The sequence below is a fragment of the Streptomyces sp. NPDC048277 genome, assembly GCF_040652235.1.
Taxonomy (GTDB): domain Bacteria; phylum Actinomycetota; class Actinomycetes; order Streptomycetales; family Streptomycetaceae; genus Streptomyces.
Genome location: NZ_JBEZLQ010000005.1, coordinates 230,687 through 342,402 on the forward strand (window position 1 = coordinate 230,687; position 111,716 = coordinate 342,402).

Below are 111,716 nucleotides of genomic sequence, written 5' to 3' on the forward strand. Positions count from 1 at the left end.
CCAGGATGGGCGCCAAGACGCCGGACCTCGCCCAGCTGCTGCCGTTCATCCTGCGCACCTGGATGTACATGTCCGGCGTGATGTTCTCGATCTCCAAGATGATGGAGGGCCGGCCGGAGTGGGCCCGTCTGCTCCTCCAGATGAACCCGGCCACGGTCTACATGGACCTGATGCGCTTCGCCCTCATCGACGGCTACGGCGCCTCGAACCTCCCGCCGCACGTCTGGGCCGTCGCCCTGTCCTGGGCCGTGGTCGTGTTCGCCGGCGGTTTCGTGTACTTCTGGAAGGCTGAGGAGCGGTACGGCCGTGGCTGAGCAGACCATGCAGACCATGGGGGAGCGGATCCCCACCGTCATCGCGGAGGACGTGCACATCGTCTACCGCGTCCACGGCGCCAAGGGCGGCAAGGGCAGCGCGACGTCCGCCCTCAGCCGTATCGTCAGGCGCGGCGACGAGCGGGGTGTGCGCAAGGTGCACGCGGTCCGCGGGGTCTCCTTCGTCGCCTACCGCGGCGAGGCCGTCGGCCTGATCGGCTCCAACGGCTCCGGCAAGTCCACCCTGCTGCGCGCCATCGCCGGCCTGCTGCCCGCCGAGAAGGGCCGGGTCTTCACCAACGGCCAGCCCTCGCTGCTCGGTGTCAACGCGGCCCTGATGAACGACCTCACGGGCGAGCGGAACGTCATCCTGGGCGGCCTCGCCATGGGAATGACCCGTGAGGAGATCAAGGACCGCTACCACGAGATCGTCGACTTCTCGGGGATCAACGACAAGGGCGACTTCATCACCCTCCCCATGCGCACCTACTCCTCCGGTATGGCCGCCCGGCTCCGCTTCTCCATCGCGGCCGCCAAGGACCACGACGTCCTCATGATCGACGAGGCGCTGGCCACCGGTGACGCGGCCTTCCGCAAGCGCTCCGAGGACCGGATCCGCGCACTGCGCGAGCACGCGGGCACCGTCTTCCTGGTCAGCCACAACAACAAGTCGATCCGCGACACCTGCGACCGCGTCCTGTGGCTGGAGCGCGGCGAGCTGCGCATGGACGGCCCGACCGAAGAGGTGCTCAAGGAGTACGAGAAGTTCACGGGCAAGTAGCCGTTTCCAGCCGGGCCCCGCCGGAACCTTTTCGGTGGGGCCCCGCGTCTGCAAAGGAAACGTCAACTCCGGCTCGCCTTAGGAATCTTGACGCCAATCGGTGTGTTGTTGTGATCTGCGGGACACCCCGACGAACCTCGATGCGTTGTACAACGTAAGCTGTACCGGTCCCGGAAAGCGGCAAGTGGGGCGATACTGCGCGACACCCTCCGCCGGGCCGCCCGTGGATTGCTGGGCGGCGTGTCCGAAATAGTGTGTATTGGGTCGGCAGTGTAGAACGGGAGATGTGACGGCAATGGCTACGGAAACTCCCCAGCTCAACGCAGGCCGCGCCGTCCCCGCCCCGGGCAGCGAACGGTGACGGCGACCACCTCGGCGCGCACCGGAGACCCGGAGCGAGGCACCCTGGACAAGGCCGCGGACGAGAACTTCCCCGTGGCCCCCTTCTTCCTGCCGAAGGCCTGGCGCGACGACCTGATGGCCGTGTACGGCTTCGCCCGCCTCGTCGACGACATCGGCGACGGCGACCTGGCCCCCGGCGGCGCCGACGCCCGGCTGCTCGGGGTGTCCGACGCGGAGGCCGAGGACCGCCTGGTCCTCCTCGACGCGTTCGAGGACGACCTGCGCCGCGTCTTCGACGCCACCCCGCACCACCCCCTGCTGCGCCGCCTGCAGCCCACGGTCCGCCGCCGGGCGCTGACCCCCGAACCCTTCCTCGGCCTGATCGCCGCCAACCGCCAGGACCAGCTCGTCAAGCGCTACGAGACCTACGACGACCTCCTCGCCTACTGCGAGCTGTCCGCCAACCCCGTCGGCCGCCTGGTCCTCGCCGTCACCGGCACCTCGACCCCCGAGCGGATCCGTCTCTCCGACGCGATCTGCACGGCGCTCCAGATCGTCGAACACCTCCAGGACGTGACCGAGGACCTCGGCCGCGACCGGATCTATCTGCCCGCCGAGGACATGAAGCGCTTTCACGTCCAGGAGGCGGATCTCGCCGGGAAAACCGCGGGCGCTTCGGTGCGTGCACTGGTTGCATATGAAGCACAACGAGCACGGGATCTCCTGAATGAAGGCGCCCCCCTGGTGGGTAGCGTCCACGGCAGGTTGAAGCTGCTGCTCGCGGGGTTCGTGGCGGGGGGAAGGGCGGCGATCGCTGCGATCGCCGCCGCCGAATACGACGTACTTCCAGGCCCGCCCAAGCCCGGCAAGGGCCGGTTGCTGCGTGAGGTGGGCGTGACTCTGCGAGGAGAGGGGTGATCCGGACCGTGGACTCTCCCACACACGTGTCCGCACCGGTACTCGCCGCCTACAGCTACTGCGAGACCGTCACCGGACAGCAGGCACGGAACTTCGCCTACGGCATCAGGCTGCTGCCGGCGTCCAAGCGGCGCGCCATGTCGGCGCTCTACGCCTTCTCCCGGCGCGTCGACGACATCGGCGACGGCGTGCTGGCCGACGAGGTGAAGGTGGCCCGCCTGGAGGACACCCGGGCACTGCTCGCCCGGGTCCAGGAGGGCGCGGTCGCCGAGGACGACACCGACCCGGTCGCCGTCGCCCTCGCGCACGCCGCCCAGGCCTTCCCGATCCCGCTGGGCGGCCTGGACGAGCTGATCGACGGCGTGCTGATGGACGTACGCGGCGAGACCTACGAGACCTGGGACGACCTCAAGCTCTACTGCCGCTGTGTGGCCGGCGCCATCGGTCGGCTCTCGCTCGGCGTGTTCGGCACGGAACCGGGGGCGCGCGGCGCCGAGCGCGCGCCGGAGTATGCCGACACGCTCGGGCTCGCACTCCAGCTCACCAACATCCTCAGGGACGTCCGCGAGGACGCCGGGAACGGCCGCACCTATCTCCCCGCCGACGACCTCGCCAAGTTCGGCTGCTCGGCCGGGTTCCACGGGCCGACCCCGCCGGAGGGCTCCGACTTCGCGGGCCTGGTGCACTTCGAAGTACGGCGCGCCCGTGCCCTTTTCGCCGAGGGCTACCGGCTGCTGCCCATGCTCGACCGGCGCAGCGGTGCCTGTGTCGCCGCGATGGCCGGCATCTACCGCCGGCTGCTCGACCGCATCGAGCGCGAACCGGAGGCGGTGCTGCGCGGCCGGGTCTCGCTGCCCGGACGCGAGAAGGCGTACGTCGCCGTGCGCGGCCTGTCCGGGATCGACACCCGGCGGCACACCACCCGGCTGACCGTCAGGAGGCGCGCCTGATGGACAAAGTGGGCCAAGGTGACTCCACCGGAGAAAAACGGCAGGCAACCCTCCGGTGCGACGCGGCGTCCCTGACTGCGACAGCCCACCGTGCCCCGTCCGACCGGCACCGCGGGCAGGCAGGGGAGGGCGCACGATGACCGACGGCACGCGATCCGGGCAGGCCCAGGACGACATCCCGTCCAAGGGCACCGCCGTCGTGATCGGCGGCGGACTCGCCGGTATCACGGCCGCGCTCGCGCTCGCCGACGCGGGCGTCCGTGTCACCCTTCTCGAAGGCAGGCCGAGGCTCGGCGGGCTCGCCTTCTCCTTCCAGCGCGGCGAACTGACCGTCGACAACGGCCAGCACGTGTACCTGCGTTGCTGCACCGCCTACCGCTGGTTCCTCGACCGCATCGAGGGCACGGCGCTGGCACCGCTGCAGGACCGCCTCGACGTGCCCGTGCTCGACCTCGACAAGCCCGAGGGGCGGCGCCTGGGCAGGCTCCGGCGCGACCCGCTGCCCGTGCCCCTGCATCTGGGGCGCAGCCTGGCCGCCTATCCGCACCTCTCGCTCGCCGAGCGGGCCAAGGTGGGGCGTGCCGCGCTCGCGCTCAAGGGGCTCGACCTCGCCGATCCGAGCCTGGACGCACAGGACTTCGGCAGCTGGCTGGCCGCCCACGGCCAGTCGGCGCGTGCCGTCGAGGCCCTGTGGGACCTGGTCGGGGTCGCCACCCTCAACGCGCTCGCGGGCGACGCCTCGCTGGGGCTCGCCGCGATGGTGTTCAAGACCGGTCTGCTGTCCGACCCGGGCGCGGCCGACATCGGCTGGGCCCATGTGCCGCTGGGCGAACTGCACGACCGGCTCGCCCGCAAGGCACTCGACTCCGCGGGCGTGCGTACCGAGGTCCGTACACGCGTCACCTCCGTCTCCACTAACGAGAACGGGGGCTGGAGCGTTCAGGTTCCCGGCGAGACGCTCACCGCGGACGCGGTCGTGCTCGCCGTCGCCCAGCGCGAGGCCTACGACCTGCTGCCCGCCGGTGCCCTCGACGCCCCGGAGAACCTGCTGGAGATCGGCACCGCGCCGATCCTCAACGTCCATGTGGTCTACGACCGTACGGTGCTCACCAAGCCGTTCTTCGCGGCCCTGGGCACCCCGGTCCAGTGGGTGTTCGACCGCACCCACGCCTCGGGACTGCGCGAGGGCCAGTACCTCGCGCTGTCCCAGTCGGCGGCCCAGGACGAGATCGACACCCCCGTGGCCGAGCTGCGCGAGCGGTATCTGCCCGAGCTGGATCGACTGCTGCCCGGCGCGCGCGGCGCCGGGGTGAAGGACTTCTTCGTGACCCGGGAGCGCACCGCGACGTTCGCCCCCACCCCCGGCGTCGGGCGGCTGCGGCCCGGCGCCCGCACCAAGTCACCCGGCCTCTACCTGGCCGGAGCGTGGACCGCCACAGGGTGGCCCGCGACCATGGAGAGTGCGGTCCGCAGCGGTGTCTGTGCGGCCGATGCCGCGTTGAGCACTCTGGGCCGGCCCCGCCCCCGCCACCTCTTCGAGTTCGAGGAGGCGGCGTGACGCTCGATCAGCAGGCGGCAGGCCTTCGCACCCCCGGCACCGCAACAAGAGGAGAAACTGTGCCCACTGTGCCCCCGGCCGAGTCGGCCGCTCGAGAGAACGCAGTGGACGTGACCGCGCTCCTGGAGCGCGGCCGGACCCTTGCCACACCGGTACTGCGGGCGGCCGTCGACCGTCTGGTGCCCCCCATGGACACCGTGGCCGCCTACCACTTCGGCTGGATCGACGCCGAGGGCAACCCCGCCGACGGCGACGGCGGCAAGGCCGTACGCCCCGCGCTCGCGGTCCTGTCGGCCGAGGTCACCGGCGCCGCACCCGAGGTCGGCATCCCCGGCGCCGTCGCCGTCGAACTCGTGCACAACTTCTCCCTGCTGCACGACGACCTGATGGACGGCGACGAGCAGCGCCGCCACCGTGACACGGTCTGGAAGGTACACGGCCCCGCCCAGGCCATCCTGGTCGGTGACGCCCTGTTCGCCCTCGCCAACGAGATCCTCCTTGAACTCGGCACCGTCGAGGCCGGGCGGGCCACCCGGCGGCTCACCACCGCCAGCCGCGCCCTGATCGACGGCCAGGCCCAGGACATCTCCTACGAGCACCGCGACCGCGTCAGCGTCGAGGAGTGCCTGGAGATGGAGGGCAACAAGACCGGCGCCCTGCTCGCCGCCTCCAGCTCCATCGGCGCGGTGCTCGGCGGCGCCGACGACCGCACCGCCGACACCCTGGAGAAGTACGGCTACCACCTCGGCCTCGCCTTCCAGGCCGTCGACGACCTCCTCGGCATCTGGGGCGACCCGGACGCCACCGGCAAGCAGACCTGGAGCGACCTGCGCCAGCGCAAGAAGTCCCTGCCGGTCGTCGCCGCGCTCGCGGCGGGCGGGTCCGCCTCCGAGCGGCTCGGCGAGATCCTCGCCGCCGACGCCAAGAGCAGCGACTTCGAGAACTTCTCCGAGGAGGAGTTCGCCGCCCGCGCCGCCCTCATCGAGGAGGCCGGCGGCCGCGAGTGGACCGCCGAGGAGGCGCGCCGTCAGCACACCATCGCCATCGAGGCCCTGCACGCCGTCGACATGCCCGACCGGGTAAGGGCGCAGTTCACGGCGCTCGCGGACTTCGTCGTCGTACGAAAGAGATGATCACTATCGGTCGAATAGCCCTCGCGTAGTCGCCGGCCGGTGCGAGCGCGCAGCCAGCACCGGCCGACGGCGGACCCACAGCAGAACGACTACGTACGACTGCACGAAGGGGAAGCCATGACAGCGACGACCGACGGAAGCACCGGGGCCACCGTTCCGCCCCGGGCCGACTCGGCCACAACCGACCTCACCACCCCCGTGGCGGCCGGGGTACCGGAAGCCGCCGAACGCGCCGTACGGCGCGCCACCGACCATCTGCTCGCGCAGCAGGACGCGCAGGGCTGGTGGAAGGGCGACCTGGAGACCAACGTCACCATGGACGCCGAAGACCTGCTGCTCCGTCAGTTCCTGGGAACCCTCGACGAGTCGACGACGACCGCCGCCGCCCTCTTCATCCGCGGCGAGCAGCGCGAGGACGGCACCTGGGCCACGTTCTACGGCGGGCCGGGCGAACTCTCCACCACCATCGAGGCCTACGTCGCCCTGCGGCTGGCCGGGGACGCGCCGGACGCTCCCCACATGGCGAAGGCGTCGGCCTGGATCCGTGAGCGGGGCGGGATCGCCGCCTCCCGGGTGTTCACCCGGATCTGGCTGGCCATGTTCGGCTGGTGGAAGTGGGAGGACCTGCCCGAACTCCCGCCGGAACTCCTGTACTTCCCCAAGTGGTTCCCGCTCAGCATCTACAACTTCGGCCAGTGGGCCCGGCAGACGATCGTGCCGCTCACCGTCGTCTCGGCCAAGCGCCCGGTGCGCCCCGCGCCCTTCCCGCTCGACGAACTCCACACCGACCCGGCCAACCCCAACCCCCCGCAGCCCCTTGCCCCGGTGGCCAGTTGGGAGGGCCTCTTCCAGCGGCTCGACAAGGTCGTCCGCGGCTACCGCAAGGTCGCGCTGCGCAGGCTGCGTGGCTCCGCCCTGAACTCCGCCGCCCGCTGGATCGTCGAGCGCCAGGAGAACGACGGCGCCTGGGGCGGTATCCAGCCCCCCGCCGTGTACTCGGTGATCGCCCTGTACCTGCTCGGCTACGACCTCGAACACCCCGTGATGCGCGCCGGGTTGGAGTCGCTGGATCGTTACGCCGTATGGCGCGAGGACGGCGCCCGGATGATCGAGGCCTGCCAGTCGCCCGTCTGGGACACCTGCCTCGCGACCATCGCGCTCGCCGACGCCGGCCTGCCCGCCGACCACCCGCAACTCGTCAGGGCCGCCGACTGGATGCTCGGCGAACAGATCGTCCGGCGCGGCGACTGGGCCGTGAAGCGCCCCCAGCTCCCGCCGGGCGGCTGGGCGTTCGAGTTCCACAACGACAACTACCCCGACATCGACGACACCGCCGAGGTCGTCCTCGCGCTGCGCCGGGTCAGGCACCACGACCCCGAGCGCATGGAGAAGGCCATCGGACGCGGGGTGCGCTGGAACCTCGGCATGCAGTCGAAGAACGGCGCGTGGGGCGCCTTCGACGTCGACAACACCAGCCCGTTCCCCAACCGGCTGCCGTTCTGCGACTTCGGCGAGGTCATCGACCCGCCCTCGGCCGACGTCACCGCGCACGTCGTGGAGATGCTCGCCTTCGAGGGCATGTCCCACGACCCGCGCACCCGGCGCGGCATCGAGTGGCTGCTCGCCGAACAGGAGCCCGACGGCTCGTGGTTCGGCCGCTGGGGCGTCAACTACGTCTACGGCACCGGCTCCGTGGTACCCGCACTGACCGCGGCCGGCCTGCCCGCCTCGCATCCGGCGATCCGGCGCGCGGTGACCTGGCTGGGGAACGTCCAGAACGACGACGGCGGCTGGGGCGAGGACCTGCGCTCCTACAAGCACGTCGGCGAATGGAGCGGGCGGGGCGCCTCCACCGCCTCCCAGACGGCCTGGGCGCTGATGGCGCTGCTCGCGGCGGGGGAGAAGGACTCCAAGGCCGTCGAGCGGGGCGTGCAGTGGCTCGCCGAGACGCAGGCCGAGGACGGCTCCTGGGACGAGCCGTACTTCACCGGCACCGGCTTCCCCTGGGACTTCTCCATCAACTACCACCTCTACCGGCAGGTCTTCCCGCTCACCGCGCTCGGCCGCTACGTCCACGGCGAGCCGTCCCCCCAGGCCGAGAGGAGCTGAATTGAGCACCACGCCCGCTCCGGCCCCGCTGCTGATCGCCTGCGCGCTCGGCATCGAGCACCTCGCCCTGCGCGCCGGCGAGAAGGGCGGCTCGGGCGGGCCGGTCACCGTGCTGCGCACCGGCATGGGGCCCAGGGCGGCGGAACGGTCCGTCACCCGGGTCCTGGACGACCCGGCGTTCGCCGGTGCCGCCGTGCTGGCCACCGGCTTCTGCGCGGGACTCGCCCCCGGGATGCACCCCGGCGACCTGGTCGTCGCCGAGGAGACCCGGGATCCGCGCGGCAGTGTCCCGTGCGTCGGCACCGAACTCCTCGTCAAGGAACTCGTGCGGACCGTGCCCGGCCGCACCGTCCACACCGGCCCCCTCACCGGCTCCGACCACGTCGTCCGCGGTCACGAACGGTCCGATCTGCTCGCGACCGGCGCGATCGCGGTCGACATGGAGTCGGCGGCCACGCTCCTGAGCGCCGTCCGTGCGGGCGAGCGCCCGGTTGCGGCCGTCAGGGTGGTCGTGGACGCTCCTGAACATGAACTCGTCCGGATCGGCACGGTGCGCGGTGGAATATCGGCTTTCCGCGTTCTTCGATCCGTTCTTCCAGCTTTCTTCGAATGGCACCGTTCTTTGCTGCTCCCCCGGAGGTGAGCCCAGATGGCCATGCCGCTGCGCCAGTCGATCAAGGTCGCTACCTACCTGGCTGAACAGAAGCTCCGCAAGCGGGACAAGTTCCCGCTGATCGTGGAGCTGGAACCCCTCTTCGCATGCAACCTGAAATGCGAGGGCTGCGGCAAGATCCAGCACCCCGCCGGCGTGTTGAAGCAGCGCATGCCCGTCGCGCAGGCCGTCGGGGCGGTGCTGGAGTCCGGTGCGCCGATGGTGTCCATCGCCGGCGGCGAACCCCTGATGCACCCTCAGATCGACGAGATCGTGCGGCAGTTGGTGGCGAAGCGCAAGTACGTCTTCCTGTGCACCAACGCGATGCTGCTGCGCAAGAAGATGGACAAGTTCACGCCCTCGCCCTACTTCGCCTTCGCGGTGCACATCGACGGGCTGCGCGAGCGGCACGACGAGTCCGTGGCGAAGGAGGGTGTGTTCGACGAGGCGGTGGCGGCCATCAAGGAGGCCAAGCGACGCGGCTTCCGGGTCACCACCAACTCCACCTTCTTCAACACCGACACCCCGCAGACCATCGTCGAGGTGCTCAACTTCCTCAACGACGACCTCAAGGTCGACGAGATGATGATCTCGCCCGCCTACGCCTACGAGAAGGCCCCCGACCAGGAGCACTTCCTGGGCGTGGAGCAGACCCGTGAGCTGTTCAAGAAGGCCTTCGCGGGCGGCAACCGCAAGAAGTGGCGGCTCAACCACTCCCCGCTCTTCCTGGACTTCCTGGAGGGCAAGGTCGACTTCCCGTGCACCGCGTGGGCGATCCCGAACTACTCGCTCTTCGGCTGGCAGCGCCCCTGCTACCTGATGAGCGACGGGTACGTGCCGACGTACCGCGAACTCATCGAGGAGACCGACTGGGACAAGTACGGCCGCGGCAAGGACCCGCGCTGCGCCAACTGCATGGCGCACTGCGGCTACGAGCCCACCGCCGTCCTCGCCACCATGGGATCCCTCAAGGAGTCGCTGCGCGCCATGCGCGAGACGGTCTCCGGGAACCGGGAGTGACGGCATGACCGCCATCTCCCTTGGCCTCCCCGGGGTCCCGCCCCGGCCGGTCGCCGAGCGGCGCCCGTCCCGGCAGATCCAGGTCGGGCCGGTGGCGGTCGGCGGCGGCGCCCCGGTGTCGGTGCAGTCCATGACCACCACCCGCACCTCCGACATCGGTGCCACCCTCCAGCAGATCGCCGAACTCACCGCGTCCGGCTGCCAGATCGTCCGCGTCGCCTGCCCCACGCAGGACGACGCGGACGCCCTGGCGACCATCGCGAGGAAGTCCCAGATCCCGGTGATCGCGGACATCCACTTCCAGCCGAAGTACGTGTTCGCGGCGATCGAGGCCGGGTGCGCGGCGGTGCGCGTGAACCCCGGCAACATCAAGAAGTTCGACGACCAGGTGCGGGAGATCGCGCGGGCCGCCAAGGACCACGGGACGCCGATCCGGATCGGGGTCAACGCCGGCTCCCTCGACCGGCGGCTGCTGGAGAAGTACGGCAGGGCGACCCCGGAGGCGCTCGTCGAGAGCGCTCTCTGGGAGGCCTCGCTCTTCGAGGAGCACGGCTTCCGCGACATCAAGATCTCGGTCAAGCACAACGACCCGGTCGTGATGATCGAGGCGTACCGCCAGCTGGCCGCCCGGTGCGACTACCCGCTGCACCTCGGCGTGACGGAGGCGGGCCCGGCGTTCCAGGGCACCGTCAAGTCGGCGGTGGCCTTCGGGGCGCTGCTGTCCCAGGGCATCGGCGACACGATCCGGGTGTCCCTGTCGGCCCCGCCCGCCGAGGAGGTCAAGGTCGGCATCCAGATCCTGGAGTCCCTGGGGCTCCGGCAGCGCCGCCTGGAGATCGTCTCCTGCCCGTCCTGCGGGCGCGCCCAGGTCGACGTCTACAAGCTGGCGGACGAGGTGACGGCAGGCCTGGAGGGCATGGAGGTGCCGCTCCGCGTCGCCGTCATGGGGTGTGTGGTCAACGGTCCCGGCGAGGCGCGGGAGGCCGACCTGGGGGTCGCCTCCGGCAACGGCAAGGGCCAGATCTTCGTCAAGGGCGAGGTCGTCAAGACGGTCCCCGAGTCGAAGATCGTGGAGACCCTGATCGAGGAAGCGATGAAGATCGCCGAACAGATGGAGAAGGACGGCGCCGGGTCCGGAGCACCCGCCGTCACCGTGAGCTGATCAGCACGGACCGAGAGGGGGCCGAGCGTGACGATTCTGGAGAGCATCCGGGGACCACGCGACCTGAAGGCGCTGTCCGAGGCGGAACTCGGTGAACTGTCCGAAGAAATACGCGAGTTCCTGGTGCACGCGGTCGCCAGGACCGGCGGCCACCTCGGGCCCAACCTGGGCGTGGTCGAGCTGACCGTCGCACTGCACCGGGTCTTCGAGTCCCCGGCCGACCGCATCCTCTGGGACACCGGCCACCAGAGCTACGTCCACAAGCTGCTGACCGGCCGTCAGGACTTCTCCAAGCTGCGCGGCAAGGGCGGCCTGTCCGGCTACCCCTCGCGCGAGGAGTCCGAGCACGACGTCATCGAGAACAGCCACGCCTCCACCGCGCTCGGCTGGGCCGACGGCCTCGCCAAGGCCCGCCAGGTGCAGGGGGAGAAGGGCCATGTCGTCGCGGTGATCGGCGACGGGGCGCTGACCGGCGGGATGGCCTGGGAGGCGCTCAACAACATCGCGGCCGCCAAGGACCGGCCGCTGATCATCGTCGTCAACGACAACGAGCGGTCGTACGCGCCCACCATCGGCGGCCTCGCCAACCACCTGGCGACCCTGCGCACGACCGACGGCTACGAGAAGGTGCTGGCCTGGGGCAAGGACGTACTCCTGCGCACCCCGATCGTCGGCAACACCATCTACGAGTCCCTGCACGGCGCCAAGAAGGGCTTCAAGGACGCCTTCGCCCCGCAGGGCATGTTCGAGGACCTGGGCCTCAAGTACGTCGGCCCGATCGACGGCCACGACATCAAGGCCGTCGAGTCGGCGCTGCGGCGTGCGAAACGCTTCCACGGGCCGGTGCTGGTGCACTGCCTCACCGAGAAGGGGCGCGGTTACGAACCCGCGCTCGCCCATGAGGAGGACCACTTCCACACCGTCGGCGTGATGGACCCGCTCACCTGCGAGCCGCTCGCGCCCTCCAACGGCCCTTCCTGGACCTCGGTGTTCGGCGACGAGATCGTCCGGATCGGCGAGGAACGGGACGACGTCGTGGCGATCACCGCGGCCATGCTGCACCCGGTCGGCCTCGGCAGGTTCGCCGAACGCTTCCCGGACCGGGTCTGGGACGTCGGCATCGCCGAGCAGCACGCGGCGGTGTCCGCGGCGGGGCTGGCGACCGGGGGACTGCACCCCGTCGTCGCCGTCTACGCCACGTTCCTCAACCGCGCCTTCGACCAGCTGCTGATGGACGTGGCGCTGCACCGTTGCGGGGTGACGTTCGTCCTGGACCGGGCGGGGGTGACCGGAGTCGACGGCGCGTCGCACAACGGCATGTGGGACATGTCGATCCTCCAGGTCGTGCCCGGTCTCAGGATCGCCGCCCCGCGCGACGCCGAACAGCTGCGCCTCCAGCTGCGGGAGGCGGTCGCCGTCGACGACGCGCCGACGCTGGTCCGCTTCCCGAAGGAGTCGGTGGGTCCGGAGATCCCGGCGGTCGACCGCGTCGGCGGGGTGGACGTGCTCCATCGCGGTGAGTGGCCGCAGGTGCTGCTGGTCGCGGTCGGAGTGATGGCGCCGGTGTGCCTGCAGGCGGCGGAACTGCTGGAGGCTCGGGGGATCGACTGCACGGTCGTGGATCCCCGTTGGGTGAAGCCCGTGGATCCCGCGCTGCCGGTGCTGGCGGCCGACCACGAGCTCGTGGCGGTCGTCGAGGACAACAGCAGGGCGGCCGGCGTCGGTGCGGCGGTCTCGCTGGCGCTCGGCGACGCCGATGTGGACGTGCCGGTACGGCGGTTCGGGATTCCCGAGCAGTTCCTGGCGCATGCGAAGCGGGGGGAGGTGCTGGCCGACATCGGGCTGACGCCGGTGGAGATCGCGGGGCGGATCGGGTCCAGTCTCGCGGGACGGGGGGAGGACGCCAAGGGGGGTGCCGCGGGGGGTCGTGTGGCGGGTGCGGCGCCGTCCGGGCTGGTCGCGCAGTTCCCCGCGCCCCTACGGGGCGCCTCAGCCGAGGGCGCTGTCATGGATGGCGCTCACAAGGAGAAAGAATGAGTACGGAGTTCGACCTCGGGGCGCTGCTCGCCGAGCGTGGCGGTGAGCGGTACGAGCTGCACGGCAGGTACCTGAACCACCAGCTGCCGCGCATGCTGCACACCATCGGCTTCGACAAGGTCTACGAGCGGGCCGAGGGCGCCCATTTCTGGGACGCGGACGGGAACGACTACCTGGACATGCTCGCGGGGTTCGGGGTGATGGGCCTGGGGCGCCACCACCCCGTCGTCCGCAAGGCCCTGCACGACGTCCTGGACGCCCAGCTCGCCGACCTCACCCGCTTCGACTGCCAGCCGCTGCCCGGGCTGCTCGCCGAGAAGCTCCTCGCGCACAGCCCGCACCTGGACCGGGTGTTCTTCGGCAACAGCGGCACGGAGTCGGTGGAAACGGCCCTGAAGTTCGCCCGGTTCGCCACCGGCAGACCACGCGTCCTCTACTGCGACCACGCCTTCCACGGCCTGACCACCGGCTCCCTGTCGGTCAACGGCGAGAACGGCTTCCGGGACGGCTTCGCCCCGCTGCTGCCCGACACGGCCGTGCCCCTGGGCGACCTGGACGCCCTCGCCAGGGAGCTGAAGAAGGGCGATGTCGCCGCCCTGATCGTCGAGCCGATCCAGGGCAAGGGCGTGCACGAGGCCCCGCCCGGCTATCTGCGCGCCGCCCAGGAGCTGCTGCACCGGCACAAGGCGCTGCTGATCGCCGACGAGGTGCAGACCGGCCTCGGCCGCACCGGCGACTTCTACGCCCACCAGCACGAGGAGGGCGTGGAGCCGGACCTGGTGTGCGTGGCGAAGTCCCTGTCCGGCGGCTACGTCCCGGTCGGCGCCACCCTCGGCAAGGACTGGATCTTCAAGAAGGTCTACTCGTCCATGGACCGCGTCCTGGTCCACTCGGCGAGCTTCGGCGCCAACGCCCAGGCCATGGCGGCCGGCCTCGCCGTCCTCTCGGTCATGGAGAACGACTCGGTCGTCGCCCATGCCCGGACCGTGGGGGAGCAGCTCAAGTCCCGGCTCGGCGCGCTGACGGACAAGTACGAACTGCTCGCCGACGTGCGCGGCCGGGGCCTGATGATCGGCATCGAGTTCGGCAGGCCCGCCTCGCTGAAGCTGCGCAGCCGCTGGACCATGCTGCAGGCCGCCCGCAAGGGCCTGTTCGCCCAGATGGTCGTCGTACCGCTGCTGCAACGGCACCGGATCCTCACCCAGGTCTCCGGCGACCACCTGGAGGTGATCAAGCTCATCCCGCCGCTGATCGTCGACGAGACGGACGTGGACCGCTTCGTGGACGCCTTCACGGACGTGATGGACGACGCCCACAGCGGCGGCGGCCTGATGTGGGACTTCAGCAAGACCCTCATCAAGCAGGCGGTGGCCAACCGCTAGCTTTTTGTCTCTGAGGCAAGAAAATTGCCTCGGAGACAAAGCTGCGGCTGAATGGAGGCATGAAGTCCTCCGAGAACGAGCGGGCGGGCGGGCCTGCCGACGAGCTGCCCGCCGTCGCCCCGCAGCTGCGCTCCCTGCGCCGCCGCGCCGGCCTCACCCTGGAGGCCGCCGCCCGCGACGCCGGGCTGTCGCCCGCGCACCTGTCCCGGCTGGAGACCGGTCAGCGGCAGCCCTCGTTGCCGATGCTGCTCGCGCTCGCGCGTGTCTACAGTACGACGGTATCGGATCTGCTGGGGGAGACCGTCGCCGACGGGGACGCGATCGTGCGGGCCGGCGACATGGAACCGACCCGCGCGGGCGGCTGGACGTACTGGCAGTCCGGCGCGCCCGGCCGGGGGATGCAGGCGCTGCGCGTCCGGGTGCCCTACGGCTCGCAGGGCGACATCGTGCGGGTGCATCCCGGCGAGGAGTGGCTGTACGTCCTGCACGGGCGGCTGCGGCTGCGCCTCGGTGACACCACACACGTGCTCGCGCCCGGCGACAGCGCGCACTTCGACTCGCTGACCCCGCACCGGCTCGCCGCCGAGGACCACGACGGGGTCGAGCTCCTGTTCGTCCACACCCTGCTGCAGAGTCCCACGGCCGCGCTGTGCCTGGGACCGATCACTGGAGAGCTGCCATGAGCGACATCGAGGAGAAGTTCCCCCGGGCCCTGTGGGTCCGGCTCATCATCTACATCGCCGTCGGGCACGTCTTCGCCGGGTTCCTCTATCTGCTGTTCGAGGTGGGCGCCAAGTGACGGGCGCGCTCAGTCGAGCAGCCGCTCCCGCAGCCGGTCCCGGGTCCCCGGAGTGACCTTCAGGCCCTGCTCCAGGTAGGTGTCGACGTCACCCCACGTCTCCTCGATGCTCTCGAAGGCCGCCGTCAGATACTCCGCGCGGGCGTCGAAGAGCGGGCTGAGCAGCTCCATCACCTCGGGGCTGTACACGCTCTCCCCGCTGCCGCTGCGCCGCACCTTGTAGCGACGGTGCTTGGCGTTGGACTCCAGGTAGTCGGCGAGGATCGCGTCCCGCTCCACGCCCACCGCGAGCAGCGTCACGGCTATGGAGACACCGGCCCGGTCCTTGCCGGCCGCGCAGTGCATCAGCGCCGGGACGCTGTCCTCGGCGATCGAGTGCAGCACGCGCGAGTGCTCGTCGGTGCGCTCCCTGACGATCGTGCGGTACGAGCTGACCATCCGGCCCGCGGCCTTGCCGTCGCCCAGGAGCCCGCGCAGCTGCTCGATGTCACCCTCGCGGACCATCTTCCAGAACTCGGCGCCGTGCGCCGGGTCGGTCAGCGGCAGGTTCACGTTCCGCACGCCGGGGAGCTCGACGTCCGGGCCCTCCAGCTTCTGGTCGGCCGCGTTGCGGAAGTCGAAGATCGTGTGCAGGCCGAGCGAGGTGAGGAACTCCGCGTCCTGCTCCGTCGCGTGCGCGAGATGCCCGCTGCGGAACAGCACGCCCGGCCGCACCCGCCGCCCGTCCGCCGTCGGCAGGCCGCCCACATCACGGAAGTTGCGCACACCGGCCAGCTCGGGCTCGGTCGACGGGACCTGCTGCGTCACGGGGGGCTCCTCCCGGCCGGTCCCGCCGGCGCTGCTCGCCGACGGGCACTGGCTCGACCATACGACATCGGTTTCCACGGGCAATGAGTTGTCCACAGGCGTTGCCTCGGGGGCCCGTGGCCCTTGATGATGTTCGTGCTTGAGCGGATCTGTTGGCACTTGTGTGAGGTTTCTCGATGGTGGACATCGCCGAAAACGGTCGTACCTGGCTTCTGTCTGGCCCCGGCAGCAGCTACGCGCTGCACCTCACGGAGGCCGACGAACTGCTTCACCTGCACTGGGGCCCCAGGATCCAGCTCGCCGACGCGGAGGCCCTCAGCGTCCATGCGCTGCCCGGCTACTGGCCCTTCGAGTCCCCGCTGGACGGCCGCGAGGAGTACCCGGTCGAGGGCGGTGCCCGCTTCGTCCGCCCGGCGCTGTCCGTGCGCACCGAGGAGCGCCGCGGCACCGAGTGGACCTTCGAGTCGTACGAGACCGAGGGCGACGCCGGTGACGAGGAGCTGCGGCTGCGCTTCCGGGACGACGGGATCGTCATCACCCTGCACTACCGGATGCGCGGCGATGTCGTCGAGCGCTGGGTGACCGTCGGCAACCAGGGACACGCGCGCGTGGAGCTGCTGCGCGCCGACGCGGCCACCTGGACGCTGCCCGACCGTGAGGGCTGGCGGCTCTCCCAGCTGCACGGCCGCTGGGCCGCCGAGTCCCGCCTCACCAGCGCCCCGCTCACCTACGGCGACAGGGTCATCGGCAGCCGCCGCGGCCACACCGGCCACCAGCACCTGCCCTGGGTCGCCCTCGACACGGACGCCACCGAGGAGCGCGGCGAGGTCTGGGGCTGCGCCCTCGGCTGGTCCGGCTCCTGGCGGATCGCCGTCGCCCAACTGCCGGACGCGCGCGTGCAGATCACCGGCGGCGCGGGCTACGACGACTCGGGCCTGCTGATGCTGGCGGAGGGCGAGTCGTACACCAGCCCGGTCTTCGCGGGCCTGTGGAGCGACGGCGGCTTCGGTGGGGCGAGCCGTGCCTGGCACGCCTACCAGCGGGCGCACATCATCCCGGACGCCGACCGCGACCGGCCGGTGCTGTTCAACTCCTGGGAGGCCACCACCTTCGACATCTCCGAGGAGCAGCAGGCCACCCTCGCCCGGCGGGCCGCCGCGATCGGCGTCGAGCTGTTCGTGGTCGACGACGGCTGGTTCGGCGCCCGCACCAGCGACCGCGCGGGCCTCGGCGACTGGACGCCCAACCCGGACCGCTTCCCGAACGGACTCAAGCCCCTCGCCGACTACGTGCACGCCCTGGGTATGCAGTTCGGCATCTGGGTCGAGCCCGAGATGGTCAATCCGGACAGCGAGCTGTACCGCGCGCACCCCGACTGGGTGCAGTACCAGGAGGGGCGAAAGCGGACGGAACTGCGTAATCAGCTCGTCCTCAACCTCGCCCGCGAGGACGTCCAGGAGTACCTCTGGGAGCAGCTCGACGCCCTCCTCTCCAGTGCCCCCATCGACTACGTCAAGTGGGACTTCAACCGCTGCTTCACCGACGCGGGCTGGCCCGGGGAGCCGTACCCGCAGCGGCTGTGGGTCGACCACGTGCGCGGGTTGTACGCGCTCCTCGACCGGCTCCGCGCCGCCCACCCGGACGTGGCCATCGAGTCCTGCTCGGGCGGTGGCGGCCGGATCGACCTCGGCATCATGACCCGTACCGACGAGGTGTGGACCTCCGACAACACCGACCCGCTGGACCGGCTCGCCATCCAGCACGGCTTCAGTCAGATCCACCCCGCCCGGGTGATGTCCGCCTGGGTCACCGACAGCCCGAACCACCAGCTCAACGGCCGCGTCAGCAGCCTGCGTTTCCGTTTCGTCAGCTCCATGGCCGGTGCGCTCGGGGTCGGCGGCGACCTCTCGCAGTGGACCGAGGAGGAGCTCGCCGAGGCCGGCCGCTGGGTGGAGCTCTACAAGCAGATCCGGCCCCTGGTGCAGCGCGGCGACCAGTTCCGGCTGCGGCCGCCGGCCGGCGGGCTCAGCGCGGTCCAGTACACGCTCGGCGACGAGACCGTCGTCCTCGCCTGGCTCCAGGCGCAGAGTTACGGCGAGCCGGTGCCGGCGCTGCGGTTGCAGGGGCTCGACCCGGCAGCGTCGTACGAATGCCGTGAAACGGGCGAAGTGCACCGAGGTGCCGTCCTGTTGCATCACGGGTTGCGCGCCGGACTGAAGGGTGACCTGGATGCGACGGTCATCCGGCTCCGTCGCATCTGATGCTTCTGCCTGAATTGGCACCTTCATTGCAACTCGCTCCGGAATAAGGGGACGTGGCGTGACGTGCGTGAGGAGCGTCATATTCGTGACCGTCCGTCGCGCGTCATGTCCACGTAATTCCGGTGCTTTACCTCCGCTCGAAGGGCCTCGCCGTCGGCTGACCCGACGCCTCTCCTCGGCCCGACGCGCACTCCGAGGGCCGGGCCCCCGATCCCCGGGCCCGGCCCTCGGCGCGTTGCTTTCTCGTGGCGGGTGCGTCCGGGGCATCGACAGCGACGGCATGGCGGCGGCACAGTGATCCCCGTCAGGTGCAAGCGCTTTCTGCCGCTCCCCGTCCTGCCGGAAGGAACCTGCCGTATGACGACCACCCGCCGAGCCTTCGGAACCCTGGCCGCCGGAGCCGCCCTCGGGGTCCTCGCCCCCGCCGCGCGCGCGACCGCCGCCTCCCCGCACCCCCGCCCGATCGCCGCCGACGACTTCCGCCGCGGCCTCGGCCAGTGGTTCGTGGAGCTGGAGCAGGGCGGCACGGTCACCGCGTCGCGCGGGATCCTGGAGGTCGACGTGCCCGCCGGCGCCACCGTCTGGTTCCGGCGCCGGCTCGAAGGGCCGTACATCCTGGAATACACCGCCACACCGGTGTCGGCGGGCGGCGTCAACGACCGCGTCTCCGACCTCAACAACTTCTGGAACGCCACCGACGTCCGCTCCCCGGACGACCTGTTCGCCACCCCGCGCAGCGGCGCGCTCGCCGACTACGACTACCTCACGACGTACTACGCGGGCTACGGCGCCAACTACGACACCACCACCCGGCTGCGCCGCTACGTCGGCGAGCCCGGCGTCCGGCCGCTGATCTACGACTACACCGAGCCGCTGCTCGTCGCGAACGAACCCAATCACGTCCGGATCGTCTCCGACGGGCAGACCGTACGGTGGTGGAACAACGGCCGGCTGGTGTTCGACTACCGCGACCCGGAGCCTTATACGAGCGGGCACTTCGCGTTTCGGACCACCTGGAGCCACTTCCGGATCAGCGGCTTCCGCGTCTGGCGATCGACGCGTTAACAGAGCATCAACGTCGCTGATCAGAGCCTTATTCCAGGCTTGGTAAAGTATTTAAAAGTGTCTTATCTCACCGATCGTCAACCCCTTATTACGGTCGCGTAGGTCACAGTCGGAGGTGAATCATGGTCCGATGTGGCAGACGATTCGAAGAGTGACAATGCATCAGTGATCGGGTCGTACGTGGCGGTGGGGGACAGCTTCACCGAGGGCGTCGGCGACCCCGGCCCCGACGGGGCGTTCGTCGGCTGGGCCGACCGGTTCGCGGTACTGCTGTCGGACCGGCAGCCCGAAGGCGACTTCGACTACACCAACCTCGCCGTGCGCGGCAAACTGCTCGACCAGATCGTGGCGGACCAGGTGCCGCAGGCCCTGGAACTCGCCCCGGACCTGGTCTCCTTCTGTGCGGGCGGCAATGACATCATCCGTCCCGGCACCGATCCCGACGAGGTGGCCGAGCGGTTCGAGCGGGCCGTGGCCCAACTGACCGAGGCCGTCGGCACGGTGCTGGTGACCACCGGATTCGACACCCGGGGCGTGCCCGTCCTCAAGCATCTGCGCGGCAAGATCGCCACCTACAACGGGCATGTCCGGGCCGTCGCCGACCGGTACGGCTGCCCGGTCCTGGACCTCTGGTCCCTCAAGACCGTGCAGGACCGGCGGGCCTGGGACGGCGACCGGCTCCACCTCTCTCCCGAGGGGCACACGCGCGTGGCGCTGCGCGCCGGTCAGGTGCTCGGCGTCGAGGTACCGGCCGACCCCGACCAGCCGTGGCCGGCACTCCCGCCCCGCGGCACCCTGGAGGTCCGCCGCGACGACGTGCACTGGGCCCGCGAGTACCTGGTCCCGTGGATCGGGCGGCGGCTGCGCGGCGAGTCCTCGGGCGACCATGTGACGGCCAAGGGGGCGCTCTCCCCGGACGACATCAAGATGCGGATCGCCTCCGTGGCCTGAGACGGGTCACGGGGTGAGTAAGGGGCGGCCTCCTGGCGGGTCGCCCCTTACCGCTCCTCGGGCAGGCCCAGTTCGCGCGCCAGCGCCTCGTCCACCCACTCCTGTGCCCGCGAACGCGGTACGGAGCCCGGGTACGACGTGAGCTGGACGGCCAGCCCGTCGAGCAGCGCGGTCAGCCGCAGGGCCGCGGCCGTCGGGTCGGGGCACCGGAACTCGCCGGCGGCCACCCCTTCGGCGATGACCTCGGCGATCGCCGCCTTCCACCGCTGGTCCAGGTCCCGGGTGACGTCCCGCAGCGCGGGCTCGCGCAGCGCCACCGCCCAGCCCTCGATCCACAGCCGCCAGCCCTTGGCCTGCCCGGTCGGCGCGTACCAGCGCACCGCCGACCGCAGCCGGCGCGCCGCCGACGTGCGCCGGCCCAGCAGCTTGCCCAGATGTGCCAGGTCGTCCTCGGCGGCACGCGCGAAGGCGGCGGCGACCAGCTTCTCCTTCGTCGAGAAGTGGTACAGCACCAGTGCGTTGCTCACGCCGAGGGCCGACGCGACATCGGCGATCCGTACCGCCGCCACGCCCCGCGCCTCGATCTGCTCGATGGCGGCCCGCAGCAGTTCCTCTCGCCGCTCGGCCACACTCAACCGCACTCTCGCCACGCGGTCACCATAATCGGTCGCCACGCCGCCCGCGTCGGCGTCTCACACCAGCGGCAGCCTCATGATCGTCAGGTCCAGCCAACGGCCGAACTTGGTGCCCACCTCGCGCACCGTGCCGACATGTTCGAAGCCGAACCGCTCGTGCAGCCGGACCGACGCGGTGTTCCCGGCCTCGATGTCGGCGATCACCACATGGTGCCCGGCCTCGCGTGCCGAAGCGATGAGGGCGTCGAGGAGCGCGGAGCCGATGCCGAGCCCGTGCCGGCCCTCGCGGACGTAGAGCGAGTCCTCCACCGTGTGCCGGTAGCCGTCCAGCTCCCGCCACGGGCCGTAGACCGCGAACCCGGCCACCTCGCCCGGAGCGTCGGCCACTTCGGCCACGAACGCCGAGCCGCGCTCCAGGTGGGCGGTGAACCAGGCCGCGCCCTCGGCGGGGGACTGCGGGGTCTCGGTCCACAGGGCCGTGGAGTGCTCGATCGCGTGGTTGCGGATCGCGCGGACCGCCTCCGCGTCACCAGGGCGGGCCGGGCGGACCGTCACCACTCTATTTCTCTCGTATATTGGATTCATGTCCAACATAGTAGATCCTCCGGTGGACCCGCTGGTGGCGCGGATCGCGGCCCGTGTCCGCACCGAGCGGGAGCGCCGTCGCTGGACCCTGGCCCAGCTCGCGGACCACTCGGGTGTCTCCCCGGCGATGATCAGCCGGATCGAGCGCGGCGAGAGCAGCCCGACCGCCGTCGTCCTCGGCAAGCTGTCCGCCGCCTTCCAGCTCAGCGTCGCCTCGCTGCTCGCCCTGGCCGAAGGCGCGCCGGAGGAACCGGAGGCGCCAGGTGGAGTGCGGCGCGGCGCCGACGCGGCCGAGTGGCGCGACCCCGGCACCGGCTACCGGCGCCGCCAGATCACCGGCCCGCGCTTCCCGGCGGAGATCGCCGAGATCCGGCTGCCCGCCGGAGCCCGGGTGCCGTACCCGGCCGCCGCCTTCGCCTTCGTACGACAGCTCGTCTGGGTCCTCGACGGCCGCCTCACCTTCCACGACGGCGACACCGTCCACGAACTCGACGCCGGCGACACCATCGAACTGGGCGCGCCCGCCGAGCGCGTCTTCGTCAACACCTCCGACGCCGAGTGCCGTTACGCCGTCGTCCTCACCCGCGACGCCCAGCCATGAGCCGGCCGCTGCCCCGGGGCGGCACGTTCCTGCTGGCCGTCATCGCCGGGACGGCGATAGCCAACAACTACGCCGTCCAGCCCGCGCTCACCGCGGTCGCCGCCGACCTGGACGTACCGCTCTCCGTGATCGGTCTGGTGCCGACCGCCGCGCTCGCCGGCTGCATGACCGGCTTCGCCCTGCTGCTGCCGCTCACCGACCACCTCGCCCCCAACCGCCTGGTCACCGCACAGCTGACCGCCCTGGCCACCGCCCTCGCGCTCGCCGCCGCCGCGCAGGGCCCCGTGCTCCTCCTGGCCGCCTACCTGCTGATAGGCGCCGCGGCCAGTGTCGCGGCCCAGGCCGGCAACATCGCCGGCCGGCACGCCCCGCCCGGCCGCGGCGGAACCGGCGTCGCCGTCGTCGCCGCCGGCATGTCGGCCGGCATCCTGCTCAGCCGACTGGTCGGGGGCGTCCTCACCGAGGCTCTCGGCTGGCGCCGGATGCTCCTGGTCTTCGCGGCCCTCGCCCTGCTCGGCGCGCTCGCCGCCGCCACCCTCCTGCCCCGGCAGCGGCCGCACGCCCACAGCGGCTACCGCGCCACCCTCAGGGCACTTCCGCCGTTGCTCCTGCACCAGCCGCGGCTGCGCCGCGCGGTGGCCACCGGCGGGTTCTGGTACTTCGCCTTCAACCTCGTCTGGATCGCCCTCACCCTGGCCCTGGCCCAGCCGCCGCACTCCCTCGGCCCGACCGCCATCGGCCTCTACAGCCTGGCCGGACTCCTCGGCTTCGCCGCGCTGCCGTTCACCGGGCGCCTCACCGACCGGTACGGCCCGCACACCGTGATCACCGCCGCCATGCTGGCCGCCGCGGCCGGCACGGCCCTGCTCGCCACCGGCCTGAACACCCCGCCCGTCACGGCCCTGGGGCTGGCCCTCTTCGACGCCGGCTGCTTCGCCGCCCAGGCCGCCAACCAGAGCCGCGTCATCGCCCTCGACCCCGCACGCTCCGGCAGCCTCAGCAGCGTCTACCTGGTGGTGTACTTCACCGTCGGCGCCCTCGGCACGGCCGTCACCGCACCCCTGCTCGACGCCCTCGGCTGGCAGGGCACCGCCCTCACGGCCCTGGGCGCGCTGCTTGTCGCGGCCGCCCTTGGACGCCGCTGACCGGTCACCGGTACCAGCCGAACCGCTCCGCGATCACCGGCAGCCGGTCGGTCACCAGCGCGTGGGCGGCCGCACGGGGGGTCGTGCCGTCCGCCGCCGCGCGGTCCAGCATCAGTTCCACCAGGGCCCGCATCGAACGGCGGATGTGGGCGAACGCCTCGTCGGCGGCCGGACCGATGTCGCCGAAGAGCGTCCACCACCACCAGGCGTTGGTTCCCGAGTTGACCACCACGTCCGGCAGCACGGTCACCCCGCGCGCGGTGAGCCGTTCCTCCGCCTCGGGCAGCACGGGCATGTTGGCGGCCTCCACGATCCAGCGGGCGGTGACCCGGTGCTCGTCGGCCGCGTCGATCGCGTACGACACCGCCGCCGGCACCAGCACCTCCGCGTCGGCGGACAGCCAGGCGTCGCCCGGCAGTTCGAGATCGCCGGGGCGCAGCGCTGTGCGGTCGACGGTGCCGTAGGTGTCCCGCGCGCGCAGCAGCGCCTCGACGTCCAGGCCCGCCGGATTGGCGATCGTGCCCTTGACGTCGGCGACGGCCACCACCGTGAGCCCCGCGCGGGCGAGGAAACGTGCCGTGGCCCCGCCCATCGTGCCCAGCCCCTGCACGGCGACCCGCGTCCCCGCGTACGGCACCCCGGCCCGGTCCAGGGCCGTCAGCGCCGACTCGGCGACCCCGCAGCCGCCGGCCAGCTCGTCGAGACCGATCCCGTCCACCTCGACCGCGAAGGCGTCCGCCAGCCGCCGCCGGGCGGCCGTCTCGTCGTCCAGCAGCGGATACACGGCCTGGACGGACGAGACCAGTCCCGCCTCGGCGGCCGCCCGGTCCACCAGGTCCTGGGTGAGCCCGAGGTCCTCGCCGGTGGTCCAGAAGCTCTCGATGTACGGCCGCATCGCGCGCAGGTAGCGGACGAGCAGCGGGTACGCCCCCGGGTCCTGCGGATCGCAGTCGATGCCTCCCTTGGCGCCGCCGAGGGGGACGTAGCGGCCCGCCGGGTTGTAGTGCAGGGCCTCCTTCATCGTCATCCCGCGCGCGAGCCCGGTGACCTCCTCCAGGGTGCAGCCCGGCCGCATCCGCAGACCGCCGCTGGCCACGCCCCGCACCAGCCGGTCGACGACCAGGTAGCCCCGGCGGCCGGTGACGTGGTCGGTCCAGACGAGGGACATCAGGGGAGCGGCCATGGTGGCTCCTGGGAGGGTGCGAAAAGAGGTGCTACTGAACAGTGGGTCAGTATCGGGAGGCGGAGGGTCCGGTGTCAACGCCGATTGTCGGAGGGGCCGACCATAATGGAGGACCTCGGCGACACCACTGGAGGTACCGTGACCGGTTCGAGTTCCCTGAGCTCCGGGCTCCGCGCGCTGCGGCCCGTCGCCTTCGGCGCGGACCCCGGCGGCGAGCGCCTGGCCCGCATCCAGGGCTCACCGCACTTCAAGGACGGTGTCTTCCAGAACCCCGGCGGTGCCACCCGCATGCGGCCCTCGGGCTCGATGCTGGAATTCGCCAAGACCTACTTCGAGAAGGAGCAGCGCGCCCGCCGCGCGCCCCGGGGCACCATCCCGGTGCACGCGACCACCGTCGCCGACCTCGCCCGGCCCGCCGCGAGCGGGCTGCGGGTGACATGGACGGGGCACTCCAGCGTGCTCGCCGAGATCGACGGGCACCGCGTCCTGTTCGACCCCGTCTGGGGCGAGCGCTGCTCCCCGTTCCCGTTCGCCGGGCCCAAGCGGCTGCACCCGGTGCCGCTGCCGCTGGCCGCGCTCGGCCCGGTCGACGTGGTCGTCATCTCGCACGACCACTACGACCACCTCGACCTGCCCAGCATCAAGGCACTGGCCGGCACGGACACCCTGTTCGCCGTGCCGCTCGGGGTCGGCGCCCATCTCGAGCGCTGGGGCGTCTCCGCCGACCGGCTGCGCGAGCTGGACTGGCACGAGGAGACCAAGGTCGGCGGGCTGACCCTGACGGCCACCCCCGCCCGCCACTTCTGCGGCCGTGGGCTGCGCAACACCCAGCACACCCTGTGGGCGTCCTGGGTCGTCGCGGGCGAGCGGCACCGGATCTACCACAGCGGTGACACCGGCTACTTCGAGGGCTTCAAGGACATCGGCGCCGACCACGGTCCGTTCGACGTGACGATGATCCAGATCGGCGCGTACAGCGAGTTCTGGCCGGACATACACATGACGCCCGAGGAGGGCCTGCGCGCCCACCTCGACCTCCAGGGCGGACAGCCGCACGGCGTGCTGCTGCCGATCCACTGGGGCACCTTCAACCTCGCTCCGCACGCCTGGGCCGAGCCGGGGGAGTGGACCAAGGACGCCGGCGACGACACGGCGCAGGCGGTGGCCCTGCCGCGTCCGGGTGAGCCCTTCGAACCGTCCGGGAAGCTGCCCGCCGACCGGTGGTGGCGTGAGGTGTCGGCGCCGCTCGCCCGGCCCTGGCGCCGTGCCGTCCAGCCGCTCGGCGAGGCCCGGGAGGGAGACCTCGACCTGGTCGGCGAAGCGGTGGTGCCGGACGCGGACGATCTTGTGAAGTAACGGCGCCACCGCTGTGGCGGGGACGTGAAAGTGGCGTGCATGCCCCTGCACAACCTGGGCAGGGGCATGGGCATGAGCCCCGCACATATGCCAATCCCTGCCTTTTTACCTGGACTTGAGCTGTCCCGGCGCTTCTACACCGAGGCCGTACGCTCGCTGCTGGAGGAGGCCGCCCCCGGAATACCCCACACGGCGGCCCGTATCGGCCCCGGCTCCGAAGTCCTCGGCTACGACACCGAACGCTCCGCCGACCATGAATGGGGCCCGCGCCTCCAGCTCTTCCTCCACCCCCATGATGTGCCGCGCCATGCCGCCCGCATCAGACATGTGCTCGCCCAACATCTCCCCAAGACCTTCCACGGCTGGCCCACCCACTTCGCCGCCACGGGCGACCGGGACGTCCGGGTCATGCAGATCACCGACGGTCCCGTGCACCACCGCGTCGAGGTGACCAGCGTCGCCTCCTGGTTCCGCGCCACCCTCGGCTTCGACCCGGCCTCCGGCGTGTCCCCGGCGCAGTGGCTCGCCACCCCCACCCAGCTCCTCGCCGAAGTCACCGCCGGCGCGGTGTTCCACGACGGCCTCCACACCCTCTCCCCGGCCCGGGCCGCCCTGCGCTGGTACCCCCATGACCTCTGGCTCCATGTCCTCGCCTGCCAGTGGCAGCGCATCGCCCAGGAGGAGGCCTTCGTCGGCCGCTGCGGCGAGGTCGGCGACGAACTGGGCTCCGCCGTCGAGGCCGGCCGCCTGGTCCGCGACCTCATGCGGCTCTGCCTGCTGATGGACCGGCGCTACCCGCCGTACGGTAAATGGCTCGGCAGCGCCTTCGTCCGCACCCCCGCGGCTCCCCGGCTCACCTCGGTGCTCACCGCCGTTCTCGCCGCCACGGACTGGCACGCCCGCGAGCGGCACCTGGTCCACGCGTACGAGATCGTCGCCCATCTGCACAACGAACTGGAACTCACCGACCGCGTCGACCCCGCCACGCGCTCCCACCACTCCAGACCCTTCCAGGTGCTGCGCGCCGACCGCTTCACACGGGCGCTCACGGCCCGCATCAAGGACCCGGACGTGCGCGACCTGCCGACGGTCGGCGCGGTGGACCAGTTCATCGACAGCGCGGACGTCCTGGGCCGCCCGGACCTGACCCGGGCCGCGACCGCCGTGGTGACGGGCGCCGACGCTCGCGACGGCGTCTCCCGCGCCACGGCGAACGCCGGCCGAGGCCAACGCGATCACTGTGGGTGACGCTCTGGGGGGTACTGGAGGGGCGTGGGGATGATGAGGGAGTCCCGCCGGGGGTGGCCGGGGGCGCATGGAAGGGGGTTGGCGCGCGGGCGCGGAGCGCCGAGCGCCCCGATCCTCACCTTCCGTCTGTGACCGTTTTTGAGCAGGTCGGATCGGTCGATGGCTGTTCGAGGGTGAGATGCCGAGAGGGTTATCGGTCTTTCGTGCGACGGCTCATACCAGAGCGGGACCATCGCCGCGGGACTTTGTCAACTGCCCACCGCACATGATGCGTCGGCGACTACTGTGAGTGTCCGTCGGGCGACGCGGGGCCGAATTCTTTTGCGGTCCCCTCGGCCGGCACCGCGATGGCGCATGCCCACCTCGCGCCGCACGCGCGAGAAATTTCAGGCCCGACGGACCAGTACGAGGACGCAGATGTCTCACCTCCGTGCACCGGCCGCCCGCGCCGACCGCCGTGAGGGCGGCCGGCACGGACGACCGGTCGCCCGACCCGTTCCCGCGCTGCCCGAGACCCACATACGGCCTCAGCTGATGCGCCTCGCCGTGCTGCCGCCGGTCGCGGTGGCGCTCAGCGGCTGCGCGGCCGTGCTGTTCACGGTCCGCTCCACCGGGGCGCGGCCCAGCCTCACCCTGCTGGCCGTGCTCGCCGCAGCGGTCTCGGTGACGGCCGCGGGCATCGTGATCGCCGCCGTGGCCGCGGGCCGGGCCGCCCGTTCGGTCAGCGACCGCGTCGGCACCCTGCGCCGCAACGCCGCCCGCGGCGAGGCCGATCTGCTCGCCCTCGTCGACGCGCTGCGCCGCGGCGAGACCCCGCCCCAGCGCAAACCGCGCGGCGGCCCGCCCGAGAACGCCGACGACTTCGAACTGCTCGCCGCCGACCTGTCCCGCGCCCACGACGGCGCCGTCACCGCCGTCGTGCAGGCGGCCCAGCTCTCCAGCCAGGCCGGCAGCGAACAGAAGCTGGAGGTCTTCGTCAACCTGGCGCGTCGGCTTCAGTCCCTCGTGCACCGGGAGATCTCGATCCTCGACGAGCTGGAGAACGAGATCGAGGACCCGGACCTCCTCAAGGGCCTCTTCCACGTCGACCACCTGGCCACCCGCATCCGACGCCACGCCGAGAACCTCGCCGTGCTCGGCGGCGCCGTCTCCCGGCGCCAGTGGAGCAACCCCGTCTCCATGACCGAGGTGCTGCGCTCCGCCATCGCCGAGGTCGAGCAGTACTCCCGGGTCAAACTCGTCCCGCCGATCGACGGCGAACTCCGCGGGCACGCCGTCGCCGACGTCATCCACCTCCTCGCCGAACTCGTCGAGAACGCCACCGTGTTCTCCGCCCCGCACACCCAGGTGCTGCTCCGCGCCAACCTCGTCACCTCCGGCCTCGCGGTCGAGGTCGAGGACCGCGGGCTCGGCATGCCGGTCGGCGAGCAGTCCAACATGAACGCCCTGCTCGCCGACCCCGACCAGGTCAACGTCGCGAGCCTGCTGGCCGACGGCCGCATCGGCCTCTTCGTCGTCTCCCAGCTCGCCCGCCGCCACGGCATCGACGTCCGCCTCCAGAGCAACATCTACGGCGGAGTCCAGGCCGTCCTCGTCGTCCCGCAGGGCCTGCTGGGTACGGCACCGGGCACACCCGGGGCCGTACCGCAGCCGCGTGACGCCGGGGCCGGGACCGGAGGCAGCGTGCCAGGGGCGCTCCTCGGTGGGGCCGCCGGGGTCACCGGGGGCGCCGGGGCGGCGGAGGGCATCCGGGGCGCTGCCGCCGGTCCGGACGCGAGTGCCGGGGGACAGGGAACCGCTCCGGCCGGCCCGCGCCCCGTCCAGCAGACGGGCGGTCCGACCACGACCGCCGTCGGCGGGCGGCACCGGCAGACCCAGCACGGGGGCACCCGGCACGGGGGCCCGCCCGCGCCGCTGCCGGTGCGCGGCGCCCAGCAGAGCCGGGCCAACCCGGCCGAGGCACTGCCCGGCATCCGGCCCGAGGACCGGCCCGTGGTCGCCGAGCACGCGGGTACAGCGCCCGTCCCCCGCGTCGGCGCCGTACGCGGCACCATGGGCAAACCCCAACTGCCGCGCCGTCGCGCCCAGGAGCACATCGTCCCCCAGCTCCGCGGCGGCCCCGCACCCCGCCAGGACAACGAGGCCCCCGCCGGACACGACCCCGGTCTGATGGCCGCCTTCCAACGCGGCATCGGCCTCGCCGAGGCACAGCAGCACCTGGAGGCCACCCAGCCGGAGCCACCGGCCGGCCCGGGTGCCGACGGAGCGACCAGCACATCCCATGCCACACACGCGGACGCAACGTATATGGAGACCGCACATATGAGTGCGGCTCCCCATAGGGATACGGCACGCATGGATGCCGGGCACATGGCCCCGGACCACACAGCCCCGGAGCGGTCAGCCTTGGACCAGCCCACCCTGCGCCGGTCGGCCATGGGGCAGTCGGCCCTGGACTCCATCGCACCGGAGCACAGAGGCCCGGACCATCCGACCACGGATCACCTGACCACGGATCACCTGACCACGGACCACTTGGCCACGGGCCACCTGGGCTCCGACCACATGGGTTCCGCACACATGGGCCAGGCCCACAGGGACCCGGCCGACCCCCAGTCCCAGCCTCACACCCCCACCCCAACCCCGTCCCACTCCCCGGTCCTGCGCCCGGTGCGCACCTCCGACTACACCGCCCGGCCCGACGGGAGCGCGCCGGCCGGATGAACAGCACCGTTTCCACCCCCACCCCCACCGCTCCCACAGACCTTCGTATCTCAAGGAGTCGATCCACCATGGCGAGCGATGCGCCGACCGCCCAGGTATCCGACCTCGACTGGCTGATGAGCGGCCTCGTGCAGCGCGTACCGCACACGACCAGCGCGGTGCTCCTGTCCTGCGACGGGCTGGTGAAGTCCGTCCACGGCCTCGACCCGGACAGCGCCGACCACATGGCCGCGCTCGCCTCCGGCCTGTACTCGCTCGGCCGCAGCGCGGGGGTCCGGTTCGGCGACGGCGGGGACGTCCGCCAGGTCGTCGTCGAACTCGACTCGACGCTGCTGTTCGTCACCACCGCCGGCTCCGGCACCTGCCTCGCCGTGCTGGCCGGCCGCGAGGCCGACGCCGCCGTCCTCGGCTACGAGATGGCGATGCTGGTCAAGAGCGTCCGCCCCTACCTCGTCACCGCGCCCCGGCAGCACGCCGTCGAACCCACGGCGATGAGGCCTTGAGGGTGGCCGCAGCCGGCGACGGGCCGTGGCTGGACGACGCGGCCGGACGCCTCGTGCGCCCGTTCACGGTCAGCAACGGCCGCACCGAGCCCAGCATCGCCCTCGACCTGATGTCGCAGGTGATGGCCACCGGGGCCACGCCCCTCGGCTACCTCGGCCCCGAGCACGCGCAGGCGCTCGACCTGAGCCGCGCACCCGTCTCGGTCGCCGAGATCGCCGCGCACCTCAAGCTTCCCGCCGTGGTCACCAAGGTGCTGCTCTCCGACCTCGTCGACTGCGGGGCGCTGACCGCCAAGCCCCCCGCCTTCCACCACAACCCCACTGACCGGTCCCTCCTGGAGGCAGTGCTCGATGGACTACGACGACAGCTCTGACCCCTTCCCCACCGCGCTGAAAATCCTGGTGGCCGGTGGGTTCGGGGTCGGCAAGACCACCTTCGTGGGCGCGGTCAGCGAGATCGCGCCGCTGTCCACGGAGGAACTCCTCACCACGGTCAGCGCCGCGACCGACAACCTCGACGGCGTCGAGAACAAGGTCGAGACGACCGTGGCCATGGACTTCGGCCGCATCACCCTGGACCCGGAACACGTGCTCTACCTGTTCGGCACGCCCGGACAGGAGCGGTTCTGGTTCATGTGGGACGAGCTGTCCGAGGGCGCGCTCGGCGCGGTCATCCTCGCCGACACCCGCCGCCTCGAGGACTGCTTCGCGGCCGTCGACTTCTTCGAGGAGCGTGGCCTCGGCTTCATCGTCGCCATCAACGAGTTCGACGGCTCCTACCGCTACGACCCCGAGGAGGTGCGCGCCGCCATCGACCTCGACCCGGAGATCCCGGTGGTCCGCTGCGACGCGCGTATCTCCAGCTCCGGCGTCCAGACCCTGCTCACCCTCGTCCGCCATCTCATCGCCCACGCTCCGGTCTCCGCGCCGAGCCACGGCGCCCACATGTGAACCCCCTACACCCCACACGGAGCCTGTATATGACCCACGTCCACAGCGACGGAGCCCGCCCATGAGGTACGACCCGGCGCGCCCGGCCGGTCGTCTGCTGCTCACACCGGAGGACAAGGAAGCGCCCGTACGTACCCGGCGCCTCGGCCAACTCCGCCTGGGCGAGCACCCGGACCCCGAGCTCGACGCCTACGCGGACCGGCTCGCCGAGGTCACCCGGACGCCGTACGCCATGGTCAACTTCATCGACGAGAACCGCCAGTTCTTCGCCGGGCTGCACCTGCCGGCCGTGGCACCGCCCATCGTGAAGCCCGACGGCAGCACGCCGGTGCTGGGCCGGGAGCTGGCCCGCGACCATGGGTTCTGCCCCCATGTGGTGGTCCGCCGCAAGGCGTTGGTCCTGGAGGACGTCTGCGACTACCCGCGGTTCGCGGGCAACCCGGTCGTCGACGAGTTCGGCATCCGTTCCTACCTGGGCGCCCCGCTCATCGACAGCACGGGGACGGTGCTCGGCACGGTGTGCGTGGTCGACGTGGAACCGCGGCCCTGGGGCCGGCCCGGTCTGGAGACGATCAAGTCCTCGGCGGCGGAGCTGGTGGCCCGCATCGAGCGACGCGAGGCCGACGGTCTCCCGCTGCTGTGACGACGGGAACAGCCCCGTTGCTAGCCGACCGGTCGAATACCTCCGTACCCTTGTGGCATGGGACGGACCAGTGACGCCAAGCGGAAGATCCTCGACGCCGCCCGCTCCCTGATCGAGGGCCGCGGGTACTCGGCACTCGGCGTGGCCGAGATCTGCAAGGCGGCCGGGGTGCCGAAGGGGAGTTTCTACTATTTCTTCGAGTCCAAGGAGGCCCTCGCGCTCGCGGTCGTCGACGAGCACTGGGCCGCGCAGAAGCGTGACTGGACACGGGCCCTCGGGGGTGACGCGGAGCCGTTGCGGCGCCTGCGGCGGCTGTGCGAGGAGACGGAGACCGGCCAGCGCGCCGTCCAGCAGGGCCGCGGCGCCGTGGCGGGCTGTCTGTTCGGGAACCTCACCCTGGAGCTGAGCAACCAGACCGAGGCGGTCCGCGGGCGGCTGCAGGAGATCTTCGACGCGCAGGTCGGCATGGTGGAGTCCGTCATCGCCGAGGCCCGCGAGCGCGACGAGGTCGGCGTGACCGACACCCGGGAGGCGGCGCGGGCGGTGGTGGCCCAGCTGGAGGGCCAGGTGATGTTCGCCAAGCTGTACAACTCCACCCAGCGGCTGAGCCCCCTGTGGCAGAACTGCCGGGCCCTGCTCGGCGCCACCGCCGCCTAGGAGCGCGGGGCGGACCGGTCGAGCGCGGCCGGCTGTTGCCGTGGCACGGACACTGTGTGTTCCCCGCCCATGTGGTGCGGGAATCCGATCCGCAGCACGGCGGCGGCCACCGCCGCGGCGAGGATCACCAGGGCGGACAGCAGCAGCGCCTGGTGGTAGCCGTGGCGCAGCAGCGGGGCGACGACCAGGGGACCGAGGATCTGGCCGACGGAGTATCCGGCGGTCAACAGGGCGACGGACCGGGGGAATCGCAGCTGCGCCCCCGTGGCCAGGGCGAGCGTGCTGATACCCAGGAACGTGGCGCCGAACAGCACCGCCGAGCCGAGGGCGGCGGCCGTACTCCCGGTCACCGCGGGCAGGGCGATGCCGACCGCCTGGATCGTCAGCGCGGTCACCAGCAGGCCGGGCCGTGACCACCGGTGCCCCAGCCGCGCCCACAGCGCCGAGGACGGTACGGCGGCCAGCCCCACCAGCACCCACGCACCGCTGCCGACCCAGCCGGGGGAGCCCTGGCCGATCGCCGCGACCAGGAAGGTACCGGCGACGATGTAACCGACCCCCTCCAGGAAGTAGCTGACGAACAGCGCGCCGAACCAGCGGTGGGTGCGGACCCCCGGCCGTGCCCCGGCCACCGGGGCGGCCGGGGCGTCCTCCGGCCGTAGATTCCACGAGGCGGCGGTGAGCACCCCCGCGAGCGCGGCGGCCGCCCACCAGGAGGCCCGCCAGTCGGCGACGGACCGCAGGGCCAGGACCAGCAGACCGGACAGCGCGATGCCCGCGCCCACACCGCCGAAGGCCCAGCCGGGCAGGTGCGCCGGGTGCTCCCGCAGATGGTGCAGCAGGGAGGCGACGGCGACGACGAAGACCAGGGCGCTCGCCGCCCCGGCCAGCAGCCGCAGCGCGCCCCACAGCGCCGGGCTGTGGGTGAGGGGCATCGCGGCGAGCGTGGCGGTCAGCAGGAGCAGGGAGCCGCGCAGCACGGCGCGCGACCGGACCAGCGCCGGGGCCAGGGTGCCCGCGAGCGCGCCGACCAGATAGCCGACGTAGTTGGCGGTGGCCAGGTTCGCCCCGGTGCCGGCGGACAGGCCCGCCTGGCTGTGCATCAGGGGCAGGATCGGGGTGTAGACGAAACGGCCGACGCCCATGCCGGCGGCGAGCGCGGCGGCCGCCCGCGCGACATGGGTCCGGGGAGCTGATGCGGTCATCGGGCGCCGTCGACCCGGCCCGGGTCGTTGGGATGGGACTCCAGCGGGGTGACGGTGAGCGTCATCCACGGCCGCAGCGGCAGGGTGCCGAGCACCTTCTCGTGGAGTTCCTCCTCGTCGGCGGCCCGCCAGACGCCGATGCTGCGCAACTCGCCCACGGGGCGCCACAGTCGGGCCAGATGGCCGCTGGCCGCCAGTTCCTTCGCGCGGACGGCCTCGGCGGCCCGTCGCCGGTCCACCTCGTCCTGGGGGGTTCCCTCGGGGACGGTGGTGGTGATCTCGACCAGGAACTCTCGCATGGTCTGCCCCCTTCGTCGTCGGTAGGTCCATCCTGCGCCCGCCACCAGCACCGATGCCACGACCGGCTGCCTCACTGCTGAGAGGTGGAGCCTCCCAGCGCGCGTAGCATGGCGCGCGTGGAACTGCGCCAGCTGCGTTACTTCGTCGCGGTCGCCGAGGAACTCAACTTCGGCCGGGCCGCCGAGCGGCTGCTCATCGCGGGGCCCTCGCTCTCGCAGCAGATCAAGGCACTCGAACGGGACCTGGGCGTCCGGTTGTTCGACCGGGACCGCCGGTCCGTCTCCCTCACCCCGGCCGGCGCCGCCCTGCTCCCGCACACCCGCGCCCTGCTGGCGGGGGCCGACGACCTCAAGCGCAGGGCGGGCCGGCTGTCGGGTTCGCAGCCGGTACGGCTCGGCTACGTCAACTGGCTGCCGCCGGATCTCACTTCACGTACCGCGGCGGTCGCCCGGGTGCACCTCGACGCCTGGGTCGCCCCGTCCCACACCCAGGCCGCCCGGGTCGCCGACGGCAGCCTGGACCTCGCCGTCTGCTGGGTGCGCACCGAGGACCTGCGGCGGCTCGGGCTGCGGGCCCGGCTGATCGGCGCCGACCGGCTCTACGCCGTCGCGAAGGGCACGGACACGGGTGAGATCGGGGCCGGGGACCTCGACGTACTCATCGACGACGACCTCACCGCCTGGGCCTCCTGGAACATGTACGCCGAGGAACTGACCAAGGCGACCGGGGCGCGTCCCGTGCGGATCTCCGACGGCGCCGTCACCGGGCCCGCCTACTTCGACCACGTCCGCCGCTGCACCCGCCCCGTCCTCAACTCGCCCAAGGGACAGACCACTCCGCTCCCGCCCGACCTGGTCCGCCGCGAGATCGGCGCGCCGAAGGTGTACTGGACCTGGTCGCTGGTCCGGCGCGAGAGCGAGGACCGCGCCGGTGTCCTGGCCGTCGTCGACGCCCTGTGCGACGGCGTCGGCGACCTCGGGATCCACGCCCCGGACGCCTGGCTGCCCGCCGACGACCCGTACGCGCTCCCGGGCTGAGCTGCGCTGGGAGGCCGTGCCTCCCACACGGGAGGAATCCGGTCCTGGCAATCCTCGGACAGCCCGGCCTACCTTCCAGATAGTCGACCGGTCGGCTAGTAGCCGGTCAGCCACTTCGGAGAAGGTCACCATGAGCACGCAGAACCAGAAGGTCGCGATCGTCACCGGCGCCTCGCAGGGCATCGGCGCCGCCCTCGTCGAGGGCTACCGCAAGCTCGGATACGCCGTCGTCGCCACCTCGCGCACCATCGCCCCCGTCGACGACGCCGGCGTCCTCACCGTCCAGGGCGACATCGCCGACCCGGCGACCGCCGAGCGGGTCGTCACGGCGGCACTCGAGCGGTTCGGCCGTATCGACACCGTGGTCAACAACGCGGGCGTCTTCGTCGCGAAGCCCTTCACCGACTACACGGCCGCGGACTACGCCACCGTCACCGGCATCAACGTCGACGGCTTCTTCCACCTCACCCAGCGGGCCGTACCGCACCTGCTCGCCCAGGGCGGCGGACACATCGTCAGCGTCACCACCAGCCTGGTCGACAGCGCCGACGCCCGGGTCCCCTCCGTGCTGGCCTCGCTGACCAAGGGCGGCCTGCAGTCCGCCACCAAGTCCCTGGCGATCGAGTACGCCACCCGTGGCATCCGCGTCAACGCGGTCTCGCCCGGCACCATCAAGACCCCCATGCACCCGGAGGAGACCCACCAGTTCCTCGCCGACCTGCACCCGGTCGGCCGGATGGGTGAAGTGGGCGACATCGTCGACGCGGTGCTCTTCCTGGAGACGGCACCGTTCGTCACCGGCGAGATCCTGCACGTCGACGGCGGTATGAGCGCCGGACACTGACCGGTACGCCAAGTCTCTGACCAAGGAGCGACATGACCACGACCAAGGACGACGCGGCGATCCTGAGCGGAGTGCTGGACCGGTGGAAGGCGGCCGTAGACGCCCACCGCCCCGAGGACGTCGCCGAGCTCTTCACCGAGGACGCCGTCTTCCAGGGACTGCACCCCTACAGCGTCGGACGGCAGGGCGTCGCCGCGTACTACGACTCCCAGCCCCTCGGCATGAAGGCGGCGTACCGCGTCCTGGAGACCCGGCGGCTCGCGGACGACGTCGTCCTCGGCTACCTGGCCGTCGAGTTCTCGTTCACGGACCGGCCCCCGCTGGACGTGAAGCTCTCCGTCCTCGTCACCCGCGTGGCGCAGGAGTGGCACATCGGTCACTACCAGGTCTCCCGCCTCGAATAGCCGTGCCCCGCAAGGCGGTCCGGGCGGCGTGAAGCCCAGCTGTGGCGGCGCTTAAGAAAACCTCGATGGCCCCGGGGCGCCGGGTACGGCAGATTGCTGTGCGATACCACTCCCCATACCCGGCCGCGGGCCGCTTCGGCGTGCCCGGGGCCGGGACCTCACGCACAGGAGCCGTAGCGTTGAAGGCGCTGGTCAAGGAGAAGGCGGAGCCCGGCCTGTGGCTCGCGGACGTGCCGGAGCCCGCGGTCGGGCACGGTGACGTACTGATCAAGGTGCTGCGGACCGGTATCTGCGGCACCGACCTGCACATCCGGGCCTGGGACGGCTGGGCCCGGCAGGCGATCACCACCCCCCTCGTGGTCGGACACGAGTTCGTCGGCGAGGTCGTGGAGACCGGGCGTGACGTCGTGGACATCCAGGTCGGCGACCGGGTCAGCGGCGAGGGCCACCTCGTCTGCGGCAAGTGCCGCAACTGCCAGGCCGGACGGCGCCATCTGTGCCGGGCCACGGTCGGCCTCGGCGTCGGCCGCGACGGCGCCTTCGCCGAGTACGTCACGCTCCCCGCCGGCAACGTCTGGGTGCACCGCGTCCCCGTCGACCTCGACATCGCCGCGATCTTCGACCCGTTCGGCAACGCCGTCCACACCGCGCTCTCCTTCCCGTTGGTCGGCGAGGACGTCCTGATCACCGGCGCCGGACCGATCGGCCTGATGGCGGCGGCGGTGGCCCGGCACGCCGGCGCCCGCCACGTCATGATCACCGATGTCAGCGAGGAGCGCCTGGACCTCGCCCGCAAGATCGGCGTGAGCCTGGCGCTGAACGTGTCGCAGGCCGGGATCGCCGACGGGCAGCGGGAGCTGGGCCTGCGCGAGGGCTTCGATGTCGGCCTGGAGATGTCCGGCCGCCCCGAGGCGCTGCGGGACATGATCGCCAACATGACGCACGGCGGCCGTATCGCCATGCTCGGCCTGCCCGCCCAGGAGTTCCCCGTCGACTGGGCCCGGATCGTCACCTCGATGATCACCGTCAAGGGCATCTACGGCCGTGAGATGTTCGAGACCTGGTACGCGATGTCGGTCCTCCTGGAGGGCGGCCTCGACCTCGCCCCCGTGATCACCGGCCGCTACGGGTACCGCGACTTCGAGGCGGCCTTCGCCGACGCGGCGAGCGGCCGCGGCGGCAAGGTCATCCTCGACTGGACCCACTGAACCCCTTCCGGCCACTCGACCACTGGACCCTCCGAATCTCCTTAGGGACTGATGATGTTCGACTCCGTGCGCGACGACCTGCGCGCCACCCTCGACGAGATCCGCGCCGCCGGACTGCACAAGCCGGAGCGTGTGATCGGGACCCCCCAGTCCGCGACCGTCGGTGTGACCTCGGGCGGCCGCCCGGGCGAGGTCCTCAACTTCTGCGCCAACAACTACCTCGGCCTCGCCGACCACCCCGACGTGGTCGCCGCCGCCCACGAGGCCCTGGACCGCTGGGGCTACGGCATGGCCTCCGTCCGCTTCATCTGCGGCACCCAGGAGGTCCACAAGGAACTGGAGGCCCGTCTGGCCGCGTTCCTCGGCCAGGAGGACACGATCCTCTACTCCTCCTGTTTCGACGCCAACGGCGGTGTCTTCGAGACCCTGCTCGGCGAGGAGGACGCGGTGATCTCCGACGCCCTCAACCACGCTTCGATCATCGACGGCATCCGGCTGTCCAAGGCCCGCCGTCTGCGCTACGCCAACCGTGACCTGGACGACCTGGAACGGCAGTTGAAGGAGGCGCAGTCCGCCCGGCGCCGGCTGGTCGTCACCGACGGCGTCTTCTCCATGGACGGCTACGTGGCCCCGCTCCGCGAGATCTGCGACCTCGCCGACCGTTACGACGCGATGGTCATGGTCGACGACTCGCACGCCGTCGGGTTCGTCGGCCCGACCGGCCGCGGCACCCCCGAACTCCACGGCGTCATGGACCGCGTCGACATCGTCACCGGCACCCTGGGCAAGGCCCTCGGCGGCGCCTCCGGCGGCTATGTCGCCGCCCGCGCCGAGATCGTCGCCCTGCTCCGCCAGCGCTCCCGCCCCTACCTCTTCTCCAACACCCTCGCCCCGGTGATCGCGGCGGCCTCGCTGAGGGTCCTCGACCTGCTGGAGTCGGCGGGGGATCTGCGGGAGAGGCTCGCGTCGAACACGGCGCTGTTCCGCCGCCGGATGACCGAGGAGGGCTTCGACATCCTCCCCGGCGACCACGCCATCGCCCCCGTGATGATCGGCGACGCGGCGCGGGCCGCCCGGATGGCCGAGCTGCTCCTGGACCGGGGCGTATACGTGATCGGTTTCTCGTACCCGGTGGTCCCGCAGGGCAAGGCCCGGATCCGCGTACAGCTGTCCGCGGCCCACTCGACGGACGACGTCAACCGCGCGGTGAACGCGTTCATCGAGGCCCGCGCGGAACTGGAGGGCTGAACGGAGGCGGAAGCCTACGGCTCCAGCGGCGGCGAAGACGGCAGTCCGAACGGCGGCGGAGCCGACGGCTCCCAGCGGCGGCGAAGGCGGCGACCCTCGGTGGCGGCGGCGGAGGCGGCTCCCAGCCGGGGTGAACGCGGCGGCCCCAACCGCGGCGGAGCCGACGGCCCCCGGTAGCGGTGCAGGCGATGGTCCCAACCGCAGCGGAGCCGATGGCCGCCAGCGGCGGTGAAGGCGGCGGCTCCCCGGTGTGGCAGAGACGGCGTTCCGCAACCGCTGCGGAGGCGGCGACCCTCAGTGGCGGTGGAGGCGGCGGTCCCCGGCGGCGGTGGAGGCGATGGCCGCCAGCGGCGGCGGAGGCGGCGACCCTCAGTGGCGGTGAAGGCGGCGGTCCCCGGCGGCGGTGGAGGCGATGGCCGCCAGCGGCGGCGGAGGCGGCGGTCCCCGGCGGCAGTGAAGGCGATGGCCCCAACCGCGGCGAGTCGATGGCCGTCAGCGGCGGTGGAGGCGGCGGCTCCCCGGGGTGGCAGAGACGGCGTTCCGCAACCGCTGCGGGGGCGGCGACCCTCAGTGGCGGTGGAGGCGGCGGTCCCCATCCGCGGCGGAGGCGACAACACCCGGCGGCGGTGAAGGCGGTCGCCCGGGCCGCCCCGGCATATTGCGATAATCAATCCCATGATCGAGGCGCGGCGGCTCCACATTCTCCGTGCGGTGGCTGACCACCGTACGGTGACGGCGGCTGCCGCCGCGCTCTATCTGACCCCCTCGGCCGTCTCCCAGCAGCTCGCGGCGCTGGAGCAGGAGACCGGTCACCGCCTGGTCGAGCGCAGTGCCAAGGGCGTGCGGCTGACCCCGGCCGGCGAGATCCTGCTCGCCCACACCAACGCGGTCCTCGCCCAGCTGGAGCGGGCCGAGGCCGAACTGGCCGCCTACAGCTCCGGCGAGGCCGGCACGGTCACCGTAGCCGCCTTCGCGACCGGCATCGCGCAGGTGGTCGCCCCCGCGCTGGCCCGCCTCGCCCGCACCGCACCCGGCATACGGATCCGCGTCCGGGACGCCGAGGGCGACGCCAGCCTTCCGATGGTCCTGGACCGGCAGGTCGACGTCGCGGTGGCCGTCGAGTACCGGGGCGCCCCGCCCGCCGACGACCCCCGGCTCACCCACGTCCCCCTGTACGCCGAGCCGTTTGACGCGGTCGTCCCGCTCCACCACCGCCTCGCCGAGGCCTCCGTGGTCCCCCTCGCCGAACTGGCCAAGGACCCCTGGATCGGTCCGTACCCCGGCAACCCCTGCCACGACGTGGTCGTCCTGGCCTGCGAGAGCGCCGGCTTCCAGCCCCGGCTGGAACACTCCTCCGACGACTTCCGCGCCGTGGTGGCCCTGGCCTCGGCCGACGCGGGCGTGGCCCTCGTCCCGCGCTCGGCCCTGCGCGGGACGGACCTGACCGGTGTCGTCGTGCGCCCCGTCGACGGTGTCGCCCCGACCCGCCGCGTCTTCGCGGCCGTCCGACGCGGCGCCGAGGGACACCCGCTGATCCGCCCGGTGCTGGAGGCGCTGGGCGAGGCGGCCCGGCCGTGAGGCTTCCTTAACCCGGCCGTCTCATATCAGGGATAGCGACCCGGATATGAAACGCGAAGACATCGCTGCCTCCGACCCGGTCGCCATCGATCCCGTCGACGCCCGCCTCGGCAGCCGCCTCGCCGAACTGCGGGCCGAACACGGCTGGTCCCTGGGCGAGCTGGCGGACCGCAGCGGGGTGAGCAAGTCCACCCTGTCCCGGGCCGAACGCGCCGAGATCAGCCCCACGGCCGCCCTCCTCAACCGGCTCTGCAACGTCTACGGCCGCACCATGTCCCAGCTGCTCAGCGAGATCGAGGCGGAACCCGCCCCCGTGCTGCGCGCGGCCGAGCAGCAGGTGTGGGAGGACCGCGCCTCCGGTTTCGTACGGCGGTCCGTGTCGCCGCCGCACGGCGGACTGCGGGGCGAACTCGTGGAGGGCCGGCTCGCGGCGGGCGCGGACATCGCCTACGACCGGCCGCCCGTGCCCGGTCTGGAGCAGCACATCTGGGTGCTCGACGGGACGCTCGCCGTGACCGCGCAGGGGGCCGAGCACCTCCTGGACGTCGGTGACTGCCTGCGGCTGCGGGTGTGGGGGCCCACGCGGTTCCGGTGCGCCGGGGCGGGGGCGGCGCGGTACGTGCTGGCGGTGGTCCGGCCATGAGGGTGCTGCGACTGGAGGCGGAGCAACTGGCGGGCCGGGTGGGAGAGTTGGCGGCGTTGTTGGCGGACACCGTGAACGGCGGAGCCTCCGTCGGTTTCCTCGCGCCCTTCGGGCCGGCGCAGGCCGTCGCCTGGTGGGAGGAGCGGGTGGCGGCCGTCGCCGCCGGACATCTCGCCGTGTGGACCGCGTTGGACGGCGGTGACCGGGTGGTCGGGACGGTGAGCCTGGCCTTTCCCGGCAAACCCAACAGCCGGCACCGCGCCGAGTTGGTGAAGCTGATGGTCCACCGCGACGCCCGCGGCCAGGGCGTCGGACGCGGGCTGCTGACCGTCGCCGAGGAGGCCGCGGTCGCCGCCGGGATCACCCTGCTCCACCTCGACACCGAGACGGACAGCCCCGCCGAGCACCTCTACCGCACGGCCGGCTGGACCCGGGCCGGGGTCATCCCCGACTACGCGGCCGACCCCGCCGGGGTGCTGCGCCCGACGACCCTGTACTACAAGCGGATCGGCGCTCTGACCAGCTGACTGTCAGTGGCAGGGACTACGGTTCGTGGCATGCCGGAAGCCGAAGACGTACGCCGTGTCGCCCTGTCCCTGCCGGACACCAGCGAGAAGATCGCCTGGAGCATGCCCACGTTCCGGGTCGCCGGGAAGATGTTCGCCACGCTGCCCGAGGACGAGACCTCCATCGCCGTGCGCTGCCCCAAGGAGGAGCGCGACGAACTGGTGCTCGCCGAACCCGACAAGTTCTGGATCGCCGATCACGAGGCCCAGTTCGCCTGGGTCCGGGTGCGGCTCGCCACGCTGGAGGACGAGGCCGAACTGCGGGACATCCTCGCCGACTCCTGGAGACAGGCGGCCCCGCCCCGACTGCTGGACTCCTACCCGGAGTTGGGGCTGCCGGACGGAAGCTGATCACACCCGTTCCGGCACCGTCACGAACCGGCTGATCCGCTCCCGCAGGCTCCCCGCGTCCAGACCGTGCGCGGCCACATGCTCCTCGACCGTCCCGTAGCGCCGCAGCTCGCGCCGCCCCACGCCCAGCCCGAGCACCCGGTGCGGTACGTCGGCGAGCGCCTCGCTCACGGCGGACGTGGAGGTTCCCGCCAGATACGGCTCGACCAGCACGACGTCGGTCCCCGCGGACCCGGTGGCCCGGCGCAGCGCGGCCGCGTCGAAGGGCCGTACGGTCGTCGCGTACAGAACGGTGACGTCCAGGCCCTCGGCGGCCTCCAGAACGGCGTCCAGCATCGGGCCGACGGCGACGACCACACCGGAGCGGCCCTCGCGGACCGTGCGGAAGCGCTGCCCGTCGACCGGGAGCGGCTGCCGGTTCGACTGCAGGGAGAGGCGTACGTACACCTTGTCGTCGCCCGCGGCGACCGCGTGCCGCAGCAGCGTCTCCGCCTCGTCGGGGTGCCCGGGCACATGCACGGTCCAGCCGTCCAGGGTGTCGAGCAGGGCCACGTCACCGGGCGCCATATGGGTGTGGCCGCCGGCCGGCCAGTCGAAGGAGGCGGCCGCGCTGACCAGCACGGCGCCGGCGTCCTGGTGGCCGAGGTCCAGCTTGACCTGCTCGAAGGGCCGCTCGACGAGAAAGCTGGCGAAGGTGTGCACGACCGGCCGCAGCCCGGTCAGCGCGAGGCCCGCCGCCGTCCCGACCAGGAGTTGCTCGCGGATACCGACGTTGATCACCCGGTCGGGGTGGCGGCGGCGGGTCTCCTCCAGGGTGGCCGCACCGATCTCGGCGAGGACGACCGCGACCCGCGGGTTCTCGTCGAGGAGCCGGGAGACGACGGGGACGAAACGGTCACGCATGGTGTCCATGGACGTAGGTTCCCTTCACGGTGAACTGCCTGACGGTCAGACGGACTTGGGCTCGACGCGGGCGACCACCACATGCGGGCGGCCCGGATGCGGGGCGGTGAACGCGTCGTACAGCGCCCCGTGGTCACGCCCGTCGACGGTCACCGCCGACCAGCCGGCCGCCTCGAAACGGGCGGCGATCCCGCCGGGCCGGGCGTGCCGGGCCGAGGAGTTGTCGACGACGACGGTGTGCAGCCGCTCCAGCCCGGCGGGCCCGGCGAAGGCGATCGCCTCGTGGTTGCTGCCCTCGTCCAGCTCGGCGTCCCCGATCAGCACCCACACCCGCGGCTCGTCCAGCCCCTGGATGCGCAACCCCAGGGCCTCCCCGACCCCGATCGGCAGTCCGTGCCCCAGCGAACCGCTGCCGATCTCGACGCCCGGGACGAGCGTCCGGTCGGGGTGGTGGCCGAGCGGGGAGTCGTACGAACCGAAGCCCGGCAGCCACTCCACCGGCACGAAGCCCTTGGCGGCGAGCACCGCGTAGTACGCCATCGGCCCATGCCCCTTGCTGAGCAGGAACCGGTCCCGGGCAGGGTCGTCGAGCCGGTCCGGCGAGACCCGGAGCACCCGGTCGTAGAGCACCCACAGCACATCGAGCGTGGAGGTGGCGGCCGGGCCGTGCTTCTCGTCGCCGGTCATCAGGCTCATCAGGGCGGGCAGATCGGCGTACCCGCGCGTGCGTTCCTCGGTGATCGTCATACCGACGATCGTGCGACCTCAACCAAACTTGAGGTCAAGCCGCCGCCCTGCCCGGCACAAAAGGCGTGCGCGACCACCTGGCCGAGTGCGGTATTGTTTCCTTGCGCGTTTCGACCAGGGAAACCCCAGGTCAAACAGCATCGGGACGTGGCGCAGCTTGGTAGCGCACTTGACTGGGGGTCAAGGGGTCGCAGGTTCAAATCCTGTCGTCCCGACCAGCTTCATCGCAGGTCGGAAGCCGTTTTCCTGGCACAGGGAAACGGCTTTCCGTGGTTTCGGGCCATCAGTCCAGACAGACGGCCGGTGGCTTTCGGGCGGCGACAGCCTCCCGCAGACGCTGCTGTACGGCGGCGGGGGCGCCCGCGGTCACGAGTGCCTCCGTCAGCGCGCCGGCGACCGGCGGTACGTCCAGGACCCGGGGCAGGGCCAGCGGCGCCCCGACGGCCAGCCGCGTGCCGATGTGGTCCCGCAGCAGCAGCTGGTCGTTCTGCAGGGTGCCGCCGCCCAGGACCACCGGCGTCGGGGTGCGCAGCAGCCGGAGCCTGCGGAGCAGGGCGGTCACCATGGTGACGATCTCGTCGCCGAGGCGTTCCACGATGCCCCGCGCCACGGCGTCGCCGCTCTCCGCGGTCGCGAAGACCACCGGCGCCAGGCCGTGCAGGGCGGTCACCGAGATCTCACCGGCGCTCACGGCCAGCGCGACGGCCTCCACGCTGTCGCGGCCGAAGCGCGCCGGCAGCTCCCGGCGCAGCCGGGTCGCCGGCCCCCGCCCGTCCCCCGCACGGACCGCGGCGCCCAGACCGGCCCGGGCCACCGCGAGCCCGCCGCCCCAGTCCCCGGTGATGTCGCCGAGGGAGAGGAACCGGGCGGAACGGCCGTCGGGATGCACGGCGGCCGCGTTGATGCCGGCGCCGGACACCACCGCCACCCCCCAGCCGTCCGGCGCCCCGGCCCGCAGGACGGCGAGGGTGTCGTTGCGGACGAGGGTCCGTTCCGCCACGCCCAGCGCGGCCAACTGCCGTAGCGCCAGCCGTTCCTGGGCCCGGCGGTCGACGTTCGCGAGGAAGTACGCGCCGACCGCGACCGGGGTCGTCCCGGGCAGGCCCGCCTCCGCCAGCGCGTCCCGGCCGAGGCGGGCGAGCCGTTCGGTGGTGGTCTCCATGCCCTCGGTGTGCGGGCGGGTGCCCGCGCCGCGCACCCAGGACAGCAGCCGTCCCTCCGTGTCCGCGAGGACGAGGTCGGTCTTGGAGTTCCCGCCGTCGACGCCCACCACGAGGTCAGGCATCGGCGGCCTCGCTCGCGAAGAACCGGGGCAGATGGGGGCGGTTGGCCTCCAGCAGGGCGTCGAGGAGCTCGGAAGCCAGTCCCCATTCGCGGACGAGCGGGTTGGCCACCAGTGCCCTCCGGGCCACCGTACGGTCCCCGGTCAGCGCCGCCTCGACCGTGAGGGTCTCGTACGCCGTGACCGCCTGGACGAGGCCCAGCATCTCGGGCGGCAGGGGCGGTACGGGGGCGGGGTGCGGCCCGGCGCTGTCGACATCGGCGGCCACCTCGACCACGGCCTCGTCCGGCAGCCCGGCCAGCAGGCCGTTGTTGCGCACGTTGACGTAGTGGTGGGCGCCGTCGCCGGTGAGCAGGCTGGTGACCAGGGCGGCCGCGGCCTCGCTGTAGTGGGCGCCGCCCCGCTGCTCCAGCAGGTCGGGCTTCCGGTCCAGGGCGGGGTCCGCGTACAGCGCGAGCAACTCCCGCTCGATGGCGAGGACTTGCTCGGCACGATGGGTGCCCGCGCGCTGGGCGCGGACCTCCTGCTCCGTGCAGTAGAAGTAGTGGAGGTAGTAGGAGGGGATGGCGCCGAGGTCGCGCAACGCCCCGGCGGGGACGTGGACCTGGGCGGCGATCTCGTCGAGCGCGGCGCCGCTCAGCAGTTCCGGCAGGCGCTCCGTCCCGTCGACGGTGACCGAGCGGATCCAGGAGAGATGGTTGAGGCCGGCGTGGCCGAGCCGCACCCGCTCGGGGTCCGTGCCGAGCCGGGCGGCCAGCTGCCGCTGGAACTTGATCGCCACGTTGCACAGGCCGACCGCGCGGTGCCCGGCGTCCAGCAGGGCGCGGGTGACGATGCCGACCGGGTTGGTGAAGTCCACGATCCAGGCGCCGGGTCGGGCCCGGCGACGTACCTCCTCGGCGATGTCGAGCACCACCGGGACCGTGCGCAGCGCCTTGGCGAAGCCGCCGGGGCCGGTGGTCTCCTGGCCGAGCAGGCCGAACCCGCCCGGCAGGGTCTCGTCGACCAGCCGGGCGGCCTGGCCGCCCACCCGCAGCTGGACGAGGACCGCGGCGGCTCCCTCCACCGCCTCGGTGAGGTCGGTCGTCGTGGTCAGCCGGCCCGGGAAGCCCTGGCGGGCGAGGATACGGCGGGCCAGGTCGCCGATGACGGTGAGGCGTTCGGCGTCGATGTCGTGCAGGACGAGTTCGTCGACCGGCAGCACGTCGGCGCGCCGGGCGAAGCCCTCGATGAGTTCGGGCGTGTAGGTACTGCCACCGCCGACAACGGTGATCTTCACTCGTGCTCCCAAGAGGTGTGTGGGGGGTCAGCCCTTGACGCCGGTCAGTGCGATGCCCTCGACGAAGACCTTCTGCGCGAGGAAGAACAGCACCAGGACCGGCAGCAGGAACATCAGCGAGGCGGCCATCTGCAGCTGGTAGGCGTTCTGGTGCCCGTTCTTGGCGAGCTGGCTGAGGGCCACCGCGAGGGTCTGGCCGGTGTCGCTGTTGCCCGTGTAGAGCAGCGGGTTGTAGAAGTCGTTCCACGCGTAGAGGAAGGCGAACAGGCCGACGGCGGCGATCGCGGGCCGGGCCATCGGGATCAGTACCCGCCACAGGATGCGCAGTTCGCCCGCCCCGTCCACCCGGGCCGCCTCGGTGAACTCGTCCGGGATGGTCAGGAAGAACTGGCGCAGCAGGAAGATGCTGAACGCGTCGCCGAAGAACGACGGCACGATGAGCGGCTTGAGCGTGCCGATCCACCCGGCGTGCGCGTACATGACGTACAGCGGCAGGCTGGTGACCTGGGCCGGGATCATCATCGCGGCGAGGACGACCAGGAAGACCGCCTCCCGGCCGCGCCACTTCAGCCGCGCCAGCGCGTAGGCCACGGGCACCGAGGAGACGACCACGCCGATCGTGGACAGCCCGGCGTACAGCATGGTGTTGAACAGGTCGCGGCCGAACGGCATGGCCTTGAAGACCTCGCCGAAGTTGCCGAACTCCCAGGGCGAGGGCCACAACGACCCTGTTCCGGCCTGGTGCTGGGTCATGAACGCGGTGAGCACGCCGATCGTCAGCGGGAGCAGGAAGCAGAGGGCGACGGCGATGGCGGGGGCGTGCTCGGCGACCACGTACAGCAGGCGGCGCCCGCCCCGCGGCTTCGTCAGCTGAAGGGTGCTCATCGGCCACCGCCCGAGTAGTGCACGAAGCGGCGCGAGACGCGGATGAAGACCACGGTCGCCGCGAAGATGACCAGGAACAGCAGCCAGGCCATGGCCGAGGCGTAGCCGGTCTTGAAGTACGCGAAGCCCTGCCGGTACAGCTCGGTCGAGTAGAACAGCAGCGAGTTGGCCGGGTAGCCGATCAGGTCGTTGCTGGACGACGTGGCGTTCGCGGAGCTGGAGGCGACGAACGCCTCGGTGAAGTACTGGAACGTGTAGATCATCCCGGTGAGCAGCGCGAAGAAGATCACCGGTGAGATCGCCGGGAGGGTGACGCTGCGGAACTTCTGCAGTGTGCCCGCGCCGTCGAGTTCGGCCGCCTCGTACAGCTCACGCGGTACGTCCAGCATGGCGGCGGAGAAGATGACCATCACGTTGCCGCTCGCCCACAGCGCCATCAGGACCAGGCTGGGCTTGGACCAGGCGGGGTCCGAGAACCAGCCGGGGCCGTTGATCCCCACCCAGCCCAGCATCCGGTTGAGCGGGCCGACCGGGTTGAGCAGCACGATGAAGGACAGGGCCGCGGCCACCACCGGCACCATCGACGGCAGGAAGAACAGCGTGCGGTACACGGCCCGGCCGCGCTTGACCCGGATGATCACCCAGGCGGTGAACATGGCCCAGGCGGTGCGCAGCGGCACCATGACGACGACCATCCACAGGGTGTTGCGCACGGCCACCCAGAAGGTGTCGGACTGGGTGAACAGGGCGCGGTAGTTGCGCAGCCCGACGAACTGGACCGGGCGGTAGGAGCCCGCCTGGAAGTCGGTCAGCGAGTAGTAGAGCGTGGCGGCCACCGGGTAGAGGACGAAGACGCAGAACCCGATGACGAACGGCGACAGGAAGGCCAGTACGACCCACCAGCGGGCCCCGCTCGGGCGCCGCCGCCCGCCCCGGGCGGCGCGCGTGCGCGCGGTGCCCGGGGCCTCGCCGACGGGGGCGAGTACGGTCGTCATCTCTACTGCCCGCTCTCGGAGTTGAGATCGTCGATCTTCTTCCCGACCCCGGCGAGACCGCTCGCGGCGCTGCCCGCCTTGCCCTGCTCGAAGTCGAGGAGGAACGCCCGCCAGGTGTCCATGTCCTCGATACCGGCCGGAGTGAGCGTCTTGTAGGTGGAGTTCTTGTTCTCGAAGACGTCGACGAACGGCTTCCAGTGCGGGTCGTTCCGCTTGTCCCAGGCCTTGAGCGCGGCGAACGTGGTCGGGATGTTGTAGACCGTGTCCGCGAGGGTGTTGAGGAAGGCCGTGTCGGTGGTGAGCTGCTGGAGCGCGAAGAACGCCTCCTGCTTGTGCTGCGAGCCGGCCGACAGGTAGGCGACCGTGCCGAGCGTGCTGCCCGCGCCGTACGTGCCCGACGAGTTGTCCAGTACCGGCATCGGCACCACGCCGTAGTCGAAGTCCTTCTTCTCCGAGGCGATCTCGCCGACGTGCCACTCACCGTCGTACTCCATGGCCGCCGCACCGGTCAGCAGCGGGTTCCCCGCGTCGTCGGCGTGCGGCTGGTAACGGCCCACGAACTTCTGGACGTTGGCCTCGCCGTAGTAGCCGATGAGGTCCTGGTCCCACTTCAGCAGCTGCTGCCACTTGGCGTCGGCGGCGAAGGTGGTCTTCCCGTCCTTGCTGTAGAACTCGGTGCCGCTGTGCGCGCCGGTGAACAGGTACCGGTTGACGTCGTAGTCGGAGCGGGGCACGAAGCCGTACGTCTTGATCGAGCCGTCCGCGTTCTTGACGGTCAACTTCTCCGCGTCGGCGGTGAGTTCGGCGAGGGTGGTGGGCGGCTTGGTGATGCCGGCCGCCTTGAACATCTGCTTGTTGTAGTAGAGCGCGAAGGCATCGGTCAGCAGCGGCAGCGCGCACTGCTTGCCCTGGTAGCGGGTGTAGGCGAGGGTCGCGGCCGGGAAGGTCTCCGCCGTGTCGATCTTCGCGGAGGTGAGGTAGGGGCCGATGTCGGCGACCGTGCCGTTGTAGCAGAACTTGGCCACGTTGTCGGGCGCCGAGCTGATGAAGACGTCGGGGGGATCGCCCGCGGCGACCGCCTTGGCGTAGGCGGCGTCGTCCTTGTTGGGGACGAACTTCACGGTCAGCCACGGGTACTTGGTGTGCAGCCGGTTCAGGGTCGCCTTGAAGGCGGCCACCTCGTTGGGCAGGTGGTTGAAGGTCCAGACGGTGACCGTGGTGGCCTTGTGCGAGGCACCCGCGGAGATGGCGGTGTCGGGTTCTGACGACGAGGGGCCGGTGGACGTGCAGCCGGTCAGCAGCAGCACTCCGGCGGCCGTGACGGACACGGCCCCGGTGAGGGGCCCGGTGATAGGTTTGAACACTGATCGTCCTTCCTCGGAGACGGGATTCCCTGGGTGACGGATCGGTCGTCGGTCGGCGGGCACGGCAATGCCCGGTGACCAGGAGCGGCGGCGCTGTCCGGCAAGACGGCGTCGCCGCGGTGTTTCGTAGCGGTGTCTCTCAGGACAGAGCCGAGGGCTCGGTCTGGGGGACAGGTGTGGTGGCGGCGGCGAAGGCGGCCTCGCGGGCCAGCTCCGCCGACATGGTGGTCGCTCCCGAGAGCACGGCGTCCTGGCCGAGTCCGGAGGCGACGATCGGTGGCCGGAACGTACTGAAATCGGCCAGGTGACGGGCGACCGGTTCGAGCAGCAGGTCGCCGTTGGCGCCGATGGCGCCGCCCAGCACGATGAGCGCCGGGTCGATGAGGGGAACGACGCAGGCCACCACGTAGGCGACGCTGCGCGCGGTGTCGTCCACGATCTCCAGCGCGCCGGGGTCACCGGTACGGGCGAGGTCGAAGACGGCGCGCGGGCTGCCGTCACCGGGCAGTCCACGCCGCCGGGCCTCGGCGCCGATGTAGCGGGCGCCCAGGTGGTCCTGCACGAGGTCCCGGCGCTGCCCGACCGGCGCGATCATACGGTCGCTGGGCAGGTAGCCGGCCTCTCCGGCCACACCCGTGGCACCCCGTCGGACCCGCCCGTCCACCACGAGGCCGAGACCGAGTCCCACGCCCAGGCTGACCAGGACGAAGTCGTCGGTCTCGGCGCCGAGGCCATGGGTGCGCTCGGCCAGCGCCGCGAGGTTCACGTCGTTCTCCAGGACGAGGGGCACGGGGATCGCCCGCCCGAGCGCCTCGCCCAGTCCCTTCCCCGCGTCCGGCAGACCGGTGGTGTACGACAGCCGGCGGCCGTCCGGGCCGACCGCGGCCGGCAGTCCGGCGACGACCTGGGTGATCTCCCGGAGCTCCCGGCCGACCTGCCCGGCCAGGTCCACGCACATGTCCAGGATCTGCCCGACGAACGCCTCGGCGCCCCGGTCCCCGTGCTGGGCGGCCTCGGCGCGCGCCCGTACCCGGCCGGTGACATCGGCGACCGCGGCACGGATCCTGCGGTGCCCGACGTCGAGGCCGATCGCGAAGGCGCAGTCGGCGTTGACCCGGTACTGCGCCGGCGCCGGACCCTTGCGGCCGGTCGCCGGGCCCACCTCGGTGATCACCCCGCGCTCCAGCAGCAGCCCGACCGCGGCGGCCACGGTGGGCCGCGAGAGCGGGATCCGCCCGGCCAGATCGGTGGTCGTGACCGGGCCGGCCTCATCGATCGCCTCCAGAACGGCACGGCCGTTGAGTGAACGCAGCAACCGCTGCGGGCCTGCTGGATAACGGCGGGTCACGTGGCCCTCATCTCGCCATCAGGACTCTGTAAGAAAGAAAGTTGCTTATTTATACGCTCGGGGGTGGCCGGATTCAACCCTCCGAACCGGAGTACTCTGGCGAGTGAGAGTTTGAAGTCTCAAACATTCGCTCATCGGAGAACGTCATGCGCGTCGCGATCACCGGATCCACCGGACTCATCGGTTCCGCCCTCACCCGCTCCCTCCTCGCCGACGGCCACCGTGTGCTGCGGCTGACCCGCGGCCGGACCGCGCCACTGTCGGCCGACGGCACCGAGTCCGCGCCCTGGGAGCCCGGAGCGCGGCTGGACCCGGCCGTCCTGGACGGTGTCGACGCCGTGGTGCACCTGGCCGGCGCCGGGGTCGGGGACCGGCGCTGGACCGAGGCCTACAAGCGGGAGATCCGGCTCAGCCGGCTCCAGGGGACGCGGACCGTGGCCGAGGCGTGCGCCGGGGCCGCCCGGCCGCCCCGGGTGCTGATCTCGGCCTCCGCCACCGGCTACTACGGCGACACCGGGGATCGCGTCGTGACGGAGTCCGACCCGGCCGGGGACGACTTCCTCGCCTCCGTCTGCGTCGACTGGGAGGGCGCGGCGGCACCGGCCGAGGCCGCCGGTGTCCGGGTCGTCCACCCGCGTACGGGTCTGGTGGTCTCCGCCGACGGCGGCGCCTGGGGCAGGCTGTTCCCGCTCTTCCGGTTCGGCCTCGGCGGCCGGCTCGGCTCCGGCGACCAGTTCTGGCCCTTCATCTCGCTGCCCGACCACATCGCCGCGCTGCGCCACGCGATCGACCACGACGACCTCGCCGGACCGCTCAACTTCACCGCCCCCGAACCGCTCACGAACCGGGAGATCACCCGCGCGATGGGCCGGATCCTGCACCGGCCCACCCTCGCCACCGTCCCCGCCTTCGCGCTGAAGGCCGTCCTCGGCGAGTTCTCCGACGGCATCACCGGCAGCTGCCGGGCCGTCCCCGCCGGCCTGCTGAAGGCGGGCTTCACCTTCCGGCACCCAGGCATCGACGAGGCGCTGCGGTCGGCTCTCCCGAAGAGCTAGCCGATCGGGTCCGCCGCTCCCGAGGCCGCCAGGACCGCGGCGAGCGGGGAGCCCGGCTCGATGCGGTAGTCGTCGCCCATCACCATGCGGTGCGCCGTGAGGATGTGGTCCCGGGTCGCGGCCGCCGCGGCCTCCGGATCCCGGCGCTCGCAGGCCTCCAGGATCGCCGCGTGGTGGTGCCCGGCAGGGCTCTGCCGCAGGTCGAAGTGCATCCGGATGCGCTCGGCCTGGTCGGCGAGGCTCTCGATCTCGCGCAGCAGTACCGCCGACCCGGCGCGCTGGTAGAGAGCAAGGTGGAAGCGGCGGTTGAGCTCGTTGAAGTCCCGCTGCGCATGCGAGCCGGTCAGGGCCGCGTCCAGCCGCTCGTGCGCGTCCCGCATCGCGGCGAGGTCCTCGTCCCGCAGCCTCGGTACGGCGATCCGGGCGGCCAGCGTCTCCAGGTGGATCCGCAGCGCTGCGACCTCCTCCGCGAGCCCCAGATCCACGTCGGCCACCACCACACCCCGGTAGGGCAGCCGTCGTACCAGACCGGCGCTGTCCAGTTGGAGGATGGCCTCCCGGACCGGGGTCCGGCTCAGGCCCAGGCTCGCGGCGATCTCCGTCGGGTCGAGCCGGTCCCCGGGAGCCAGCTCGCCGGACACGATGCGCTCTTGCAGGTGCTCGAACACCAGGTCAGCGGCGCGCCGCTGGATGCTGGGCATATCCACCCGCTCCTTCGTTCTTCCCTTTTCGACTGCGGACAACTTAGCGTCACGACCTTGTCCCTACAGAATATCCAATGTTCAATGTCCAGAACATTGGATGCTCAGCCCACTCTGCATGCCCGTCGCACACCCCATCGGAGTGCCCGTGACGATCTTTCTCACCGACGCCGATGTCCGAGCCGCCTTCGGCTGGCGCGAGGCCGTCGCCGCCCTGCGCGCCGCCTACTCCGCGCCACCGGACGAGGCGCGGTTCCCGCCGCGCACGATGGCTCGCGGCGAGGGCCTGTGGCTGCGCACCCTCAGCGGCGTGCCGGGCGACGGCGCCCCGATGGGCGCCAAGCTGATCGCCGCCTCGCCCCGGGGCCGGCGCGCCTCATATCTGATCCCGCTCTTCGACCAGGACACCGTCGACCTGCTCGCGCTCCTCGACGGCAACGCGATCACCGGGTTCCGTACGGCGGCCACTTCGGCGCTCGCCGCCGACGCGCTGACCCCCGCCGGGCCGGTCGCGGTCGGTGTGATCGGCTCCGGCTTCGAGGCACAGCACCACGTCCGTGCCCTCGCCGCGATCCGCGAGCTGTCCTCGGTCACGGTGTTCAGCCCCAGCCCGGCCGGCAGAACCCGTTTCACGCACCAACTGGCGGATCTGGAGCTGCCGTTGGAGACCGCCGACAGCGCCGCGGCGGCCGTCGAAGGCGCCGGTCTGGTTCTCTGCGCCGCCCGCTCCCGGGACGAACGGCCCACCCTGAGCGCGGTACCGCCGGGCGCCACGGTCGTCTCGATCGGCTCCACCCTGCCCGAGCAACGCGAGCTGGGCACCGAGATCGTCGAGCAGGCGGCCCTGATCGTCGCCGACCAGGTCCACGAAGTGGCGTACGAGACCGGGGACCTGATCGCCGCGAAGGAGGCGGGCGTCGGCTTCGCCGGGAAACTGGTCCCGCTCGCCGGCGTCATCTCCGGCCGGATACAAGGGCGTTCGAACCCCGAGGCGATCGTCGTCTACAAGTCCGTCGGCTCCGCCGTGCAGGACCTCGCCGTCGCGGCGATGTGCGTCCGCCGGGCCGCCGAACTCTCCCTCGGCACCGAACTGCCGGTCACCATCACCCCGGTCGCGAAGTGAGGACCCCCGTGCGCAGCGCACTCGACGACCCGTCCCCGCTGAAGAACGCCGCCTACGTCGACGGCAAGTGTCTGACCACCCCCGACACCTTCGCCATGCACAACCCGGCCACGGGCGGGGAACTGGCCCGGCCGATCGTCGAACTCAAGCACCTCGCCCGGGAAGGCGTCGGCACCCCGCACCCGTGAAAGGACCCCACAGACATGGCCCGCTACACCCGCGCCGAGGCCCGCGAATGGGCGCGCGAACACCTCGTCGGCGTCGTCAACTGCACCATCCCGTCCTTCACGGGCGACCTGAAACACATCAACGAGAGGGCGATCCGCCACGACACCCGGCTCGCGATCGAGCACGGCTTCGCCGGCACCCTCGGGGTCTCGGAGGTCGCCATCCAGCTCCCCGAGTACCTGGACTTCCTCCGCATCATCAAGGACGAGGCGGGTGCGGAGTTCCTGCTCACCCACCACGCGAGCTGGAGCACGCTCGAACAGAACATCGACGCCGTACGCATGGCCGAGGAGGCCGGTGCCGAGTTGGTGCTGCTGTCGTACCCGCCGAACTTCTACCCGGAGTCCGAGCAGGACGTCTACGACTACACCAAGGCCGTCTGCGACGCGACGGACCTGGCCGTCATGCTCTTCCCCATGTACCTGTGGGGCTTCAGCCCCCGTATCCACCCCTCCGACATCCCGGTCCGGCTGATCCGGCGGCTGATCGACGACTGCCCCAACATCGCCGCGATCAAGGCCGAGGGCGGCTTCCCGGGCATCCAGAGCGTCATCGAGTGCCACCGGCACTTCGGCGACGAGGTCGTCATCTCCATGCCCATCGAGGGCGAGCTGATCCCGCTCTCCCAGATCATGCCGCTCCGGTTCTCCGCCACCAGCGACCACGAGTACTACGGCCCGATGATCCCGCGCGCCTTCCAGCTGCTGCGCGAGGGCAGGTACGACGAGGCCGCCGACCTCTACTGGCAGCTGCACCCCGCCCGGAAGACCAAGGCGGGGCTCGCCCCTGCCCTGCACGGCGGCGCGTTCCTCAATCGGCAGGCCTGGAAGTTCCAGGGCTGGCTCCAGGGCTACAACGGCGGCCCGCTGCGCCAGCCCACCCAGCGCATCCACGACGCCCAGATGACCGCCCTGCGCAAGGGCCTGATCGACGCCGGCCTGGAACCGAGCATGGACCCGTTCCGCGAGTTCTTCGTCGGCAGGAACCCCGCCTGGGCCGCCGTACCGGCACCGGCTCTCCTCGGTGGCCGTCCCGACCTCCCGCGCTAACCTGTCGGTATGTGCCCGAACCGCCTGGAAGGGACCGGACTCGAGTCGTCCCCGGGCGCGGGGGCGCAGACGAGGGCGCTGGCGTTGGCCCTGCGGCAGGCGGTGGCGGGGGTCGGGGGAGTGGGGGCGCTGGCGCACCGCTGGGATCCCGGCACGGGCAGGCTGGTCCTGATGGCCGTGGACGGTGTCCCCGCCGGGGCCGCGCGGGCCTGGGCGGAGCTGCGGGAGGAGCAGGACGTGCCGCCGTCCCGGGCGCTGCGGCGCGGTGTCCTGGCCCGGACGGCCGGGGACCCGCTGGGGACCGGCGCGTCCGGCACGGTGGCGGTGCCCCTGATCGGTGCCGAGGGGCCGATCGGCGTGGTCTCGGTGCTGCTGGCCGGCTCCGACGAGCCCGACGACGTACAGCTGTCCTTCCTGCACGCGGTGGCGGCCTGGACCGCGGGGCGCCTGGAGAACCGCGCCGGCTGGCCGGCGCTGCGGGAACCGGGGCCCGAGGAGGAGCGGACGCTGGGGACCGCGGAGCTGACCGCCGCGCTCGCCGAGGCCGTCACCTCCCAGGACGTCGTACGGGCCGTGGCGGAACACGTCCTGCCGCCGTTCGAGGCCGACGGCCTGGTCGTCGCCGTGTACGAGGACGGCCGGCTGACCCGGGTCGGTCAGGTCGGATACGCCGAGGAGTACCTCAGACGGTTCGAGGGCCCGCTGAGAGCCGGTATGCCCGACACCGAGGCGCTGCGCAGCCGCAGGCCGCAGTTCGTGGAGTCGCCGGCGCAGTTGTACGAGATCCTTCCGGCCACCGAGAACGTGATCCTGCTGGGGACATCACCCAAGATGGCGTGGGCCTTCCTGCCGTTGCTCGCCTCCGGCCGCGCCGTCGGCATGTGGGTGCTGTCCTTCAACCACCCGCGCGCCTTCAGCCCCGAGGAGCGCACCCTGCTCACCGCGCTCAGCGCCCTGGTCGGCCAGGCACTGGAGCGGGCCCGGCTGTACGACCTGGAGCACGCCCGCGCCCAGGAACTGCAGAGCGCCCTGCTGCCCCAGGTGCTGCCGCGGCTGCCCGCCGCCGTCGCGGCCGCCCGCTATCTCCCGGCGGGCCGGGGCGAGCAGGTGGGCGGCGACTGGTTCGACGTGATACCGCTCTCGGCCGACCGGGTCGCCATGGTGATCGGCGACGTGATGGGCCACGGCATCGCCGAGGCGGCCACCATGGGCCGGCTGCGCACCGCCGTACGCACCCTCGCCGACCTCGACATGGCCCCGGACGAACTGCTGGGCCACCTCAACGACCTGGTCAGCGAGCTGGGCGAGGACTTCTACGCCACCTGTCTCTACGCCGTGTACGACCCGGTCGCCCGCTGCTGCAGCTACTCTCTCGCGGGTCATCCGCCGCCGGTGTTCGTCTACCCCGACGGCACCGTGCACAGCCCCGTCCTGAGCCCCGATCCGCCGCTCGGCGCCGCCGCCCCGCCGTTCGCCGCGCACGAACTGCCGCTCCCCGACGGGAGCCTGGTCGTGCTCTGCACCGACGGTCTCGTCGAGTCCGCCGTCCAGGACGTGGAGCAGGGGCTGGCCCGGCTGCTGCGCGTCCTGTCCGAGGCCGCCGTCCGCCCGGCCCGCTTCACCGGCACCGACCAGGAGGAGGACGTGCGGGGCATCGAGGCACTGTGCGACACGGTCGTCGGGGCGCTGGTGCCCGACCGGGGCCGGACCAACGACGACGCGGCCCTGCTCATCGCCCACACCCGGGCCATGCCCGCCGGTGACGTCGCCTCCTGCGGCCTGCCCGACGACCCCCGGGCCGCGGGACAGGCCCGTGAGTTCGTCCGTGACCAGCTCGCCCGGTGGGGCCTGGACGACCTGGCGACGACCACCGAACTCCTGGTGAGCGAGCTGGTCGGCAACGTCATCCGGCACGCCAGGGGCCCCATGTGGCTCCGGCTGCTGCGCAGCCGCATCCTGACCTGCGAGGTCTACGACGGCAGCCTCAGCACCCCGCGGATCCGCCACGCCAAGTACACCGACGAGGGCGGCCGCGGGCTCCAGCTGGTCGCCGCCCTGTCCCGGCGCTGGGGCGCCCGCTACCTCCGCGACGCCAAGTGCATCTGGGCCGAGCAGGACATCCCCGGCGACACCGTGGACCGGGCCGGCGCAGCCGGCGGCGGGGCGCCCTAGTTCACGCACCCCACATGGGCCAGGGCCTGCTTCAGCAGCACCCCGTGGCCGCCGGGCATCTCGCTCTGCACAGCCTCGGACACCGCCTCCTGCGGGCTGAACCACACCAGGTCGAGCGCGTCCTGCCGGGGCCGGCAGTCACCGGCCACCGGCACGATGTACGCCAGCGACACCGCGTGCTGACGCGGGTCGTGGTACGGCGTGACACCCAGCGTCGGGAAGTACTCGGCCACCGTGAACGGCTGCAGGGAGGCCGGCACCCGGGGCAGCGCGACCGGGCCGAGGTCCTTCTCCAGATGGCGCAGCAGCGCGTCGCGGACCCGCTCGTGGTGCAGGACACGGCCGGAGACGAGGGTCCGGCTGACCGTTCCGTCCGGGCCGATACGGAGCAGCAGGCCGATGCTGGTGACTTCGCCGCTGTCGTCGACGCGCACGGGCACGGCCTCCACGTACAGGATCGGCATACGGGCGCGAGCCATCTCCAGCTCGTCGGAGGACAGCCAACCGGGCGTGGTTTCGGTCATGTCAGACATTGCTTGATCATACTTTCCGGGTGGGGCGCGCTCAGTCGCGGCCGGGGTCGGATGCGGGAAGTCCGTAGAGGCGACGGGCGTTGTCGCGGCCCGTCCAGGCGGCGATCCGCACCGCGTCGGCCGGGCTCAGTTCGTCGGCGTCCACCCGGTCCTGGAGCAGTGCGGCCAGTCCGTGCCGGAAGGCCAGCGCGCCGAGATGGTGGAACTCGGCCACACCATAGGCGTCCGAGCTGTACAGCAGTTTGCGGAACGGGGTGATCTCCATCGCTTCGGCCAGCACCGCCCCCGCCCGGGCCGGGCCCACGAAGTGCAGCGTGAGCCCGACGTCGAGGTACACATGCTCGAACACCGTGGCCAGATAGGCGGCTTGGCGCTGGAACGGCCAGCAGTGCAGCAGGAGCACCGGGATGGTGCCCGCGGTCAGCCGCAGCCAGTCGGTGAGCAGAGCCGGGTCCGCGCGATGGATCCGCAGGTCCGAGTCCCCGAAACCGGCGTGGAGTTGGAGCGGCAGTCCGAGGGCGACGGCGGTCCACAGCAGATGGCGCATCAGCACGGGGTCCGTGAGCCTGCCGCCCCGCGCGAACCACAGCGCGGCCGACCGGGTCACCTCGGCGTACGTCGGTCGGGCCGGGTCCAGGTCGAAGCCGGTGCGATAGGCGGCCACCGACTTGACCGCGACCACCCCCGGCCGCCGTACGGCCTCCTCGGCCGCCGCCCGGAAGGCGCCCGCGTACTCGCCCGCCTCGATGCCCTGCCCGGCCACCGCCTCGGCGATGCTCTCCAGGCGTACCACCTCGTAGGCCGCTCCGCCGGAGGCGTCCGCGAGTTCGACGGGTGAGGTGACCGGATGCGGGGCGTAGCCGGTGTCCACGCAGAACGTCTCCGCGTGCGCGGCCCTCAGGAACCGGTGGTTGACCTCCTGCCAGCCCAGCTCCGCGCGCCGCGCCAGGTACTCGGCGGCGGGGGCGTGCCGGGGCAGGTCGAGCAGGGGCGCGCAGTGCCGTCGTACGGCCACGCCGACCGGGCTGTCGAACGGCGACACGCCCGGCCAGGCCGCGCCCTCGGTGAGCAGCGACTCGAAGTCCGGCGGGTCGAGGTCCGCGGTGACCGCGCCGTGGCAGTGGTGGTCGACGAGGGGCAGCGCGTCGAGGGCCTCCCGGATCGGTCCCGCCATCAGTACTTCCACCGGTAGGCCGCCGCCACCCCGGCGTCGTCGAGCCCGGCGACGGCCTCCGTCTCGCCCTCGCGTACGGCGATCACCGCGTCCGCGAGGACCGGGCCGAGCGCCGTGCGCAGCACCTCGTCCTCGCGGAAGGCCTCGACGGCCTGCGCCAGCGAGGTCGGCAGCCGTCGCACACCCCGGGCCACCGCCTCGTCGGGGATCAGCCGGGCCGGGTCGTCGGTGACCTCCTCGGGCAGCGGCGCGGCCGAGGCGAGCCCGTCGAGTCCGGCGACGACGGCGCAGCCGAGGGCCAGATACGGGTTGGCGGCCAGGTCGACCGGCTTGATCTCCAGGTTGGCGTCCTGGCGCTGATGACCGGCCGTGCCGGTGACGATCCGGATGCCGGTCTCGCGGGTCTCCCGGCCCCAGGCCGTGAACACCCCCGCCCACTGGGAGGGCCTGAGCCGCAGATAGCTGGCCGGGCTCGGCGCGGTCACCGCCGTCAGCGCGGGCAGATGCGCCAGCAGCCCGGCCACGAACGACTCGGCCTCGTCCGTCATGCCGTACCGGCCCTTGCCCCCCGCGTGCAGATTGACCCCGGCGCGCCAGGCGGAGAGGTGGATGTGGCCGCCGTTGCCGACGCCCCGTTCGGCGACGGCCGGGGAGAAGGAGGCCCGCAGGCCGTGTCTGTGCGAGATCGCGCGGATGGTCTGCCGTACCAGCACGCTCTGGTCGGCCGCCGCCACCGGGTCCAGGGCGCCGGTGGAGAGCTCGAACTGGCCCGGGGCGTACTCGGGGTGCAGCTGGGCGACCGGCACCTCCTGTTTCTCCAGGGCCGCGAGCAGATCGGCGGTGTAGTCGCTCAGCTCGATCTGCCGGCCGGCTCCGTACGCGGGACCCGAGGTCGCCGGGACGAACTCGTCGGCCGGCGCGGCGGCCCGGCCGACCGCCCACTCGATCTCGATGCCCGTCTTGAAGGTGAGGCCGTGCCGGTCCTCGGCGCCGGCGACGACCCGGCGCAGGAAGGTGCGGCTGCACCCCGGGTGCCGGTCGCCCTCCTGGGTGATCCGGTCGACGGGGGCCCAGGCCCAGCCGGGCTGCGCGGCCAGCACCACCAGCCGGTCCAGGTCGGGGTAGAGGCGCAGGTCGCCGTCGGGCGAGCCGAGGGCGTCGGTGCGCACGATCGCGTCGTTCGCCAGGAAGGTGTCGAACACCGGGGACATGCCGACGCCCCAGGCCACCGCCGGCTGGAGCCGCTGCCAGGGGACCGTCTTCACCCGGCAGATCCCGGCGGTGTCCACATAGGCCAGCACGATCCCGCGGACGCCCTGTGCGGACAGCTCATGGGCGAGGGCGTGGGCCCGGGTGAGATCACCGGGGCGCCCGCCGGGTACGGGGTCGACAAGGGGTGGCATACGACGTCCTCCTCGACGGGTCGACGGGCTCGATGCACGCGTCCCGGTCAGGGTTTCACGGCGACCGCGCCGAACTGCGGTACCGGCGCCGGGGAGTCGGCCCCGGCGCGCCACTGCGAGCACGGCACCAGGCCCGGCTCCAGCGGCTCCAGTCCCGTCAGGAACCCGGCGATCTCGGTGCGGGTACGGGCGGTGATCGGCGGGGTGGCGTGGTCGTTCCAGAACCGCACCGCCTCGATGTTGCCCTGCCCGCCGACCTCCGCGTCCACGGTCGGGTGGGTGAGGACGAGGAAGCTGCCCGAGGGCACCGCGGCCATGATCCGCCGTACCACCTCGCGGGCCGTGTCCGTGTCGAGGACGAAATTGAGGATGCCCAGCATCATCACCGCGACCGGGCGGGTCAGGTCCAGGGTCTCGGCGGCCCGCCGCACGATCGTGTCCGGATCGTGGACATCGGCGTCCACGTACTCGGTGACCCCCTCCGGGGAACTGGTGAGCAGCGTGCGGGCGTACAGCAGCACCATCGGGTCGTTGTCGACGTATACGATCCGGGACTCGGGCGCGACCAGCTGGGCGATCTCGTGCGTGTTCTCGACCGTCGGCAGGCCGGTGCCGATGTCCAGAAACTGCCGTATCCCGTGTCCGCCCGCGAGGAGCCGCACCGCCCGGCCGAGAAAGGCCCGGTCCGCGCGGGCCACCTCCCTGATCACCGGCAGCATCCCGGCGACCTGCTCGCCGACCCGCTGGTCGGCCGTGTAGTTGTCCCGGCCGCCGATCCAGTAGTTCCACACCCGCGCGTTGTTCGCCACGGACGCCGTCAGCCCCGTCGACCCGCTGCCGCCCACGTCCGCCGTCCTTCCCCCGCCACCACGCCGTTGGCCGACATTGTGCCTTCGGTTGATCGCGCTGTCACAGGAACGGCATGGGTTGTTTCAGGGACCGACAGCCCCCTGAGGGACACTGGTGTACGAATGCCGTCCCCGACCGGAAGCAGGACATGCCCGCCTCGCCCGCGTTCCTCCCCACCGAGACCGACCTCCCCGCAGGCCCCGCCGACATCCGGCTCGTCGTCACCGACATGGACGGCACCCTCCTCGACGACGAGAAGCGCGTCCCCGCGGGACTGTGGGCGACCCTGGCCGAACTGCGCCGCCGCGGGGTGCTGTTCAGCCCCGCCAGCGGCCGCCAGTACGCCACCCTGGCACGGCAGTTCGCCGAGGTGGCCGACGGCATGGCGTTCATCGCGGAGAACGGCACGTACGTGGTGCGCGACGGCGTCGAGATCAGCTCCGACGTCCTGGACCCGGCCGTCGCCGGGGACCTCGCGCGGACCGTACGGCGGCTGGTCGCGGACGGTGTGGACGTGGGCGCGGTGGTCTGCGGCAAGCGGGCCGCCTACGTGGAGCGGACGGACGAGGCGTTCCTGGCGGAGGTGCGCCGCTACTACGTCACCCACCACGTCGTCGACGACGTCACCGCCGTCGACGACGACGTGATCAAGGTCGCCCTCTTCGACTTCGGCCCCGCCGAACGCACCACCGCCCCGGCGCTGGCCGACTTCGCCGGCACCCACCAGGTCGTCGTCTCAGGCGAGCACTGGGTCGACGTGATGAACCGCAGCGCCAACAAGGGCACCGCCCTGCGCGGCCTGCAGCGCGAGCTGGGCATCACCCCCGCCCAGACCATGGTCTTCGGCGACTACCTCAACGACCTGGAGATGCTCGACGCCGCCGACTGGTCCTTCGCCATGGCCAACGCCCACCCGGACGTCATCCGCCGGGCCCGCCATCTCGCCCCGTCCAACAACGACAACGGGGTGCTGCGCACCATCGCCCGGGTGCTCGGTCTCTGAGCCCTCAGGTGAGCCCGTTGCGCCACGCCCAGGCGGCGATCTCGACCCGGTTCCGGGCCGACAGCTTGAGCTGGACGCTGGACAGATGCGTCTTCACCGTGGACAGCGAGACATACAGCTCGGCGGCGATCTCGGCGTTGGTACGGCCGACGGCCACCAGCCGGACCACGTCCAGCTCGCGGTCGGTGAGCGGCTCGGCGGCCTGCGGGCCGGCCGGCTTCGGGGCCGGTTCGGGCCGCGTGGTCAGGTGTTTGAGCAGACGGACCGTCACCGAGGGCGAGACCAGCGAGTCACCGGCCGCCGCCGCGCGGACCGCCTCCGCGAGGAGCGTGGGCCCGGAGTCCTTGAGCAGGAACCCGCAGGCGCCGCCGCGCAGCGCGCCGTAGACGTACTCGTCGAGGTCGAACGTCGTGACCACGACCACCCGCAGCGGGTCGGCCACCTCGGGCCCGGCCAGCAGCCGGGTCGCCTCCAGCCCGTCCAGCCGGGGCATCCGGACGTCCAGCAGGCACACGTCGGGCCGCAGCTCCCGGGCCAGCGCCACCGCCTCCTCGCCGTCGGCGGCCTCGGCGACCACCGTGATGTCCGGCTGGGCGTCCAGGAAGAACCGGAAGCCGGTGCGGACCATCGCCTGGTCGTCGGCGATGAGGACCCGGATGGGCGGAGCGGAACTGGCGGCGGTCATGGTCCGATGATCCCTCAGTCGGCGGCCCGGACCGGGTCCGCAGTAACCTTGCGCAGCAGCGGGCGGCTGGCTCCGATCGCGGCGAACATGGCGAGCGCGCCCAGCGTGACGCACACGGCGAGCCGGACGGCGCCCGAGGTGCTGATCGTGCTGTCTCCGGCCTTGTTCAGCTCGTACGCGGCGTAGACACCGGTCGCGGTGGTGCCGCCCGCCAGCACCAGCAGCGGGAGGACCGTCTCCCTGACCCGGGCCCGGTCCAGGACCCGCAACGGGGTGCCCGACAGCCGCAGCAGGCCGTACACCCGCCGCCGGTCCAGCACGTTGGCGGCGGCGGTGAGGCCGGCCGAGGCGGTGGCGATCAGGAAGCTGACCGCGAGGGCGCCGGTGGCGAGCTGGGCGAGCCGGTCGGAGACCGTGATGTTCTGCGCGTCGGCATAGGCCTTGCCGTAGGGGAGGCGGCCGTCTCCGAGGGGCTGGAGAGCGGTGAGCGCCCGGTCGACGCGCTCGGGTCCGCCCGGGATCCGCGCGACGAGGCCCCGTTGGCCGCCGAGCAGGAAGTCCTCGCCGCCCGGGGTCACCTCGGCCGTGACGCCCGCGTCCTTCAGGAGGGCGCGCGCCTCGGCGACCGTGCCCGTGCTCGTCGGCACGGCGACCTCGTCGCTCCGGAAGCCGGAGCCGAGCACCCCGAGGTGGCCGACCGTGAGGAACCCGGCCACGAACCCGGCCAGCACCAGCCCGCTGACCGTCCGCCACGCCCCGCGCGGGTCGTCGCTGAGCCTGCGCGCGGCCAGCAGGGTGGCGGGGCGCCGGGCGAACCGGCCCGTGATCCGGCCCAGCCGGTCCACGACCCACGGCCCGAACATCCAGAAGGCGCCGTAGAACAGCACGATGAAGCCGACGATCCGGGGAGCGGTGAGCTCGCTGCCGCGGGCGGCCGCCTTGATGTAGACCAGGACCGCCACGAACAGCAGCAGCCGGACCAGCCGGGTGCGGCGCGGGTTCGCCTGCTGGGCCACCCCCAGCGGTGAGCCGGCCACCTGCCGCAGCATCGACATCGCGCTCACCGCGATCAGCCCGGTCACGGCCAGGACCACGGCGAGCAGCCAGGGCAGCCCGACCCAGAGCTCACCGACGTACCAACCGCCGACTCCGTACGGCACTCGGGCCAGCAGAGGCAGCAGCGCGCAGTACGCCAGGGCGCCCGTCACGGCACCGGTCGCGCCCACCGCCGCTGACTCGGCGCCGGTCATCGCGAGGATCTGGCGCGGGGTCGCGCCCGCCAACCGCAGTGCGGCCAGCCGCTGTTCACGCCGGGCCGCCCCCAACCGCCCGGCCGCCGACGCGAGTACGGCCACCGGGACCACGAGCAGGCCGACGCCGAGCAGCACGGCGCTCTGGTCGGCGGCGGTGAATACGCTCCGCTGCGCGCCCGGGAAGCCGGAGACCACGGCGCGGGCGGTCAGCCCCTCGTCCCAGAGGCCGTCCCCGGCAGCCGAATCGGCCACGGCGGGGTCGGCGGAGGAGCGGCCCACCACGGCGACCAGTTCGTCCGGCGAGGCGAGGCCGGCGGCGCCGATCGTGCCGTACGACCTCACCTTCGGGAAACGGTCGGCGAGCCGGGAGGCGGGCAGGGTGCGGAGGCGGTCGGCGAGCGCGGGGGAGACGTACACCTCGCCCGGCTTCGGGAAGGCGGACAGGCCCGGTGGAGCGGGTGTCCCCGCGTGGTGCGGGAGCTGGGCGAGCGAGACGACCGTGACCGGCTCGTCGCGGACGTAGGTGGTGGCGAGGGCCTGGACGGCGGTGCCGTGCCGGTCGGCCTCGGGGGTGCGCCAGGCGGTGCGGTCGGCCCGGGCACCGGAGCCGAGGTAGGCGGCGAGCAGGATCAGCAGAACGAGTGAGCCGACGGCGGCGGCGCCGGCCGCGAGCAGCTGGCTCTGCAGACCGCGACGGCCGGAGGACCTGGCCAGATGCCAGGTCAGAGGCAGGACGGGGGAACGCATGGCAGGGACTCCGCGGATGTCTCGGGCCGGTCAGGCGACCGTGTACTGGCTGTGGGCGCTGATCCGGCCGTCCCGCACCTGGACGATCCGGTCGCAGCGCGCGGCGACGTCCGCGTCATGGGTCACCATCACCAGGGCCGCGCCCTGCTCACGGGTGACCGAGGTGAGCAGTCGTACGACCTCCGTGCCGGTCACCTGGTCGAGGGCGCCGGTCGGCTCGTCGGCGAACACCACGTCCGGTTCGATCACCAACGCCCGTGCGATGGCGACCCGTTGGGCCTGTCCGCCGGAGAGCCCGCCGGGCCGCCGCCGCTCCAGCCCGTCCAGGCCGAGCGGCGCGAACCAGCGCCGGGCCCGCTGCACCGCGCGGCGGCGCGGTACGCCCTCCAGCATCAGCGGCAGGGCCACGTTCTCCTCGGCGGGCAGCTCCGGCAGCAGCTGGCCGAACTGGAACACGAACCCGAACCGGGTGCGGCGCAGTTCGCTGAGCCTGTTCTCGCCCAGCCGGTCGATACGCTCACCGCGCAGCAGCACCTCACCGCCGTCGGGGCGGACGATCCCCGCGAGCGTGTGCAGCAGGGTGGACTTCCCGGACCCGGACGGGCCCATGATCGCCAGCGACTCGCTCTCGCCGACCGCCACGTCCACGCCCGCGAGGGCCGTGGTGGCGCCGTACTTCTTCACGAGGCCGACCCCGGCCAGTGCCCCGGTCATCCCCGGAACCCCGCTCATCGCTCGAACTTCCAGGTGACGGACTTGTCCGTGGCACTGACGACGCGGACCGGTATCCGCACGCCGGAACCGTCCGTCTTCTTGCCGGTACAGGTGACGGTCGACCCGGCGACGGCCTTGAGCCCGGTCGGGCAGGTGACCCCGGTGACCTTGTCGCCGACCCAGGGCAGCGGGTGGTACCTGCTCTGGGTGCGGCCCGCGACGATGTTCGCGGCGAGGGCCTTGTGCCCGTCGACGGAGACCGTGCTGTAGGCGTCCAACCGGCTGGTCGACTCGGGGTCGGCGAGGAAGTGGGTGCCGAGGGCACCGACGGCGACGACGGCGGTGGCACCGCCGATGACTCCGACGACGAACCTGCTGCGCTGCATGGCGTACTCCTGGAAACCGAAGTGAGGGAAGAAAAGGGGGGAGTGGTGTGTCGTGCCCTCACTCTCGCCCGCGGGCCCGGGCGCCCGCCTCGGCCGTACGGCCATGGTCCGGCGCGCCCGCCTCGGCCGTTCGGCCGATCCGGTCCGGCCCCGACGGTGTCTACCGTGATCGGCATGAAGTCCGTCTCTCCCCAGGGCTGCCTGCGCGGCTTCGGCGTCGGTGTGCTGGTCGCGGCCGCCGTCGTCGACGTGCTGAACACCGGTGCCGCGGGGTACGGCGTGTGGCCGGTCGCGGTCGTGCTGCTCGCCGGCCTCACCGCCGTGCTCTGGCCGTCGGACCGCCGCCCGGCGTGGCTGACCCCCGAGCTGCGCACCGCCGTCCCCGGCGCGCTGTCCGTCCTGCTCACGGTGGGCTCGCTGCTGTCCGGCCGCCGGTATCCGTTCGGCCCGGGCGAGGTCATCGTCCTGCTGTGCCTGCTGTTCGTCGCGGTACGGCACTGCGGGCCGCGCTGGGCCCTGACCTGTGCCGCTCTGGACACGGTGGCCCTGCTGATGACGCCGGTCCGGTACGCCCGCTCGCTGTCCGACGACGACGCGCTGGCCTACATCGCCATCGGGCTCGTCCTGGTCGGCCTCACCGCCGGGTTCGCGGGCTATCTGCGCTCGCTGGACTACCGGCGGACGGTTGCGGTCGGCGAGACGCGCCGGGCGGAGCGGCTGGCCATCGCGGCCGACCTGCACGACTTCGTCGCCCACCATGTCACCGGGATCCTCGTCCAGACGCAGATGGCCCGGATGATGGCGGCGACCGCCTCCGACGAACTGGATCCCGTCCTCGCCGGGATCGAGCGGGCGGCCACGGAGGCCCTCGCGTCCATGCGGCGGACGGTGGGCGTGCTGCGGGACACCGGCGCGGAGGCCGACCGCCGCCCGGTCGGCGACCTGGCCGCGATCGCCGAACTCACCGACGGCTTCCCGGCCCCCGGCCAGAAGGTCACCCTCGACCGCGCCCCCGGCCTGGACACCGAGGTGCCGCACGAGGTGCAGTCGGCCGCGTTCCGGGTCGTCCAGGAGGCGTTGACCAACGTACGGCGGCACGCGGGCGACGCCACCGAGATCACCGTGGGACTGCGGCGGGCGGGGGACCGGCTGGAGGTGACGGTGACCGACGACGGGCACGGCTCCGCCCCGCTCCCGGACGCGGCGCACGGCGGCGGCTTCGGCCTGGTCGGCCTCACGGAACGCGTCACCGCCCTCGGCGGCACGCTGGACGCGGGGCCGAGAGCGGCGGGCGGGTGGACCGTACGGGCGCTCTTTCCCCTGGGGAAGGGCTGAGGCCATGCGGAAGGGCTGAGGCGCCGATCAGCGAGACGGTACTTACCCCATCGGCATGTCAGGACATAGCATCGGTCCCCGCATGAACACGATGACGCTCTGGCACATATCCGGCTGGGAGTTCGCCGCCCTGGCCCTCGCCGCGCTGCTGGTCGGTTTCTCCAAGACCGCCGTCAGCGGCGCCAACACCGTCAGCCTCGCCATCTTCGCCGCGGTCCTCCCGGCGCGCGCCTCCACCGGCGTGCTGCTCCCGCTGCTCATCGCGGGCGACGTGCTGGCCGTGGCGACCTACCGCAGGCACGCCCACTGGCCCACCCTGTGGCGGCTGTTCCCGGCGGTCGCGGTCGGCGTGGTGATCGGCACGCTGTTCCTGGTGTGGGCCGACGACGGGGTCGTACGGACCTCGATCGGCGCGATCCTGCTGCTGATGGCCGGCGTCACCCTGTGGCGGCGGCGCACGGCGGACGGGACCGACGACCCGGACGCGGTCACCACCAGGGCGGGCCGGGCGAAGGCCGGTTCGTACGGCGTCCTCGGCGGCTTCACCACGATGGTCGCCAACGCGGGCGGCCCGGTGATGTCGATGTACCTGCTGTCGGCCGGCTTCCGGAAACTCGGCTTCCTGGGCACCTCGGCGTTCTTCTTCCTGATCGTGAACGTCTCCAAGGTGCCCTTCAGCGCCGGCCTCGGCCTGATCGACGGCAACTCGCTGCTGCTCGACGCCGCGCTCGCGGTGTTCGTCGTCCCCGGCGCGTTCATCGGAAGGTGGGCGGTCGACCGGATCAACCAGCGGCTGTTCGAGCAGCTGGTCATCGCCGCGACGATCATCGGTGGACTCCAGCTACTCCTGCGCTAGCCGGTCCAGCAACCCGGGAAGCTCCGCGAACGAGTCCAGCACATGGTCGGGCGTGCCGCTCGCCCGCTCCAGCGTCCCGGCCCGGAACTTCCCGGTCCTGACCAGCGCTCCGGTGATACCGAGGCGCTGTGCCGCGAGCACGTCCGACTCGATGTCGTCCCCGATCATGAGCGCCTCGCCGGCAGCCACACCGAGCCGTCCGAGCGCCGCCTCGAAGAAGGCAGGCGAGGGCTTCCCGGTCACCTCGGCCTCGACCCCGGCGGCCGCCTCCAGCCCCGCCAGGAACGCCCCCGCGTCCAGTTCCAGTCCCGCGTCCGTACGCCAGTACAGGTTCCGGTGCATCGCGACGAGCCGCGCGCCCCGCTGGAGCTGCCCGAACGCCCGGTTCAGCGCCGCGTACCCGAACTCCGGCCCGGCGCCCCCGAGCAGCACGACATCCGGTACGGCCGTGTCGTCGTCCGCCGCCAGGAGAGTCACCCCGGCGAGGTCCTCGTCCACGTCCCCGCTGTTGAGCAGCGCGCACCGCGCCCCCGCGAGGTGGGCGGCCGTCGCGGCGGGCGCGGTCAGGATGTCCTCGCCGGTCACCGGGAAGCCGGCCGCCGCCAGCGTCCCCGCGATCGATGCCCGGGTCCGGGACGTCGTGTTGGTCACCAGCGCGACACGGAACCCGGCCTCGCGGATGGCGCTCAGGGCCTCGACCGCGCCGGGCAGCGGCCGCCAGGACATGGTGAGCACCCCGTCGATGTCGATCAGCACCCCACGCACGGAACCCATGGAACCCATGTCAGGACGATAACCGCGGGGGAGCGGCGGGACCGGGAATGCGACGGCGGGAGGCGTTGTTGCAGAGGTCGTGAATGACATGCCCGGATCAAAGATCCCGGGTGTGGGTGAAGGGAGGACCTCATGGCACGCAGTACCGCGCGTCCCGTCGTCAGGCTGAAGTCGACGGCCGGGACCGGCGTCACCTACGTGACCCGCAAGAACCGCCGGAACAACCCCGACCGGCTGGTCCTGCGCAAGTACGACCCGGTGGCCGGCGCGCACGTCGACTTCCGCGAAGAGCGCTGAACCGCCGAGAACGACCGGGCCTCGGCCCATCGGACCTGGGCGCCATCTGACCTGGGCCCCGGAAAGGAAACCCCATGAAGTCCCGCATTCATCCCGACGCCCGGCTCGTGGTCTTCCGCGACCGCGCCGCGGACACCGCGTTCCTGACCCGCTCCACCGCCGACTCGTCCCGGACGATCGAGTGGGAGGACGGCAACACCTACCCGCTGATCGACGTCGAGATCTCGTCCGCGTCGCACCCCTTCTACACCGGCAAGACGCGCGTCCTGGACAGCGCCGGCCGGGTGGAACGCTTCGAGCGCCGCTACGGCCGTACCGCAGCCGCCGCCCGCGGCTGACCCGACGCGACGACCGGCGATCGACGACTGGCGACCGGAGACCGGCGACACGAGGAGAGCAGAACCATGAAGGTGCGCAATTCACTGCGCTCACTGAAGTCCAAGCCCGGCGCCCAGGTGGTGCGCCGACACGGCAAGGTCTTCGTGATCAACAAGAAGGACCCCCGTTTCAAGGCCCGCCAGGGCTGACGAAGCGCTCCAGGACGGCCGCCCGGCACCCCGCCGGGCGGCCGTCCCGCGTCACGGCCGTACGCTCGCCCCATGTCCCCGCACGTCCCGCACGTCCTGATCCTCGGCGGCACCTCCGAGGCCCGCGAACTGGCCGCCGCGCTCGCCGCGCACCCCGGTGTGCGCGTCACGACCTCCCTGGCGGGGCGCGTCACCCGGCCGGGCGCGCTGGCGGGGGAGGTCCGCGTCGGAGGCTTCGGCGGAGCCGCGGGACTCGCCGACTGGCTGCGCGACGAGCGCGTGGACGCGCTCGTCGACGCCACGCACCCCTTCGCCGAGACGATCACCGCGAACGCGGCGCGGGCCGCGGCGGAGGCCGGCGTTACGGCCGTGGTGCTGCGCCGTCCGGGCTGGCGGCCGGGCCCGGAGGACCGCTGGCACCCGGTCGCCTCCCTCGCCGAGGCGGCGGACCTGCTGCCGCGCTTCGGCCCCCGGGTCTTCCTGACCACGGGACGTCTGGGCCTGTCCGCCTTCGCCCATCTGACGGACCACCGGTTCGTCGTACGATCCGTGGAACCCCCGGAGCCCCCCGTGCCGCCGCACACCGAAGTGCTGCTGGCGCGCGGCCCGTTCACCGTGGCCGACGAGACCGAGCTGCTGCGCGGGAACCTGATCGACGTCCTGGTCACGAAGGACAGCGGGGGAGCGGCGACGGCCGCCAAACTCACCGCCGCACGCCGCCTGGGGCTGCCCGTGGTCGTCGTAGGCCGGCCGCCGCTGCCGGACGGAGTGACGGCGGTACCGGACGTGGCGGGGGTACTGGAGCGGCTGGGGCTCGGTCCCGCGGGACCGTAGCGTCCCCGGCAGCACCGTCCGAGCGAGGTCAGCTCTCCTTCGGGCCGCCGGGGTGGCGGCGCAGCAGATACGTGTCCATGATCCAGCCCTTGCGCTCCCGTGCCTCCGCCCGCAGCCGCTCGATACGCGGGCCGGCCTCGGCGATCGGACCGGAGACCAGGATCTCGTCCGGGGTGCCTATGTAGGCGCCCCAGTAGATGTCGATGTCCTGGTCCGCGTACTGCCGGAAGGTCTGGTGCGCGTCCAGCATCACGACCAGGTCGTCCACCCCGTCCGGCAGCCCCTCGGCGAGCCGCCGCCCGGTGGTGATCTGCACCGGCCGGGCCACCCGGTTCAGCCCCGTGCGGTGCCGGGCGACCAGCGCCGACACACTGCTGATCCCGGGCACCACGTCGTACTCGAAGGCCACCGCGGCACGCCCCAGCACCTCCTCCAGGATCGCCAGCGTGCTGTCGTACAACGACGGATCGCCCCACACCAGGAACGCGCCGGTCTGCTCCTCGCCCAGTTCCTCGCGGATCAGCCGCTCGTAGATCTCCGCGCGGGCGCTGCGCCAGTCACCGACGGCCGGCGAGTACGCGCCCCCGCCCGCCGCGCGGTCGCGCTCCGGGTCCCGCGCCTCGACCAGCCGGTAGCCGCCGTCCGGTATGTGCGTGTCGAGCATGTCCCGGCGCAGCTGGGTGAGGTCGCCCTTGACCTCGCCCTTGTCGAGGAGGAAGAACACGTCCGTGTCCTGCAGCGCCCGGACCGCCTGGAGGGTGAGCTGGTCGGGGTCGCCCGCGCCGATACCGATGACATGAATCTTTCGCACACCCCCGAGTCTGCCCCATGCCACTGACAGCGGGTCACCCCGGTGCTACGGGGTGCCGCGCAGCCGGGGCGCCTCGGCCGTGGCCTCGATCCTCCCGGCACCGCCCGCCACCCGCCCGGCCAGCTCCCGCGCCCACTCCGCGAGCCCGCCGACATCCATCCCGTACGGCCGCGGCACCCCGCTCCCGGCCGCCCACTCCTCGACCGCGCCCGCGCCGCGCCGCAGCAGCCGGGCCCCGCCGGTCACGTTCCCCCGGGCCGCGTGGGTGAGCCCCACCGCCAACTGGGCCAGCCCCCGCCACAGCGTCCGTTCGTCCTCGGGCCCCGACTTCCAGGCGTCCTCGAACACCTCGTGCGCATGGAACGGCTTCCCGGCGTCCAGCAGCGACTGCGCCTCGGCGACCGTCTCCTCCGGAGCGCGTACGACGCCTTCGGGCTGCCGCTCGACGCCGGGCGTGCCGTACGGCAGCGGCCGCCCCAGCCCGTCCCGCGGCCGGGCGTTGCGCGCCCGCCCCTCGGTGTCCCGGTCCCGTGCGCCTGTCCCCACGTCTCCCATACGACCGATTGTCCCCCGCCCCCGTCCCCTCTCCCCACGCCCTCTTTCGGCCCGCCCGGCGGCGTGGGGTAAAGTGCTGTTCGCGCGATCACGCGGTTCACCGCGAGTGAGCGCACCGGGACGTGGCGCAGCTTGGTAGCGCACTTGACTGGGGGTCAAGGGGTCGCAGGTTCAAATCCTGTCGTCCCGACTTTGCGAAGTCGCAGGTCAGGGCCGGTTTCGGAAACATCCGAAACCGGCCCTTGATCATTCTTGGGGACCGGTTGGGGACCGGCGCCCTCGACCGGGCTCGGCGGGTCACGACGATCGGGCTCGGCCGCGAGCGAGGTGCGCCGAGCCGCGGCACCGGAACATGCGGGACAACGCGCCACTGGGAGCCACCCTGCTCATGGCGTCCACCGGCAAGATCCTCAAGCGGGGGATCGGCTGACGTCCCGGCGTCCGCCGGCCTCGAATGCGGCCGGGGCTTCATGCCCGTACCGGATACGGTGTCGATGTTGACTGGTTTGCCGGGGAGGTCGGACGGTTCCGTGACTGCAGCAGGAGATTCCGCGCGCGTGGGCGAGGCTCCGGTCCGGCGTTCCCCGGGGCGTCCGCCTGTTCCGCTGGAGCGGATCGTCGCCGCCGCGTTGGAGATCGTGGACGAGGAGGGGGCCGACGCCCTGTCGATGCGGACCCTGGCGCAGCGCCTTGGGTCGGGTACGGCGACGCTGTACCGGCATTTCGACAACCGGGCGGCGCTGGTGGCGCATGTGGTCGACCGCATGTTCGGTGCTGTGGACCTGACGGGCGAGGAACTCGCCGAGATGGGATGGCGGCAGGCGCTGCGGAAGGTCGCCCACCAGATGTTCGACGCCCTGGGACGGCACCGGAACGCGGCACGTCTGATGGTCGAGCAGACCCCGATGGGCCCCAACGCCATGCTGGTACGGGAGCGCTGTGTGGCGGTCCTGCTCGACAGCGGTTTCGCGCCGGGGGTCGCGGCGCACGCGTACGCCACGCTGGCCCGCTATGTGCTGGGCTTCGCCATCCAGGTCCACGGGCACGGGAGCGGCGAGCCGTCCGACGACGCGCAGTCGTCCGCTCTGTTCAAGGGGGTGGACCCGGACCGGTTCCCCGCGACAGCCACGGTGGCCGGCTCGTTGCCGCTGCCGATCGACGAGGAGTTCACCTTCGGTCTCGACCTCCTCCTCGGCGGGCTCGCAGGCCTGCGGGACGAGGGCTGAGCGACACCGGCCCGTCGGGTTCCGTGGTTTCACGGGTCCGACTCGAGCCCGTGTGCGTGACAGCGGCGGCCAGGAGCGGCGCGCCGAAGATGCCGGCGTCGAAGACGGCGAGGCTGAGAGCGGTGGCCATCGGGGTGCTCAGGCCCGTGGCCGGCAGCGCCGCGCCCGCCGCGGGCCGCCATTGATTGCCTCGTCCATCAGAATCGGATACGTTGTTGCCGAAATATTCAGGCTGTGGCGTGCCCGTTGCACAGAGCATGAGGGAGAAGGTCGGGCCGGAGTGGCCCTGACCGGGTGATCCGGGCGTCGGCACGCCACCTGCCAACGCCCGAGAGGCAGCGGATGCCCGTTCTGATCGCCATAGCGCTCTACGCCGTCTGGATCGCGCGCAGTCCCATGGACGTGCGTCTCAAGAAACGCCACGTCGGACCGCTGACGGTCACGGTCGGAGCCGTCGCGCTCTATCTCGCCTGGGACTGGCTCGAACCCGGCGGCATCAGCGATGTCTACTTCGTCGGCGAGTTCGCCGGTGTCCTGGCCGTGTACCTGATGTCCTGCACTCTCGTGCTGGCCACCCGCATCACGTGGCTGGAACAGTGGTTCGGCGGCCTTGACCACATGTACATGCGGCACAAGAGGTACGCCCTGCTGTCCATGACCCTGCTCGTCCCCCACCTCCTCCTCCACTTCTTCTCCGGGTTCGACGGGAACGCGCTCAGCCGCGCCGTCGCCCCTCGCTCCGCCCAACTCGTGGGAACGGGCCACCTCCTGGGCGCCATCTCGGCCATCGGCCTGCTCGCGCTCGTCGTCATCTCGCTCGGCCGGATCGGTGACGTCCTGCGGCTGCCCTACGAGCGCTGGCTGTTCCTGCACCGTCTGACCGGTCTGCTGCTCCTGAGCGCGCTCCTCCATGGCTGGTTCCTGGACCGCGTCATCGGCGGATCCATACCCCTGCTGGCCCTCTACGTCATCATGGCCACCGTCGGCATGGCCGCCTACGCCTACGACGAACTGGTGCTGCGGCACAGAGAGCCCCGCGCCGACTACACCATCCGCCGCGTCGTACGGCCCTCGCCCGACGTCGTCGACCTCACCCTGGCCCCCACCGGCTCGGGCGGACTGCCCCTGGCGGGCGGTCAGTTCGTCTACCTGCGCGTCGGTGGCCGCCGCGCCTGGCGCGAACACCCCTTCAGCGTCGCCGGAGTCCAGAGCGACGGTTCGGTCCGCCTGACCATCCGCGCACTCGGCCGCGGCACCCGCAGGCTCCACGCCGACGTCCGTGAAGGACTGCCGGCAACCCTCAACGGCCCATACGGCATGTTCGACCACACCCTCGGCGGATCCCGCCAGATCTGGATCGCCGGCGGCATCGGCGTCGCCCCGTTCCTCGGCTGGCTCACCCACCCGGGCGATACGCTCCCCAGCGCCGACTTCTTCTATTGCGCTCCCAGCGCCGAAGCCGCACCGTTCCTCCCGGAACTCACCGCAGCCGCCGAACGCCTTCCCGCTCTCCGGGTCCACACGACGTTCAGCCGCGGCCATGGCCGCCTCACCGTCGACAGGATCCAGGCGGCGGCCGGACCGCTGACTCCGGACACCCATGTCTTCCTGTGCGGCCCTGCGTCCATGGTCGAAGATCTCAGCCGCCACCTCCGCCGCCGCGGCATCCCCCGGGCGCATGTCCACGCCGAGCACTTCGCCTTCCGCTGACCGGCTACCCGTCACCCGGGTCCTTGGACTCGTCCCCACTCGCCCCCTCCGCGGTGGAGCACTCAGCAGCGGATGGCGCCCTCGGGCAGGTCCCGTTCCGCGGTCAGCGGCAGTTCGAGCGAGGTGAGCATGTCCTGGTAGCGTCCCGCCAGTTGTGACGGGAGCTTCCTGCCGAACACCACCAGCTCGCGGAACAGGCCGGGGCCGATCCGCCGGGTATGCCGGGACCACCGCAGCGGCACCGCGTTCTCGGGTGTCACCGTCAGGCCGATTCCCTCGACCGCGAACAGCAGTGCCGCCGAGACCTGGCCGGTACGGGCCACGGCGCGCGGGGTGAACCCGAAGTGACCCGCCAACCGGTCGACCACCTCACTCATACCCTGCTCCGGCTCGTACAGCACCCAGTCGGCGGCGGCCAGTTCGGCTGGGTCCGCCGCCGTGTCCGCCGGGTATTCGGCGGGGCCGGTCACCACCATCTCCTCGTACCCGAGCGACACCACCGGCCCCTCCCACGGCTCCGGGCGCGGGCCGACCGCGATGTCGCCCCGGCCGCCTCGCATGGCCTCCGCAAGGTCCCGCCGGTGTGAGTAGTCGTGCAGCCGCAGGACGGCCGAGGGGTACACGGAGTGCCAGCGGGCCGCGGACGGCGGCAGGACGCCCGACGCCACGGACCGGACCGTCAGCACGTGAACGTCGCCGTTGCGGCCTTCGGCCACCCCGCGCACCACGTCCCGGGCATCCTGAACCGCACGCATCGCGTCCTGCGCCCGCGGGAGAAGGGCCCGACCGGCGGGAGTCAGCGTGACGCCCTGCCGGCCGCGCTCCAGCAGGACCGCGCCCAGTTCCTTTTCCAGGGCTCCGATCTGCTGGGAGAGCGAGGGCTGCGTGACGTACAACCGGGCAGCGGCTCCGCTGAAGGAACCGGCCTCGCAGATCGCGAGGAAGTACTCCAGCTGTCGTAGCTGCATCTGCTCCAGGTTTCCGGGTGCGCGGGGCCGGGGTGCACCCCGCCGATAACGGCAACATTGTGGCCATTATATCGCCTGCGGTGCATCGCCCTGGAGGACCGATGCGCACGTCCCGTTCCCCGGTCCAGCAGCAGCCCGCTGTCGGCCGCGCTCCTCGCTCACGCACTGCCTCGCTCGGACGCGTACGCGCAGGACGCCTCAGCCCGTGAGTGTGACCCTGCTGTCCTTCCCGGCCAGCCGCGTCAGCAGGTAGTCGACCTCGGCGCGTGCCCGGGCGGACAGACCCGCTCCCGGCCGGCGCTGGGCGTCGCACGCGAGCAGGCCGCGGCGCCTCATCACGTACTTGCGTACGGCCAGGCCGATGCCCGGCTGCTGTTCGTAGCGCAGCAGGGGCAGATGGGCGTCGAAAACGTCGTGAGCGGTGTCCCGGTCACCGGCCGCCGTGTGGCGCACCACGTCCACGAGGAGTTCGGGCACGCAGTAGCCGGTCATCGCACCGTCGGCGCCGCGCTCGGTCTCGAAGTCCAGGAAGAGACCGCCGTTGCCGCACAGGATCGACAGGCGGGGCATGGCCCCGTCGGCCTCCAGCCGCCGCAGTGTGCTGATCTTCTCCAGCCCCGGCCAGTCCTCGTGCTTGAGCATCACGCACCCGGGCGCCGCGCCCGCGATACGGGCGATCACCGAGGGCGCCATCATGACCGAGAAGGACAAGGGGTAGTCCTGGATCACGAACGGGACGTCCTCGCCGATGGCCGCGGAGGCGCCCTCGTAGTAGCTCACGATCCGGTCGTCGGTCCGCAGCGTGTTCGGCGGGGCGATCATGACACCGGCGGCGCCGGCGGCCATGACCTCGCCGGACAGGGCCCGCATGGCCGCGTAGCCGGGTGCGGACACGCCGACGACGATCGGCAGGTCGGTGCGCTTGATGACGTGCTGGACGATGCGGACGCCTTCCTCGTGCGAGAGCTTGGGTGCTTCTCCCATCTGCCCCAGCAGAGTCAGGCCGGTGACTCCTGCGGATTCATAGAATTCGGTGAGCCGGGTGAGCGAATCGAAATCTATCCCACCCTGTTCATCGAAAGGTGTCGGTGCGATGGCGAAGACACCCGAGGTGTCGCGGGTCAGCGGCGCCATTCTCTCGGCCTCCTTCTGTGTCGGTGTCGGTTTTCAGAGGCTTGCGATGAGACCGCCGTCGACGCGGATCACCGAGCCGGTGATGTACGAGGCACGAGTGCTCGCGAGAAAGGCGACGGCGGCCGCGTATTCGCGGGGTTCGCCGTAGCGGCCCACGGGGATCGACGCGACGCTCTCGGCGGCGGTCTGCTCGACGCTCCTGCCCTCCCGCTCGGCCTTGGCCCGGTCGAGGTACTGGGTACGGCCGGTGCCGATCCGGCCGGGAACGACCACGTTGCAGGTGACGCCGTCGGCCGCGACCTCCCGTGCCAGCGTCTTGGACCAGCCCAGGAGGCTGCCGCGCAGGGCGTTGGACAGTCCCAGGCCGGGAATGGGCGCGATCACGCCGGAACTGGCGCTGGTGATGATCCGTCCCCAGCCCCGCGTTCTCATCAGTGGGGCGACACGGTCGGTGATGGTGATCACCGACAGGACCATGCTCTGGAAGTGCTTCAGCCAGAGTTCCGGATCCTGGTCCAGAACCGCCGAGGGCGGCGGCCCTCCCGTGTTGTTGACGAGGATGTCCACCGGGCCCAGGGCGCCCTCGACGGAAGAGATGTGGGCATCGACGGAGCCCGGCTGCCCCAGGTCCCATGCAAGGGCCATGGCCGTTGCGCCGCTTTCCTCCACCGACTTAGCGGTCCGGTCCGCGGCCCGCGGGTCGATGTCGGCGACGGCGACGTTCGCCCCTTCCGCCGCGAGGGCCCGTGCGATCGCCCCGCCGAGACCTCCGCCTCCGCCCAGCACCAGGGCGGTCCTGCCCGAAATTCCCAGATCCACAGTTCACTCCCGGATTTCGCGGTTTCCGAATGACTGTGGCACGCGTTTTTATCCGCCTGCCAATAGGAAATAACCCCAGGTTCCATAAGGGATGCCTATGTGTCCGGTGTGGGCAATGGGCCGGGGCAACGGCAATGATTGTGCACGGGGAAAGCGAGCGTTCTTTTCGCTGGTTCTCGACACCACTCAAGGCCGTGACTGGAGGCCCTTATGTCCTTGCCCGAAACCATGCAGGCCGCGGTGCTGGGCGAGCCCGGCGCCCTCGCCGTCACCGAGCTGCCCGTACCGCGGGTGGGTCCCGAGGACGTGCTGGTGCATGTCCGCAGGGCATCGCTGTGCGGAACAGATCTGAAGATCCGCAGCAGGCAGTTCTTCGAGGGCGGAGGACCCGCGGCCGGCGAGTTCGTGCCGGGCCACGAGTACGCGGGGGCCGTCGTCGCCGTGGGCAGCGCCGTGCACGAGTTCCGGATCGGCGACCGCGTCGTGACCGAAGCCCACCGCGGCTGCATGCGCTGCGCCAACTGCCTGGCCGGCGCCTACACGGAGTGCCTCAACTACGGTCTACGGCACACCGGACACCGGGTGCAGGGGATGACCGTGAACGGCGGCTTCGCGGAGTACGCCCTCAACCACGTCTCGACGCTCCACCGGCTCCCGGACACCGTCGGCTTCGACACGGCGGTCGTGCTCACCACCGTCGGCACCGTGATGCATGCCTTCGACGTACTGGGCACGCTGCTCGTCGGCGCCACGGTGGCCGTGATCGGGCCCGGCCCCATCGGCCTGCTCGCGGTCCAGGTCGCCCGTGAACTCGGCGCCCGGACGGTCGCTCTGATCGGTACCCGGGAGACACGGCTGGCGATCGGCAAGTCGTACGGCGCGGACCTGGTGCTCAACTCGCTGCAGGACGACGCCGTGGCCGCGGTCCGGGAAGCGACCGACGGCATCGGCGCCGACATCGTCCTGGAATGCTCGGGAGCCCCCAGCGCGGTCGACGACGCACTCCGTATGTCCAGGCGGTCGGGGAAGGTGGTGCTCGTCGGCTTCTTCGAGCAGCCGGTGCGGGCCGACCTCAACCACGCCGTGATGAACGGCATTTCGATCCAGACCGTCCGCGGTGAGGGCACCGGCTCGGTGGCACGCGCCGTCGGTCTCGCCGCCCGAGGGCGCCTGCGCACCGCGGAACTGGTCACCCATCACTTCCCGCTCGACGACGTCGCCGAGGCGTTCGACACCTACGCCGAACGCCGGGGCAACGCCATCAAGGTGATGCTCGACATTTCCGAGGACGCCGAGGAGGATCCGTCGGCGCAGGACGTGGAGCCGGCCCGTGCCGCATGAGGACAACGGCCCGGTGCCCGCCGCCACGGCAGCCGGACGTGAGAAGGCGGCCTCCGCGATGGCCGAAGCGGCCACCACCTGGCTGGGCAGCCTGACCGAGGACCAGCTCACCCTCGCCGCCCACGGCTCCCCGCTCGATCCCGATGCCGAGGCAGAGCGGCTGCGATGGTTCTACACGCCCACCGACCACGGCGGGCTGGCCGTCCGGGACCAGACTCCCCGTCAGCAGAGCCTGGCCATGCGGCTGGTGGCCACCGGACTCTCACCCGGGGCCTTCGCCACGGTCGCCACGGTGATGGGTCTGGAGAACGTCCTGGACCAGCTGGAAGGGTGGCACCGCAACTGGGGCCGGCAGCGCGGCCGGGACCCCGGGCTGTACTGGCTGCGGCTCTTCGGCCGCCCCGGCGATCCGGTCTGGGGCTGGCGGTTCGGCGGCCACCACATCTCCCTGAACAACCTGATCGTCGCGGGCCGGCTCGTCTCCACGACTCCCTGTTTCATCGGCGCGGACCCGGCCACGACCGAGCTGCTCGGCGGCACCCTCCGTCCTCTGGAGGGCGCCGAAGACGTGGCGCGCCAACTCGCCCGGACCCTCGGCGCCCGCCAGCTGAGCCAGGGACTGCTCCACCCGTCGGCGGTGTCGGACATCGTCTCCGGCAACCGGCCGCGAGTCCGCCACGGCGACACGATGATGCACATGCAGGACCTGTGGCGGGGCACGTTCGCCGACCCCGCCCTGGACCGGCTCGTCGACGACATCGACCGCCGGGCCGAGGCCGGCAGCGGATACACCGAGGCCGACCACGCGCGCGTGGCCATCACGATTCCCCCCAAGGGCATCAGCGCCCGCGACCTCGACGAGGAGCAACGCCACCTGCTGCGGCGACTGCTCGCCACCTACACCGGGCGAGCGCCGCGGGACCTCGCGGACGGCTACGACACCCACTACGCCGAGCAGGCGTCGCTCGACGAGGTCCACTTCGGCTGGGCGGGCAGCACGGCCGCCGGAGAGCCGCACTACTACCGCGTCCAGGGCCCCGGCATCCTCATCGAGTACGACAACACCCAGCGCCACGCCAACCACGCCCACTCGGTGTGGCGCGACCTGACCGCGGACTTCGGACTCGACGTACTCGCCGAGCACCGGGCACGCACCGTCCACGACTGAGATGCCGACGCGGGCTCCGCACGGCGTGGCTTGCGCGCGAAGCACCACATCCCCCGACGGAGCACCCCGACCTGACCGTGGTCGGCGACGCCGCCCACGGCGCCGAAGCAGTACGCCAGACCGCCGCCCTCCGTCCCGACGTCGTCCCGTGTGCATAGCTGGCCGGAACACCCGGGCGACGTCAACCCGCTACTCCGGATGACCGACCCGTATGGCGCCCGCAGCGGCGCCGGGAGGAGAAACAAGGCATGAGCAGCATCCAGATGCATGTACTCGCCGGGTTCCTGAAACTCACCCGCAAGCGCAGAACGGCCCCGGATCCCGCCGCTGCCACGGCGAAGCCGCCACGTCCACCGGCGAAACTGGTGGACCGGCACGCGGTGAGCACCCGAACCGTCGGCGGGTTCGAATGCCACACCGTCGCACCACGCGACCGCGAGGCCGAGCGTGCCGTGGTCTATCTCCACGGCGGGGCCTACATCAGCCACCTCTCGCCCCAGCACTGGCAGCTGATCTCACACCTGGCCGATGCCGGGCTGCGGGTCGAGGTGGCGCACTACGGCCTCGCCCCCCGCCACACCTACCGTGACGCCTATCCCTTCGTCACCACCGTCTACGACGAGCTGCTCGGCCAAGTGGACCGCGGCCACGTCACGATCATGGGAGACTCCGCCGGCGCCGGGCTCGCTCTGGGCGTGGCGCAGAGCCTCTCCGACGCGGGCCTGCCGCAGCCGGGCCGGCTCGTGCTGATCGCGCCCTGGCTGGACCTGACCCTGTCGAACCCCGCCATTCCCGAGGCCGAGGCCCGGGATCCGTGGCTCACCAGCAGCAGCCTGCTCGAAGCCGGCCGCGGCTGGGCCGGCGGCGACGACCCCGGCCAGCCGCGTCTCAGCCCGATCAACGGAGCGCTCACGGCCCTGCCGCCCGTCGACGTCTACATCGGCACGCGTGATCTCTTCTACCCCGATGTCCGCCGTCTGCAGGAGCTCGCCAAGGAGGAGAAGGCCGAGGTGAACGTCACCGTGTGCCAGGGGGCGGTCCATGTCTACCCGCTGGTCCCCGCTCCGGAGGGCCGGGCCGCAGCCCGCGCGATCGTGCGATCGCTGGTTTCCTGAGCCGGCCGTCACGGTCGCCCGCCACGGGCTTTCACACGGAGGGGGAAGCCTGATTTCGCTGCCGCCGTGGTGCCGAGGCGGCTGCCCAGCGCGCGCATGGTCAGGCTGTCGTTGCCCGTCGCGGGACCCGGTTCACGAGTGGCGGGCGCGCCTTCGCGGGCGGCGCTGTGCCGCTGGGGCGTCATGTCCCGCTCTCGCGCTGGGTGATGATGAGGCCGCTCATGGCGGGAAGTCCGGACCTCGTGCCGACCCGGGGGGAGACGGGTCGGCACGAGGAGTCCCCACCTCGCCGGGCCGCCGGTGTGCCGGGTGTCAGTCCTGTGTGCCGCCGGATTCGCGCATCGTGTGCAGGAGCCGTTCCCCGGACTCGCGCAAGCGGTCCTTCACATCGTCGAGGCCGGTCGCGATCAGGGCGTGGTCGCGCTTGCGCCACCGCCCGGCGATCATCACGGCTTCGATGTTCGCGATGTCGGCGTGCAGAGCCGTCGCGACAGGGTCGTGGGCGGGCCAGAGGTTGAGGGCGCGGGCGTCGACGGCCACGAGGTCCGCCTGCATGTCCGCCGCGATACGGCCGACCCGGTCGGCCAGGCCGAGCGCCTTCGCTCCTTCGACCGTCGCCCATGCCAGCGCCTGCTTGGCCGTGACCGACGGCGTGTCGGCGTACATGCCGGTCGTCCGGCGATGCCGGGCGTGGTCGAGGCTGCGCTGGTGGGCGAGTGCCATGCGAGCGGCCGTCAGCACCTTGCCGGGTACGACGGTGTCCACGTCGGTGCCGAGCGAGGGCGCCGCGCCCAGGCGCAGCAGCGGTCCGGTGACGGGGATGCCGTGGCCCTGGCCGAGTTCGTTCTCGGGGGTGGTGGTGAAGGTGACGCCGGCGTCGACGAGCGTCCTGATCCAGTCCTCGGGCAGGTCGGCTCCGTGCACGACGTTGGTGCGGGGGCCGAACAGGTCAGCGGTGCGCAGGGCCTCCCAGCCGGGCGAGGGCTCACCGCCGCTCTGGTGCGTCGACGCGACGAGTCCGCGTTCGGCGGCGGCCCGGAAATCGGCCACCGCGGTCTCGGGCGAGGAGTACTGCGGCCCCTGGAGCGCCATGCCGAGGGTGAGGAGGGGGTTGCCGCTGACGGGGCCGTCGAGCAGCCGGTCGATCTCGGCGAGCGGGTGCGGGATGTCGGGGGCCCGGTAAGGGGTGCCGTGCAGGAAGACGGCGCGGATACCGGACCGTACGAGACCCTCGACGGCGGCGTCCGCGTGCTCGGGCGTGAGACTGTTGTGGCACCAGTCGCCGAGGGTGGTCGTACCACAGTTGATCTGGTTCAGCGCTCCGGCGAGGTTGCTGATGTGCATGTCGTCGGGCGTGTAGTGGCCGACGCACTCGCCGTGGAGGTGGGTGAGGTACTCCATCAGCGTCCAGTCGGCGCCCACGGACCGCAGCGCGGTCTGCCAGGTGTGCAGATGGACGTTGACCAGGCCGGGAATGACGATACGGCCCGAGAAGTCGACGACCTCCGCGCCGGCCGACGGCAGGTCCTCGCCGACGGCGGCGATGCGATCGCCGTCGACGAGGATGTCGACCCGTTCGGTGTCCGGACGGTCCGGGGCCATCGTGATGACCTGCGCGCCCCGCAGGAGCGTGCGGCTCATGCGTCGGCCCCGGCGGAGGTGCGGCTCTGCTGGAACATGGTGCGGCTCTCCTTGGCTAAGGCGTCATCGCCTGCGCGGCTTTGTGCGTGGTGGTGAGGAAGTCCCGGGTGGCGATGTGCCCGAGGTAGCCGTCGGGACGGATCAGCAGCAGCGTGTCGCCAGCCAGGCCGAAGGCACGCTGCAGCGTGTTCGAGAGGTCGGTGAGGGCGCCGCCGGGCCCGACGGTGATCCTCTTCAACCGGGCCCCCGCTGCGGGCCAGTTGAGGTTGCCGAGGGCTTCGGCGGCGTCGGCACCGTAGGCGATCGCCGTGAAATCGGGCCCGCGCAGGACGTCGAAGAGCCGGATCTGCCGGCCGTCGGCATCGAGCAGCTCGGCGTCCGGGGCCCGGTCTCCCACCCGCAGGGTGGGGGTGCTCTCGCCGTCGGCCGGGGCGAGCGGGCCGCCGAAGTAGCTGAGGGCGAGCTGCTGTTCGTCCTTGCCGCGCTTCATGCTGGACGGGTCCAGCCTGGCGATCCCGGCCCACTTCTCCGTGGACAGCCCGAGGACGCCCGCGGCGATCGGCTGCCGTTCGGCCTCGTAGGTGTCCAGCAGCCGGGCGTCGGCCCCGGCGAGGACCTGGGCGATCTTCCAGCCGAGGTTGTAGGCGTCCTGGATACCGGTGTTCAGACCCTGGGCGCCGGCGGGGGTGTGGACGTGCGCGGCGTCGCCGGCCAGGAAGACGCGTCCCCGGCCGTAGTGCTCGGCCAGGCGGATGTTGGGCCGGAACACCGACGTCCAGTGGATGTCGTGCAGTTCGATGCGCCGGTCGCGGGTGTGTTCCCTGATCCTGCGGACGATGGCGTCCTTCTCCCGGGGCGGCTCCTCGTCCGGCGTCAGCCGGACGATCCACTGGAAGGCGTCGCTGTGCGGGATCGGACAGGCGCCGATCAGCCGTCCGCCCGGCCGCGGCCACATGTGCCACCGGTTGCGGGCCAGGCCCGTCACCGAGGCGTCGACGATGAGCATGCGGTCGCTCTCGTCGGTCGACCCGGCGAACCCGATGTCCAGCCGCCTGCGGACGCCGCTGGCACCGCCGTCGGCTCCCACCACGTACCGGGCGGTGATCTCCTCGATGCCGTCGACACCCGCCACCTTCACGGTGACCGTGTCCGCGTCCTGCGTCAGCTCGACCATCTCCCTGCCGAACTCGACGCCGAGGCCCAGCTGTCGGAGCCGGGCGTGCAGGGCGCGGTCGGTGCGGTACTGCGGGATCAGCCAGGTGTTGGGGTAGGGGACGTCCGCGGTGGCCTCTCTGTGCGGGAACATCTTCCACGGAAGGGTGAGCGGCCCGCCGTGGAGGCCGAGCTTGGGATAGATGTCGCCGCCGGCCAGTACGTCGTCGAGCGCGCCGAGGTCGTCGAGCACCTCCAGGCTGCGCGGCTGGACGCCCTTGGCCCGGGAGCCGTCGAAGGCGTGCGGGGACTTGTCGACGATCCGGACGTCGAGACCGCGTCGTACGAGATCGATCGCGAGCGCCGAACCGGCCGGGCCCGCGCCGACGACCAGGACGTCGATCGGCTTGGGGTCGTTCATGAGTCGAGCCTTTCCTTGCTGGATGCCACGAAGGAGGCGATCCGGTCGGCCACCTCGTGGGGTCGTTCGAAGGGCGCCATGTGCCCGCAGTCGTCGATCACGTGGTCCCGCTGTGGCATGAGCAGCGCGCGTGCCGTGCCGAGCTGATCGATCGGGGTGACGTGATCGTCCGCGCCCCACAGCAGCAACGTCGGGATGCGCAGGGCTCCGGTGCTCCGGTAGAGGTCCTCGCGCCCGGAGAACGGCAGGTGCTGCAGCGTGTCGAAGAAGGCGTACAGCGAGCCCTCGAAGCGGTAGGCGTCGAGGACCATCGCGGTCAGTGTCTCGGCCTTCTCGGGGTCGCGCACGTTGTGCCCGAGGTGACCCGTGAGCAGGTGGAGGCCGCGGCGCCGGGCCACGAAGCCGGCCAGCACGTCACTGCGCAGCAGCCGGTCGGGGGAGACGGCCCTGCGGGGGGCGAGGCCGGCGGGACCGGCCAGGGTGAGGGTGGCCAGGGCGGAGCGGTACCGGGCGGCGTACGTCATCGCGATCAGCGCGCCCATGGAGGTACCGACCAGGTGCACCGGCCGCGTCAGACCGAGCCTGTCCGTCAGCTCGGCGAGCTGACGGACGAAGAGCGTCTCGTCGTACGTCGCCCGGACCCGGTCGGAATAGCCGCGCCCGTACAGGCTGCAGGCGAGGGTGCGCAGGCCGCGGGCGTGCAGTTCGGGGACGAGGCCGTCCCAGTAGAACAGGGGGATGGTGAGCCCGCCGACCAGGACGGCGACCTCTCCGTCCTCCGGTCCGGTCAGCTCGTAGTGCGTGATGCCGTCGGACAGTTCGACGAAGGTGCCGCGCAGCTCGCCCCGGGAGCGGTCGTCGAGGCGACGGTCCTCGCCCGGGGCTACGAAGTACTTCATGGGGGAGTCTCCTTGGCGTCAGCGGCAGGTGTCGGCGCAGGAGCCGAGGAACCTCTCGACGGTGTCGGCGAACCACCGCGGTTCCTCCTCCGGCAGCAGGTGTCCGCCGTCGGGGTGGATCAGCTCCTGGGCGCCGGGGATGTCCCGGGCGAAGTGCTGGCCGTCGATGCCCGCGCTGCGCAGCACCAGCGTGGGCACGGCGATCCGCGGGATCTGTGCGCTGCGGTCCGGTTGGTCGGTGTTGCAGAAGTCGACGAAGGCGGAACGGTTGCCGGGCCGGCTCATCAGCTGGTACGCCCGGTCCACCATGGCGTCGTCCACGATCTGTGAGCGGGGGCCGACGGCCGTACGCAGGTTGCGTTCGACGGCCCGGCGCGGCATGGCCCGGCGCAGCAGGGGGCGCAGGAGCGGGTTGCGGGTCAGCCGCATGCCCGCGGGCACCGTCTTCTCGGGGTACCCGGTGGCGTTGACCAGCACCAGGCCGGTGAGCCGCTCCGGATGGTCCAGCGCGTGGTTCCAGGCGATGTTGCCGCCCAGCGAGTTGCCGGCCACGGCGTAGCGCGGCACTCCCAGCGTCTCCAGGAAACGCGCCACGGTCGCGGCGTACGCCGTCACGCGGTAGTCGCGGTCGCGGCGCGGGCCGGTCAGCCCGAATCCCGGCAGGTCGGGGCGGATGACGTCGTACGACCGCGCGAGCAGCGCCGCCGCACGGTCGAAGTGCTGGAGCGACGAGGCGCTGCCGTGCAGCAGCACCAGCGCGGGGCCGCTTCCCGCGCGTTTGCAGTGGATCCGCATGCCGTCCACCGCGACGAACCGGGAGTCGGGCTGCGGCTCAGACCAGGTGTTCATATTGGCTACGGTGTATCCGATAAGGTGGACGTGTCAAGTGGAAGCGGGTGTGCGCTTCGCGCAGGGGTTGGGCAAGGCGGCGGTCGGCAGTGCTGCGTGCATGGGGCCGGCGGGCCGCTCTGTCGATGCGTGCCCTGGCCCGGCGCCCGGGCTCGGCCACCCTCTACCGCGACTTCGGCAACCGCGCGGGGTTGGTGGCGCTTGTCGCGGAGAACGCCGCGACGGGTCGGGCCGGCAGCATGCGCTGCGGACGGTGGCCCAAGCCAGGTTGGACGCCCTGGGGCGGCCCGGAACGCCGCCCGCCTGCTGGTCGAACAGGTCCCGGTCGGTCCGAACGCGATGGCATTGCGGGAGAAGTGCATCACGGTCCTGCGCGACAGCGGCTTCGAGCCCGGGGGCGCCGCAGATGAGGCGCCCCCTCCTTCCGCGCCGGGCGGTCGCGCCGACCCTGTTGCCCGCGGCGCTCGGCTGCGCCGGGGACGCGGGTCACCAGCAGCAGGTTCACCGGCGAGCGGCACCGCCGTGAGGAACGCGGCGAGGACGCGGCGACCACCATCCGCGCTCAGCCGGACATCGCCCGGTGAATCCCGCACTTCAACTCCTCGGGCGACGTAGCCCTGATCGCCGTAGTGCCGACATCCGGTTCGGTCAGGAGGCCGCCATGTGCAGGAGCAGGACCGCGAGCGCCACCGCGCCGAAGAGTGCCGCGGGGACGATGGTCTTGAGGGCGTCCTTGACGCGCAGATGCGCTCGGACGGCGCCGGCGAGCAGCACCAGCAGCGCGGCGACGGCTGTCACGCCGAGAGGCCGGAGCCACAAGCCGAGGACCACACCGGCCGCGCCTGCAAGTTCCAGCAGGCCGATGACGCGGAGGGCGAGAACCGAGTAGCCGAGGTGGCGCGCCTCGGCCTCGGCGGAGGGACGGACAAGAGCCTTGGGGAGGCCGGCTGCGACGAAGCCGAGGGCCAGCAGGACGGACAGGACAGCGGTGGCTGTGAACATCGGGATTCCTCGGACGGAAGGGGGCCGGGCGCAGCCGCCCGGCGGTGGCTGAGGCGCGGGGAAGGGCACTGAGGCCGAAAGCGGAAGGCTCTGCTCAGACGCAGGTGTTGGCGAGGGTGCCCAGGCCCTCGATCGTGGAGCGCAGGACGTTGCCGGGGCTCAGGTAGCGGGCGGGTGCGCGGGAGAACCCGACGCCGCAGGGGGTGCCGGTGAAGAGCAGGTCGCCTGGGCGCAGTTCCACCACACCGGACAGGTGGCTGATCAGCGCGGGGATGTCGAAGACGAGGTCCCGGGTGCGGCCGCTCTGGACGGTCTCGTTGTCCAGGGTGCAGGTCAGGGTGAGGTCGGTGGGGTCGTCGAGTTCGTCGAGGGTGGTGATCCACGGACCGATCGGGCTGAAGGCCCGGTGGCTCTTGGCGAGGCTGAACTGGGGCGGCGTTCCGGCCAGCTGGCCGGTGCGCTCGGAGATGTCCTGGCCGACGCAGAAGCCGGCGACGTGGTCGAGGGCCTTGTGAGCGGGAATGTCGCGGCCACCCCGGGCGAGCACGACAACGAGTTCGATCTCCCAGTCGCAGGTCGTGGTGGGCAGCGGGATGTCCTCGGCCGGCCCCGCGACGGAGGAGGGGAATTTGGTGAACACCAGCGGGGCGTCGGGGACGCCCAGGCCGGTTTCCGTACCGTGTGCCCGGTAGTTGAGGCCGATGGCGAAGATCTGGCCGGGCGCGGTGACAGGTGGGCCGAGGCGAGTCGCGTCGGCCGCCAGGTCGATGAGCGTGGTGGACGTGTCCGGGGCGGGGCGGGCGGTGGCGAGCCAGTCACGGATCTCCGGGATCAGCGTCAGGGCCGAGTCGGGGTGCGCGGGAAAGCGCCCGTGGGAGGCGGTTTCGAGGTCGATCACGCCACCGGTGGTGACGATCACGGCTCGGCCGCCGAGGTTGGCGAGCTTCATGAGGGGCCTTTCTGGAAGGGGCCCGGGCTGCGGGCGCGGGCCCCGGGTGGTGCCGGAGGTCAGTTCTCCACCTTGACCGGGGGCTCTGTGTCGCTGAGCAGTTCCCGCAGTTGCTCGTCCGTGGCGGTGGCCAGGAACCCGTAGATCTCGTCGGGGAAGTTGAGGTGGGGTTTGGTGCGGTCCAGCGCGGGCTGCGGCAGTGCTTCGGCGGGTCGCCGGTAGTCGGCCGGTTGCCGGTAGCGGGCGAGTTCCGCTTCGTCGATACCGGCCAGGGCGACGACCTCTGGATCGATCCAGGCCCGGTCGTCGATCGCTTCGCCTGCGGTGACTTCGAGCACCAGGCCCTCGGGTCCGCCGAAGTAGACGGACCGGCAGAAGCCGTGGTCGACGGGGCCGATCGCCATGATGCCGCGGCTGCGGATGCGGTCGCGCAGGGTCAGCAGGTCCTCGACGCTGTCGAGGTCGAAGGCGACGTGCTGCATGGCGCCCGCGGTGACCGGGCTGGTCGGGGTGGCGGCGTGCGTGAGGCCCCACTCGGTCTTGCCGGGGTTGTCGGGGTGGTGGACGAAGGCGATGTACGAGGTGGGGTTGAGCTCCAGGAACGCGTGCATGGCGCCCTCGGCGCCGTGCATCCAGTACAGGGCCTTCAGCTCGCAGCCGAGCACGTCCGTGAAGAACTCGATCTGGGCCTTGATGTCCCGGGTGGCGATGGCGAGATGGTTGACGCCGCGGGGGTGGACGGTCATGTCGATCACTCCTTTGTGATCACGCGGCGACGGCGGAGTCGGCGCGCAGGATCTTGTGGCACCAGTCGCCGACCACGCGCGCGTAGTCGGCGGTGTGGAAGAGCATCAGCTGATGGACGCCCTCCGGATGCACGTGCAGCTCCACCGGGCCTCCGGTGGAGCCGACGACGGCACGGGCGATGTCCGGGGTGAAGACCGGATCCTTCTCGCCGACGGTGAACAGGATCGGCTTGGTGTTCCTGGCCAGCGGGACCTCGGGCTCGTACCGCATCACCGATCCCCACGAGGCCAGGTCGTAGGACCAGGTGTTGAGCGGATCCTGGCGCTTCTGCCGGTCCGCGCCCGCGTAGCCGTAGTCCTCGTCGAAGTCGTAGAAACGCCCGATGTCGAACTGCAGGGCATCCCCGAAGCGCGCGATGAGCTGCTCGTACGCGTCCGAACGGAACGGGTTGTCGGCTGGGATCATCGGCGAGGAGGGGATGGCGTACCCCATGAGCACGGCCCCGGCGAACACCTCGGACGCGGCGTAGGCGCAGTAAGCGGCGGCGGCTCCCAGTGACGAGCCCTTCACGAACACCGGAAGCCCCGTCTCGGCGGCGATGTGCCCGCCCAGGTCGACGGCCGCGGTCACCCACTCGTCCAGGGTGAAGCGCCCGGCCGGCCGGATCGTCCGGGAACGGCCGTGGCTCGGCGCGTCCATGGACCACACCTCGGCGCCGAGCCCCGCGTAGTGCGCGGCGAAGTTGTCGTAGATCCCCCCGTGCCCGCCGATGCCGTGCTGGACGAGCAGCACGTGGTCGGCCCGCGGATGGGGATAGCGGTAGGCGAAGGTCTCGCCGACCACGTGGTCTTCACGTTTCATATCGGCCTCCAGATGGCGGACGTCCCTCCGCCAGATGTTGATGAGTATCAACTTTAAATTGATGGGGGTCAACATCTGCGGTTAGCATTGCGGTCATGAGCGCTGCCACCCCGCGAACCGGCCGACCGCCGGCCGATCTGTCCCCCGCGACCCTCGACGAGATCTTCGGCGCGGCGCTGAGGATGTTCGCCGAGAAGGGCTACGACGGAGCGTCCGTCGCGTCGCTCAACCGGGAGCTGGGGGTCAGCCACAACCTCATCCACCAGCGCTTCGGCTCCAAGGAGAAGCTCTGGTACGCCACCGTCGACTGGGCCTTCGCAGGCATCGCCGCCGAGTTGCTCCCGGAGCTGGAGAACACCGAAGGCGGGCCGCTGGAGCAGACGCGCCGGATCATCCGCCGCTTCGTCCTCGTCCACGCCCGCCGCCCCGAGGTGCTCCGCCTCGTCAACATCGAGGGCGTCGCCGAGACGCCCCGGCTCTCCCATCTGTACGAACACCACATCGAACCGGTCCTCACTCCGCTCACCGCGCCCCTGCGCGGCCTGATGGACAGCGGTGAGATCGCTCCGGTGCCTGTCCGCACCCTGCACTTCCTGATCGCGCACGGCGCCAGTGCCCCGTACAGCCTGCGGGGCCTCGCCCGCCACATCGGTCCCGGCGACCCGCTCGATCCCGATGCCGTCGCAGAACATGCCGGCCTCGTGGCCGACCTGGTCATCGGGGGACTCAAATACCGCACGGAGCACGCCGGGGAACGGCCGTGAAGGTCACACTGACCTTCGACAACGGCCCTACGGCGCCGGTCACCTCAAAGGTCCTCGATGTACTGACCGGACATGGAGTGAAGTCCACGTTCTTCCTCGTCGGCGAGAACCTCACCGACCCGGCCAACCGCGCCGTCGCCGAACGTGCCGCAGCGGAGGGCCACTGGATCGGCAACCACACGCTGACTCACTCCGTGCAACTCGGCGACAGCCCCGACCTCGCCACGGCAGAGCGTGAGATCGGCGAAGCGCAGCGCCTCATAGGGGAGTTGGCCACCCCCGGACAGCTGTTTCGCCCCTACGGGCGTGGGGGTGTCCTCGATCGACGCCTGCTCAGCCGGCCGGCCCTCGTCTACCTCCAGCAGCACGCATTCACCTGCGTGCTGTGGAACAGCGTTCCCCATGACTGGGACGACCCGGACGGATGGGCCGACGCCTGCCTGGCCGACATCCCGACCCGCGACTGGAGCCTGGTCGTCCTCCACGACCTGCCCACCGGGGCGATGCGTCATCTCCCCCGCTTCCTCGAAGCGTTGGAGAGTCTGGGAGCCGACATCGTTCAGGACTTCCCGCCGGGCTGCGTCCCGATCCGGGACGGCCGCCTCCGCGAGCCGCTGGATCACCTCGTGGTCGACTGACCGGGCTGTGGCCCCATGGCGTCGACTGATCCCAGGGCGGCGCCGGGTGCGCCGATGACGGCGATGCGCCAGGAGCGCTCCGCCCCCTTCCTGGGGGGAGGTGGTACGGGCGTCACACGTCGCCCACCTGTGTAGACATGGCTACTTGTGCGGGGAGCGGAGGACGAGCAGGGTGATCTCGCTGGGGGCGAAGACGCGGAACGGCGGGCCCCAGAAGCCGGTGCCGCGGCTGGTGTAGAGGAGGGTGCGGGCTCCGTGGCGGCTGAGGCCGGCGAGGGCGGGCTGGTCGATGCGGACCAGGTGGTGGAAGGGCCAGATCTGGCCGCCGTGGGTGTGGCCGGAGAGCTGGAGGTCGATGCCGCCGGCTGCCGCGCGGTCGACGAACTTGGGCTGGTGTGCCAGGAGCAGGACGGGAAGGTCCGGGTCGGCGCCGTCCAGGGCTCCGGCGAGGTGGGCGCGGTGGCCTTCCAGGCCGGAGGACTCGGCGGTGACGTCGTCGACGCCGGCGACCACGAGGGTGTCGCCTCCGCGTTCGAGCAGCAGATGGCGGTTGCGCAGCGGCTCCCAGCCCAGCTCCTCCATCAGGTCGACCCAGCCCTGGGCCTCGCTGTAGTACTCGTGGTTGCCGGTGACGTACACCCGGGCGCGGGTGGCCCGTACGGTACCGAGTGGGACGGCCTGGGCGCGGCGGCGTTCGGCGGTGCCGTCCGCGATGTCGCCGGTGTGGCAGACCAGGTCGGCTTCCAGGGTGTTCACCGTCTCGCACACCCGTGCCGACCAGCGGGCGCGGTCGAGCGGGCCGTAGTGGGTGTCGGTGATGAGGGCGACACGCAGGCCGTCCAACCCGGCACCCAGTCGCGGGAGTTGCACGTCGAGTCGGCGTACGCGTGGCACCCGGCGGGCCTCGGCGTACCCCCAGGCGAGCAGTACGGCGGTGACGCCGAGGACGGCCCAGGCGACGATCCGCGCCCGGTCCTGGCTCTCGCCGACGCCGGTCACGGTCAGGGTGAGCCGCAACAGGACGCCGAGCAGAACGGACCAGGTGAACAGGACCCAGCTGGCGCCCAGCAGGGTGTCGCCGACGATCGCCGCCCGGTCCTGCTGGCGTCTGCCGTGACCGCGCGTCATCGCGAGCGGCATCCCGATGAGGCCGAGGGCGAACAGGGCGGTGCCGGCCAGGGTGACGGGCAGCGGCCAGTGCTGGCCGCCGTACAGGAGCACCCAGCAGGGCACGGCCCACAGCAGGACGGGGGCGATCAGCGGGATGTAGCGCATCAGCCGGTGCAGTCGGCTCTGCCGCGGCGCCTCCGCTTCCCCTTCGGCGGGCCGGGTGTCGCTGGTGTCGGTCACGCTTCCCCTCCCTGGCAAGACTGCCGTCTCGCGCACTGTATCCGGTCGCCCGGGACGGCTGGACTCTGCCGCCGACACCTCCCTCGGCATGAGCCCGAGTGAGAGGGGACAGCCGCGTGAGTGAGATCCCGAGCCCCGGCAGGTGTCGCGGCAGCGTCGAACTGCAGATCGACCGGGTCGTCGTCGCGTCCCTCGAACAGGCCACCGTCCATGTGCGCTGCCTGCGGGGACCGGTCCGCCGCGGTGCCCTCCGGCAGGCAGCCGTCACACGGCCCTACGACAATTCTTGTTGATCGCCAGGTCAGGGCAGCGAGGACCCGCGGGGTGCTGCGGTACCTGACCCGACCGCCGTCCCCGTCCCCGTCCCCGTCCCCGTCGGCGTCGACGACGCTCAGTCCTCCGCCACCCGGATGATCGTCTTGCCCTGTGCGCGCTTCTGCGGGGCGAACGCGGTCGGCGCCTCGGCGAGCGGCAGGACCGCGCCGACGATCGGCTTGAGACGTCCGTCCCGGAGCCGTGTGACGAGGTCGGCGAGGCGCGCGCGGTCGGGTTCGACGACGAAGAAGACCGCCCGCCCGTCCGCCGGGTGGACGGTGACCGGCCGGGCGATGGTGACCAGTGTGCCGCCGGCGCGGACCAGCGCGGTGGAGCGGTCGAGGATCTCGCCGCCGATCACGTCGAACACCACGTCGACGTCACCGATGTCCTCGAGGCGCTCGGCCTGGAGGTCGACGAACGTGTGCGCGCCCAGCTTAAGCGCCTGCTGCCGGTCGGCGGCGCGGCCGGTGCCGATCACCTGGGCGCCCGCCGCACGGGCCAGCTGCACGGCGAGGGAGCCGACGCCGCCCGCGGCGCCGTGGATCAGCACCGTCTGGCCGGTGGTGAGCCGGGCGTGGTCGAACAGACCCTGCCAGGCGGTGAGCCCGGAGATGGGCAGGGCGGCGGCCGCGATGTGGTCGACGTCGGCCGGGAGCGGGGCGAGGTTGCGGGCCTCGACGGCGGTGTACTCGGCGAGCGAGCCGTCGCGGGTCCAGTCGGCGAGCCCGCACACCCGCTGGCCGACGGTCAGCCCGGTGGTGCCGTAGCCCAGCTCCGTGACCACACCGGACAGCTCGTGGCCGGGCACGCTCGGGGTGCGGTCACGGCCGGCCCGGTCGGTCCAGGTGCCGGGCCAGGTCAGCTCGCCGGGGGTGAACCCGGCGGCGTGGACGCGGACGATCACGTCGTTCTCCGCGGCGTGCGGGTGCGGCAGCTCCGTGAGGGCGAGGCCGGCGACTCCGGCGTCGCGGTCCTTGACGGTGATGGCGTGCATGGGGGTTCCTCCGGAGGTGGGGGAGGCGCAGCGGCGGGAGCCCGTCCCGGGCCGGGGTGACCATCCGCCGTGACCCATCTCAGCGCCCCGCGCCGGGCCCTGCCACCCGCCACCCCTCCGACTGGGCCATTCGCCCACGGCCCCGGCGAAGGTCGACCGCGTGTTCGCACCGTAGTCGACGGCCGGAAAAACACGTGGACTCCGCGGCCCCCGTCGCGGCACACTTCCCTTTCCTGACCTGCCGATTCCAGGCCGCCGCGGACATGCGACGGCCGACTCGGCATGCCGTACGACGACTACACAGGGTTGATATGACATCCTCAGTCGATTTACCTGCGACCGGACCCCGGCAGGGCGCGGTCCTGCTCGCGCTTCGTTACTACGGACGGGAGCTGGCCCGGCTCAAGTGGCTCACGCTGCCCGCGCTGCTGCTGCCGGCGCTCGGCAACATCGGAATCAACTACCTCGCACCGCTGGTGGTGGCCAAGCTGGTCGGCCGGATCGCCGACGGCCACGGCCTGGGCCTCGGCACCGCCCTGCCGTACGTCCTCGGCTTCGCCGGTGTCCTGCTGCTGGCGGAGGCGCTCTGGCGGATCGGTCTGCACTGCCTGAACCGCCTGGACGCGCTCGGCATCGAGCAGCTGTACGTCATCGGCATGGACGAACTGTTCGCCAAGGACGCCGCGTTCTTCCACGACAACTTCGCGGGGGCGCTCACCAAGCGGGTGCTGAGCTTCGCCACCCGCTTCGAGGAGTTCGGCGACACCCTGACCTTCAACATCGTCGGCAGCTTCGTACCGCTGGCGTTCGGGTCGGTCGTGCTGTGGCGGTACGAACCGCTGCTGGTCGTCACGCTGCTCGGGATGCTCGTGGTGACGGCGGTGTGCGTGGTGCCGCTGATCCGCCACCGGCAGCGGCTGGTCGCCCAGCGCGAGGAGGCGATCGCCCGGGTGTCGGGGCATGTCGCCGACAGCCTGATGAACATGGACACGGTCAGGGCGTTCGCCGCCGAGGAGCGGGAGGCCGCCGAGCACCGGCTGCGGGTCGCCGAGTCCCGGCGGCGCACCCTGCGGTCCTGGGACTACGGCAACCTGCGCATCGACACGTTCGTCGCGCCGATGTCCGTGCTGACCAACGCGGTGGGCCTGCTGCTCGCGGTGGCCCTGGCCGGCGGCGGGCACAGCGTGGAGGCGGTCGTGGTCGCCTTCACGTACTTCGGCAACGCGACCCGGATCATGTTCGAGTTCAACCAGATCTACCGGCGCATGGAGAGCTCCATGACCGAGGCGGCCCAGTTCACCGAGCTGCTTCTCGACCCGCCGACCGTGCTCGACCCGGAGGTCCCGGAACCGCTCGCGCCGCGGGCCGCCGGCGTCCGCTTCGAGAAGGTCTCCTTCACCCACGCGGGTGCGAAGCCCCTGTTCGAAGGGCTCGAACTGGAGGTACCCAGCGGGGCGAAGTTCGGGTTCGTCGGCCGGTCGGGCGGCGGAAAGACCACGCTCACCCGGCTGCTGCTGCGGATGACCGACATCGACGCCGGGCGGATCATGATCGGCGGCCAGGACATCAGCAGGCTGCGCCAGGCCGACCTGCGCAGCCAGATCGCCTACGTCCCGCAGGACCCGGCGATGTTCCACCGCACCCTGCGGGACAACATCGCCTTCGCCCGGCCCGGCGCCACCGACGCCGAGATCCGGCTCGCCGCCGAGGCCGCGCACGTCACGGAGTTCGCCGACGCGCTGCCGGACGGGTTCGAGACGATGGTGGGGGAGCGCGGGGTCAAGCTCTCCGGCGGCCAGCGGCAGCGGGTCGCCCTCGCCCGGGCGATCCTCCGGGACGCCCCGATCCTGCTCCTCGACGAGGCGACCAGCGCGCTGGACTCGGAGAGCGAGATCCTCGTCCAGGAGGCGCTGTGGCGGCTCATGGAGGGGCGCACGGCACTGGTGGTGGCACACCGCCTGAGCACGGTGGCCTCCATGGACCGGCTGGTGGTCCTCGACCGCGGCCGGATCGTCGAGCAGGGCACGCACCACGAACTGCTCGCCGCGGAGGGCGCCTACGCGAAGCTGTGGGAGCACCAGTCGGGGGGCTTCCTCGACGAGGACCCGGCGCGGGCCGAGGTGCACTAGGCGCTCCGCGGGAGGGGCCGAGGGTGCGTTGTCGGTTGGCTGCGGCCTTGTCGTGGCTGGTCGCGCAGTTCCCCGCGCCCCTTACGGGGCGCTGCCGGACGCGGGTGGGTGGTAGACAGGTGATCATGACTGATCTGTATGCCCCCGCCCGCCCGGCCGGCCTCCGATGACCGCCGGGATCGACACCCCCGACCGCCGGGGCCGCACCGGACTCGACCGCACCGGCCTGGACCTGACCGGCAACCCGCGCGTGAAGGTCCGGGAGGTGAGACTCCTGTCCAGTAACTGGTATGTCGAGCGGGCCACCACCTTCGACTACCAGCATGCCGACGGCAGTTGGCACACCGAGCAGCGCGAGACCCACGACCGCGGCAACGGCGTCACCCTGCTCCTCTACGACGCCGAGCGCGAAACCGTCCTGCTCACCCGCCAGTTCCGCTACCCGGCATACGTCAACGGCCACCCCGACGGCATGCTCACCGAGACCCCGGCCGGCCTCCTGGACCACGAGGCCGAGCACCCGGAGCACGCGGTCCGCCGGGAGGTCGTCGAGGAGACCGGCCATACCGTCGGTGAGGTCCGGCACGTCTTCGACGTCTACATGAGCCCGGGCTCGGTCACCGAACGGATCTCGTTCTACGCGGCGTCCTACGGCCCGTCGACCCGCACCCACGAGGGCGGCGGCCTCGACGAGGAGGGCGAGGACATCGAGATCCTCGAACTCCCCTTCCGCCGCGCCCTGGAGATGATCCGCACCGGCGAGATCGCCGACGCCAAGACGATCATGCTGCTGCAATGGGCGGCCCTGGACGGCCCGTTCGCACCGCGGCCCGACCCGGCCCCTTGACCTGAAGCGCACTTCAAGCTGAAGACTCCCCGACGTGCACCCGAGACCCGGGTGCGCGGACGGAGGAGATCCGCATGAAGTACCGCACCATCGGCAGCGCCCCGAAGAACCGCCGCGAGGTCAGCGTCCTCTCGCTCGGCGCCATGCTGTTCGGGTCCCGCACCGACGAGAAGACCTCCTTCGCCGTCCTCGACCGCTATGTCGAGGCAGGCGGGAACTTCATCGACACGTCCGACAACTACGCGTTCTGGGAGGACGGGAGCCAGGGCGGCCAGAGCGAGGAACTGCTCGGCCGCTGGCGGCGCAGCCGGGGCGTCGGCGACGAGATCGTCATCGCCACCAAGCTCGGCGCCCGCCCGCTGGCCCCGGGCACGAGCTACACCGACAACCCCGAGGGCCTGTCCGCGAAGGTGATCCGGGAGTCGGCCGAGCGCAGCCGTGAACGCCTCGGCGTCGAGAAGCTCGATCTCCTCTACGCCCACATAGAGGACCCCACCGTCCCGCTCCGCGAGACCGTCGAGGGCTTCGCCGCGCTCGTCGCGGAGGGCACCGTCGGCCTGCTCGGCGCCAGCAACCACGCCGTCTGGCGGCTGGAACGCGCCCGCGCCCTCGCCGCCGCGGCCGGACTGCCCGGCTACGAGGTGCTCCAGTACCAGCACAGCCATCTGCGCCCGCGCACCGACATCCCCGACGACCTGTTCCCGGACGGCAGCCTCGGCTCCGCCGACGCCCAGCTCCGCAGCTATCTGCGTGCGGAGCCGGACCTCACCCTGGTCGCCTACTCACCGCTGCTCAAGGGCGCGTACACCAACCCGGGCAGGCGACTGCCCGCCGACTACGACCACCCCGGCACCCCGGCCCGTCTCGCCGCGCTCGGCGAGGTGGCCCGGGAGACCGGCGCGAGTCCGAACCAGGTCGTGCTCGCCTGGCTGCTGGGCGGGCCGCTGCCGGTCGTGCCGTTGGCCGGGGTGTCGTCCGTGGCCCAGCTGGACGAGAACCTCGCCGCGGTGGACCTGGAGCTGACGCCCGGCCAGCGGGCCCGCCTGGACGCGGCTCACTGACCGCGCGGCTCCCGTACGACGGCGATGTCGCCCGGCGCCACGGTGACCGTGCCGTCGGCCGGCTTGCCGGAGAGGAGCTCCACCGAGCCGGGGGCGACCGGGAGTTCGGCACCCTGTCCCGCGTGGTCGATCACGAACACGTAGTCCGCGTCCGCGCCGCGCCGCCGGGCCACCTCCACGCCCTCCGGCGCGGTGCGGACCGCGGCCACGCCCGCCTCGGCGCGGATCCGGTCGAGCAGCCCCGCCAGCGTGTCCGCGTCCGGGAGCGTCGCGACGTACCACGCGCTGCCCGAGCCGTGGGCGTGCCGCGTCACCGCGGGCACCCCGGCCAGCGGACCGTCGGCGTACGACGTGACCGCCTCCGCGCCCTCCAGCCGCACCCGCTCCGACCAGAGCGACCCCGTGCCGCCCTCGCCGAGCGCCACGCGCTGGTCCGGCAGCAGCGGGAACAGCTCGTCCGTGAACACACCCAGCAGCTCCCGGAAGGCCCCCGGGTAACCGCCCAGCCGCACATGGCAGTTCTCGTCCACGGCACCGCTGTGGAAGCCGATGGCCAGCGTGCCGCCGGCCTCCGCGAAGGCCGTCAGGTTCGCCGCGCCCGTGTCGTCCACGAGGTACAGGGTCGGGGCGAGGACCGCCTTGTACGCCGACAGGTCCGCGTCCGGACGGACGAAGTCCACGGCCACACCGGCCCGCCACAGCGGCTCGTACCAGGACCGGACGACGTCCAGGTAGCGCAGCTCCTCGCTCGGCTGGGAGGGCAGCTCCACGGCCCAACGGGCGTTCCAGTCCCAGACGATGGCGACCTCGGCGGTGCCGGTGCTGCCGCGCACCTCGGCCAACGCCCGCAGATCCGCGCCCAGTCGGACCACGTCACGCCAGATCTGGCTGTCCGTGCCGGCGTGCGGCAGCATCGCCGAGTGCCACTGCTCGGCACCCGCCTTCGCCGCCCGCCACTGGAAGTAGGCGATGCCGTCCGCGCCGCGCGCCACATGGGCGAGCGCGTTGCGGCGCAACTCGCCGGGGTTCTTGGCCCGGTTGACGGGCTGCCAGTTGACCGCGCCCGTGGAGTGCTCCATCAGCAGCCACGGCCCGCCCGCCAGCGAGCGCATCAGATCGCCGCTCAGCGCGACGTCGATCTGCGACTCGGGGTCCGCGGACATCAGGTAGTGGTCGTTGGCCACCACGTCCAGCTCCGGTGCCCAGCGCCAGTAGTCGAGGGCGTCGAAGTTGTACATCACCATGAAGTTGGTGGTGGCGGGGATGGCCGGGGCCGCCTCCCGGAGCACGTCCCGCTCCGCCTTGTACAGCGACAGCAGTTCGTCCGAGCAGAAGCGCCGCCAGTCCAGCTGGTGCGTCGGGTTGGGTACGGCGCCGGTCGCGCGGGGCGGCAGGACCTCGTCCCAGTCGTAGTACCACTGGCTCCAGAAGGTGGTGCCCCAGGCGTGGTTGAGGGCCGCCAGGTCGTCGCCGTACCGGGCGCGCAGCCAGACGCGGAAGGAGGCCGCGCTGGCGTCGCAGTAGCAGGCCGCGTTGTGGCAGCCGTACTCGTTGTGGACGTGCCACATCTTCACGGCCGGGTGGCTCGCGTACCGGTCGGCGATCGCGCCCGTGATCCGCAGGGCGGCCTCGCGGTAGGCGGGGCTGCTCGGGCAGAACGTCTGACGGCTGCCGTAGGACAGGGTGCGGCCGTCGTGGTCCACCGGGAGCGCCTCGGGGTGGGCGCGGAAGAACCAGGCCGGGGGAGCGGCCGTGGGGGTGGCGAGGTCGGCGGCGATGCCGTTCTCGTGCAGCAGGCCGAGGATCCGGTCCATGCGCGAGAAGTCGTACACGCCCTCGGACGGTTCCATCAGCGCCCACGAGAAGATGCCGACGCTGACCATGTTCACGCCCGCCTCGCGCATCAGACGGACGTCCTCCTCCCACACCTCCTCGGGCCACTGCTCGGGGTTGTAGTCGCCGCCGTAGGCGATGCCGGGGACGGTGAGGATACGGTCGTTCATCGGTCAGCTCCGGTCAGAAGGCGGCGGGTCGTCTCCACGCCCCACTGGTCGAGGGAGAGCAGGCGGTCGCTGCTGGCCATCAGGCCGCCGACGGCCTCGACATGGGCCGCCCAGCGGGCGCGGGTCTCCACGGCGGGGCGGGCCATCAGACAGTCGGGGTCGTTGACCCAGAGGCGGCCGTGCTGCCACTGGCGGCCGACGCCGGTGAACTCCGCCGGGTCCTGGCCGGGCTGGCTGTAGTCGTCGGCCTCGGGGCGGCGGTGCGGGGCCGTGTCGGGGCTGACCCGCATCGCGTCGAACAGGCCGATGGAGGGCAGGATCGGGGCGCCGCAGCCCAGCAGATAGGCGTCGGCGCCGATCGCCTTCCGGATCAGGGCGATGCCGAGCCGGTAGGCGGTCAGCGCGTCCGCGCCCGAGTGCCGTACGCCGTCCAGGGCGCCCGCGTAGAGGAAGTCGACCTTGAAGTAGTCGTAGCCCTCGGCGCGCAGCGTCGTGAACACGTCGGTGAGGTAGGCCGCGGCGGCCGGGTGGGTGGTGTCCAGGACGTACAGGTCGTGACCCCAGTTGCGGCCCGCGTGCAGCGGGTTGCCGTCGGGGTCGCGGACCAGCCAGTCCGGGTACGTCTCGGCGAGGTCGCTCGCCGGGTCGACCAGGAAGGGCGCCGTCCAGATGCCCGCCCGGCGGCCGCGGGCGCGGATGGCGTCCGCGATGCCCTGCCGGGAGCGGAAGCGGCCCGACAGGGTCAGCCAGTCGCCCAGCGCGCTCTGGTAGCCGTCGTCGATCTGCACCACGTCGATCGGCAGGTCGAGGGTGTCCATCGCCCGCAGGTTCTCGTGGATGTCGTCCTCGGTGACGGCCGTGAAGTACTCGTACCAGGAGCACCAGACGGTCGGCGCCGGGCGGGGCGCCGGCAGGGCCAGCGAGGCGGCCCAGTCGGCGAGGACGGACTGGACGCCCGTGCCCGTCCACTCCTTGACCGGGCCGTCGGCCTCGACCTCCGCGACCCCGCCGGCCACGGTGAGCCGGATCGACGGCACCTCGTGCACGGGGTCCGTCGCCGCCCAGAGCCGGACCGGGGAGCCGTCGCCCGGGTCGAGCGCCAGCAGGCCCTCGCCCTGGAAGGCCCCGGCGGGCACAGTGCGGCCGGGGCGGTAACACACGGTCGCCCAGTTGTCGTTCGTCGGGCGGTACGGGGCGGCCCCGAGGGCATAGGAGCCGCTCGGCGACCAGGACTGCCAGCCCTCCTCGTGGACACGGGCGGTGCGCGTGTCCACGGGTACGGAGGCGACCGGGGTGAACGGGTTGTGCACGGGGTTCTCTTTCACGGGAGGCCGGGTGCGCGCGCCCCCGGCCGGGTGGAGCCGGATCAGCCCTTGGCGGAGCCCAGGGTCAGACCGCTGACGAACTGCTTCTGGAGCACGAAGTACACGATCAGCGTCGGGATCGCGGTGAGCAGCGAGCCGGCGGCGACCAGGTTCGGGTCGGTGAAGTACTGGCCCGAGAGGTTGTTCAGCGCCGAGGTGATCGGCATGTTCTCACCGGTCGAGATCAGCACCAGGGCCCAGAAGAAGTCGTTGTAGATCCAGATCGACAACAGGGTCGCCAGGGCGGCCATGGCCGGCTTGCACAGCGGCAGCGTGATCTGCCAGTACAGCCGCCACACCGAGGCGCCGTCCACCAGCGCGGCCTCGGTCAGCTCGTGCGGCAGCGAACGCATGTAGTTCGACAGCACGAACGCGCAGAAGCCGGACTGGAACGCCACATGGATCAGCACCAGGCCGAGCGCGGAGTCGTACAGCTTGCCGCTCGCGGTGATCCCCGGCAGGTTCGTCAGCAGGTACATCCGGTACAGCGGGGTGATGATGACCTGCTGCGGCAGCAGGTTGCCCGCGGTGAAGACCAGCAGCAGGAACAGGTTGACCCGGAAGTCGAAGCGGCTGACGTAGAACGCGACCATCGACGACAGGAACAGCGTGAGCAGCACGGCCGGGACCGCGATGACCAGCGTGTTCATGAAGTAGTGGGTCATGTCCGACTGCTCGAACGCGTTCTTGAAGTTGTCGAAGTTCAGCGTGTGCGGCCAGGACACGTAGCCGCGGTTGCTGGTCTCGCTGTACGGGCGCAGCGCCGAGAAGATCGCCCACAGCAGCGGGGCGAGCCACGCCAGGGCCGTGAGGGCCAGGAACGTGTGCAGCAGGACGCGGGCCGGACGGATCGGGGTGCGCTGCTTGGCCAGCGCGCTCACGGTGCTCATGCGCGCCGCTCCTTCCGGAAGGTCGCGATCAGATACGGAATGATCACGATCAGGGAGATGAACAGCAGCACCACCGCGATCGCCGAACCGTAACCGATGCGGCTCGACTCGCCGATGATGTTGTTGGTCACCAGGATCGAGAGCAACTCGGTGCCCTGGGCGCCCTTGTTGAACACGAAGACGAGGTCGAACGCGCGCAGCGCCTCGATGATCGTGACGACCAGGACGACCGTGTTGGTCGGGCGCAGCGTCGGGAAGATGACGCTCTTGAACGTCTGCCACTCGTTGGCGCCGTCGAGGGCCGAGGCCTCCCGCAGCGACGGGTCGACGCTCTTGAGACCGGCCAGGTACAGGATCATCATGTAGCCGGTGTGCCGCCAGGAAGCGGCGATCAGCACGGCCCACAGGTTGAGCTTGGGGTCACCGATCCAGTCGATGTAGTGGCCCGGCTTGTTGGCGCCGATGAGGCTGTTGATCAGGCCGGTGTCCGGGTTGTAGATGAGCTGCCAGACGAAGCCGATGCAGGCCAGGGAGATCACGACCGGCAGGAAGAACGCCGTCTGGTAGACCCGGCTGAACCGGATCTTCTTGTCCAGCTGCACGGCCAGGAACAGGCCGAACGGGGTCGGGATCAGGATGAGCACCACGAACCAGATGACGTTGTGCTCGACGGCGGGCCAGAACTGCGGGTTGTCGTTGAAGAGTTGCTGGAAGTTGTCGAGCCCGACCCACTTGATGGAGTCGAAGCCGATGCCGTCCCAGCTGGTGAAGGCCAGGAGGATCGAGGCGATCGCGGTCACCCAGACGAGGAGGACGTGGAGGACCGTGGGCACGCCCGCCATGAAGGCGAGCGTGATCCGGTCACGGCGGGTCAGCAGGCGCTTGTGGCCCTGCGGGACCCGCTTGTTCTTGGACGCGCGCCCAGGAGGCGGCACGGCGGCCGCCTCCTGGGACTTCGTGGGGGATTCAGTCGTCATTCAGGATGCTCACTCGGACGCGAAGATGGTCTTCTTCTGGCGCTCGATGGACGAGAGCAGGCTGTCGACGCCCTTGGGGTTCTGCAGGAACTTCTGCAGGGAGGGCTGCATCACCGTGGAGGTGAAGTCCGGCCGGGAGTCGCGGTCCATGAACTGGGTGAGGCTCTTGGCGGCGCCGATCATGTCGAACGCCTTCTTCTGCAGCGTCGAGTAGTCCGCGGTGCTGGCCTTGCTGGACGCGGCCACCACGCTCGGGTCGCCCTTGAGGTAGAGCTCCTCGGCCGCCGGGGAGCCCAGGTACTCCATCAGCTTGACCATACCGTCGTGGTTCTTGGGGGACTTGCTGACCATGAAGCCGTCGGTGGGCGCCTCGACGGTGTCCTGGCCGTACGCGGAGTTGATCTCCGGGAAGGCGAAGAAGTCGAGGTCGTCGAGGTCGGCCTTGTTGGTGAACTGCTGGGCCACGAAGGTGCCCAGGAGGTACATGCCGGCCTTCTTCGACACCAGGGTCTGGGCGGCGTCCTGCCAGGTGCGGCCCATGAAGCCGTCCTGGTGGTAGGGGAGCAGCTCGGCCCAGTGGTCGAAGACGGCCTTGACCTTGGCGTCGGTCCAGGAGGCCTTGCCCGCCATCAACTGGACGTGGAAGTCGTAGCCGTTGAGGCGGAAGTTGATCTGGTCGAAGGTGCCCATCGCCGGCCAGGCGTCCTTGTCGCCGAAGGCGATCGGGACCAGGCCGTCCTTCTTCATCTGCTTGCACAGGGCGACCAGTTCGTCCCACGTGGTGGGGACGGTGTACCCCTTCGCCTGGAAGACGCTCTTGCGGTAGAAGACCGCCCAGGGGTACGTGGTCATCGGCACGAAGTAGTACTTGCCGTCCGCGCCCTTGCTGAGCTTCTTCATCGCGTCGGGGAAGTTGTCCCCGATCTTCGCCCACACGTCGTCGATCGGGGAGGCGAGGTTCTTGGCCGCGAAGAACTGCATGCGGTAGCCGGCGAACCACTTGAACACGTCGTCCGGCGTGCCCTGCAGATACGAGTTGATCTGCTCCTGGAAGGTGTTGTGGTCCTTCGTGTTCACGTTGACGGTGATGCCGGACTGCTTCTTGAAGGCCGCGTACACGTCCGCGTACGCCTTCTTCGGCACGGCGTCCGAGTCGTTGGAGCCGACACTGACGGTCTTCGAGTCGGACGAGGACCCGCTGCTGCCACAGGCGGACAGCAGGGGTATGCCGGCGCCGGCGAGGAGGGCGGCCGAACCGGCACCGCGCAGGACGTTACGGCGGCTCGGACCCGGCACGTGAAGACCGGACGGGGAGATGCGCATGGCGGCTCCTGAGTAACAGGGTTCGGCAAGGGGAAGAGTTGATCTTCGAAAGGTCCCGAAACCGATCAGAAACCAACTCGGCCGAACATCGTGGGCGCAATAACAGCCGCTTGTCCGCTCATGCGTCAATAGCCTGCGTCTCTCTCGCCCGTCTCTTGCCCGAAACGTAATCGACATGGTCGCCTGCCGGTTTGTTGAACACAGCGGTACGACGGAGCCCCCACGGGACAAACTCCGTGGGGGCTCGTGTGCGGGCGTGTTGGTTTCATGCCCTGGACCTGCTACGGCCGTACCAGCAGTTGGAAGTCGAAGGCGTACCTCGACGCCCGGTAGACATGGCTGCCGTACTCCACCGGCCGGCCGGTGTCGTCGTAGGCCGTGCGCTGCATGGTGAGCAGGGCGGCGCCCTCCTTCTCGTCGAGCCGTTCGGCCTCCGCGGCGGTGGCGCTGCGGGCGCCCACGGTCTGCCGGGCGCTGTGCAGGCTGATGCCGGCCGTGCGCATCATCCGGTACAGGCCCGTCGACTCCAGGCGCTCCGTGTCGAGATCCAGCAGGGCGGCGGGCAGGTAGTTGCACAGGAACGCCACCGGCTGGCCGTGCGTGCAGCGCAGCCGCTCCAGCACGACCACCTCCGCGCCCTCCGCGATCCCGAGCGCGGCGGCGACCTCCGCGGTCGCCGGGATGCGCTCGTTGCGCAGCACCTGGGTGGTCGGGCCCTGCCCGGCCGACTCCAGGTCGTCGTAGAGGCTGCTCAGCTCCAGCGGCCGTTTGACCTGGCTGTGCACCACCTGGGTGCCCACGCCCCGGCGGCGTACCAGCAGGCCCTTGTCGACCAGCGACTGGATGGCCTGGCGGACCGTGGGCCGGGACAGGCCGAGCCGTACCGACAGGTCGATCTCGTTGCCCAGGAGATTCCCGGGGGCGAGCACACCGTGCTCTATGGCCTCCTCCAGCTGCTGGGCGAGCTGGTAGTAGAGCGGTACCGGACTGCCGCGGTCCAGGGCGAAGTCCAGGGTGTCGAGCGCCGAGACGGTCGCGGCGCGGACGGAATCACCGGTTCGGGCCACCGGGACACCTCCTTCCGGGGTTCGGGGGTTCACAGATGGCGACGGCGCTCGGCGAGCTGCCGGTCGTAGTCCTCGCGGGCCTGTACGGCGGCCTCGCGGGAGGCGGTCTCGGCGACCGGCACGTCCCACCAGGCCTCGGCCGGGGGCGCGGTGGGCGCCGGGTCGGTCTCGATGTACACACAGGTGGGCCGGTCGCTCGCGCGGGCCGCGGCGAGAGCCTCCCGCAGCTCGCGCACGGTCTTGGCGCGCAGCACCTCCATGCCGAGGCTGGCCGCGTTGGCGGCGAGGTCGACCGGCAGCGGGGCGCCGCCGAAGGTGCCGTCCGCGGAGCGGTAGCGGTAGGCGGTGCCGAACCGCTCGCCGCCGACCGTCTCCGAGAGGCCGCCGATGGAGGCGTACCCGTGGTTCTGGATCAGCACCAGGTTGACGGGCAGGCCCTCCTGGACGGCGGTGACGATCTCGGTCGGCATCATCAGATAGGTGCCGTCGCCGACCAGCGACCAGACCGCGACGTCCGGGGCCGCCTGCTGCACCCCGATGCCCGCCGGGATCTCGTAGCCCATGCAGGAGTAGCCGTACTCCAGGTGGTACTGGCGCGGCGAGCGGGCCCGCCACAGCTTGTGCAGATCGCCCGGGAGCGAGCCGGCCGCGTTGATGACAACGTCGTCATCCCCGACGACCGCGTCCAGGGCGCCGAGCACCTGGGTCTGCGTCGGTACGGCGTCCTCGTCGTCCGCGCGGTAGGCGGCCTCGACGACGGCCTCCCAACGCTCCTTGCCGGCCCCGTACTCGGCCTCGTAGGCGCCGTCCACCCGGTGCCCGGCCAGGGCCTCCATGAGGGCCGTGAGCCCCGCCCTCGCGTCGCAGACGAGCGTCCGCGCGGCCAGCTTGTGGGCGTCGAAGCCGGCGATGTTCAGGTTCAGGAAGCGGACGTCCGGGTTCTGGAAGAGGGTGCCGGAGGCCGTGGTGAAGTCCGTGTACCGGGTGCCGACGCCGATGACCAGGTCGGCGGTGCGGGCCGCGTCGTCGGCGACGGCGGTCCCGGTGTGCCCGATGCCGCCGAGGTCGCCCGGGTGGTCGTGGCGCAGCGAACCCTTGCCCGCCTGGGTCGAGGCGACGGGGATGCCCGTGGCCTCCACAAGGGCCCTCAGGGCGTCCTCGGCGCGGCTGTGGTGGACTCCGCCGCCCGCGACGATCAACGGCCGCCGAGCGGCCCTCACGGCGCGTACGGCGTCCGCCAGCTCGACCGGGTCGGGGGCGGGCCGCCGTACCCGCCACACCCGCTCGGCGAAGAACTCCTCCGGCCAGTCGTACGCCTCCGCCTGGACGTCCTGGGGGAGGGCCAGGGTGACCGCGCCGGTCTCGGCCGGGTCGGCGAGGACCCGCATGGCGTTCAGCGCGGAGGGGATCAGCGCCTCGGGGCGGGTGACGCGGTCGAAGTAGCGGGAGACCGGGCGCAGGGTGTCGTTCACCGAGACGTCGAACCCGGTCGGGTGCTCCAGCTGCTGCAGCAGCGGGTCGGGCGCGTGGCTCGCGAAGTAGTCGCCGGGCAGCAGCAGCACCGGCAGCCGGTTGATGGTGGCGAGGGCGGCGCCGGTCACCAGGTTGGTGGCGCCGGGGCCGATGGAGGTGGTCACGGCCTGTGCGGAGAGCCGGTCCAGCTGGCGGGCGTGGCCGACCGCCGCGTGCACCATCGCCTGCTCGTTGCGGCCCTGGTGGTACGGCATGACGTCGCCGTACTCCAGGAGCGCCTGGCCGATCCCGGCGACGTTGCCGTGGCCGAAGATGCCCCAGGTGCCGGCGATCAGCCGGTGCCGGACGCCGTCGCGCTCGGTGTACTGGACGGACAGGAACCGCACCAGTGCCTGGGCGACGGTCAGGCGGGTGGTCGGCTGGCTCATGGGGGACCTCATTCGGACGGGGCGGGGTGCGGGGGCGTGCGCGGGCCGGCCGGCCGTTCGGGCCGGGCCGCGCGGATCCGGGCGCGGTCCGGACGGCCGCCGATCCGCCGGGCCGGTCTCCGTGCCGGGCCGCCGCCGGTGCCGTGCGGCTCCGCCGGCACCGATGGAGCCGGCCCGTGGCGGGCGGGCTCCCGCCGGGGCCGGCGGGACCCGCGGAGCGCGCGGCGGCCGCCGGGCGAGGTGATCGTCGCACGGGCGGCGCGTGGAACGTATGCGGAATCGCTGACCTCGTCGGTGCAGCCCCCCGGCGCCGTACCCGCCGGGCTCCGGCGCGCGCCGGAGCCCTTCGCGCGCGCCAGGGGTACGCCCGGCGGGAACGGGTAGACATCGCCTTCGGAACGGCCCGTCGTCACGACGTCGAAGGCCCGTGCTGCCGACTCGGTCATACGAGGCTCCTCGGGGTGGGCTGATGCCCCTCAGGTGTAGATCGGAGCGGGTCGCGCTGTCAATGGTTTGTACTTACATTCGGACCTGAGTGTGAAATGATGTCTTAACAAAGTATTGACAGCGGGCCGCGCAGGGACTTGTATCCCGTCCCAACGCACAGCACCGACCCGGTCCGTCACTTTCCGGCCCGGGTCCAGGGATCGTCACGATCCCTTTCCTTTCCCCCGTCGCACAGTGAGGTGCAGGAAAGATGGACCGCTCTTCCCACTCCCGTCCGCGGAGACTGGCCCCCTTCGTCGCCGTGGCCGCGGCGGCCGCCCTGACCCTCGCCGGCTGCTCCAGCAGCTCCGGAGGAAAGAAGTCCGAGGAGGGCGGCTCGGCCGCCTCCGCGGGCAAGGCGAGCACTCCCCGGATGACGGTCGCGATGGTCACCCACCAGTCGCCCGGTGACACCTTCTGGGACATCGTCCGCAAGGGCGCCGAGGCGGCCGCGGCCAAGGACAACATCAAGCTCGTCTACTCCGCCGACCCGAACGCGGGCAACCAGGCCAACCTGGTGCAGAACGCGATCGACCAGAAGGTCGACGGGATCGCGGTCACCCTCGCCAAGCCGGACGCCCTCAAGGACGTCGTGAGCAAGGCGACCGCGGCGAACATCCCCGTCGTGGGGCTCAACTCCGGCGTGAGCGACTGGAAGAAGCTCGGCCTGATGGAGTTCTTCGGGCAGGACGAGACGGTGGCCGGCGAGGCGCTCGGCAACCGGCTGAACACGGAGGGCGCGAAGAAGGTCGTCTGTGTCATCCAGGAGCAGGGCAACATCGGCCTCACCCAGCGGTGCGACGGGGTGAAGAAGACGTTCTCCGGGACGACGGAGACCCTGTACGTCGACGGCACCTCCCCGACCTCGGTCAAGTCGACGATCACCGCGAAGCTCAAGCAGGACACCGCCATCGACCACGTGGTCACGCTCGGCGCCCCCATCGCGCTGATCGCGGTGCAGTCGGTGTCCGACGCGGGCAGCAAGGCGAAGATCGCCACCTTCGACCTGAACAAGGACCTGACCGGCGCCATCAGCAAGGGCACCATCGAGTTCGCCGTCGACCAGCAGCCGTACCTGCAGGGCTACCTGGCGGTCGACTCGCTGTGGCTCTACAAGAACAACGGCAACTACATGGGCGGCGGTGAGCAGCCGGTGCTGACCGGTCCGGCCTTCGTCGACAAGTCCAACGTCGACAAGGTCGCTCAGTTCGCCGCGAAGGGCACACGGTGATCGACATGAGTCAGCAGGCACAGCCGGCGGTGGCGACACCGCCGGCTCCCGGCCCGAAGGAGAAGGACGGCCGGACCGCACAACGGCCTCTCGCCCTGCGGTTGCTGGCCCGACCGGAGGTGGGCGTCTTCCTCGGCGCCGTCGCGGTCTACGTCTTCTTCCTGATCTCCGCACCGCCGGTGCGCGAGGCCAGCTCGATGGCGAACATCCTCTACCAGTCGTCCACCATCGGCATCATGGCCATCCCGGTCGCGCTTCTGATGATCGGCGGCGAGTTCGACCTCTCGGCCGGCGTCGCGGTGATCACCTCGGCCCTGACCGCGAGCATGCTGGCCTACCAGCTGACGATGAACGTGTGGGTCGGCGTGATCGTCGCCCTGATCGTCTCCCTGGCGATCGGGTTCCTCAACGGCTGGCTGGTGGTCCGCACCGGACTGCCCAGCTTCCTCATCACCCTGGGCAGCTTCCTGATCCTCCAGGGTGTGAACCTCGCGGTCACCAAGCTGGTCACCGGCAACGTCGCCACCGACGACATCAGCAACATGGACGGCTTCAACCAGGTCAAGGCGGTCTTCGCGTCGTCCTTCGACATCGGCGGCGTCCAGGTGAAGATCACCATCATCTGGTGGCTGGTCTTCGCCGCCATCGCCACCTGGGTCCTGCTGCGCACCAAGTACGGCAACTGGATCTTCGCGGTCGGCGGCAACAAGGACAGCGCCCGCGCGGTCGGTGTCCCAGTGAACTTCACCAAGATCTCCCTGTTCATGCTGGTCGGCTTCGGCGCCTGGTTCGTCGGCATGCACCAGCTGTTCTCCTTCAACACCGTGCAGTCCGGCGAGGGCGTCGGCCAGGAGCTGATCTACATCTCCGCGGCGGTCATCGGCGGCTGCCTCCTGACCGGTGGCGCCGGTTCGGCGATCGGCCCGGTCTTCGGCGCCTTCATGTTCGGCATGGTGCAGCAGGGCATCGTCTACGCCGGCTGGAACCCCGACTGGTTCAAGGCCTTCCTCGGCGTCATGCTGCTCGGCGCCGTCATGATCAACCTGTGGGTCCAGCGCACCGCGACCAGGAGGTGACCCGATGACAGACAACACAACCGGAACACACGGCGCCATCCTCCAGGACGACGCGCCCACCGACGGCGCCCCGATCGTCGAACTGCGCGGCACGGGCAAGTCGTACGGCAACATCCGCGCCCTGCACGGCGTCGACCTCAAGGTCTTCGCCAACCGGGTGACCTGCGTCCTCGGCGACAACGGCGCCGGCAAGTCCACCCTCATCAAGATCATCTCGGGCCTGCACCAGCACACCGAGGGCGACTTCCTCGTCGACGGCGAACCGGTCCGCTTCGCCACCCCGCGTGATGCCCTCGACAAGGGCATCGCCACCGTCTACCAGGACCTCGCCACCGTCCCGCTGATGCCCGTGTGGCGGAACTTCTTCCTCGGCTCCGAGATGACCAAGGGCCCCTGGCCCGTGCGCCGTCTGGACATCGCGAAGATGAAGGAGACCGCCGACCGCGAACTGCGCAACATGGGCATCGTCCTGGACAACCTGGAACAGCCCATCGGCACCCTCTCCGGCGGCCAGCGCCAGTGTGTGGCCATCGCCCGCGCCGTCTACTTCGGCGCCCGCGTCCTCATCCTGGACGAGCCCACCGCAGCCCTCGGCGTCAAGCAGTCCGGTGTGGTCCTGAAGTACATCGCCGCCGCCCGCGAGCGCGGCCTCGGCGTCATCTTCATCACCCACAACCCGCACCACGCCTACATGGTCGGCGACCACTTCAGCGTCCTGCGCCTCGGCACCCTCGAACTGAGCGCCGACCGCAGCGAGGTCAGCCTCGAAGAGCTCACCAACCACATGGCGGGCGGCGCCGAACTCGCGGCTCTCAAGCACGAGCTGTCCCAGGTCCGCGGTGTCGACACCGAGGAACTCCCCGAAGAGGAGGACCTCACCGCACCCGTCGCCACCGGTCCGGACGGAAAGGCCTGATCCATGGCGAACCCGCTCGACCGCATCCGAGTCGGCTCGGCCCCCGACTCCTGGGGCGTCTGGTTCCCCGACGACCCCCAGCAGGTCCCCTGGGAACGCTTCCTGGACGAGGTCGCCGAGGCCGGCTACTCCTGGATCGAGCTCGGCCCGTACGGCTACCTGCCCAGCGACCCCGCCCGGCTCACCGACGAGATCGCCAAGCGTGACCTGAAGGTCTCGGCGGGGACGGTCTTCACCGGCCTGCACCGCGGCCCCGCCGTCTGGGAGTCCACCTGGGAGCACGTCAGCCAGGTCGCCGCGCTCACCCAGGCGATGGATGCCAGGCACCTCGTGGTCATCCCCTCCTTCTGGCGGGACGACAAGACCGCCGAGATCCTGGAGCCGGCCGAGCTGACCGGCGAGCAGTGGGCCCACCTCACCAAGGGCATGGAACGGCTCGGCCACGAGGTGAAGGAGACGTACGGCCTGGACATCGTCGTCCACCCGCACGCCGACACCCACATCGACACCGAGGAGCACGTCGAGCACTTCCTCGACTCCACCGACTCGGAGCTGGTCAACCTCTGCCTGGACACCGGCCACTACGCCTACTGCGGCGGCGACAGCGTCAAGCTGATCGAGACGTACGGCGAGCGGATCGGCTACCTCCACCTCAA

General features: G+C 71.6%; 109 protein-coding genes, 2 tRNA genes and 2 pseudogenes (2 of these 113 running past the window's edge). 66 read left to right on the top strand and 47 right to left on the bottom strand.

The window, feature by feature from the left end:
- The 15 genes and pseudogenes from AB0D85_RS13885 to AB0D85_RS13955 all read left to right on the top strand — a co-directional run.
- Positions 1–314, top strand: partial view of an ABC transporter permease gene (locus AB0D85_RS13885; RefSeq protein ID WP_362318572.1) — the 3' portion only. It extends 616 nt beyond the left edge of the window; the window shows 314 of its 930 coding nt (coding positions 617–930); its start codon lies beyond the left edge, outside the window; its stop codon occupies positions 312–314.
- A 7-nt stretch (positions 315–321) separates the two neighbouring features.
- A complete protein-coding gene (locus AB0D85_RS13890; protein WP_362319253.1) occupies positions 322–1,095 on the top strand; it encodes an ABC transporter ATP-binding protein in 774 nt (257 codons plus the stop codon).
- Positions 1,096–1,452: 357 nt separating this feature from the next.
- Entirely contained in the window at positions 1,453–2,355 is a 903-nt protein-coding gene (gene hpnC, locus AB0D85_RS13895) for a squalene synthase HpnC (protein WP_362318575.1), read from the top strand.
- Positions 2,352–3,305 (top strand): presqualene diphosphate synthase HpnD, encoded by a 954-nt coding sequence (gene hpnD / locus AB0D85_RS13900; RefSeq protein ID WP_362318578.1) that lies wholly within the window; start codon positions 2,352–2,354, stop codon positions 3,303–3,305. The genes hpnC and hpnD overlap by 4 nt, the downstream gene beginning before the upstream one ends.
- Positions 3,305–3,382: pseudogene (locus AB0D85_RS13905) on the top strand (DUF6380 family protein); the annotation flags it as partial. The gene hpnD and the pseudogene AB0D85_RS13905, both read left to right, overlap by 1 nt.
- Positions 3,361–4,863 (top strand): hydroxysqualene dehydroxylase HpnE, encoded by a 1,503-nt coding sequence (gene hpnE, locus AB0D85_RS13910; RefSeq protein WP_362318582.1) that lies wholly within the window; start codon positions 3,361–3,363, stop codon positions 4,861–4,863. The pseudogene AB0D85_RS13905 and the gene hpnE, both read left to right, overlap by 22 nt.
- A 68-nt stretch (positions 4,864–4,931) precedes the next feature.
- Positions 4,932–5,996 carry a polyprenyl synthetase family protein gene (locus tag AB0D85_RS13915; RefSeq protein ID WP_362319256.1) on the top strand — a complete coding sequence of 355 codons (1,065 nt, stop codon included), beginning with the start codon at positions 4,932–4,934 and terminating at the stop codon, positions 5,994–5,996.
- A gap of 117 nt (positions 5,997–6,113) precedes the next feature.
- Positions 6,114–8,105 carry a squalene--hopene cyclase gene (gene shc, locus AB0D85_RS13920; protein ID WP_362318585.1) on the top strand — a complete coding sequence of 664 codons (1,992 nt, stop codon included), beginning with the start codon at positions 6,114–6,116 and terminating at the stop codon, positions 8,103–8,105.
- Between the two features lies 1 nt (position 8,106).
- A complete protein-coding gene (locus tag AB0D85_RS13925; RefSeq protein ID WP_362318588.1) occupies positions 8,107–8,748 on the top strand; it encodes a 1-hydroxy-2-methyl-2-butenyl 4-diphosphate reductase in 642 nt (213 codons plus the stop codon).
- A 6-nt stretch (positions 8,749–8,754) separates the two neighbouring features.
- Positions 8,755–9,777 carry an adenosyl-hopene transferase HpnH gene (gene hpnH, locus AB0D85_RS13930; protein WP_359221703.1) on the top strand — a complete coding sequence of 341 codons (1,023 nt, stop codon included), beginning with the start codon at positions 8,755–8,757 and terminating at the stop codon, positions 9,775–9,777.
- 4 nt (positions 9,778–9,781) lie between these two features.
- Positions 9,782–10,939 carry a flavodoxin-dependent (E)-4-hydroxy-3-methylbut-2-enyl-diphosphate synthase gene (gene ispG, locus AB0D85_RS13935; RefSeq protein WP_362318592.1) on the top strand — a complete coding sequence of 386 codons (1,158 nt, stop codon included), beginning with the start codon at positions 9,782–9,784 and terminating at the stop codon, positions 10,937–10,939.
- 27 nt (positions 10,940–10,966) lie between these two features.
- Complete coding sequence (dxs, locus tag AB0D85_RS13940) at positions 10,967–12,976, top strand: 1-deoxy-D-xylulose-5-phosphate synthase (RefSeq protein WP_362318595.1); 2,010 nt, start codon at positions 10,967–10,969, stop codon at positions 12,974–12,976.
- Positions 12,973–14,358: an aspartate aminotransferase family protein gene (locus tag AB0D85_RS13945; protein ID WP_362318598.1), complete on the top strand. Its 1,386-nt coding sequence runs from the start codon at positions 12,973–12,975 to the stop codon at positions 14,356–14,358. Before dxs ends, AB0D85_RS13945 begins: the two co-directional genes overlap by 4 nt.
- A 59-nt stretch (positions 14,359–14,417) precedes the next feature.
- Positions 14,418–15,041 carry an XRE family transcriptional regulator gene (locus AB0D85_RS13950; protein ID WP_362318601.1) on the top strand — a complete coding sequence of 208 codons (624 nt, stop codon included), beginning with the start codon at positions 14,418–14,420 and terminating at the stop codon, positions 15,039–15,041.
- Complete coding sequence (locus tag AB0D85_RS13955; protein WP_362318604.1) at positions 15,038–15,157, top strand: DUF6126 family protein; 120 nt, start codon at positions 15,038–15,040, stop codon at positions 15,155–15,157. Before AB0D85_RS13950 ends, AB0D85_RS13955 begins: the two co-directional genes overlap by 4 nt.
- 9 nt (positions 15,158–15,166) lie before the next feature.
- On the opposite strand, the gene AB0D85_RS13960 is transcribed toward AB0D85_RS13955, so the two are convergent.
- Entirely contained in the window at positions 15,167–15,964 is a 798-nt protein-coding gene (locus AB0D85_RS13960; RefSeq protein WP_362318607.1) for a tyrosine-protein phosphatase, read from the bottom strand.
- A gap of 176 nt (positions 15,965–16,140) precedes the next feature.
- Between AB0D85_RS13960 and AB0D85_RS13965 the strand changes: the two genes are divergently transcribed.
- From AB0D85_RS13965 to AB0D85_RS13975, 3 genes are all read left to right on the top strand, one after another.
- On the top strand, positions 16,141–18,225 hold the full coding sequence (locus AB0D85_RS13965; RefSeq protein ID WP_362318610.1) for an alpha-galactosidase: 2,085 nt from the start codon (positions 16,141–16,143) through the stop codon (positions 18,223–18,225).
- Between the two features lie 357 nt (positions 18,226–18,582).
- Positions 18,583–19,290, top strand: a complete 708-nt coding sequence (locus AB0D85_RS13970) for a DUF6250 domain-containing protein (protein ID WP_362318612.1) — start codon at positions 18,583–18,585, stop codon at positions 19,288–19,290.
- A gap of 165 nt (positions 19,291–19,455) precedes the next feature.
- Positions 19,456–20,241 carry an SGNH/GDSL hydrolase family protein gene (locus AB0D85_RS13975; RefSeq protein WP_362318615.1) on the top strand — a complete coding sequence of 262 codons (786 nt, stop codon included), beginning with the start codon at positions 19,456–19,458 and terminating at the stop codon, positions 20,239–20,241.
- A gap of 47 nt (positions 20,242–20,288) precedes the next feature.
- Here AB0D85_RS13975 and AB0D85_RS13980 read toward each other — a convergent pair whose 3' ends face one another.
- Both AB0D85_RS13980 and AB0D85_RS13985 read right to left on the bottom strand, forming a co-directional pair.
- A complete protein-coding gene (locus AB0D85_RS13980) occupies positions 20,289–20,891 on the bottom strand; it encodes a TetR family transcriptional regulator C-terminal domain-containing protein (protein WP_362318619.1) in 603 nt (200 codons plus the stop codon).
- Positions 20,892–20,933: 42 nt separating this feature from the next.
- Positions 20,934–21,461 (bottom strand): N-acetyltransferase family protein, encoded by a 528-nt coding sequence (locus AB0D85_RS13985; protein ID WP_362318622.1) that lies wholly within the window; start codon positions 21,459–21,461, stop codon positions 20,934–20,936.
- Here AB0D85_RS13985 and AB0D85_RS13990 point away from each other — a divergent pair.
- Both AB0D85_RS13990 and AB0D85_RS13995 read left to right on the top strand, forming a co-directional pair.
- On the top strand, positions 21,460–22,062 hold the full coding sequence (locus tag AB0D85_RS13990; protein WP_362318625.1) for an XRE family transcriptional regulator: 603 nt from the start codon (positions 21,460–21,462) through the stop codon (positions 22,060–22,062). The genes AB0D85_RS13985 and AB0D85_RS13990 overlap by 2 nt on opposite strands.
- A complete protein-coding gene (locus tag AB0D85_RS13995) occupies positions 22,059–23,207 on the top strand; it encodes an MFS transporter (protein ID WP_362318628.1) in 1,149 nt (382 codons plus the stop codon). Before AB0D85_RS13990 ends, AB0D85_RS13995 begins: the two co-directional genes overlap by 4 nt.
- A gap of 4 nt (positions 23,208–23,211) precedes the next feature.
- Here AB0D85_RS13995 and AB0D85_RS14000 read toward each other — a convergent pair whose 3' ends face one another.
- Positions 23,212–24,390 carry a Glu/Leu/Phe/Val dehydrogenase dimerization domain-containing protein gene (locus AB0D85_RS14000; RefSeq protein WP_362318631.1) on the bottom strand — a complete coding sequence of 393 codons (1,179 nt, stop codon included), beginning with the start codon at positions 24,388–24,390 and terminating at the stop codon, positions 23,212–23,214.
- Between the two features lie 138 nt (positions 24,391–24,528).
- Here AB0D85_RS14000 and AB0D85_RS14005 point away from each other — a divergent pair, with 138 nt between their 5' ends.
- The 8 genes from AB0D85_RS14005 (at position 24,529) to AB0D85_RS14040 (ending at position 32,472) form a co-directional block, all read left to right on the top strand.
- Positions 24,529–25,746, top strand: coding sequence for an MBL fold metallo-hydrolase (locus AB0D85_RS14005; protein WP_362318634.1), 1,218 nt, complete (start codon positions 24,529–24,531; stop codon positions 25,744–25,746).
- Positions 25,747–25,833: 87 nt separating this feature from the next.
- The gene (locus AB0D85_RS14010) at positions 25,834–26,994 is read left to right on the top strand and encodes a DUF4037 domain-containing protein (RefSeq protein ID WP_362318636.1); all 1,161 of its coding nucleotides are present in this window, start codon (positions 25,834–25,836) and stop codon (positions 26,992–26,994) included.
- Between the two features lie 417 nt (positions 26,995–27,411).
- Positions 27,412–29,718 carry an ATP-binding protein gene (locus AB0D85_RS14015; protein WP_362318639.1) on the top strand — a complete coding sequence of 769 codons (2,307 nt, stop codon included), beginning with the start codon at positions 27,412–27,414 and terminating at the stop codon, positions 29,716–29,718.
- Positions 29,719–29,786: 68 nt separating this feature from the next.
- Positions 29,787–30,221, top strand: a complete 435-nt coding sequence (locus AB0D85_RS14020; RefSeq protein WP_046728213.1) for a roadblock/LC7 domain-containing protein — start codon at positions 29,787–29,789, stop codon at positions 30,219–30,221.
- Positions 30,222–30,223: 2 nt separating this feature from the next.
- Positions 30,224–30,595 (top strand): DUF742 domain-containing protein, encoded by a 372-nt coding sequence (locus AB0D85_RS14025; protein WP_362318642.1) that lies wholly within the window; start codon positions 30,224–30,226, stop codon positions 30,593–30,595.
- Positions 30,573–31,172, top strand: coding sequence for an ATP/GTP-binding protein (locus AB0D85_RS14030; protein ID WP_362318645.1), 600 nt, complete (start codon positions 30,573–30,575; stop codon positions 31,170–31,172). Before AB0D85_RS14025 ends, AB0D85_RS14030 begins: the two co-directional genes overlap by 23 nt.
- A gap of 61 nt (positions 31,173–31,233) precedes the next feature.
- Positions 31,234–31,815, top strand: a complete 582-nt coding sequence (locus tag AB0D85_RS14035) for a GAF domain-containing protein (RefSeq protein ID WP_362318648.1) — start codon at positions 31,234–31,236, stop codon at positions 31,813–31,815.
- A 57-nt stretch (positions 31,816–31,872) separates the two neighbouring features.
- Positions 31,873–32,472: a TetR/AcrR family transcriptional regulator gene (locus AB0D85_RS14040; protein ID WP_362318651.1), complete on the top strand. Its 600-nt coding sequence runs from the start codon at positions 31,873–31,875 to the stop codon at positions 32,470–32,472.
- Here the strand turns inward: AB0D85_RS14040 and AB0D85_RS14045 are convergent.
- Together AB0D85_RS14045 and AB0D85_RS14050 are read right to left on the bottom strand one after the other, a co-directional pair.
- Entirely contained in the window at positions 32,469–33,677 is a 1,209-nt protein-coding gene (locus AB0D85_RS14045; protein WP_362318654.1) for a YbfB/YjiJ family MFS transporter, read from the bottom strand. The genes AB0D85_RS14040 and AB0D85_RS14045 overlap by 4 nt on opposite strands.
- Positions 33,674–33,976: a muconolactone Delta-isomerase family protein gene (locus tag AB0D85_RS14050; protein WP_362318656.1), complete on the bottom strand. Its 303-nt coding sequence runs from the start codon at positions 33,974–33,976 to the stop codon at positions 33,674–33,676. Before AB0D85_RS14050 ends, AB0D85_RS14045 begins: the two co-directional genes overlap by 4 nt.
- 108 nt (positions 33,977–34,084) lie before the next feature.
- Between AB0D85_RS14050 and AB0D85_RS14055 the strand changes: the two genes are divergently transcribed.
- The 9 genes from AB0D85_RS14055 to AB0D85_RS14095 all read left to right on the top strand — a co-directional run bounded on the left by AB0D85_RS14055 (position 34,085) and on the right by AB0D85_RS14095 (position 41,856).
- Positions 34,085–35,014, top strand: a complete 930-nt coding sequence (locus tag AB0D85_RS14055; protein ID WP_362318659.1) for a LysR family transcriptional regulator — start codon at positions 34,085–34,087, stop codon at positions 35,012–35,014.
- 130 nt (positions 35,015–35,144) lie between these two features.
- Positions 35,145–35,858, top strand: a complete 714-nt coding sequence (locus tag AB0D85_RS14060; RefSeq protein ID WP_362318662.1) for an SDR family oxidoreductase — start codon at positions 35,145–35,147, stop codon at positions 35,856–35,858.
- 32 nt (positions 35,859–35,890) lie between these two features.
- Positions 35,891–36,262, top strand: a complete 372-nt coding sequence (locus AB0D85_RS14065; protein WP_362318665.1) for an SgcJ/EcaC family oxidoreductase — start codon at positions 35,891–35,893, stop codon at positions 36,260–36,262.
- A 179-nt stretch (positions 36,263–36,441) separates the two neighbouring features.
- A complete protein-coding gene (tdh, locus tag AB0D85_RS14070; protein WP_362318668.1) occupies positions 36,442–37,470 on the top strand; it encodes an L-threonine 3-dehydrogenase in 1,029 nt (342 codons plus the stop codon).
- Between the two features lie 54 nt (positions 37,471–37,524).
- A complete protein-coding gene (locus tag AB0D85_RS14075; protein ID WP_362319258.1) occupies positions 37,525–38,718 on the top strand; it encodes a glycine C-acetyltransferase in 1,194 nt (397 codons plus the stop codon).
- A 675-nt stretch (positions 38,719–39,393) separates the two neighbouring features.
- Complete coding sequence (locus tag AB0D85_RS14080) at positions 39,394–40,296, top strand: LysR substrate-binding domain-containing protein (RefSeq protein WP_362318671.1); 903 nt, start codon at positions 39,394–39,396, stop codon at positions 40,294–40,296.
- Positions 40,297–40,342: 46 nt separating this feature from the next.
- Entirely contained in the window at positions 40,343–40,939 is a 597-nt protein-coding gene (locus AB0D85_RS14085) for an XRE family transcriptional regulator (RefSeq protein ID WP_362318674.1), read from the top strand.
- Positions 40,936–41,466, top strand: a complete 531-nt coding sequence (locus AB0D85_RS14090; RefSeq protein WP_362318677.1) for a GNAT family N-acetyltransferase — start codon at positions 40,936–40,938, stop codon at positions 41,464–41,466. The genes AB0D85_RS14085 and AB0D85_RS14090 overlap by 4 nt, the downstream gene beginning before the upstream one ends.
- A gap of 30 nt (positions 41,467–41,496) precedes the next feature.
- Positions 41,497–41,856 carry an MmcQ/YjbR family DNA-binding protein gene (locus AB0D85_RS14095; RefSeq protein WP_362318680.1) on the top strand — a complete coding sequence of 120 codons (360 nt, stop codon included), beginning with the start codon at positions 41,497–41,499 and terminating at the stop codon, positions 41,854–41,856.
- On the opposite strand, the gene AB0D85_RS14100 is transcribed toward AB0D85_RS14095, so the two are convergent.
- Both AB0D85_RS14100 and AB0D85_RS14105 read right to left on the bottom strand, forming a co-directional pair.
- On the bottom strand, positions 41,857–42,768 hold the full coding sequence (locus AB0D85_RS14100) for a transketolase C-terminal domain-containing protein (protein WP_362318683.1): 912 nt from the start codon (positions 42,766–42,768) through the stop codon (positions 41,857–41,859).
- 36 nt (positions 42,769–42,804) lie between these two features.
- The gene (locus AB0D85_RS14105) at positions 42,805–43,506 is read right to left on the bottom strand and encodes a transketolase (RefSeq protein ID WP_362318687.1); all 702 of its coding nucleotides are present in this window, start codon (positions 43,504–43,506) and stop codon (positions 42,805–42,807) included.
- Positions 43,507–43,647: 141 nt separating this feature from the next.
- On the opposite strand from AB0D85_RS14105, the gene AB0D85_RS14110 reads away from it, so the two are divergent.
- Positions 43,648–43,724: transfer RNA gene (locus tag AB0D85_RS14110), tRNA-Pro, on the top strand.
- Positions 43,725–43,789: 65 nt separating this feature from the next.
- Here the strand turns inward: AB0D85_RS14110 and AB0D85_RS14115 are convergent.
- The 6 genes from AB0D85_RS14115 to AB0D85_RS14140 form a co-directional block, all read right to left on the bottom strand.
- Positions 43,790–44,791 carry a BadF/BadG/BcrA/BcrD ATPase family protein gene (locus AB0D85_RS14115; RefSeq protein WP_362318690.1) on the bottom strand — a complete coding sequence of 334 codons (1,002 nt, stop codon included), beginning with the start codon at positions 44,789–44,791 and terminating at the stop codon, positions 43,790–43,792.
- Positions 44,784–46,067 carry a 6-phospho-beta-glucosidase gene (locus AB0D85_RS14120; protein ID WP_362318692.1) on the bottom strand — a complete coding sequence of 428 codons (1,284 nt, stop codon included), beginning with the start codon at positions 46,065–46,067 and terminating at the stop codon, positions 44,784–44,786. The genes AB0D85_RS14115 and AB0D85_RS14120 overlap by 8 nt, the downstream gene beginning before the upstream one ends.
- Before the next feature lie 27 nt (positions 46,068–46,094).
- A complete protein-coding gene (locus AB0D85_RS14125; protein WP_362318695.1) occupies positions 46,095–46,952 on the bottom strand; it encodes a carbohydrate ABC transporter permease in 858 nt (285 codons plus the stop codon).
- On the bottom strand, positions 46,949–47,947 hold the full coding sequence (locus AB0D85_RS14130; protein WP_362318698.1) for a sugar ABC transporter permease: 999 nt from the start codon (positions 47,945–47,947) through the stop codon (positions 46,949–46,951). Before AB0D85_RS14130 ends, AB0D85_RS14125 begins: the two co-directional genes overlap by 4 nt.
- A 2-nt stretch (positions 47,948–47,949) precedes the next feature.
- On the bottom strand, positions 47,950–49,311 hold the full coding sequence (locus AB0D85_RS14135; RefSeq protein WP_362318702.1) for an extracellular solute-binding protein: 1,362 nt from the start codon (positions 49,309–49,311) through the stop codon (positions 47,950–47,952).
- A gap of 139 nt (positions 49,312–49,450) precedes the next feature.
- Positions 49,451–50,659, bottom strand: coding sequence for an ROK family transcriptional regulator (locus tag AB0D85_RS14140; protein ID WP_362318704.1), 1,209 nt, complete (start codon positions 50,657–50,659; stop codon positions 49,451–49,453).
- A gap of 146 nt (positions 50,660–50,805) precedes the next feature.
- On the opposite strand from AB0D85_RS14140, the gene AB0D85_RS14145 reads away from it, so the two are divergent.
- A complete protein-coding gene (locus AB0D85_RS14145; protein WP_362318707.1) occupies positions 50,806–51,714 on the top strand; it encodes a TIGR01777 family oxidoreductase in 909 nt (302 codons plus the stop codon).
- Here the strand turns inward: AB0D85_RS14145 and AB0D85_RS14150 are convergent.
- Positions 51,711–52,415: a GntR family transcriptional regulator gene (locus tag AB0D85_RS14150; protein ID WP_362318709.1), complete on the bottom strand. Its 705-nt coding sequence runs from the start codon at positions 52,413–52,415 to the stop codon at positions 51,711–51,713. The genes AB0D85_RS14145 and AB0D85_RS14150 overlap by 4 nt on opposite strands.
- 148 nt (positions 52,416–52,563) lie before the next feature.
- Here AB0D85_RS14150 and AB0D85_RS14155 point away from each other — a divergent pair, with 148 nt between their 5' ends.
- Genes AB0D85_RS14155 through AB0D85_RS14170 form a run of 4 tightly spaced genes read left to right on the top strand, consistent with a single transcriptional unit; the run spans position 52,564 to position 56,987 of the window.
- Positions 52,564–53,538 carry an ornithine cyclodeaminase family protein gene (locus AB0D85_RS14155; RefSeq protein WP_362318713.1) on the top strand — a complete coding sequence of 325 codons (975 nt, stop codon included), beginning with the start codon at positions 52,564–52,566 and terminating at the stop codon, positions 53,536–53,538.
- Positions 53,539–53,546: 8 nt separating this feature from the next.
- Entirely contained in the window at positions 53,547–53,726 is a 180-nt protein-coding gene (locus AB0D85_RS14160) for a hypothetical protein (protein ID WP_362318716.1), read from the top strand.
- 15 nt (positions 53,727–53,741) lie between these two features.
- Entirely contained in the window at positions 53,742–54,815 is a 1,074-nt protein-coding gene (locus AB0D85_RS14165; RefSeq protein ID WP_362318719.1) for a dihydrodipicolinate synthase family protein, read from the top strand.
- A gap of 9 nt (positions 54,816–54,824) precedes the next feature.
- Entirely contained in the window at positions 54,825–56,987 is a 2,163-nt protein-coding gene (locus tag AB0D85_RS14170) for a SpoIIE family protein phosphatase (protein ID WP_362318721.1), read from the top strand.
- Here AB0D85_RS14170 and AB0D85_RS14175 read toward each other — a convergent pair.
- Genes AB0D85_RS14175 through AB0D85_RS14190 form a run of 4 tightly spaced genes read right to left on the bottom strand, consistent with a single transcriptional unit; the run spans position 56,984 to position 60,942 of the window.
- On the bottom strand, positions 56,984–57,511 hold the full coding sequence (locus tag AB0D85_RS14175; protein ID WP_362319261.1) for an NUDIX hydrolase family protein: 528 nt from the start codon (positions 57,509–57,511) through the stop codon (positions 56,984–56,986). The genes AB0D85_RS14170 and AB0D85_RS14175 overlap by 4 nt on opposite strands.
- A 40-nt stretch (positions 57,512–57,551) precedes the next feature.
- Complete coding sequence (locus tag AB0D85_RS14180; RefSeq protein WP_362318724.1) at positions 57,552–58,694, bottom strand: amidohydrolase family protein; 1,143 nt, start codon at positions 58,692–58,694, stop codon at positions 57,552–57,554.
- Positions 58,694–60,097: a glutamine synthetase family protein gene (locus AB0D85_RS14185; RefSeq protein WP_362318727.1), complete on the bottom strand. Its 1,404-nt coding sequence runs from the start codon at positions 60,095–60,097 to the stop codon at positions 58,694–58,696. The genes AB0D85_RS14180 and AB0D85_RS14185 overlap by 1 nt, the downstream gene beginning before the upstream one ends.
- Before the next feature lie 47 nt (positions 60,098–60,144).
- Positions 60,145–60,942: an SAM-dependent methyltransferase gene (locus tag AB0D85_RS14190; protein WP_362318729.1), complete on the bottom strand. Its 798-nt coding sequence runs from the start codon at positions 60,940–60,942 to the stop codon at positions 60,145–60,147.
- A 152-nt stretch (positions 60,943–61,094) separates the two neighbouring features.
- Here AB0D85_RS14190 and AB0D85_RS14195 point away from each other — a divergent pair, with 152 nt between their 5' ends.
- Entirely contained in the window at positions 61,095–61,949 is an 855-nt protein-coding gene (locus tag AB0D85_RS14195; RefSeq protein WP_362318732.1) for a Cof-type HAD-IIB family hydrolase, read from the top strand.
- A gap of 4 nt (positions 61,950–61,953) precedes the next feature.
- Here AB0D85_RS14195 and AB0D85_RS14200 read toward each other — a convergent pair whose 3' ends face one another.
- From AB0D85_RS14200 to AB0D85_RS14215, 4 genes are read right to left on the bottom strand one after another with little or no spacing between them, the layout of a single operon-like run.
- Positions 61,954–62,634 (bottom strand): response regulator transcription factor, encoded by a 681-nt coding sequence (locus AB0D85_RS14200; protein ID WP_362318734.1) that lies wholly within the window; start codon positions 62,632–62,634, stop codon positions 61,954–61,956.
- A gap of 14 nt (positions 62,635–62,648) precedes the next feature.
- Positions 62,649–64,634: an FtsX-like permease family protein gene (locus AB0D85_RS14205; protein ID WP_362318737.1), complete on the bottom strand. Its 1,986-nt coding sequence runs from the start codon at positions 64,632–64,634 to the stop codon at positions 62,649–62,651.
- 30 nt (positions 64,635–64,664) lie between these two features.
- The gene (locus tag AB0D85_RS14210) at positions 64,665–65,348 is read right to left on the bottom strand and encodes an ABC transporter ATP-binding protein (RefSeq protein ID WP_362319264.1); all 684 of its coding nucleotides are present in this window, start codon (positions 65,346–65,348) and stop codon (positions 64,665–64,667) included.
- A gap of 14 nt (positions 65,349–65,362) precedes the next feature.
- The gene (locus AB0D85_RS14215; RefSeq protein WP_362318739.1) at positions 65,363–65,734 is read right to left on the bottom strand and encodes a DUF4333 domain-containing protein; all 372 of its coding nucleotides are present in this window, start codon (positions 65,732–65,734) and stop codon (positions 65,363–65,365) included.
- Positions 65,735–65,908: 174 nt separating this feature from the next.
- On the opposite strand from AB0D85_RS14215, the gene AB0D85_RS14220 reads away from it, so the two are divergent.
- Together AB0D85_RS14220 and AB0D85_RS14225 are read left to right on the top strand one after the other, a co-directional pair.
- Positions 65,909–67,069, top strand: coding sequence for a sensor histidine kinase (locus AB0D85_RS14220; protein WP_362318742.1), 1,161 nt, complete (start codon positions 65,909–65,911; stop codon positions 67,067–67,069).
- Between the two features lie 82 nt (positions 67,070–67,151).
- The gene (locus AB0D85_RS14225) at positions 67,152–67,925 is read left to right on the top strand and encodes a sulfite exporter TauE/SafE family protein (protein WP_362318745.1); all 774 of its coding nucleotides are present in this window, start codon (positions 67,152–67,154) and stop codon (positions 67,923–67,925) included.
- Here the strand turns inward: AB0D85_RS14225 and AB0D85_RS14230 are convergent.
- The gene (locus AB0D85_RS14230; protein WP_362318748.1) at positions 67,911–68,699 is read right to left on the bottom strand and encodes an HAD-IIA family hydrolase; all 789 of its coding nucleotides are present in this window, start codon (positions 68,697–68,699) and stop codon (positions 67,911–67,913) included. The genes AB0D85_RS14225 and AB0D85_RS14230 overlap by 15 nt on opposite strands.
- A gap of 132 nt (positions 68,700–68,831) precedes the next feature.
- On the opposite strand from AB0D85_RS14230, the gene rpmG reads away from it, so the two are divergent.
- From rpmG to AB0D85_RS14250, 4 genes are all read left to right on the top strand, one after another.
- Positions 68,832–68,996, top strand: coding sequence for a 50S ribosomal protein L33 (rpmG, locus tag AB0D85_RS14235; protein WP_093497749.1), 165 nt, complete (start codon positions 68,832–68,834; stop codon positions 68,994–68,996).
- A 74-nt stretch (positions 68,997–69,070) separates the two neighbouring features.
- The gene (locus tag AB0D85_RS14240; RefSeq protein WP_362318752.1) at positions 69,071–69,334 is read left to right on the top strand and encodes a type B 50S ribosomal protein L31; all 264 of its coding nucleotides are present in this window, start codon (positions 69,071–69,073) and stop codon (positions 69,332–69,334) included.
- Between the two features lie 66 nt (positions 69,335–69,400).
- The gene (gene ykgO / locus AB0D85_RS14245; protein ID WP_362318755.1) at positions 69,401–69,523 is read left to right on the top strand and encodes a type B 50S ribosomal protein L36; all 123 of its coding nucleotides are present in this window, start codon (positions 69,401–69,403) and stop codon (positions 69,521–69,523) included.
- A gap of 72 nt (positions 69,524–69,595) precedes the next feature.
- Positions 69,596–70,357 carry a cobalt-precorrin-6A reductase gene (locus AB0D85_RS14250; RefSeq protein ID WP_362318758.1) on the top strand — a complete coding sequence of 254 codons (762 nt, stop codon included), beginning with the start codon at positions 69,596–69,598 and terminating at the stop codon, positions 70,355–70,357.
- 28 nt (positions 70,358–70,385) lie between these two features.
- Here AB0D85_RS14250 and cobF read toward each other — a convergent pair whose 3' ends face one another.
- Both cobF and AB0D85_RS14260 read right to left on the bottom strand, forming a co-directional pair.
- A complete protein-coding gene (gene cobF, locus AB0D85_RS14255) occupies positions 70,386–71,168 on the bottom strand; it encodes a precorrin-6A synthase (deacetylating) (RefSeq protein WP_362318761.1) in 783 nt (260 codons plus the stop codon).
- A gap of 45 nt (positions 71,169–71,213) precedes the next feature.
- Positions 71,214–71,723, bottom strand: a complete 510-nt coding sequence (locus AB0D85_RS14260) for a DUF309 domain-containing protein (protein ID WP_362318764.1) — start codon at positions 71,721–71,723, stop codon at positions 71,214–71,216.
- A gap of 116 nt (positions 71,724–71,839) precedes the next feature.
- Here AB0D85_RS14260 and AB0D85_RS14265 point away from each other — a divergent pair.
- From AB0D85_RS14265 to AB0D85_RS14275, 3 genes are all read left to right on the top strand, one after another.
- A tRNA-Pro gene (locus tag AB0D85_RS14265) sits at positions 71,840–71,913 on the top strand.
- A 367-nt stretch (positions 71,914–72,280) separates the two neighbouring features.
- On the top strand, positions 72,281–72,949 hold the full coding sequence (locus AB0D85_RS14270) for a TetR/AcrR family transcriptional regulator C-terminal domain-containing protein (protein ID WP_362318767.1): 669 nt from the start codon (positions 72,281–72,283) through the stop codon (positions 72,947–72,949).
- 342 nt (positions 72,950–73,291) lie between these two features.
- Complete coding sequence (locus AB0D85_RS14275) at positions 73,292–74,659, top strand: ferredoxin reductase family protein (RefSeq protein ID WP_362318770.1); 1,368 nt, start codon at positions 73,292–73,294, stop codon at positions 74,657–74,659.
- Positions 74,660–74,721: 62 nt separating this feature from the next.
- On the opposite strand, the gene AB0D85_RS14280 is transcribed toward AB0D85_RS14275, so the two are convergent.
- The 3 genes from AB0D85_RS14280 to AB0D85_RS14290 form a co-directional block, all read right to left on the bottom strand.
- Positions 74,722–75,627: a LysR family transcriptional regulator gene (locus AB0D85_RS14280; protein WP_362318773.1), complete on the bottom strand. Its 906-nt coding sequence runs from the start codon at positions 75,625–75,627 to the stop codon at positions 74,722–74,724.
- A 198-nt stretch (positions 75,628–75,825) separates the two neighbouring features.
- The gene (locus tag AB0D85_RS14285) at positions 75,826–76,761 is read right to left on the bottom strand and encodes a dihydrodipicolinate synthase family protein (RefSeq protein WP_362318775.1); all 936 of its coding nucleotides are present in this window, start codon (positions 76,759–76,761) and stop codon (positions 75,826–75,828) included.
- A 33-nt stretch (positions 76,762–76,794) separates the two neighbouring features.
- The gene (locus AB0D85_RS14290) at positions 76,795–77,580 is read right to left on the bottom strand and encodes an SDR family oxidoreductase (RefSeq protein WP_362318777.1); all 786 of its coding nucleotides are present in this window, start codon (positions 77,578–77,580) and stop codon (positions 76,795–76,797) included.
- Positions 77,581–77,790: 210 nt separating this feature from the next.
- On the opposite strand from AB0D85_RS14290, the gene AB0D85_RS14295 reads away from it, so the two are divergent.
- The 3 genes from AB0D85_RS14295 (at position 77,791) to AB0D85_RS14305 (ending at position 81,204) form a co-directional block, all read left to right on the top strand.
- Positions 77,791–78,921 carry a zinc-binding dehydrogenase gene (locus AB0D85_RS14295; RefSeq protein ID WP_362318780.1) on the top strand — a complete coding sequence of 377 codons (1,131 nt, stop codon included), beginning with the start codon at positions 77,791–77,793 and terminating at the stop codon, positions 78,919–78,921.
- Complete coding sequence (locus AB0D85_RS14300) at positions 78,911–80,089, top strand: DUF3500 domain-containing protein (RefSeq protein ID WP_362318783.1); 1,179 nt, start codon at positions 78,911–78,913, stop codon at positions 80,087–80,089. Before AB0D85_RS14295 ends, AB0D85_RS14300 begins: the two co-directional genes overlap by 11 nt.
- Before the next feature lie 248 nt (positions 80,090–80,337).
- Positions 80,338–81,204 carry an alpha/beta hydrolase gene (locus tag AB0D85_RS14305; RefSeq protein ID WP_362318786.1) on the top strand — a complete coding sequence of 289 codons (867 nt, stop codon included), beginning with the start codon at positions 80,338–80,340 and terminating at the stop codon, positions 81,202–81,204.
- A gap of 312 nt (positions 81,205–81,516) precedes the next feature.
- Here AB0D85_RS14305 and AB0D85_RS14310 read toward each other — a convergent pair whose 3' ends face one another.
- From AB0D85_RS14310 to AB0D85_RS14345, 8 genes are all read right to left on the bottom strand, one after another.
- The gene (locus tag AB0D85_RS14310; protein WP_362318789.1) at positions 81,517–82,845 is read right to left on the bottom strand and encodes an amidohydrolase family protein; all 1,329 of its coding nucleotides are present in this window, start codon (positions 82,843–82,845) and stop codon (positions 81,517–81,519) included.
- Between the two features lie 55 nt (positions 82,846–82,900).
- Complete coding sequence (locus AB0D85_RS14315; RefSeq protein WP_362318792.1) at positions 82,901–84,418, bottom strand: FAD-dependent oxidoreductase; 1,518 nt, start codon at positions 84,416–84,418, stop codon at positions 82,901–82,903.
- Entirely contained in the window at positions 84,415–85,317 is a 903-nt protein-coding gene (locus AB0D85_RS14320; RefSeq protein ID WP_362318794.1) for an alpha/beta fold hydrolase, read from the bottom strand. The genes AB0D85_RS14315 and AB0D85_RS14320 overlap by 4 nt, the downstream gene beginning before the upstream one ends.
- 18 nt (positions 85,318–85,335) lie before the next feature.
- Positions 85,336–86,166 (bottom strand): alpha/beta hydrolase, encoded by an 831-nt coding sequence (locus AB0D85_RS14325; protein WP_362318797.1) that lies wholly within the window; start codon positions 86,164–86,166, stop codon positions 85,336–85,338.
- A 648-nt stretch (positions 86,167–86,814) separates the two neighbouring features.
- Positions 86,815–87,168 (bottom strand): DoxX family protein, encoded by a 354-nt coding sequence (locus tag AB0D85_RS14330; protein ID WP_362318799.1) that lies wholly within the window; start codon positions 87,166–87,168, stop codon positions 86,815–86,817.
- Between the two features lie 94 nt (positions 87,169–87,262).
- Positions 87,263–88,117, bottom strand: a complete 855-nt coding sequence (locus AB0D85_RS14335) for a fumarylacetoacetate hydrolase family protein (protein ID WP_362318802.1) — start codon at positions 88,115–88,117, stop codon at positions 87,263–87,265.
- Positions 88,118–88,176: 59 nt separating this feature from the next.
- Positions 88,177–88,863: a VOC family protein gene (locus AB0D85_RS14340; protein WP_362318804.1), complete on the bottom strand. Its 687-nt coding sequence runs from the start codon at positions 88,861–88,863 to the stop codon at positions 88,177–88,179.
- Between the two features lie 19 nt (positions 88,864–88,882).
- A complete protein-coding gene (locus AB0D85_RS14345; protein WP_362318807.1) occupies positions 88,883–89,725 on the bottom strand; it encodes an alpha/beta fold hydrolase in 843 nt (280 codons plus the stop codon).
- A gap of 95 nt (positions 89,726–89,820) precedes the next feature.
- On the opposite strand from AB0D85_RS14345, the gene AB0D85_RS14350 reads away from it, so the two are divergent.
- On the top strand, positions 89,821–90,489 hold the full coding sequence (locus AB0D85_RS14350) for a TetR/AcrR family transcriptional regulator (protein WP_362318809.1): 669 nt from the start codon (positions 89,821–89,823) through the stop codon (positions 90,487–90,489).
- Positions 90,486–91,127: a polysaccharide deacetylase family protein gene (locus tag AB0D85_RS14355; protein ID WP_362318812.1), complete on the top strand. Its 642-nt coding sequence runs from the start codon at positions 90,486–90,488 to the stop codon at positions 91,125–91,127. The genes AB0D85_RS14350 and AB0D85_RS14355 overlap by 4 nt, the downstream gene beginning before the upstream one ends.
- A 141-nt stretch (positions 91,128–91,268) precedes the next feature.
- Here AB0D85_RS14355 and AB0D85_RS14360 read toward each other — a convergent pair whose 3' ends face one another.
- On the bottom strand, positions 91,269–92,477 hold the full coding sequence (locus AB0D85_RS14360; RefSeq protein WP_362318814.1) for a metallophosphoesterase: 1,209 nt from the start codon (positions 92,475–92,477) through the stop codon (positions 91,269–91,271).
- 116 nt (positions 92,478–92,593) lie between these two features.
- On the opposite strand from AB0D85_RS14360, the gene AB0D85_RS14365 reads away from it, so the two are divergent.
- Positions 92,594–92,770 (top strand): hypothetical protein, encoded by a 177-nt coding sequence (locus tag AB0D85_RS14365; protein WP_362318816.1) that lies wholly within the window; start codon positions 92,594–92,596, stop codon positions 92,768–92,770.
- Positions 92,771–92,868: 98 nt separating this feature from the next.
- Here the strand turns inward: AB0D85_RS14365 and AB0D85_RS14370 are convergent, their stop codons facing one another.
- Positions 92,869–93,789 carry an NADP-dependent oxidoreductase gene (locus tag AB0D85_RS14370; protein WP_362318818.1) on the bottom strand — a complete coding sequence of 307 codons (921 nt, stop codon included), beginning with the start codon at positions 93,787–93,789 and terminating at the stop codon, positions 92,869–92,871.
- Positions 93,790–94,100: 311 nt separating this feature from the next.
- On the opposite strand from AB0D85_RS14370, the gene AB0D85_RS14375 reads away from it, so the two are divergent.
- The 3 genes from AB0D85_RS14375 (at position 94,101) to AB0D85_RS14385 (ending at position 97,826) form a co-directional block, all read left to right on the top strand.
- The gene (locus AB0D85_RS14375; protein WP_362318821.1) at positions 94,101–95,918 is read left to right on the top strand and encodes an ABC transporter ATP-binding protein; all 1,818 of its coding nucleotides are present in this window, start codon (positions 94,101–94,103) and stop codon (positions 95,916–95,918) included.
- Positions 95,919–96,084: 166 nt separating this feature from the next.
- A complete protein-coding gene (locus AB0D85_RS14380; protein WP_362318824.1) occupies positions 96,085–96,765 on the top strand; it encodes an NUDIX domain-containing protein in 681 nt (226 codons plus the stop codon).
- A gap of 74 nt (positions 96,766–96,839) precedes the next feature.
- Positions 96,840–97,826, top strand: a complete 987-nt coding sequence (locus tag AB0D85_RS14385; RefSeq protein ID WP_362318826.1) for an aldo/keto reductase — start codon at positions 96,840–96,842, stop codon at positions 97,824–97,826.
- Here the strand turns inward: AB0D85_RS14385 and AB0D85_RS14390 are convergent.
- From AB0D85_RS14390 to AB0D85_RS14425, 8 genes and pseudogenes are all read right to left on the bottom strand, one after another.
- Positions 97,820–99,829, bottom strand: a complete 2,010-nt coding sequence (locus AB0D85_RS14390) for a beta-galactosidase (RefSeq protein ID WP_362318829.1) — start codon at positions 99,827–99,829, stop codon at positions 97,820–97,822. The genes AB0D85_RS14385 and AB0D85_RS14390 overlap by 7 nt on opposite strands.
- Positions 99,826–101,139: a glycoside hydrolase family 36 protein gene (locus AB0D85_RS14395; protein ID WP_362319266.1), complete on the bottom strand. Its 1,314-nt coding sequence runs from the start codon at positions 101,137–101,139 to the stop codon at positions 99,826–99,828. Before AB0D85_RS14395 ends, AB0D85_RS14390 begins: the two co-directional genes overlap by 4 nt.
- 56 nt (positions 101,140–101,195) lie before the next feature.
- Positions 101,196–102,083 (bottom strand): carbohydrate ABC transporter permease, encoded by an 888-nt coding sequence (locus AB0D85_RS14400; protein ID WP_362318832.1) that lies wholly within the window; start codon positions 102,081–102,083, stop codon positions 101,196–101,198.
- Positions 102,080–103,060: a sugar ABC transporter permease gene (locus AB0D85_RS14405; protein WP_362318835.1), complete on the bottom strand. Its 981-nt coding sequence runs from the start codon at positions 103,058–103,060 to the stop codon at positions 102,080–102,082. Before AB0D85_RS14405 ends, AB0D85_RS14400 begins: the two co-directional genes overlap by 4 nt.
- A 9-nt stretch (positions 103,061–103,069) precedes the next feature.
- Positions 103,070–104,383 (bottom strand): carbohydrate ABC transporter substrate-binding protein, encoded by a 1,314-nt coding sequence (locus AB0D85_RS14410; protein WP_362318837.1) that lies wholly within the window; start codon positions 104,381–104,383, stop codon positions 103,070–103,072.
- Positions 104,384–104,664: 281 nt separating this feature from the next.
- The gene (locus AB0D85_RS14415) at positions 104,665–105,450 is read right to left on the bottom strand and encodes a GntR family transcriptional regulator (RefSeq protein ID WP_362318839.1); all 786 of its coding nucleotides are present in this window, start codon (positions 105,448–105,450) and stop codon (positions 104,665–104,667) included.
- A 29-nt stretch (positions 105,451–105,479) separates the two neighbouring features.
- Positions 105,480–107,351 carry a 3D-(3,5/4)-trihydroxycyclohexane-1,2-dione acylhydrolase (decyclizing) gene (iolD, locus tag AB0D85_RS14420; RefSeq protein ID WP_362318842.1) on the bottom strand — a complete coding sequence of 624 codons (1,872 nt, stop codon included), beginning with the start codon at positions 107,349–107,351 and terminating at the stop codon, positions 105,480–105,482.
- 134 nt (positions 107,352–107,485) lie between these two features.
- Positions 107,486–107,638, bottom strand: a pseudogene (locus AB0D85_RS14425) (5-deoxy-glucuronate isomerase); the annotation flags it as partial.
- Positions 107,639–108,048: 410 nt separating this feature from the next.
- Here AB0D85_RS14425 and AB0D85_RS14430 point away from each other — a divergent pair.
- The 4 genes in view from AB0D85_RS14430 to AB0D85_RS14445 are tightly spaced (at most 4 nt apart) and all read left to right on the top strand, a layout consistent with a single transcriptional unit that may run on beyond the window.
- Positions 108,049–109,068 (top strand): sugar ABC transporter substrate-binding protein, encoded by a 1,020-nt coding sequence (locus tag AB0D85_RS14430; protein WP_362318845.1) that lies wholly within the window; start codon positions 108,049–108,051, stop codon positions 109,066–109,068.
- On the top strand, positions 109,068–110,144 hold the full coding sequence (locus tag AB0D85_RS14435) for an ABC transporter permease (protein WP_362319269.1): 1,077 nt from the start codon (positions 109,068–109,070) through the stop codon (positions 110,142–110,144). The genes AB0D85_RS14430 and AB0D85_RS14435 overlap by 1 nt, the downstream gene beginning before the upstream one ends.
- A 4-nt stretch (positions 110,145–110,148) precedes the next feature.
- Positions 110,149–111,060 carry an ATP-binding cassette domain-containing protein gene (locus tag AB0D85_RS14440; protein ID WP_362318847.1) on the top strand — a complete coding sequence of 304 codons (912 nt, stop codon included), beginning with the start codon at positions 110,149–110,151 and terminating at the stop codon, positions 111,058–111,060.
- Positions 111,061–111,063: 3 nt separating this feature from the next.
- Positions 111,064–111,716: the 5' portion of a sugar phosphate isomerase/epimerase gene (locus AB0D85_RS14445; RefSeq protein ID WP_362318850.1), read on the top strand. The gene runs 250 nt beyond the window's last position; only the first 653 of its 903 coding nucleotides appear in the window; its start codon is at positions 111,064–111,066; the stop codon falls past the right edge of the window.

Excerpts from the sequence above, each read along its gene's own strand:
- AB0D85_RS13890 (WP_362319253.1), top strand. The coding sequence starts at position 322 with ATGCAGACCATGGGGGAGCGGATCCCCACCGTCATCGCGGAGGACGTG.
- shc (WP_362318585.1), top strand. The coding sequence starts at position 6,114 with ATGACAGCGACGACCGACGGAAGCACCGGGGCCACCGTTCCGCCCCGG.
- hpnH (WP_359221703.1), top strand. The coding sequence starts at position 8,755 with ATGGCCATGCCGCTGCGCCAGTCGATCAAGGTCGCTACCTACCTGGCT.
- ispG (WP_362318592.1), top strand. The coding sequence starts at position 9,782 with ATGACCGCCATCTCCCTTGGCCTCCCCGGGGTCCCGCCCCGGCCGGTC.
- AB0D85_RS13945 (WP_362318598.1), top strand. The coding sequence starts at position 12,973 with ATGAGTACGGAGTTCGACCTCGGGGCGCTGCTCGCCGAGCGTGGCGGT.
- AB0D85_RS13950 (WP_362318601.1), top strand. The coding sequence starts at position 14,418 with ATGAAGTCCTCCGAGAACGAGCGGGCGGGCGGGCCTGCCGACGAGCTG.
- AB0D85_RS13955 (WP_362318604.1), top strand. The coding sequence starts at position 15,038 with ATGAGCGACATCGAGGAGAAGTTCCCCCGGGCCCTGTGGGTCCGGCTC.
- AB0D85_RS13965 (WP_362318610.1), top strand. The coding sequence starts at position 16,141 with ATGGTGGACATCGCCGAAAACGGTCGTACCTGGCTTCTGTCTGGCCCC.
- AB0D85_RS13970 (WP_362318612.1), top strand. The coding sequence starts at position 18,583 with ATGACGACCACCCGCCGAGCCTTCGGAACCCTGGCCGCCGGAGCCGCC.
- AB0D85_RS13990 (WP_362318625.1), top strand. The coding sequence starts at position 21,460 with ATGTCCAACATAGTAGATCCTCCGGTGGACCCGCTGGTGGCGCGGATC.
- AB0D85_RS13985 (WP_362318622.1), bottom strand. The coding sequence starts at position 21,461 with ATGAATCCAATATACGAGAGAAATAGAGTGGTGACGGTCCGCCCGGCC.
- AB0D85_RS13995 (WP_362318628.1), top strand. The coding sequence starts at position 22,059 with ATGAGCCGGCCGCTGCCCCGGGGCGGCACGTTCCTGCTGGCCGTCATC.
- AB0D85_RS14000 (WP_362318631.1), bottom strand. The coding sequence starts at position 24,390 with ATGGCCGCTCCCCTGATGTCCCTCGTCTGGACCGACCACGTCACCGGC.
- AB0D85_RS14010 (WP_362318636.1), top strand. The coding sequence starts at position 25,834 with ATGCCAATCCCTGCCTTTTTACCTGGACTTGAGCTGTCCCGGCGCTTC.
- AB0D85_RS14015 (WP_362318639.1), top strand. The coding sequence starts at position 27,412 with ATGTCTCACCTCCGTGCACCGGCCGCCCGCGCCGACCGCCGTGAGGGC.
- AB0D85_RS14020 (WP_046728213.1), top strand. The coding sequence starts at position 29,787 with ATGGCGAGCGATGCGCCGACCGCCCAGGTATCCGACCTCGACTGGCTG.
- AB0D85_RS14030 (WP_362318645.1), top strand. The coding sequence starts at position 30,573 with ATGGACTACGACGACAGCTCTGACCCCTTCCCCACCGCGCTGAAAATC.
- AB0D85_RS14035 (WP_362318648.1), top strand. The coding sequence starts at position 31,234 with ATGAGGTACGACCCGGCGCGCCCGGCCGGTCGTCTGCTGCTCACACCG.
- AB0D85_RS14040 (WP_362318651.1), top strand. The coding sequence starts at position 31,873 with ATGGGACGGACCAGTGACGCCAAGCGGAAGATCCTCGACGCCGCCCGC.
- AB0D85_RS14045 (WP_362318654.1), bottom strand. The coding sequence starts at position 33,677 with ATGACCGCATCAGCTCCCCGGACCCATGTCGCGCGGGCGGCCGCCGCG.
- AB0D85_RS14050 (WP_362318656.1), bottom strand. The coding sequence starts at position 33,976 with ATGCGAGAGTTCCTGGTCGAGATCACCACCACCGTCCCCGAGGGAACC.
- AB0D85_RS14055 (WP_362318659.1), top strand. The coding sequence starts at position 34,085 with ATGGCGCGCGTGGAACTGCGCCAGCTGCGTTACTTCGTCGCGGTCGCC.
- AB0D85_RS14060 (WP_362318662.1), top strand. The coding sequence starts at position 35,145 with ATGAGCACGCAGAACCAGAAGGTCGCGATCGTCACCGGCGCCTCGCAG.
- AB0D85_RS14065 (WP_362318665.1), top strand. The coding sequence starts at position 35,891 with ATGACCACGACCAAGGACGACGCGGCGATCCTGAGCGGAGTGCTGGAC.
- AB0D85_RS14075 (WP_362319258.1), top strand. The coding sequence starts at position 37,525 with ATGTTCGACTCCGTGCGCGACGACCTGCGCGCCACCCTCGACGAGATC.
- AB0D85_RS14080 (WP_362318671.1), top strand. The coding sequence starts at position 39,394 with ATGATCGAGGCGCGGCGGCTCCACATTCTCCGTGCGGTGGCTGACCAC.
- AB0D85_RS14085 (WP_362318674.1), top strand. The coding sequence starts at position 40,343 with ATGAAACGCGAAGACATCGCTGCCTCCGACCCGGTCGCCATCGATCCC.
- AB0D85_RS14090 (WP_362318677.1), top strand. The coding sequence starts at position 40,936 with ATGAGGGTGCTGCGACTGGAGGCGGAGCAACTGGCGGGCCGGGTGGGA.
- AB0D85_RS14095 (WP_362318680.1), top strand. The coding sequence starts at position 41,497 with ATGCCGGAAGCCGAAGACGTACGCCGTGTCGCCCTGTCCCTGCCGGAC.
- AB0D85_RS14100 (WP_362318683.1), bottom strand. The coding sequence starts at position 42,768 with ATGGACACCATGCGTGACCGTTTCGTCCCCGTCGTCTCCCGGCTCCTC.
- AB0D85_RS14105 (WP_362318687.1), bottom strand. The coding sequence starts at position 43,506 with ATGACGATCACCGAGGAACGCACGCGCGGGTACGCCGATCTGCCCGCC.
- AB0D85_RS14115 (WP_362318690.1), bottom strand. The coding sequence starts at position 44,791 with ATGCCTGACCTCGTGGTGGGCGTCGACGGCGGGAACTCCAAGACCGAC.
- AB0D85_RS14125 (WP_362318695.1), bottom strand. The coding sequence starts at position 46,952 with ATGAGCACCCTTCAGCTGACGAAGCCGCGGGGCGGGCGCCGCCTGCTG.
- AB0D85_RS14130 (WP_362318698.1), bottom strand. The coding sequence starts at position 47,947 with ATGACGACCGTACTCGCCCCCGTCGGCGAGGCCCCGGGCACCGCGCGC.
- AB0D85_RS14145 (WP_362318707.1), top strand. The coding sequence starts at position 50,806 with ATGCGCGTCGCGATCACCGGATCCACCGGACTCATCGGTTCCGCCCTC.
- AB0D85_RS14150 (WP_362318709.1), bottom strand. The coding sequence starts at position 52,415 with ATGCCCAGCATCCAGCGGCGCGCCGCTGACCTGGTGTTCGAGCACCTG.
- AB0D85_RS14165 (WP_362318719.1), top strand. The coding sequence starts at position 53,742 with ATGGCCCGCTACACCCGCGCCGAGGCCCGCGAATGGGCGCGCGAACAC.
- AB0D85_RS14170 (WP_362318721.1), top strand. The coding sequence starts at position 54,825 with ATGTGCCCGAACCGCCTGGAAGGGACCGGACTCGAGTCGTCCCCGGGC.
- AB0D85_RS14175 (WP_362319261.1), bottom strand. The coding sequence starts at position 57,511 with ATGACCGAAACCACGCCCGGTTGGCTGTCCTCCGACGAGCTGGAGATG.
- AB0D85_RS14180 (WP_362318724.1), bottom strand. The coding sequence starts at position 58,694 with ATGGCGGGACCGATCCGGGAGGCCCTCGACGCGCTGCCCCTCGTCGAC.
- AB0D85_RS14185 (WP_362318727.1), bottom strand. The coding sequence starts at position 60,097 with ATGCCACCCCTTGTCGACCCCGTACCCGGCGGGCGCCCCGGTGATCTC.
- AB0D85_RS14195 (WP_362318732.1), top strand. The coding sequence starts at position 61,095 with ATGCCCGCCTCGCCCGCGTTCCTCCCCACCGAGACCGACCTCCCCGCA.
- AB0D85_RS14200 (WP_362318734.1), bottom strand. The coding sequence starts at position 62,634 with ATGACCGCCGCCAGTTCCGCTCCGCCCATCCGGGTCCTCATCGCCGAC.
- AB0D85_RS14205 (WP_362318737.1), bottom strand. The coding sequence starts at position 64,634 with ATGCGTTCCCCCGTCCTGCCTCTGACCTGGCATCTGGCCAGGTCCTCC.
- AB0D85_RS14210 (WP_362319264.1), bottom strand. The coding sequence starts at position 65,348 with ATGACCGGGGCACTGGCCGGGGTCGGCCTCGTGAAGAAGTACGGCGCC.
- AB0D85_RS14215 (WP_362318739.1), bottom strand. The coding sequence starts at position 65,734 with ATGCAGCGCAGCAGGTTCGTCGTCGGAGTCATCGGCGGTGCCACCGCC.
- AB0D85_RS14220 (WP_362318742.1), top strand. The coding sequence starts at position 65,909 with ATGAAGTCCGTCTCTCCCCAGGGCTGCCTGCGCGGCTTCGGCGTCGGT.
- AB0D85_RS14225 (WP_362318745.1), top strand. The coding sequence starts at position 67,152 with ATGAACACGATGACGCTCTGGCACATATCCGGCTGGGAGTTCGCCGCC.
- AB0D85_RS14230 (WP_362318748.1), bottom strand. The coding sequence starts at position 68,699 with ATGGGTTCCGTGCGTGGGGTGCTGATCGACATCGACGGGGTGCTCACC.
- rpmG (WP_093497749.1), top strand. The coding sequence starts at position 68,832 with ATGGCACGCAGTACCGCGCGTCCCGTCGTCAGGCTGAAGTCGACGGCC.
- AB0D85_RS14240 (WP_362318752.1), top strand. The coding sequence starts at position 69,071 with ATGAAGTCCCGCATTCATCCCGACGCCCGGCTCGTGGTCTTCCGCGAC.
- ykgO (WP_362318755.1), top strand. The coding sequence starts at position 69,401 with ATGAAGGTGCGCAATTCACTGCGCTCACTGAAGTCCAAGCCCGGCGCC.
- AB0D85_RS14250 (WP_362318758.1), top strand. The coding sequence starts at position 69,596 with ATGTCCCCGCACGTCCCGCACGTCCTGATCCTCGGCGGCACCTCCGAG.
- AB0D85_RS14260 (WP_362318764.1), bottom strand. The coding sequence starts at position 71,723 with ATGGGAGACGTGGGGACAGGCGCACGGGACCGGGACACCGAGGGGCGG.
- AB0D85_RS14275 (WP_362318770.1), top strand. The coding sequence starts at position 73,292 with ATGCCCGTTCTGATCGCCATAGCGCTCTACGCCGTCTGGATCGCGCGC.
- AB0D85_RS14280 (WP_362318773.1), bottom strand. The coding sequence starts at position 75,627 with ATGCAGCTACGACAGCTGGAGTACTTCCTCGCGATCTGCGAGGCCGGT.
- AB0D85_RS14285 (WP_362318775.1), bottom strand. The coding sequence starts at position 76,761 with ATGGCGCCGCTGACCCGCGACACCTCGGGTGTCTTCGCCATCGCACCG.
- AB0D85_RS14295 (WP_362318780.1), top strand. The coding sequence starts at position 77,791 with ATGTCCTTGCCCGAAACCATGCAGGCCGCGGTGCTGGGCGAGCCCGGC.
- AB0D85_RS14305 (WP_362318786.1), top strand. The coding sequence starts at position 80,338 with ATGAGCAGCATCCAGATGCATGTACTCGCCGGGTTCCTGAAACTCACC.
- AB0D85_RS14310 (WP_362318789.1), bottom strand. The coding sequence starts at position 82,845 with ATGAGCCGCACGCTCCTGCGGGGCGCGCAGGTCATCACGATGGCCCCG.
- AB0D85_RS14315 (WP_362318792.1), bottom strand. The coding sequence starts at position 84,418 with ATGAACGACCCCAAGCCGATCGACGTCCTGGTCGTCGGCGCGGGCCCG.
- AB0D85_RS14320 (WP_362318794.1), bottom strand. The coding sequence starts at position 85,317 with ATGAAGTACTTCGTAGCCCCGGGCGAGGACCGTCGCCTCGACGACCGC.
- AB0D85_RS14325 (WP_362318797.1), bottom strand. The coding sequence starts at position 86,166 with ATGAACACCTGGTCTGAGCCGCAGCCCGACTCCCGGTTCGTCGCGGTG.
- AB0D85_RS14330 (WP_362318799.1), bottom strand. The coding sequence starts at position 87,168 with ATGTTCACAGCCACCGCTGTCCTGTCCGTCCTGCTGGCCCTCGGCTTC.
- AB0D85_RS14335 (WP_362318802.1), bottom strand. The coding sequence starts at position 88,117 with ATGAAGCTCGCCAACCTCGGCGGCCGAGCCGTGATCGTCACCACCGGT.
- AB0D85_RS14340 (WP_362318804.1), bottom strand. The coding sequence starts at position 88,863 with ATGACCGTCCACCCCCGCGGCGTCAACCATCTCGCCATCGCCACCCGG.
- AB0D85_RS14345 (WP_362318807.1), bottom strand. The coding sequence starts at position 89,725 with ATGAAACGTGAAGACCACGTGGTCGGCGAGACCTTCGCCTACCGCTAT.
- AB0D85_RS14350 (WP_362318809.1), top strand. The coding sequence starts at position 89,821 with ATGAGCGCTGCCACCCCGCGAACCGGCCGACCGCCGGCCGATCTGTCC.
- AB0D85_RS14370 (WP_362318818.1), bottom strand. The coding sequence starts at position 93,789 with ATGCACGCCATCACCGTCAAGGACCGCGACGCCGGAGTCGCCGGCCTC.
- AB0D85_RS14375 (WP_362318821.1), top strand. The coding sequence starts at position 94,101 with ATGACATCCTCAGTCGATTTACCTGCGACCGGACCCCGGCAGGGCGCG.
- AB0D85_RS14380 (WP_362318824.1), top strand. The coding sequence starts at position 96,085 with ATGACCGCCGGGATCGACACCCCCGACCGCCGGGGCCGCACCGGACTC.
- AB0D85_RS14385 (WP_362318826.1), top strand. The coding sequence starts at position 96,840 with ATGAAGTACCGCACCATCGGCAGCGCCCCGAAGAACCGCCGCGAGGTC.
- AB0D85_RS14390 (WP_362318829.1), bottom strand. The coding sequence starts at position 99,829 with ATGAACGACCGTATCCTCACCGTCCCCGGCATCGCCTACGGCGGCGAC.
- AB0D85_RS14400 (WP_362318832.1), bottom strand. The coding sequence starts at position 102,083 with ATGAGCACCGTGAGCGCGCTGGCCAAGCAGCGCACCCCGATCCGTCCG.
- AB0D85_RS14405 (WP_362318835.1), bottom strand. The coding sequence starts at position 103,060 with ATGACGACTGAATCCCCCACGAAGTCCCAGGAGGCGGCCGCCGTGCCG.
- AB0D85_RS14410 (WP_362318837.1), bottom strand. The coding sequence starts at position 104,383 with ATGCGCATCTCCCCGTCCGGTCTTCACGTGCCGGGTCCGAGCCGCCGT.
- iolD (WP_362318842.1), bottom strand. The coding sequence starts at position 107,351 with ATGAGCCAGCCGACCACCCGCCTGACCGTCGCCCAGGCACTGGTGCGG.
- AB0D85_RS14430 (WP_362318845.1), top strand. The coding sequence starts at position 108,049 with ATGGACCGCTCTTCCCACTCCCGTCCGCGGAGACTGGCCCCCTTCGTC.
- AB0D85_RS14440 (WP_362318847.1), top strand. The coding sequence starts at position 110,149 with ATGACAGACAACACAACCGGAACACACGGCGCCATCCTCCAGGACGAC.